This is a genomic window from SAR86 cluster bacterium, assembly GCA_029268615.1.
In the GTDB taxonomy this organism is placed as follows: domain Bacteria; phylum Pseudomonadota; class Gammaproteobacteria; order Magnimaribacterales; family Magnimaribacteraceae; genus JAQWNM01.
The window spans coordinates 1-115,343 of sequence record JAQWNM010000004.1 but is presented as its reverse complement, the minus strand read 5'-3'; the positions used below and the strand labels follow the sequence as shown (position 1 = coordinate 115,343).

Sequence of the window (115,343 nt, the reverse complement as noted above, 5' to 3'; positions counted from 1 at the left end):
GGTGGTTAGGCTTTACTGGACTTTCTATCGCTTTATAAACAAGCTTAAATTCATCTTCATTCCTTTCTATAATCCTTTCTACTACTCGCCCAATTGGTTTGAGTGAAAAAATTCTAATGTCATCTTTCACCTCTATTGAATCTATTCCTGGCACCCAATCATACCTATCTACTGTTCCTACTACTGACCAAACTTGACTGACAGTAAAATTAATTTTTTCTTTAATTTCAATTTTTTTCATTGTTGTTTACTTAAGATAGATCTATTGCAAATTCTTTTAGGTCTTCTAATTTTATAAATTCTAAAGCGCCTTGATGAGTAGATTCTAAAATTACTCTAGGGGCAAAGCTAGCTTCAAAGGCTTCTTGCCATCTTGGTGCGCATAAACACCATCTATTTCCAGGAACTAATCCAGGAAAGTCTGAATTCGGAACTGGACTCAATAAATCATTACCAGAAGAGAAGCTGAAATTTAAAAAATCTTGACTGACTATTGTGCATACCGTGTGACTGCCATGATCTGATTTAGAAGTTTCGCAACAACCCGTTCGAAAAAACCCAGTCATAGGATTACAACTGCATTCTTTTAACTCCTCGCCAAAGATGTTTAATTGATCATTCATGTAAAATAATATATTTTTTTTGTCCAGCTAAATAAAAAAATATCAGATTAGTTAAAGTGAGAACATTTAATACTATCAAAGTAATTGAATAAGGATTCATATTATTTGCTTCTCTAAGTAAATCTATAGATACCCCTGTTATGGTAGCACCTAAACCCAGGCCAATTAAATTAATACAAAGTATATAAAAAGCTACAACGGTAGCTCTTATTGATGAAGGAGCTATTTCTTGGACAGTAGCAAATACTGGCCCCCAAAAGCATCCTACCTGAAAAGCACCTACAAACATTCCAACAGGAATCCAAATTGAACCAGGTTCTACTAATCTCATAGCAAGAATAAATGGTGCACAAACTAAACCCATCCAAAAAAGAAACATAGCACGAGGTCTTTTGAATCTAGAAATAAATAAATCTCCAATTATTCCTCCACAAATATTACCTCCAATGCCTCCTACTAAGGTTATCCAACCTAATAATTTAGCAATATAAGCCCTTTCATAACCTCTTTCTTGGACAAGCCATAACTGATCGAAACTAACAGCGCCTAAAGAAATATGAACTATGACGCCTGCAATAATTATGTAGATTAAAGCTGGTGAGTCTTTTAAGGTTTTAATTAATAAGTTTAACCTATCTCTAAAAGGTATCTTTGGAATAGTACTCTGCTCAATCGAAGCTATTCTTCTTGGAGTTTCTTTAACAACTAATGTTAAAAGCGCAAATATAAGACCTATAGCACCTAGAATATAGAAACAATTTCTCCACCCTATGGTTGGTCCAAAATACCCTGCTACAAGCAAAGCAAGCGATGCTCCTATGGGGATACCTAGGTAATATACACCTATAGCAAAACCCATTCTGGAAGTTGGAAATTTATCAGCTAATAAAGAAATAGAAGTAGGCGTCAGAATTGATTCTCCAACTCCAATAAACATTCTTGGTATTGCTAAAGTTACAAACCCTTTTGCAGCTCCTGAGGCCATTGTTAAAAGGCTCCATAGGAAAACTCCAAATGCTATTAATCTTGGACGATGAACAGTGTCAGCAAGAAACCCCATAAAGAGGCCCATGATGGAATAGAAGATTAAAAAGGCAAAACCTACTAATAATCCAAACTGAGTGTCAGTTAGACCGAGATCAGGTACTATAAAATTTGCAAAGCTGGTTAATAAAGTTCTGTCAATAAAATTTAGAATATTTAGCAATGTAAGAAAAGCCAAAAAGCTATAATTACTAGTTGTTACCCTTTCCATGCGATTTCAAAGATTTTGTTATTTTCTGATGTATGTAACTTCTATTATTTACTGATAAATTTACTCATCCATTAACTATAATAAAAAAGCTTAGCGGTTAAGTTAGTTGTCTAATAATGAAAGATCATTTGAGGGTGGATCTACTTCTTCAGCTTCATAAAAATATGCAGTAATTTTAGGAGGAGACTCACTCACCATTTCTTGAAAACTTGCAACATGAGGTGTTTGAAAATGAAGGGCCAAGTCTTCAATACTGTTCCACTTCTCTGTTGCTCTAAGTATATCTGGATCACCTAACTCTACACTCCAAGTATAGTCTATACACCCCGTTTCAACTCTACTTAATTCTTGAAGTTTAATAATCCGATCTTTCCATTTATTTATATTCTCTTGATTCGTTTCTATTATTGCATTGACTACTATCATATTTTTCAATCTCTATTATGTCTATTCATTAAAATGGCGGGGCTGGCAGGATTCGAACCTGCTACCTTCTAGTTCGTAGCCAGACACTCTATCCAAATGAGCTACAGCCCCTTGAAAGGTAACCGTTTAAAATACTTAAATAAAATTAAGTATTAATATGTTTTAAGATTCCATAGAAGAAATCTTATCGTAAATCTCTTCTCTGTGTATTTTAACTGAAGGTGGAGCACTTATTCCAATCCTAACTTGTCCGCCTCGTATATCAAGAACAGTAATCTTAATATCGTCCCCTATAATTAATGCCTCATCAGTTTTCCTACTTAGAACTAACATATAACCCTCCCCAGAAGATTCTTGATTCTTTATCATTACCAACTTAGTAATATCAACTAACATATCACTTATTTATCAATTAAGGAAGAGTTAGGAATATACTATGGTTAAATATTAAAAATGATTCACAAAGCTTTAATTTCTTCCAATAATAGTAAAATTAATTTATTAGGATTAACCTATGAAGAATTAGAAAAAAATCTAATTTTAATAGGAGAAAAGAAATACAAGGCTCGTCAAATATTTAAATGGCTTCATAAAAAAAGAATTTATGCAATTGATGAAATGACAGACCTATCAAAAACGCTTAGAGAAAATCTAAAAAAATCATTCTTCATAAAGGTACCCGAAGTCTTATTTGAAGAGATTTCTGAAGATAAAACAAGAAAGTGGGTAGTCAGTGTGGGAAATGATAATCACATTGAGCTTGTAATGATTCCTGAGGGGGCAAGATCTACTTTATGCATATCTTCTCAGGTTGGCTGTGCAGTAGATTGCTCTTTCTGTGCTACCGGTAAAGAAGGATTCTCAAGAAATCTAACATTAGATGAAATAATTGGGCAGCTTTGGGTAGCAGAAAATTCCTTTAAAAATTCTACAAAAAAAAATATTACTAATGTTGTGATGATGGGCATGGGTGAACCTCTTCTTAACTTTGAGAATGTAGTGAATGCAATGAATATCATGATGGATGATAATGCATACGGATTATCAAAAAGAAAAGTTACTCTAAGCACATCTGGATTAGTTCCTCAGTTAGATAAACTCTCTACAGTTTCAAATGCTTCTTTAGCAATATCTCTTCATGCGCCAAATGATGAACTAAGAAACGACTTAGTCCCTATCAATAAAAAATATCCTATAAATATGCTCTTAGAGTCTGCTAAAAAATATATGGATAACTGCGGTGATAAAAGGGTAATGACGATTGAATATATTCTTATTAATGAAATAAATGACTCGCTTTTACTAGCCAATGAGCTTGCTGACTTATTAAAAAATATTCCTTGTAAGATTAATCTCATTCCCTTTAATCCTTTTCCTAAATCAAATTATAAAAGACCTTCTGGTAACAGAGTTAAGAGATTTCAAGAAATTCTTAAGAAGAATGGTTACATAACTACTATTAGATCAACTAGAGGAGATGATATTTTTGCTGCCTGTGGACAATTAGTGGGTCAAGTTAAGGATATAACTCGAAAACAAGAAAGAACAGGAAACATAAATAAGATAGATGCCCTAAATATTTCAAGTTAAAAAAACTTAACATCTATTTATTTCTACCATGGGATTTCTTTTTTTGACCAATCAAAAAACTTCCCAGAATCGCTGGGCGTTAAATTATAAATAATATCTATTAATTGTTTTGCACTCTCTTCAGGCGTAAATATTTTATTCTCACTTATATTTCTTGTGAAAGGATCTGAAAGGTCGGTACTAACTGTGCCTGGATGCAATGAAACGCAAATATTAGGTGAGTTTGTACTTCTTTTCATTTCAATAGCTAAATTCTTAGTAAACATATTTAATGCAGCTTTAGAACTTCTATAACTGTACCAGCCTCCAAGCTGGTTATCTTTAAGACTTCCTATCCTCGCAGAGATATTAACTATTGAAGAAATTTCATTATGAGATAAAAGAGGATATAAATTTCTTGTTAAAATCATAGGGCCAAACACGTTTGTCATGAAAGTCTTTGTGAATTGATTTAAATGTATATCAAGAAATTTTTTTTCAGGGTAAATAACCTCATTATCATGCAAAAATCCTGAACAATTAATTAAAAGGTGCACTTTAGAGAAAATAGAAGAAATATTCTCAGAGAAGCCATTAATACTCTTTTCATCTTCAAGATCTAACGCATACCACGATAATCTAGCATCTGATTCTAATAAGCCTTTAAGTTCAGAACTGCATGTTCTGGAAGTTGCAATGATATGTCCTAAATTTCTTTTCTTTAGAAGATTTTCCACCATAGATAAACCAATTCCTCTGCTTCCACCTTGAACTATTGCAACAAAATCATCAGTAAGCTCATATAAAGAACTCATAAAATCTTTAAAAAATTGTTTTTTAATAATGGGGTGGGATTTCTTCTCCCACATCAACACCGCTGTCACTCTGAAGGATCAAGCCGTAAATTGCTTTTATTTCTTTTTGTAGTTCCTTTATCTCTATCTGCTGTTTTCTAACTTCTTCACTCAATCGTTCAATATTTTCTTCTTGAAATGTACAGGAATTCTCTATTTTATTAAGTCTTTCATTCATTTTAATTAATTATATTAGTATTAGTTAGTATTCAAAAATTAAGACTTTAAGTTATACCAAATTAAAAATAAACATATGATGGCTGCAAGTGCGTAAAAGAAAAATTCCAATTTATCCTCCTAAAACTTTAATTATCTAAGCCTTCTACTATAACTACATGTCTCTCTGCTGAAATTTTTACAAATTCGAGAGCTTTCTGATAGTCATTTGAATCATAGCATCTGACAGCTTCATTAAATGTACCAAACTTTACTAAAACAGTTCTTTCAAAGGAGCCACCTTCAACCTCCACTTGTCTGCCTCCTCTGACTAAAAATTTTCCGCCTTGCGCTTCAATTATAGGTCCGGCTAATTTGACATACTTTGTAAACTGATTTGAATCTTTTACATGGCACCTCGCTATCCAATATGCTGACATATATTTCTCCTTTATAAGTCTTCTTCTTTAGAGATGAGATACTCTTGATATGCATCAATCAATCCATCTACATTTTTAACATTAATTCCATTTACACTTACTTCTAATAAGCCATTATCTTCCCAGTCAAAGAGGATCCAACTATCTTCTTGAAGAGATAAATCTTCATTGATAGTCTTAACTATCCAGTCAATTTTTTCTTTGTCTTTCATATAATAAATATAACAAGAATATATAGATTCGTCAGGTTTTCTACGAAGAATAAAGAATTTCTTTAGGGCTTTTCTTAGTCATTAAAAATAAAAGAATAAAACTTAAAAAGGCAACCACGATTATTGAAATTAATGGACCTAATAACCAGATTGAAAAATAGAATCTCGGTTCAATCTCAAATATTTCTGTTTCTAAAAAATATAGACCTAATTGAGCTAAAATTGCTGATAAAATACCTGAGATTAATCCGAGGCAAATAAACTCTAAGAGAATTGCTTTATTTAATAGCCCCCTACTTGCCCCTAAGGTTCTTAATATCGCAGACTGCTGGACTCTTAAACTAAAGTTATCTTGAATAGTTGCAAAGGTAAGAAAAAGTGAAGAGATAGCCGTAAGGACCAGAAGTATTTCGAGAGCAATTGAGATCTGGGTTACTATTTCTTTAACTTGATTTATTACCGAATCTAAAGAAACAAGGGAAACGGTATTAAAATTCAAAATAAATTCTGAGGTAATCTTTTCTTTTGATTCAGGAATATAAAAAGAAGTTATAAAGGTAGATGGGATATCTTGAAAAAGAGAAGGATGACCTATTAAAAAGAAGTTTGGTGCAAAGTTCTCCCAATTTATAGTTCTAATGCTTTGTATATAAGTTTGAAATTGAGCACCAGCTGTATCTACAAAAACATTATCTCCTACTTTTACGGAATATCGATCAGCCATCTCTTTAGAGATTGAAAGACCATTCTCAGAAGAGTCATTGAACCAATTACCAGACACAATCAAATTGTCTTTTGGAAGTTGATAGGTCCATGTAATATTGAATGTTCTTTCAGATATATTGTCTTGAAAAGAGACTTTTCTTTCATCGGATTTACTTATTTTAGTAAGTCTGGCTGAAGATATAGGGTAAAAAGGATTTAAATTAATCTCTTTTTCTTCTAAAAAATCTTGCATTGAAGGCAATTCTTCTTTTGAAATATTTATTACAAAGTTATTAGGCGTATCTTCAGGAATAGAAGACTCCCAAGAGGTTACTAATGTAGTCTTTAAAACTAGAGTTATGAGAGTTAGTCCAAGGGCTACTGTGAAAGCTAGAATTTGTATTGAATTAGCATTTTTTCTTCTTTGTAATTCAGACCAGGCCAAATTTAAAGGGCCCGATGCGTCCAGCCCTTTTTTTGATCTTTTAAAAAATATCAAGGAAATTAAAATTAAAGAGAGTGAAGAAACTAAAAGAATTCCCATTAAAATAATCCCAGATAAAATGAATGTTTCGGTATAAATATATATTAAAGAGAAAATAGAAATAAAAACTAAAATAACATTTAATTTACTAATAGACGTTTTATCACGATCTCTTTTAAGAATTCTTGATGGATTTATATTTACTAACTTAATTAGACTAGGATAGGCAAAGCCTACCAAGCAAATTACTGCGGTAAGAGAAGAAATATAAAAGGGTTTGTTAGAAGGGAGAGGTAGGCTGGTAGGAAAATATTCTGCTGATAGATTAATAAAAATACTCTGAATAAACCAGCCTAAAGCCAATCCTAATAAAAGAGAAGAAAGGATCAACCATAAAAAGATAAACAAGTATAAACACTTAACTTCAAAAGAAGAAGCACCTAATACTTTCAGTATGCCTACATAATCAGCATGCCTTCTAGCAAATCTTTGAGAACCTACACCTATGGTAAATGCTGTAATAATAACAGCCAATAAACTTCCTAATAGAATAAAATTATTAGACCGATCTACCGCCTTACCAATAGAGCCCTGAGTATCATTGACTTCTATTATCTTATGGGAGGGTCTGTATATTTGTTCTAATTTAGATTTCAATTCTTCTAATAAAGATTTTTTTAATTTAAACAAATAAGAATATCTTATCCGACTCCCAGGCTGTACAACTCTTGTGGAAGGTATATCAGCAGAATTCATTATCACCTTTGGAGCAAAAGCAAAAGAACTTGACCCTCCATCAGGTTCAGATTTTATGATGTGAGTTACAATAAATTTTCCATCTCCAATTTCAACTTCATCATTTAGATTCACTCCTAATAGATTAGACAATCTTTGGTCAATCCATATTGATCCGCGCCTAGGTGGACCTGTTTGAAGAATTAATTCTGATGAAATTGAAAATAATTCTACACTGCCGATTAGAGGGTAAGAACTATCTACAGCCTTTATAGATGAAAACTGCATTTTTTCTTCGCTAAAGACCATAGAAGAAAATGAAATTATTTCTGAAATTTGATTTCTAGGATCTTTTAAAAATAAGATGTTACTTTCTGACAAAGGTTCACTAGTCTGAAGTTTTAAGTCACCACCTAAAAATTCTGAAGTTTGCAGTCTTAAGGCACCTTCCAATCTATCAGTAAAAAGAGATATGCCAGAAACACAAGCAATAGCTAAAACCAACGCAAAAAAAATAATACCTATTTGTCCTGATCTTAGTTCCCTCCAAAATAATTTTACAGACAATAAAGGAATCATCATGTTACTTGATTTTACCTTGTATTAACTCTATTTGTGCATCACATTTTTGTGCTAGATTTTTATCATGAGTAACCACAATTAATGAATTCTTTGTTTCAGCATTTACCTCAAAAAGGAGATTAGAAATTTTTAAGCTTGTTTCTGGATCTAAATTTCCAGTAGGTTCATCTGCAAAAAGTACTTTAGCATTGCAAGCAAATGCTCTTGCTATAGCAACTCTTTGTTGCTCTCCTCCAGATAACTGTCTAGGATAATGATTCTCTCTTTTCTCTAGCTCAACTCTCTTTAAAAAGTATTGAGCTCTATCTTCTGCGTTTTTATTACCCTGAAGTTCTAAAGGCAACATAACATTTTCTATTGCGGTCAATCCAGGCAATAATTCAAAAGATTGAAATACAAAGGCAACATTCTCTTTTCTTACGATTGCTCTTTTTTCTTCATTTAATTTATGTAATGGACTGTTATTCAAATACACTTCGCCTGAAGAGACAGAATCTAAACCTGCTAAAAGTCCTAATAATGTTGATTTGCCGGACCCTGAGGGCCCTACTATTGCTAAAGAGGCACCCTCTCTTAGATCAAAACTAATATCATTCAATATAACTAGTTCCTCTTCACCCAAAGACACAGCTTTATATAAATTAATTACTTCTATTACCATTTAGTCTGTAAAATTATTTTTATGATAAAGAGAATACATTTAAAAAAAATCTATTTGGTTCTGGTTTCAATTATTGCATTCCTTTCACTTAATATTGAATCTAGTAATCCTCTTAAAGTCCTTATCCTAGGTGACAGTATAAGTGCCGGGTATGGAATTCCTTTAAAAAATCAATGGATAACAATTTTGCAAGACGATTTTAATTCAAAACAAAAAAATATAAAGCTAATAAATGCTAGTGTCTCAGGAGAAACAACTATTGGAGGTAAATCTAAAGTCCAAAAGTTACTTAAAGACCATAAACCAAATTATATTCTCATCGAGCTTGGAGGCAATGATGGCTTAAGAGGATATCCTGTAAGTAAGATAAAAGACAATCTAATCAAGATATGTGATATTGCTTTAAAACAAGATGTTAATGTTGGCCTGATGCAAATAAGATTACCCCCTAATTATGGAAAAAGATATGTCCAATCTTTTGAAAATATATATAAAGATATATCAAAAATAAAAGAAATAATTCTTATTCCTTTTATGCTTAATACCATCGCCCTAGAGACAGATTTAATGCAAGAAGATGGGATACATCCAAATATCCAAGCTCAAAAATTAATTTCAGAGAAAATGGCTATTTCAATAAATTATTTAATACAATGATGCTTTAAGGATCTTATTAAGTGGTCTAATTGAAGACTCATAATTTTTCCATGAATTTATGGAAGATCTATAAATTGGCTGTTTTACTTGCAAAATACTTGCGGTTTTTATAGGTCTTTTATTTTGATGAAATTCAAGACAATTATCTTCAAAAGCAAGGTTGCAGAAATCTAACAACTTAATAGTTTCCTCTTTCTGATTTATTATCAGGCTTTCATATTTTAAATCATAGACAAAATTAGGTATTAATTCCTGCCAAAATTTTATTATGTCTCTATAAAGGTTAAAATAATGACCTAATTCTTCTAAATCATAACCATAAAAATGGCCTTTTGCAGGAAAGAACATCTTGTATATAGACATGCAATTATCTCTTGGATCCCTTATACAATTTATTATTTTTGCGCCAGGAAGAATTAATTTAATTAAGCCTATTAATTTAAAATTATACGGCATCTTATCAGTGATTAACTTTTCTTTTTTATCCCCTATGTTTAAACTTTTAATATAAGATTCCCCCATTAAGCTATATGAATGAGATGAAAAATAAGAAAGATTTTCAGGAAAAGTTACATCTTCTACTCTAGGTAAAAAAACGGGTATTAAATTTGATAAATTACGACTTTCTCCTTTAGAAAATACTTTTGAATGGCTATTTAATATTTGTTCTACTAGTGTAGTTCCTGATCGTGGCATTCCAACTATGAAAATAGGAGTTTTGGGATATTTAATAGAAGAGTTTTTTTTAATACTTTCTGAAACATGTTTTAAATTAAAATAATCCCTAAAAGAATTCTTGATGCTCAGAAACTCTTTCTTATCTAATTCTATAGAGTATTGAAATGACTTTCTCATTAAAGAATTTCCTAACTTATAAAATTTAAAGGATTCATGATAGTCCTCAATATCCTCATATACCTTACCAAGAGCGAAACTTAAATGCATTTTGTGAGTTCTCGAAAGAGATGGATCTTTATAAATATTAAGCATCTCATCTATATGTGTGTGGCCTTTAATATATTTAGTAAAAGTTGAAATGTATCGATGTATTTCAATATAACTTGAGTCATATTCTAATGCTTTCCGATAATTTAATTCCGCCTCACCAAACATACCAAGTTCTATGTTTATAGAGGCGATCTCTGTTAATGCACCTATATATGAAGGATCAATATTTAAAACCTGAAGAAAACTATGCATCGCTTTATCTTGCTTATCTAGGGCTCTATAGGAAACTCCAAGATTAAAGAAAGCATGAGCATTAACAGAATCAATTGATACAATCTTCTTAAAAGCCTCTAAGGCATTAGATTCTTGACCACTTCTACCATAAGACAATCCTAATTTAAAAAGAACATCTATATCCTTTGGATGAGTCTTTAAGATCTCTAGTGATAAATCTATACTTTTAGAAAAATTACTTGAGCTATAAAAGTACTCTAGGGATTTCTTAAGTTGTTCCAAAATATGATTCGAGTTGCCCGCTTATTTAATAAAAGTTAATGCTCCATCATTAAAAGAACCTAGTCTTGTATCAAAAATATCTAAAAGATAATTTTGATAATTCTTCCATGGGGACTTGGATCCTTGCTTAGGAAGTAAATCAATAGCTCTAGCAATATAACCTGAAGAAAAATCAAGAGTATCCACAACGGCCTCTACATTTTCACCTAGAACAGGTCGACATTCTTTAAATTGGTTATCACTCATATGTTTAATTAATCGACAAAGGAACTCGCATGTGAGGTCTGATCTAAGAGTCCATGATGCATTCACATAACCAAAAGAATTGACTAAATTAGGGACTCCGCTAAACATCATCCCTTTATAAGTTACAGTTTCAGAAAAATTAATCTTTTCTCCATCAACACTTACATTAATACCTGCTAACATTTGCATTTTAAGACCCGTAGCAGTGACTACTAGATCTGCATCCAGAACTTCTTCCGATTCAAGAAGAATTCCTTTCTCAACAAAATTCTTTATGTGTTCAGTTACTACAGATGCCTTTTTATTATTTATACTTTCAAAAAGGTCTCCATTTGGAACCAGGCACATTCGTTGGTCCCAAGGGTTATATCTAGGTGTAAAATGTTTTTTTACATCATAATTATTACCTAAAGCGTTTTGAACGCCTTCCAAGATAATACGTTTTATTCTTTCAGGGTATTTTTTACATAAAAAATAATAAAACTGACCTCTTAATATATTTCGCCAACGAACTAAGAAATGAGACAAATTATCTGTGAAATATTTCCTAATAAAATTTGCTAAAGAATCTTGATCAGGAGCTTGGACAACATAAGTAGGAGATCTTTGCAGCATAGTTACGTGCTTAGCTTGCTTAGCAAGAGCTGGTACTAAAGTTACTGCTGTTGCTCCACTTCCAATAATTACAACTTTTTTATCTTTATAATTAACTTTATCATTCCATTTTTGAGGGTGCACTATCTGACCTTGAAAATTTTCTATTCCGTCAAATTTTGGTTCATATCCCCCTGAATAATCAAAGTAGCCCGAACACATAGACAAGAAATTACAAGAAAAATACTTAATTTCATTTGATTGGACTATTTCTACTTTTACTTTCCATTGTGATTTAGTACTGCACCAAGACAAATCTAAGACTTTATGCTCAAAAAGAATTTTTTCTTTTATACCAAACTCCTCCACTGTTTCATGTAAATATTTAAGTATTGAAGGACCATCAGCTATAGATTTTGCTTCTGTCCAAGGTTTAAAAGAGAAGCCTAAAGTATACATGTCTGAATCAGATCTTATGCCGGGATATTTAAATAAATCCCATGTTCCTCCCAAATCTTTTCTGCTCTCTAATATTGCAAAAGAAGTTTTTGGATTCTTTGTCTGTAAATGATATCCAGCTCCTATGCCAGAAATGCCAGCTCCAATAATTAAGACATCAAAATGATTATTCACATCTCTCCTAAAATATTTAAGCGAAGTCTAGTGCCTATGGAAATTACTTTCAAGAAGAATTCCTATCAGAATTGAACCTATTTTAAATATGGCGGAGAGAGAGGGATTCGAACCCTCGAAGGCTTTAACACCTTACACGCTTTCCAAGCGTGCGCATTCGACCACTCTGCCATCTCTCCTTTTAATTTTTATTTTAGGTTAAGAGAATAAATTCATTAACTTACATTACTTGATTATTAAGAATTAAATAAATATTTTAATCTAAAACTATTTAAAAACCTTAAACTACCTTTTTTGAACCTAGTTAATCCACCTTATTCCACCATTCTGGATCCCACTTTCCTTGATTCCATAGATCCATAACATATTTAAAGATGATGTAAGCATAATTAAGTTCAGGATAGGTCCGGAGAATATTTTCTTCAATTTCTAACTCGCACTCCTCTAGCTTGTCTTCTGGTAATGACTCTAGATCTTTAAGAGAATTATCATGCATTTCTGACAAATCTGCTTCATCTATCTCTAATTGATACCTAAAGTTATCTAAAATATCGGATGTCTTATCTTGAAAGCTCGACTTATACTTAAATCTTGCTTCTGCCATCTTAACTGTAATAGGGAAATCAATACCATATTGATAAGATCTGTATACATCTTGTCCTTTTTTATTTTTTCTTACTAAATCTAGGCCTGCTGGCTCAGTCTCTTTCATGTAATTTTATTAAATTATGGTAATTACTGTCTTAAATCTTTCTTTGGAGAATAAATAAATTTTTTTTCATTTGATCTGAATGAATTAATTTCAATTCCTCCTCTTCTAAGAAATCTAGACTCAACTTCCAATTTTACCGCATTAGAAGCGTATAAAACATCTTGATAAATCCTTTCCGCGCACTCTTCATGAAAACCCTTATGCTCACGAAAAGAAAGTAAATATTCTAAAATAGATCTTTCACTCATTAACTTGCCTGAGTAATTTATAAATATAGTAGCCCAATCTGGTTGATTTGTTACTGGACAAAGACTTCTAAATAAAGAACAACTAAGCTTATGATCTTTAATTTGATTAGTTGGATCAGCTTCAAGAATAGATCTATCTACCTTAGAATATATATTATTTATGCTTAAAGTATTAATGCTCTTATAACTATTAGGATATTTTCTGAGCAAAGGCTTATTTAATATTCTCAAGTTAATTGAGCAACGAAGACAATCCTCTAAATCTGATTTTATAGTTTTTCTAAGTTCTTTCCTTGTTGACTTGTAGTTATTCAATGAATTTAAATAAAGTTTTAGTGATTTTGATTCAATAAATGCCTTTGATTCTGAAGGATAGTCTATATAGAGAATTCCATTACTGGGAATTCCACTGTGCTTAAGCCAACTTAGCTCATAACAAGTAAAAGAGTCTTGGCCATAAGATTTATTTCTTTTGGTGTGGATACTTAGTTTAGATTTTTCTAACTTATATCTTTTTATAGGAGTCAATATTTGAGGGCAATACTTGTCAGGAGAACTTACTCTTTTCCCTAAAATAGATTTATTCTCTTGCAAGGCTAAGTCCTTATTCCTCTTCCTTTATTTAAGAAATACAGATTTATTGTAAATAATAAGGCGATAAAAAAGAGGATCATTGAAATGGCATAATATACGGACATACCTAAAGAAGATAAGTCTGAGACACCCAAGACACCCTCTCTAAAGGCATTAACCATATATAAAATAGGATTAGCCAATGAAAAATTCTTCCAAAATTCTGGAAGTAAATTTATTGAGTAAAAAACTCCCCCTAAATAAATTAGAGGCGTCAAAATAAAAGTAGGAACAATCGAAATGTCATCAAAAGATTCTGCAAAAAGAGCATTAAGAAATCCTCCCAATGAAAAAAGTATAGAAGTTAGAATGACAACTAAGATTGTTAAGCCCCAATTTACGACTGTAAGCTCAGCGAAAAACAACGAAACTATAGTGACCATAAAACCCACTATCAAGCCTCTTGCAACTCCTCCCAGTATCCATCCACAAAGAATAATTGAATTAGGAATTCCTGTGACCAATAATTCTTCAATACTATTCTGAAACTTTACTCCAAAAAATGATGAGACAACATTAGAATAAGAATTATTTATAACTGACATCATAATTAATCCAGGCACCATAAATTGCATATAATCAAAACCACCCATCTGCCCAACTCTCGAACCGATTAATGTTCCAAAAATAATAAAATAAAGAACTACCATAATAGCTGGAGGAACAAGTGTTTGCGCCCAAATTCTAGTGAATCTTTGAATCTCTTTTCTAACTATAGTTTGTAGAGCAATGATAATTTCTAAAGAATTCATACAAATTATGCTGTGTTCTCTACTAAATTAAGAAATAATTCTTCAAGTCTTCCTGTTTCATTACGCATACTAATTACGCTGACATTTTTATTAGAAAGTTCAGAAAAAACAGAATTTAGATTCTGGCCTTTCTTTATAGTGACAGTCAATTGTTTTGGATGGTGTTGAGCAAAGGTAAAACCATCAAGTTTAGGTAAATGTTTTAGATCTAAATTTAAATCTAAAACAAATGTTTCAACTTCTAGTCTTGAAAGTAATTCTTGCATACCTGTATTTTCGACTATTTCACCTTTATCTATGATGGCTATATTTTTACAGAGTCTTTCCGCCTCTTCTAAATAGTGAGTGGTCAAGATTATTGTTGTACCCGATCTGTTAATGTCTAGTAAAAACTCCCAAAGAGATCTTCTTAATTCTATATCTACACCAGCTGTTGGTTCATCTAGAATCAGAAGTTCTGGATTATTCACTAAAGCCTTAGCTACCATAACTCTTCTTTTCATGCCTCCTGACAATGTTCTAGCTACTTCATTCCTTCTATCCCATATATCAAGTTTCTGCATATAATGTTTAGTGTTTTCTTTTGCATCTTTTCTTTTCATTCCATGATAACCAGCTTGATTTAGGACAATGTCTCCTACTTTTTCAAATTGATTGAAATTAACTTCCTGCCCCACAACTCCTAACTTCTTTTTAGCTAAGGAATGATTTTCATCAATATCTATACCCAAGAGATTAACTCGTCCTGAAGTTTTAACTACTAAGGAGCTAATAATACCTATTGTTGTCGACTTACCTGCTCCGTTAGGTCCCAACAAGGCGAAGAAATCGCCTTCTTTGACCGTTAAATCAATGCCTTTTAAAGCTTCTAAACCACCAAGATAGGTTTTTCTTAAATTTATTATCTCTAGAGCTTTTGTCATGATTAAAATATTAAGTAGGTATAAGTGTTTAAAAAAATTTAGAGACCCTAAAGGACTACTTACTCAAATAAGCCATACTTTCCTCTAATCCTCTAATGGTAAGAGGGAACATTCTATCATCAACTAAAGCTCGAGTTAGCTCTACAGAAGCACTATATTCCCAATGATCTTCAGGAACAGGATTTAACCATATCAATTTATCATATATATTTGATATTCTCTTCATCCAAAAGGCACCTGAATCTTCATTCCAATGTTCTATACTCCCTCCTGGATTAGTTATTTCATAAGGAGCCATAGTTGCGTCTCCAATAAAAATTATTTTATAGTCAGCCGGAAATTTATGTATGATGTCATCTGTTAAAAGCCTTTCATTTTGTCTTCTTCTGTTATCTTTCCAAACTGATTCATATATAAAATTATGAAAGTAATAAAATTCAAGATTCTTAAATTCTGTCTTGCATGCAGAAAATAGTTCCTCACAAATTTTTACATGAGGATCCATAGATCCACCAACATCAAATAAGACAAGTACTTTTACAGCATTTCTTTTTTCAGGCCTAAATTGAATATCGAGTAAGCCTGCCTTTTGTGAAGTTGTTCGGACTGTTCCATCTAAATCAAATTCTTCATCCGCACTATCTCTGACTAACTTTCTTAATCTTCTTAAAGCAACCTTGATATTTCTAGTTCCTAACTGGATAGAGTCATCTAAATTTTTAAAGTCTCTTTGTTCCCAGATCTTTACTGCTTTGCCTTTCTTTCCTTCTCCTCCAACTCTTATTCCTTCGGGATGATCACCATTATTGCCAAATGGAGATGTGCCGTCAGTACCTACCCATTTACTGCCACCTTCATGGCGCTCATCCTGCTCTTCCATCCTTTTCTTGAACTCTTCTAGAAGTTTTTCTAAGCCCCCTAGAGTTTCTATCTTAGCCATCTCTTCTTCAGTTAAAAACTTTTCGAATTCAGCTTTTAGCCATTCATCTGGCACTAACATCTCTATCACATCATCGAGTGTTTCTAATCCTTTAAAATATATATCAAATGCTCTGTCAAATTTGTCATAATGTTTTTCATCTTTTACAAGAACAGCTCTACTTAAAAAATAAAAATCTTGCATATCTGCAAAAGCTAATTTTTTTTCTATTGCTGAATTAAGATCTAAAAGCTCTCTCAGCGTGCAAGGCACTCCCGTCTCTTTAAGAGTATTGAAAAGAGAAATAAACATAAATTTTAAGAATTATTTGCTTCTCTTCGGGCCATAAAAGCTAGCCTTTCAAGTAGTTGAACATCTTGCTCATTCTTAACCAATGCCCCATATAAAGGTGGAATAGCCTTTGATGGATCTCTATTCTGAAGGATTTCATCTGGTAAATCATCAGACATTAATAGTTTAATCCAATCTATTACTTCTGAAGTTGAAGGTTTTTTCTTCATCCCAGGTACTTTTCTTATATCAAAGAATATATCCAAGGCTTCCTTTACTAAATTCTTTTTAATATCTGGATGATGGACATCTACAATTTGCTCCATGGTTGATCTATCTGGAAAGTTTATATAATGAAAGAAACATCTTCTCAAAAAAGCATCAGGTAATTCCTTTTCATTATTACTTGTAATAATTACTACAGGTCTGTTGACAGCCTTAATAGTCTCTTTGGTTTCGTAAACAAAAAATTCCATTTTGTCTAATTCTTGCAGAAGGTCATTAGGAAACTCTATATCTGCTTTATCAATCTCATCTATCAATAATACGACTCTCTCCTTTGCAGTAAATGCTTCCCAAAGTTTACCTTTTTCTATGTAATTTGAAATATCATTGACTCTCTCATCTCCAAGTTGAGAGTCTCTTAGACGAGTAACAGCATCATACTCATATAGCCCTTGTCGTGCCTTGGTAGTTGATTTTATATTCCATTCAATTAAAGGCATATTTAATGAAGAAGCAACCTCTTCCGCTAACATTGTTTTACCTGTTCCTGGTTCTCCTTTTATTAATAGAGGTCTTTCTAATGCAATAGATGCATTTACTGACATACTTAAATCTTCTGTTGATATATATTTATCAGTCCCTTTAAAGTTCATATTTCATCCTATGTTAAATTTCGAGCAGAACTTTAACATAAGCAAGTATATTCAAGCCATTAGAAAAGTTATTTTTTTGGTAACCTTAATTTTGCCATTTGCCTAGATAAAGCAACTAGTCGTCCTTCAGAATCCCATATCTCTCTATCTTCTTCTAAGTATCCATCTACTAAATACTGAGTTTTAGCTATTGTACGAAGAGGTCCATTTGAGGGAATGGCTCTTATATGGGAAGCTAAAGAAATAGTAGGCACCCAACCTCGCGCTCCAATCCTATTAAAAATGGGTGGTGTAGTTGCATCTAAAAATAAAATTAAAGAAAATAAATCATATGGTTCTTGATTTGGCCACGACATATAGAGATTTAATTGAGCATTATTATCCAAAGAAACATCTTCCCACCATACTGAATCTTGAGTATAACGTTTATCAATCTGTAACTCTAAATTAGGACTAAAACCAGTCTTAAATGGAGGTTTAATGCATTCTTCGATAGGGGGAAATTCAGGAGCAGCATGGTGCATATATGTTTCTCCCTTGGCATGATGAAAATCAGTAAAACTCCCAATAAATCTTATCTTTTCAGATCCATTCTGAATAAGTTTAATATTAGCCGTAGATATACTTTTACCTAATTTAAGAATCTCTACCTCCATTAATAAAGGACCTGGTTCTACTCTATCAAGATAATGGCCAGATATACTTAAAGGATCTTTATGGGGCAAAACTTTTGATAATGCCTTGGCTGCTAAAACCATAGAATATCCTCCATTTGCAGTACCTCCTATACTCCACCTATCTGAAACCTCAGCAGATAAAGATGTATCCGATTGTTGAGTGACAACTGTATCTTCTAAAAAATTACTATACCCTTCTTTGTTATTCATCTTTATTTATTTGCGCTAGTTGAAAATCTTCCATGCCTTTTTTAGAAGCTCTTTCACGCTCTTCCAGTCTGATTATATGATCATCTTCTATATTAATTTCGGAAAGAATCTCTCTGCAATGATGCCCCAATTCAAGAGCATGTCTTTGAGGAAAATCTTTATTAACACCAAAGTTAGCTGGAGGTCTTGGCATTCTCATTTTTCCTGCTATTGGGTGTGTTGGCTCTACAAGAGATTTTTGATCAATAACTTGTTCATCTAAATGCACGTCATCAAGTTGATTTACCGTAGATACAGGAATGCCTAATTCATCCAATTCTTTGCATAAGACTTTTGATTCAATATTCTCTAGATGGAAATTTATTTTCTTTACTAATTCTTTCTGATTTATTAATCTTTGTGCAAAAGAAGAGAATTTAGGATCTTCATATAATTTAGAGTCAATTACCTTACAAAATGCTTCAAAATGGGGATCAGCTACTAAAGCTACAATAACTGACTTATCTTTTGCATTAAAAATTGGAAAATAATCAGCAAGCTCTCCTGCATGTACAGACCCTTCTTCTAGCCAGACTCTTGACCACCAAACATCTGGCCACAAATAGTATAGAGCGCTATCTAACATTGAAATAGGAATATATTGGCCTTTTCCAGTTTTCTCTTTTTGGACAATGGCAGCAGTTATTGCTTGGGCAGAAGTTAAACCCGAAACTTTATCAAATACTACCGATCTAAAGAATTCTGGATTCTTACTATTCTGAGCAGCAGCTGATCCGGCAGTGGCTTGTATCAATGGATCATAAACTCGTTTTTTACTGTATGGCCCAGATTGACCATAACCAGTCAGAGATAAATAAATTATTTCAGGATTGTATTTTTTTAGAGTTTCATAATCTATACCAATTTTTTTTACTACCCCAGGTCTATAATTTTCAATCAGAACATCTGACGTAGAAACTAATTTAAAAAAGATATTTAAATCAACTTCCTGTTTTAGATCTAGAGCAAGAAAACGTTTATTCTTATTTAATACAGAGAACATTCCTGCCATACCATTACGAATACTTCCCATAAACCTTCCTAAGTCACCTATCCCTGGAGGTTCTACTTTTATGACATCTGCACCTTGGTCTGCAAGCACCATACCTGCATAAGGTCCAGAAACAGTGGAAGTTAATTCCAGAACTCTATATCCTTCAAGGGGTCCAGACATTATATACTCCTAATTTATATCAAGATGTCCTTTATAATCTTTATCAAGAATAAAATAAAGAAATTATATGAATCAATATTTTGACATTGGTGCCAATCTCACCCACCCAGACCTACAAGAAGATCTAGAATCTATTTTAGAAAATGCTCTGAATGAAGGAGTAGTTAATATTTCAGTTACTAGTTCAAATTTAGAGGAAAGCATAAAAGCCCTAGATCTTGTTAAAAAATGGCCTGAAATACTTATTTCAACCGCTGGAATCCATCCACATGAAGCAAAGAAATTTAACAGCTACAGTTATAGTGAAGTAAAAGATTTAGCATCCAATAAAGAAGTCAGTGCCATTGGAGAAACTGGTTTAGACTATCACAGGAACTATTCCTCCCCATCAGAACAAAGAAAAAGTTTTGAGCAACATGTTGAACTTGCAATAGAATTAGATATGCCTTTGTTTCTCCATGTGAGAGAAGCCCATCAAGACTTTCTTTCAATTCTCGATAATGTTAAAGATAATTTACCTAGAATTGTTGTTCATTGTTTTACAGGTACAGAAAGTGAGCTAGATGACTATACTGGAAGGGATTTTTATATAGGCATAACAGGCTGGATTTGTGATGAAAGAAGAGGCCAGCATCTTAAGCCTTTGATTAAAAATATTCCTGAAGATAGATTATTGATTGAAACTGACTCTCCTTATCTATTACCTAGAAACTCAGGTATTAACTACAGGACAAGCAATGAACCTAAATATCTTGGAATTGTTGCAAAAGAAGTTGCTTCTCATAAAGATGGTGCACATGAAGAAACTTTCAAAACATTGTTTACTAATAGTAAAAATTTCTTTGGTCTAGACAGATATTAGATCCTTGACTGATTGCAGGTCAAAGGGCCAGTTAAGAATTTTATCGTTATAAATTAAAACAGGTATTTTGTCCCAATAATTTATATGCAAATCATCGGAAGAAAATATATCTAACTCCTTTAAAGTGAGCTCTTTAGATTCTAACTTATCACATATTTCTTTAGCTTTTTCGCACAGTGGACAGTCCTTCGTAGTGACCAAAATTAATTCATTCAATTAACAATGCCTTTCTTCTTTAAAACTGATAAATATTCCTCATCTATCCCAAGCTCATGAAGAATCTCCAGAGAATGCTCACCTGCTATCGAGGAGGGCCCTTGAATTTCAGATTCAGTTCTAGAGAACCTAGGAGCAGGAGCAGGTTGAGTAACTCCGTCTATTTCAACAAAAGTTTTTCTTGCAATATTGTGAGGGTGATTTGGTGCTTCTTCCATTGATAATACTGGAGCAAAACAAATATCAGTACCCTCCATAAGGTCTGTCCAGTCCTTCTGAGATTTAGTTAAGAAAACTTCTTTAACCTTTAACTTTAATTCTTGCCAATTTTCTCTTTGCATTTGATCATCAAAACTTGCATCGGTCAGCCCTGCAGCTTCTCTTAATAAAGAGTAAAACTGAGGTTCTATGGATCCAATAGAAATATACTTTCCATCTAAACATTCATAAGTATCATAAAAATGTGCTCCACCATCTAAGAGATTGCTTCCTAACTCATCTTGCCATGGCATAAAATTTGCTTCCTTCATAGAATATATCATCGTCATTAATGTAGAAGATCCATCTGTCATGGCTGCATCAATTACTTGTCCTTTGCCTGAATTGCGAACTTCTAATAAAGCTGCTAAAAGCCCTAAGGCAAGAAACATGCCTCCACCTCCAAAATCACCAATTAAATTTAAAGGCACAACTGGAGGGGAACCTGGTCTTCCTATTGCAGCTAGAGCTCCTGTTAAAGAGATATAATTAATATCATGACCAGCAGCATGAGCTAGAGGACCATACTGACCCCAGCCTGTCATTCTGCCGTAAACTAATTTAGGATTTCTAGCAAGACAAACATCTGGTCCTAATCCAAGTCTTTCCATGACTCCTGGGCGAAAGCCTTCAAAAATACCGTCTGATTTTTCAATAAGTTTCAACACAATTTCAACGCCCTCTTCGGATTTTAAATCAATTGCTATTGATCTTTTTCCTCTATTTGCTGGCTCTTTTCTAGAGCCAGAACCAGCAGCTGAAGCTCTATCTACTCTGATAACTTCTGCTCCCAAATCAGATAAAATCATGCCACAGAAAGGACCAGGTCCTATTCCAGCCATTTCTATAATTTTTATGCCTTTAAGAGGTCCCATATTAGCTCCTTAATTTTCTTTTTCTGGTCCTAATGGTTTAAAAGTGAGCAATAATTGAGGTAATAATGTAAGCGCCCCCATTAAAGCCATTACCATAGCAAGAGATACAAAAAAACCAAAATAAGCTGTAGGATTAAAATTTGAGGTTATTAAAACCAGAAAACCTATTATGATTGTTGTAGAAGTATAAAACATTGCCCTTCCTATCGTCCCATGGCTATTTAACATTGCCTGCCTGTAATTCCGACAATGCAAAAACTCAATCTTGAATCTATGCACATAATGAATAGTATTATCAACGGCCATACCAACGCTTATAGCAGCTACTGTTATTGTCATAATATCTAAAGGTATGCCCATCCATCCCATTGAACCTAACACTACTCCAGCTGCTAAGAGATTAGGTATTATTCCTAAAAAGGCTAATTTAATAGACCTAAATAAAACTATAAACATTAATAAGATAACTCCAAAAACTATCTCTAAAGTCCCTATTTGAGAAGAAAATAAGCTCTGTAACATATTATTATAAAGGACTGCTAATCCTGTAAGCCTATATTCATTTTCTTTTAAACCAAATGTATTTTCTAATTGATTTTCAATTTTTTCTAATAACTCATTTCTATTTAAACCTTCTTGAGTTTCTAATACCCTTGAAGAGATCCTAACTTCGTTTTCGTCTTGACTTATATAAGAATTAAGCATGCTTTCTTTAATTTCATCTGGCAACATGTTTTTTACTAAAGCTAAATCTAGCTCTGAAAGCGGTTCACCATCATTTAATCTTTCAGCCACTTTAATTCCACTTGCTATAGACAGAACTTTGCCTATTTCTGGTAAAGAATCTAAATAATCGTGAATTTCTTCTAGTCTATCGATAGATCTTACGCTCCACCAATATCCACTAGTTGAGCTATCTTCTTCAGCATAATCGTCTTCAAAATCGTCTTCAAACACGTCTTGATCTTTATTTTGTACATAAAATTCTTGAGGAGCTTTAATAATTATATCTAAAGGAGCGGTTCCCCCTAGTTTCTGATCAAGAAGTTCCATACCCTTATAAATCTCTGTCGAGGATTTAAAATAGTCTATAAATCTATTTTCAACTGTTAGTTTATTAATTCCGGTAAAAGCAAAAATTATTAAAAAAATTGAAATTAAAAGAACAAACTTTCCAAATTCCTCAACAATGCTCGAGAACCTAAGGGTAAGGCCCTTACTGAAATCTTTTTGGGCATCTGAAGTTAATTTAGGCAATAAAGAAATCGCAGCTGGCAAGGCAGTGAATGAAAATATAAATGCAAAAAAAATACCTACTACCATCATTTTTCCAAAATCAATAACCGGCTTAATATCACTTACAGCCAATGAAGCAAATGCAACGATGGTTGTTAGGGCTGTATAAAAACAAGGCTTTAACATCTGTTGTATTGTTAAAGATACTAAATCATTCTGATCTAATTCTATATGCTTACTAGTAAGTTCTTGATATCTAACAATAATATGTATTGTTAATGAAATAGTGATTATTAAAAGCAAAGCAATAAAATTAGAAGAGACAACTGTTACCCTCCAATCCATCCAGCCTAAAAATCCTAAAATAAATGTCCCTACTAAGGCGCTACAAGATAAAGGCAGAAGTACCCATCTAGATCTTTTAAAAACCACTGCTAAAGTAATTAAAAATAAAAGAGCTACGCCCACTCCAAAATACAACAAATCATCGCTAATAAAACTCAACATATCTGATGCAATCATGGCTGTGCCACCTAAATAAAGTTGGCCAACATCACTACTAGCATTAATAACTTCTCTAACTGACGATATTAACTGATCCCTTTTTTGAGTTCTAAGATCACTATTCTTTCGGAGATCTTCGTTTATATTATTTAATTGCAATGATAAATATTGCTTCTGATCTGCGGCGGCTACTAACAATAATTGACGAACCTCATAACGCTTTTGAATTAATTGATCATATACTGGCGTACCTGGAAGATTGAGCTGCATTCCTGTAGTTTTTCCATCTAGACTTACTAAAAGTTCTGAATATAAAGGACTAGAAGTAAATTCTGCTTTTACTTGTTTAAAATCTATATTCGAGTCTTCAATGGTACGTATATTATTTGCCAATTCTCTAATCGGCATTTTAGGACTGAATAGTATGGGGGCATCTAAATAACTTAACACAGAGTCTATTCCTTCTAATCCTTCAAATTTATCTGCCAATAACCTTACTTCTTCTATAACTTTATCGGAAAAAAGAGAACCATTAGGGGTAAATAAGACTATCAGGAAGTCACCTGATCCATAATGAGAACTTACTTCTCTATAATATCTAAGATCATCATCATTTTCTAAAACTAAAGAATCAGAAGAAGCATCAAGTTTGAATTTTGATAAATTCAAAAAAGAAAAGAGTAATAAAAAAAGAATAAAAGATAAGGTTAGGTAGGAATTTCTTGCTATAAATTCTGCAAAATAATAAGAAACCTTATTTGGTATTTTAGTATTCATTGATATTGTCTTAGATCTTTTGACCTCCAAAATGATTGATTCCTCTCATTGCTGCCAATTCTATTTGCTTTTGCCTTTCTCGAAACCGCAATTTATCATTTTCTGAAGTCTCGTCAAAACAAAGATGGCACGAGACTCCTTTAACATAATATCTAGATTTCATGTCTTTTTTTGAAAGAGGTCTCCTACATCCAAAACATTGCGAATAATTTCCAGGTAATAAATTCTTATCTACTGAAACCCTTTCATCAAATACAAAGCATTCCCCTTGCCATAAATGATCTTCCGCCTTAACTCTTTCGATGTAATTTAGTATCCCGCCCTCTAATTGAAATACTTCTTTATAGCCTTTATGCATCATATAAGCAGAAGCTACTTCGCATCTAATCCCGCCAGTACAAAACATTGCAAACTTCTTTTCTTTAAATCCTTTTATTGATTCTAGAAATTCTGGAAAATTAATAAAAGAAGAAGTCATAGGATTAATGGATGTTTTGAAAGTTCCAAGTGAAATTTCATATTCATTTCTGACGTCTAAAAGAATAACATCAGGATCTTGTAATAACTCATTCCAGCCCTCAGGAGCAATATGCTTGCCTCGTTTTTTTATTATTTGAAAGTCCCCCTCTAAAGGAAGCAATCTATCTTTAATTCTTACCTTTAATCTTTTAAAAGGATGGCTAGCAGTTTTGGTCCATTTAGCTAGTTCACTTGGAATTTTATGCTCATTTTCTAAAAAAATTAAAAAATTTTGTAGATTGTTGGCTGAACCAGATAGAGTTGTATTAATGCCTTCAGGGGTAACAAAAAAAGTACCTAGAATATTTTCTTTTGTTGCAACTCTTTCGATTGATCTACTAAATTTATAAACATCTTTGATAAAGAATATTTTATAAAATGTTATGACTGCTATAAGTTCCATCTTAAATTAAGTCTTATGAACTGCCTCCAAGACAATCCGGTGATTCAATTGTTTTGCCTTCTTTAAGAGACCACTCTTCTGGTGAAAATGTATGTAAAGAGATGGCATGTACAGGCCCCTCCAAGGCGCCTCCTAAATTCTTATAAATTAACTGATGTCTTTTTACCATATTTAGATCTTCAAATATTGAAGAGACGGCTACTATTCTTAGATGAGATTCTTTTCCCGGCTCTACATTATGCATATGGCTCTCATTTATTACCTCGAGATGAATAGGGTATAATTCTTCTTGTAATTTCAATTCTATTTCTTCACATATTGTCATAACTAATATAAATTTTTTATTTTCTAAGATTTTTAGTACTTTTTGGTCCAAGTCTTAGTTTCTGGCCTAGAAATATTCTCTTCATGCTCTTCTCTCGTTAGATTATATCCAGAAACAAAACTAAGAGCTAAAAGAAATGCAAAAACCGAGATTGGAATATAAGTCATAGCCAAAAGATCTAGAGTCCTTTGAGGAACTTCACCAGAGTTCATTGCAGTCGGAAAACTTATTATTGAGAGAATTATTCCTGCTAAAGTTAGACCAAACCCACTTACAGCTTTTTGAGCAAATGACCTAGCTGAAATTAATAAACCCTCTTCTCTCCTACCAGTTGTTAATTGTATTTTTTCAACTAAGTCCATGACCATGGAACCTATAGTAGAAGCTACTATAATCGTCATAGCAATATTAGTTACAGCATGAAAACATAGAAGTGGTAATAATACATGGCTATCATTTTCTGGAAACCACCCTAAAAGTCTTAGTACGAAAGGTGATGCAGCATAGAATATCTGAATGAACCAAACACCCATCACAGTGTTTTTCTTTCCATATCTATTCACTAAGATAGGAACTAAAATTATAGCTATAACAGGAGATAAGTAGATACTAACTCCCCTTATAAACATTTCTTCTAATGTAAATTGCCAGAAGAAACTATCAAAATATATAGCCAATGAAGCTTCAAGACCGGATGCAATTGCAGCTATAAGACTAGCGACAAAAAGAAACATATATGATTTATTTGAAAAAAGGGTCTCTTTCAATTCTTTAAAGAAAACTAAAAGTTTTGTTTTTGAACTTTGTTGGGAAGAAAGTTTTTCTTTTTCTGGAGGTATTAATAATTTAGGGACATGTTTATGCGTTCCTATAGCAGTTACTAAAATACCTAACAGAATCAATAAAGAAGAAACCAGCCCATATTCCATCCAAGTTTCTGGATTAAATCTACCATCCAAGAACTCTGCACTCTTGTGTCTTGGTGCAAACCAAACCCAAACTAAGTTATACATTGTGAGGCCTCCGATCCATCCAAAAAAATATCTATAAGATAGAAGTTCAGCTCGCTCTACATAATTAGAAGTTAACTCCGGCCCTAGTGACGTGCTAGGAATCTCAAAAAAAGTAATACATGTCCTTATAACTATAGAAAGGCATAAGAGATATGAAAAAAGTTGCCAGTCAGTTAGATCTGACGGAGGATTCCATAAAAAAAAGTATGTGATAGCTACAGGAAGTGCTGCAGCATACATATATGGATGCCTTCTTCCCCATTTTGACCTTGTCCTGTCAGAAAAATATCCTACTAATGGATCAGAAATTGCATCAAATAAAAGGACTATATTAAGTGCCAGGCCAGTCATCCAGCCAGGCAAACCTAATACAACACTATATACAAATAAGACAAAAAAACTATATCCATTATCTTTTATTCCATAAGCAATGGATCCGAAACCATAAAAGAACTTAGTTGAAAACGATAACTCTTTACTTTCCAATTTTTTAAATAATTTTTTGATACATAGACACCTTCATTAATCTCTTTATTAACTTTGAAAGTTTTGAAGCAAAAAACTAAAGATCTGCAAAGTCTACGAATATCGGGGATGACCAAGCTCTTTCTTCAGACATTGATAAACAATCATCTTCTTTAGAAGTTCTATAATCTCCATAACATGCATTAACCTTGGCACATTGACCTGCATCATCTAATTCACATCTTAAGTTTTCTGAATTTATAGTCGGCGAACTTTCTTCAATAGCCCTAACATAATATGCTGCGTCCCTGCCTTCATTTAAAAAGCTATCATCTGAAAAGGTCACTGAACAACCTGACTCACTTGAAGGACAATTAAATACTTTCCAGGGATCCTTTACTAAATCTGAAACGTTTTCTTTGCTGTTTAATTGAGGGTTAATTTTAATAACTTCTATACGAGTTATTATTTTTCTTTCATCTGAAGGGTTATAACATTCGTTTTTACATAATGTTTCTATATCATCGGTAGAAAAAGAAGTAACGCCAAAATCTGGACATCCTGGTTTTTGCTTTAAAGCGCCTACTGCTTTTACAGTAAAAGTAGGATTTTCTGAAGTTTTAATTTCTCCACCCATTGGAATAGAAATATTTTCTTTAATAAGATTGAACCAGAGTAAGATCCTATCTCCACTTGTTGCATAAGTTTCTTTTCTTTGCATAGAATCCCAAATATCTTCGCGACCTCTTCCATCAGAATGAACAGCAGCAAGTCCTCCTGTTGTAAAAAAGGAAGCCATCCTTTCAGCCTCAAAAGCTCCAAAACCTCCTCGAGTATTTGGATTATCAGGATCTAAGCTCATTTCACTCTTTACAGAACGAGGAATTCTTTCTTCTTTAGGATAAAAAGCGGACCTTAAAGTTTCAGAAGGTTGTCCGTTTGCATCTGTTGTTGTCATTCTATCTATTTCCTTATAGCCTGTACCTGGTCTAGCTCTATGATTATCGCTGGAAGCTATAAAACCGAACCTAAATCTATTAACTTCGTTTGATGAAAAGTTACCAATAGCCAAGGCATATTGACCAGAACCAGCTGGCCTATAATTGAAGGAAGGAATGAAACAATCTTTACATTGTCCAGAATCAAGCCAATCTTCAAATTCTGCTCCCTGTACAGTTGTATGGCCAGCTGCTTGAGCATTTAAATAATCTATACGCGCTTCTTTTTCCCTTTCTTCACATATGAGATTGCTAGAACCTTCCTTTAGGCATCTTTCTTTTATTATCTCTCCAGCTCTCCAGCAACTAGGCAAGTAATCTTTGCTTGGATCAGGGCAAGACAATAGGCCTTCAGAATCATAAGTCATTGCTCTCCAAGGCCTATACTCTTCTGAATTACCATGACCTGACATAATTTCAAATAAAACTTGTACATTAGGATCATGAAAACCTGGCTCTAATTGCTTATCTAAACTTGTACCTGGAGGAGAATAAAATCCCCAGGTATTACCATGCGGGATTACTATAGATGGCATTTTTAGTTCTTTAAGTTTTAAAAAAAGATCTTCCGGTGTGTCTGCAGATTCGTAACAATTGACTGGCAATAAATCTGAACTAACACCTTCCTCGCAAAATGGAATTCCATTTAATTCCTTTACAAAAGAGCCAAAATTAAAATACCTTTCCCGATTTGAAAAATCAGCCAAGGCAAGAGGCTTTACTAACCTTGCTGCTTGTTGCCCTATTATTACTCTCATACCTTGGGTGGCAAGACCACCGGCACCTATAGGCCGGGCTGGAACGTTATCTTCTTCAATATCCTTGAAGACTACATTTTTATGTCCATAATGATTTCCTGCTTCTAACCCTACTTGAGTCCACTCATAGCCTAGGAATGTAACCATATCAGGATCTGCCTTATCAGAAGGTGCATTACAATTTCTTACAGCTTGTTTAATAGATGACCATTTTCTAGGAGTAGATGCTTCAGCATGATCTGTTGTTACCCAAAAATCTAAAGCTGAACAGAACCTTGCATAATCACACGCATCAGAAATAGGATGAGGCCCTTCTCCGTTAAAGACAGGCAGACTCCAAAGAAAAGCATCTGTTGAATAGGTAGTATGAACATGGGTATCTCCAAATAATATTTGTTTAGGTGAATCTAATATATCGGCTTGAGATATTTTCTTTGCCTCTAATAATTTTTCTGGATAAGGATCAGTTACAGATACCCCAGGGCCTTCTAATTTTCCATACCAATTGAAATAAAATCCTAATGAATACACGATTAATACGGTTAAAAAAATTAAAGCTAGATAACCTAGTGATTTTAGTAAAATTTTCATAAATACCTCTTAATTTATTATCTTTTGTCTTTTTTATTTGCTTCGTCTATAAATTCTTGCATAAAATTTTTATCTTTACTTAAATTAAAGCCTGTATCTCTAAAAGCAGTAGTATTGGCATTTTGAAATAATGGAATACTGGGCTTCTTGAATAAAGGAACTAAACAAATACCAGCAAGAAATCCACCTATGTGCGCAAAATAAGCTACGCCTGATGATGAGGAACCACCTGCATCAAAAAATTGCCCTACTATCCAAACACCTAATACAATAAAAGCTGGAATGCGAAATACCTTAATAAATATGAAGATCCAAAAAAGAACATTAACATTAGCCCTTGGGTATAAAATTAAATAACCCCCTAAAACACCTGCTATCGCTCCACTTGCTCCTATCATAGGGATATTAGATGTTGGATCTACAAGAGACTGTGTTAATGCTGCTACTAAACCGCATAAAGAATAGAAAACTATAAATTTAAATCTGCCTAATGATTCCTCAATATTGTCACCGAAAATCCAAAGATATAACATATTTCCTAATAAATGCATCCATCCGCCATGCATAAACATAGAAGTTACTACAGTTAAACTTGCTGGAATATATATGAAATTATCTCCTAGTAAAGAGGATGGAATAACTCCAAATGAATAAACAGCAGATCTTGATAATTCAGCAGGTAGTGTAAATTGCCAAAGAAAAATAAAAATGCATATTCCTATAATCCAATAACAAATAATAGGCCTTGAACTAGTTGGGTTGTCATCAGAAAATGGAAAGAAAAACATACTTAATCTGTATAACCCAAAGTATCAATATTCCTAGAATGCTTTTTTCTGTCAATGTCATAAAAAAGTAATGCAACAATTGCCATCAAACCTAGGCTCATAGTTGTATATATCATTATGGTAGCAAAATTTCTTATGGGCTCTTGCATAGACTCTATAGATCCAGGATCATCTAATCCTACATGAGAAATTATAAGACCTGCAATTAAAACTCCACCAGCTCCTATTAATTTTTGCACTAAAGTATTTGCAGTTCCAAGCAAGCCTTCTTCTCTCCTGCCTGTCTTGGTTTGTACATCTTCAACTATCTCCATAGCCATAGATATAATAAAAATAAAACCTAAGGTACCAAGACATGTTTCTAAAACATAGTGAGTTATTAATATCCACCATAGAAAATCAGTGCCATTCGAAGGAAGTAATTGAACTGAAAAATAAGGATCTATTAATCTAAGAACTATAGGCAAAGGTGTAAGGAATATTGTCGTAGTGAGCAACCATATGGTTATATTTTTTTTATTTCTGCCTTTAGCTAGAAGACCAGAAAGAATTGAAACAAAAATAACACCTGTTGCTGCGGCAATAGGGAATAGAGCTATGTCTGAAGGAGTCCATTGCCAAAAATAAATATTGTTATACATCCCTGCATTAGTTGTTATACCTATTATAAGCGCATACAAACAACCGGATACAAACAAAGCAATCCAAGATTTATTGGATAGAGTCTCTAGAACTTGAGATAAAAAAGATTTTTTATTTTTACTTAAACTAGGTTTGTAAAGATTGGGAATTTGGCTATGAAGACCAATATTTGATATTACACTAGTAATAAATATTCCTAGACCTCCCCAAAAAGCTAGCTCTTGGAATGCTTGAGGTCTTAAAAAAGCCGATGCTCCTTGATAATTATCAGTTTCAATAAAAAAGAAAGCATAGGCTATAGTAGCTAGACCAGCTCCGCCTATCCAGCTAAAACCCATACTCAATCCTGATATTTGATTTCTTTGGTCATAATCTTTAGTTAATTCCGGCGCTAAAGCGCCTCTAGGAACTTCATATAAGGTCATAGAAAGCCTTAAACCTATCATAAGAAAAAGGAGTCTATAGAACAATGAAGATTCAGAAAGGTTATCAGGAAATTGTAAAATGAGGTAATAAAATAGTGCAAATGGCACTATGCCTAAATAAATAAAAGGATGCCTTCTTCCCCATTTTGTTTTTACTCTATCTGACCAAGTTCCAATTAATGGATCTGAGATTGCATCTACTACAAGGGCTATAGCCATTGCTGAAGCTGCTAATTGTGCACTTAGTCCTAATACTTGATTGAAATAAACCAGAAGAAAACTACCTAAGAGATTATTCTTAATGCCAACTGGAATTGTTCCTAAACTATAAACTAACAAAGTATAAAAATTTGCTTTTGATTTATTTGTAGTAGACATGAGAATTTATTCTTTTAATTAGTGTATTTTAAATTTTTATATACTTTCTTAGGCAACAAGAATGCACTAAACTTAATAGAATTACTACAGGAGAAGCAATGGGAATCTTAAATAACAAAGTAGCTATAGTAACCGGCGCAGGAAGAGGTATAGGTAGAGAAATATCTTTATACTTTGCAAAAGAAGGTGCGAAAGTGGTGGTCAATGATCTTGGAGGAGAAAGAGATGGATCTGGAGGTGGAAAAATAGCAGATGAAGTTGTCAGTGAAATCAAAAGTTTAGGAGGAGATTCTGTAGCTAATTATGATACTGTAGGGACAGTTCAAGGTGGTCTAAACATCTTTAATACAGCATTAGAAAACTATAATGATGTAGATATTTTAGTAAATAATGCTGGGATTTTAAGAGATAAAACTCTTTACAATATGGAAGAATCAGATTGGGATGCAATTATGGAAGTACATTTAAAAGGTCACTATAACTGTACAAAGCCCCTAATAAAATACATAAGAGATAATAATAAATTAAATTGCAGAATAATTAATATGTCCTCAGTATCAGGTTTATATGGGAATTTTGGCCAAACTAATTATGGCGCTGCCAAGGCTGGCATAGCAGGATTTTCTAGATCATTAGCCCTAGAGGTTGCTAAGTATAAATGTACAGTGAATACTATTTCTCCAGGAGCTGCTACTAGATTGACTTTGGATTTAATGGAAGCTGCAGGCAGGGAACATAATATTGATGACTGGACTCAAAACCCTGAACAAATAGCACCCATAGTTACGTGGCTTTGTTCTGATGCTGCTGAAAGCATTACTTCTCAAATTATACATTCACAGGCAGGAATATTAGGGATCATGCAACAACCTGCTGTAATTAAATCTTTCACCACAGATAACCTTTGGACCATTGATCAACTTAACAAATTAATACCAGAATTAGTTGAGGCTAAAAAAAATCATGATAAAGCTATCTCAGAATCTGGAGTTCCTAAGAAAGTTTAAGCAATTAACCTTTTGAAATAAATTGATCTATAGTTTTATGGAAATGTCGTATCCTGATTTCCTGGTCACAAAGGTTCATTCCTGTAAAACTATCTGATTTAGTACCCCACTGCATAGTTTCCATGTTGGAAGCATCCTCAGCAAGCACATTTGAGAAAACATCGTTGAAAGTTGAATCAAAGGCATCTTGATAAACCTCTGGCGCACTACCTTTATGCAGTTTATGCTCTGGCCTTACAGATTTATTATCAACAAAAACTTTGTTAACTAGAATAAAAAAATCATAATAACTTTTATTAGGGTTTGTTGCATGAGGCCTGAACCTGAAGACAAGACCATTTTCTGGTTTATTTGTAAATGTGGCATTGGGAAAAAAATGGTAGTGATACTGATGCACTAGCTGCTCATCATTCATTTGTTTATAAATTGGATAGTCTTCTTCCTGGGATCTTTTCATCTCAATATTGCTAAGATGCAAATCCTTAGCTGACCCCTTATAACCATCATTTACAGACATCATCTTCAAACGAAGAGGAGTCCAAGAATCTCTATCCCCTGTTACTACTTCACTGACAGTATCATTGTAATTTAGCATCCTAGAGTGAATTCCATTTAACTCTATAGGTACATCATGGCCTTCAGATATTTGAATCATATCCGGATGAAGTGAAGCAAAATGATAGCTTTCATTGAATGCATCTACTGCATGCTTCCAATTACCATTCCACTCAAAAGATTGATAATCTATCAAATCCCAATTTTCAAATTCGTAACTTTCTAGATGTTGACCATAGTCTCCGAGATATTCTTGTAAACCTATTCCCTTTGGATCTAAGTCCATATTTATCCATAACCAGCCACCCCAAAAATCTACCTTTACTTTAGGAAGAGACAGTTCTTCATAAGGCACACCTTCATCAAACTGTCTAAAAAATTCAGGACTAGATATAAACTTTAAGCTACCATCATTATTCCATTGCCATCCATGATAGGGACAAGTAAAAGTCTCCGTTGCTCCTATGCTTGCCTGACATAACTTATTACCTCTATGTTGACACACATTATAAAAACCTCTAATTACTCCATCATCACCTTTTACTATTAAAAAAGATTCCTTTCCTAATTCATGTATGTAGAAAGCCCCTTTATTTTCAAGATCACTTATTCTACATACTAATTGCCAGGTTTTTTTCCAGATAAAATTCCATTCTTGTTTCATGAATTCTTTTGAAGAGAACCTTTGTCCATCTACTTTACTTAGTCCCAAGTCTTGTATAGGTTTTTTTGGTAAAAAAGGTTCGGCTTTAAATTTTCTTTTTAAAGAATCTTTTATGTTTAGTAAGTCATTTTCTATTTCTGCCATCTTAAACTCCGTAAGATTAAATTATCCTAACCAAACACTCTGTTTCCCCCGAACATCTTCAGAAGAAGAACCAATATAAATAATATATTTCGCAGGTTCTAGAACCCAACTATGCTTATCTATGTCCCAATAAGATAAATCTCTTTCGGTAATATTAAAAATCAATTTCTTAGCTTCTTTGGGTTCTAATTCTATTTTCTTAAAAGCTTTCAAAACTTTTACCGGTCCTGCAATACTACTATTTTCTTTGCCGATATAACATTGGGCCACTTCTTTTCCTTTTAAAGGACCAATATTCTCTATTTTAAATTCACAAGAAATAACTGAATCTTCAGTTTGTGGTGGAATTATCCTAAATTCTGAATATGAAAAATCAGTATATGAAAGTCCATGACCAAAGGGGAACAATGGTTTTATATCTTCTTTTTCATACCATCTATAACCTATGTAGACACCTTCTCCATATTGCATTTGTGAATCCTGACCAGGATAAAAATTAAAAGCTGGAGTATCTTTTAGAGAAACTGGAAAGGTTGTAGGAAGTTTTCCTGAGGGATTCTCTACACCAAAGATAATATCTGCAAGTGAATTTCCAAATTCTTGACCTGGAAACCAAGACTGCAAGATACATTTAGACTTATCAATCCAAGGCATATGATTGGGTGATCCAGTATTCAAGACTACAACAGTATTTGGGTTAACTTCACAGATTTTTTCTATAAGCTCATTTTGTTGTAAAGGTAAATCCATTGACGATCTATCTATTCCTTCTGTCTCCCAGTCAGAATTTGTACCTACTACTAAAATAATACCATCTACTTTTCGAGAAATATTTAAAGCCTCTTCCATTAAATCTATAGAATCAGGAGGAAGCATCCCAAATTGAATTGCCGGAAATCTTCCGATCCATTTATACTCTATCTCTAAAAAATAACTTTTGTCTTTAATTAAATCTACAGTTGCTTTTTTTAATTTACTACCAAAACTAAAAAAAGATTCTCCCGGCTCCTGATCTAGCCAGTTATCTAAAAAAACTTTGCCGTCTATCTTAATTCTAGATGGGCCTATACTAGTTAAATCAAAAGAATGAAGGCCTGTAGTATCTGGAATAAAATCAGCAGAAAAGGATACTGAGAGAGATGGAGGGTTAGAAGACGAGGCTACATTAACTCCAAAGCCATTTAGGGCCCAAAACTTTCCTCCTCTCATCACCTCTTCTTCAAGAGGAGTGCCGCTAAAGTCTCCACCTTGAAAAAACTTTACCTGAAAACCTTCTTCATTTTTTCCAGGTGTCTTTAGTAATTGCTTCCCTATTGGAGGATAATACTTATCTATATGGCAACCTTTTGCATATTGTAAGTCTAATCTACTAGGTACATAATTCTTAATTCCTTCAAATGGATTTATAGAATAATGAGACTTTAACTCAGCACTTCCTCCTCCTTGTATTTGCCCCTTAAGAGAGTTCGGTCCAATGACTGCAAGACTTCTCATTTCTTTTAATTTAAAAGGCAAAATGCCTTCATTCTTAAGAAGAACCATTCCTTCAGAACCTGCTTTTCTTATCAACTCTCTATCTCTCGGATTGTTAAATGATGATTCAGTTTTCTTCTTTTGATCAGTTATTCGACCTGTAAAATTCATAACTCGCATTAACCTTAAAACCTTATCATCAATTAACTCTTCTTTTACTTTGCCTCTTTTAACTTCTGAAATAAGTTTTTCCCCCCAAGTTTTTGCTGGCCCAGGCATTTCAATATCTAATCCTCCGTTTGCATTTTCTATGGTCTCTAAGGCAGCTCCCCAATCACTCACCACGAATCCAGGAAAACTCCACTCTTCTTTCAATATTTTATTGAGTAAATCATCATGTGAACTACAAAAAATATTATTTAACTTACTATATGCTGACATGACAACCAAAGCACCGCCTTGCTTTATAGCCATCTCAAAAGGAAGAAGATATAGTTCTCTAAGAGTCTTTTCATCTATATTAGAACTAATAGAGAGTCTTTCGAATTCAGTATCATTACCTACAAAGTGTTTCAAGCAGCAGGCAACCCCTTCAGCCTGAACGCCCGAAACATAAGATATTGCTAATTTACCTGTTAAGAATGGATCTTCGGAAAAACACTCAAAGTGCCTCCCGCCTAGAGGATGTCTATGTAAATTTATAGTTGGAGCAAGTAAAACATCTGCGTCTTTCGTTTTAGATTCTTGCCCTAAAGAATGACCTATCTGTTTTACTAGATCTAAATTCCATGTTGAGGCTAAAGAAATACTAACTGGAAATGATGCAGCTGTTTTTCCCGATAAAGAATCTCCTCTTGCACCATTTGGGCCATCGGTCATTTTGATACTAGGAATGGAAAGTCTATCAACTTCTGGTGTATGCCAAGCATCTTTACCTGAAAGTAAAGAGACTTTTTCTTCTAAAGTTAACTTACGAAAAAGAGATTCTATTTTATCCATTTAAGATGGAAAAAAAAGACTAATAATCTCTTTTCTTATAAATTGATTCTTTTGGCTTAGAAAAAACTTTTTGTACCATAGGCTTAAATTCATCTAAAGACATGTTGTCGTAATCAGGATCAAAAGAATTTTGATCATACTTCGCACAAAATTCTGCACAGTCATTCCAATATTCATGGCCTTTAAATTCGTCTCTAAGATTTTTATCTAAGCCTAGATAATTAAAGAAATAGTATCCTTGAAAGATTCCATGATGTTTTACAATCCAGTAATTCTTATCTGATATAAAAGGTTTCAACATGGTTGCAGCTAAATCAGCATGATTAGCAGAAGCTAAAGTATCACCTATGTCATGGAGTAAAGCACAAACTACATATTCTTCATCTTTTCCATCTCTGTATGCCCTAGTTGCTGTTTGCAAAGAATGTGCCAACCTATCTATTGCAAAGCCTCCTGTATCTCCTTCAAGAATGCTTAGATGTTCTAAAACTCTATCGGGTAATTTTGAAGCATGATCAATAGCATGTTCAGCAATTATAGTATAGTCTTCAGATGTTCCGTCTGTCATAGAAGAAAAAGTAGCTTGTTTTAATAAATTATTATTTTTCATATAGCAATTATGCCAGATTTAACTATATTGTGTATTTCGTTAATAAATTTTTTAAGAAATCATGAGAAATAATAACAGACAATGGATCCTTAAAAAAAGACCTGTTGGAGATATATCAAATGATGATTTAGAACTGATAGAATCTAAGATCCCTGAACCAGGCCCTGGACAAGCATTAATTCAAAATATTTACCTATCTATAGATCCGACAAATAGAATCTGGATGTCTGACATAGATCAATATATGCCACCTGTTGAATTAGGCCAGGTTATGAGAGGGGGATGCACAGCAAAAATAATAAAAAGTAATTCTCCTGAGTTAACAGTAGGTGAATATGTATCTGCTTTTACTTGTGGATGGCAAGATTTTGCCATTGTCACTCCGGCAGAAACTTCACCCCTTCCTGAAAAAAGAAACCTACCTTTGACTTCTTATATGAGCGCTGCCGGGTTTACAGGCTATACTGCTTATTTCGGGCTTCTAAATATTACTAATCCTCAACCTGGAGAAACATTGGTTGTATCTACTGCTGCAGGAGCAGTTGGTTCTGTAGTGGGGCAAATAGGAAAAATTAAAGGATGCAAGGTCATAGGCATTACAGGCTCAAATGAAAAATGTAACTGGCTTAAAGACATAGGTTTTGATGGAGTTATAAATTATAAAGAAGAGAACGTCCTAGATAAATTAAAAGAATTATGTCCAGAAGGTGTAGATATTTATTTTGATAATACAGGCGGAGAAATTCTTGATGCCGTCTTAACAGTTGTAAACCAAAGTGCTCGTGTATCTGTTTGTGGGCTAATATCTATGTACAATGAAGATAAGCCTGTACCAGGTCCCTACATGTATAGAAATATTTTAATGAAGAGAGTAAAAGTAGAAGGTTTCATTGTTTCAGATTTCATCGAAGATTGGGAAAAAGCATCTATTGAATTAGCACAATGGATTCAAGAGGGGAAAATTCAGTATAAAGTAGACATCCAACAAGGTTTAGAAAATGCTTTATCTACTGTAAACATGCTTTTTACTGGGGAAAATGATGGGAAACTAATATTACAAGTAAGTGAAGAGTAAATATTATTAGAATGAAAAGTTTGTAATTTTAAAATTACCTGTACAATCCTATTTTTTTAAAGGTACATTTAGATATGGCTAAAAAATTTAATAACTTCTCAGTTGGGGATCAAATAACAAAAGAAAACCCGTCATATACTTCATGGACAAATGATATATTAAGAAAGCTTATTACAAGTAAAACTGTCATAAATGCAGGGCAATCTACAGGCGGCCATAGACTAATAGAGTCAGAAGTAGTTTTTGTATTTCTATCAGGCTTTGGAGAAGTAGAGATAATTGAATATTCTAATCATGAAGCTGGTCATGGAAGCAATCCTAGCTTTGGAATAGAACATAAAGAGGATATTGAAGTTGTCTCAGGAGATATCCTTTTAGCAGAGGAAGGTGATTTCATAAAAATTAAAAATACTCATAGCCAAGAACAACTAACTTATTTGAGAATATTTGACAAAGAAGGTTGGAGAATTGAAGACGGTAAACCGCCAAAAACTTAATTTATAAGACTTCTATATTATCTATTAATCTAGTCTTACCTAGGTACGCCGCAACACAAATTACTAAATCTTTTACTCTATCTTGAGGTGTTTGCAACGTCTTTGAACAACAAATTTTAAAATAATCAACTTTAAAACCTAAAGCACTTAAGGAATTTATCGACTTAACTTCAATGCTATTCAAATCTAAGGTTCCTTCAACTATATCTTCTTTGGCATTTAATAAAGTTGTATATAAATTAGGAGCAATTTTTAATTCATCTCTAGTTAGATATTGATTCCTAGAGCTCTCTGCCAAACCTTTTCTATGTCTATACGTATCAACACCAATGATATGAGTCTTTAAATCAAAATCTCTAACCAATTTTTTAATAATAAAAAACTGCTGATAATCTTTTTTTCCAAAAACAGCAACCTCTGGATTAAATAAATTAATTAGCTCCTTAACTATAGTAGCTACTCCATTAAAGTGAATTGGTCGTGAAATTCCGCATAATACTTTACCTATAGACCCTACATCTATAACAGGTAAGGAATCTAGGGAGAATAGATCCTCTGAGGGAGTAAAAACTAATTTACAGTTTGTTTTTTTAAGTTTAACTATATCTTGATCAAGAGTTCTAGGATAAGAACTTAAATCTTCATTTGGTCCAAATTGCAGAGGGTTAACAAAAATACTAACTACTACATTCTGAGCTAATTTCTCTGCCTCTTTTACTAGCAAAAGATGACCTTTATGTAAATTTCCCATAGTAGGCACTAAGGCAATTGATTCACGACTTTTTTTTAATAAATTCAAAGAATTATTTAATTCACTTATAGAAGATACTTGAATCATTAATTAAAAGAATGAATTTCAGCTGGGAAAGATTTATCTTTTACACTTTCAACATATAACCGTACAGCTGATTCTACTCCTCCAGAAGTCTCATCTAAAAAGTTTTTAACAAACTTAGGTGGTGATTCCATTTGAGTTATTCCCAATAAATCATAAATAACCATTATTTGCCCATCTACATCTACTCCTGCACCAATTCCAATAACAGGTATATCTAAGTTCTCTGTTATTCTTTTAGCTAGCTTTTGAGGAACACATTCCAATAGCAACATACTTGCTCCTGCATCTTGAAGAATTAAAGCTTCTTTAAGAATATCATCAGCCTTTTTTGGATCTCTTCCTTGAACTATATAACCACCTATCCGATTTACAGATTGAGGTGTCAGACCCATATGCGCGCATACGGGTATCCCTCTTTCAGAAAGTAAAAATGTAGATTTACTAATCCATGAATTTCCTTCTAATTTTATGCAGTGTGCACCTGCTTGCATTAATTGAGCTGCGTTTTTTAATGTTTGCTCTTCTGAAGCATAGCTCATGAAAGGCATATCACCCATTATTAAAGATCGAGGGCCTGCTCTTTTTACATTCCCAATATGATAAATTATGTCATCCATTGTAACTGGCAGAGTACTATCATGACCTTGAAGTACCATTCCCAAAGAATCGCCCACTAAAATAACGTCCACACCTGAGTTACTGAGGATATTAGAAAAAGTAGAGTCATAAGCTGTTAGGCAACAGATCTTTTCGCCTCTTTCCTTCATATTATTTAAGGTATTTAGAGTAACTGAAGAGTTGTTTTGTTGAGAACTCATAATTTTATATTAATTAGAATGCCATTATAACTAAAAAAAGCCCCGCTATATGCGGGGCTTCCCAAAGGGAGTATCGCAACTCCACTTCAACTGCCTTATATTAAAAAATTGGCAGCCGGAACCGGGGGAAACCCCGTGTCAGAAGGCACCTCCTGTCGTTCCTGCTATTATATAAATACTAATTTTAGACCACCTCCTTTAAGGGATAATTAAACAAACCGCACCTAAGTCTTCCCTTGTTTTAAGACTCAGTGGGGACACCCTGTCTATTACATTATCAGATTTTTTTTGAGTTCCCTAAAATTTTTTTAAAGATTTTGGCGGGCCTGGCAGGATTCGAACCTGCTACCCTCTGGTTCGAAGCCAGATACTCTATCCAAGTGAGCTACAGACCCAAATAAAACTAATTATATAACTTACTGCAAAAAATTAAAAAACTTTAGCTGGCTCAAAGTCTTTCGGACCACCGAGAGTAGCTCTATCACTAATTGGACTTCTTCCTTCAATATCTTCTACACCATAAAGCTCACCTAATTCTTGCATAATCAAAACCTTACCTGAGTGTCTCATATACTCTTTGTCTTTTGATAAAGCATCTATAACAAAACCAGCGTATAGTTGACTAGCGCCTCCTTTTAAAAACTCCTTATATGTATCATCTTGACTTTCGCTTACTAACTCAGTTTTTTCATCCAAAACTATTCCTGACCATAAAGATATTGAAGCAACATTAAAAGATTCTAAATCACTAGCCATATCGAAAGACATCTTATCCATCCCAGCTTTTTGAGCTCCATAAGCTGGACCATGCATATAACACCTTGCTCCATGTGAAGAGATATGGACAATAAGACCTTCATTTTGTTCAATCATTAAAGGAGCTGCATAATAAGATAATATATAATTAGATCTAAGTCCTACATCAACTAACGACCACATATCTTTAGATTTCTCCCAAAAAGGAAGTGGTTTCACTAAATCATCATGTATTTGGCAAGAGGCGTGCACTAAGATGTCCAATCTTCCATATTCGGATTTAACCATTTCTACTAACTTCTTAACTTCTTCATCGTTGTTTTGATCAATTTGATAGGTTATTGCTTGAGCTCCTTTTCTGTTTATCTCTTCTGCTGTAACCTCTAAGCTACTATCAAGATTAAGACCAAATTGACTAACCGAAGTTCCTTTTTTTAATGAGCGTCCAGTTATTATGACAGTATCCCCTTTTTCTGATAAGCCAAGTGCTACGCCCTTTCCAACTCCTCTACTTGCACCCGTTACTAGAATTATTCTATTTTTTTTTGAAGTCATATTTTTGTTAATTAATTTTAATTAGCTATATTTTACTGAGCCTGCTGTAGACTTATCAGCAATGATTGTTTTAAGAACATCCTCAGAGTAATCTAAGTGAAGAGCTGATTTATATTCAGTTATACTTGAGACTATTTTCCATTCATTATTTATTCTTTTGTATTGATCATGATAAAAAGCGCTAATAAGCGTTGCCGTTTTATTTAGAAGATTAATATTTCTATAATTTAGCCCCCAAAGACCCTTTGCATTGTCATCTATGACTTTAATTTCTGGATTTGAACCATGATGAAGATCCATAATATAATCATGGCATCCAGCGGATTTATATAATTCCGCAAAACTTTCTCTAGTTTCAAAGAAACCTACATGCCCCATATCTATAATTATCTTACCGGAGGCAAAACAATTCATGGCTTTATCTGGATCTTGATCATCGCAAGCATTCAAATATCTAGACTTTAAATTTTTAATTTCTTCTATGTCTTCTAGTACTTGAATACGTTTATTTATATCCATACTTTCTAATTTATTAAAAGGCTTCAGAAATTATGTTATTTAATTTTAATCTGTAACGTATTTAAAGCTCAGATACATAATTCTAGGATCAGAATATCTAACGTCAGTAGAACCAAATGCGTCAACTCCAAATCCTCCTATGATAGATCTTTTGTCAGATAGATTTTTTCCATAAGCTGAAATTTCCCATTTTTGATCAGAAGATATATAAGTTAAACCAGCATTTACAGTGGTAAACCCGTCTACATCAAAAAGATCAAAGGAACTAGCAGCTCTATCAAAAGAATAATAAACTTGACCTTTGTATGCTAAATGAGAATGAAGTCTAAGAGTGCCTCCTGTTGATACAATTGGTACGGAGTACTCTAGGCCTAAATTAGCAGTCCAATCTGGAGAATACCTAAAAGGTCTATCACTCACATCATTTAAGATGCTTGAACCAGGATTGTTAGGGTCTGGGATTCGCTCTTGAAAAGAATCATATTCTGGATCTATATGACTTATACCACCCCTAAAGGTTAAAGAATTATTAATCAATGCAAGAAAGTCTAATTCAAAGCCCAGAGCACTGGATTCTGCCGCATTTTCTACTATTAAGGCTAAGGCGCCTGCAGCTGAATCAGAACTTCTATTCACTAGAAATTGTTGATTTTCATATTCTTGATTAAATATAGAACCATTTAATTGAAAACGATTATCATGCCATTGTGATTTAAAGCCTACTTCATAGCTTGTAAGGGTTTCTGGTTCAGCAGAAGAAACTTCATTTGGGGCTAGAGGCCTAGCATTGAAAACACCACTCCTAAAGCCTTTAGAAACATGAAAGTAAGTCATTACATCATCATTTACTTGATAATCTATGCCAATTTTAGGTGAAAACTCAGACCAAGAATTAGAGCAATTATAAATACTTCCTTTGCCTTGCATTCTTACATCTCCGCAACTCTCTTCATCTGTAGGACCTGGCGCAATAATAGGTACTTGACTTGCCCTTTTTAAAGTAAACATAGACATTTCTTTTTCATCTTTAGTATATCTAGCTGCTAAAGTTAACCGTAAATTATCTGACATTCTATAAATTGAATGGGCATAAACAGCTTTACTAGTGACCTTTTGATTTCTGTCATACCTAAGAGATAAATCAAATGGAATAGCTAAGAAGGCTAGCGGGGGACCTCCTGGAAATAAAGTTATAGAAAAAGGTAAAGAGGATAGAGATTGAAAGAGGCCCTCACCTACCGTTACATCTGTGCCATGAAAAGTATCTTCTTGAAAATAATAAGCTCCTAATACCCATTCTAGGGAGTCATTATTGCTATTTCCAGATAATATAAACTCTTGACTTATTTGATCATGCTCTATCTGAGTTCCTACACTAAAAAAAGGTAAAGGGCTATTGTCACTATCTCGAAACTGCTCTGATTCTAAGTCTCTATAACCTGTTATTGATTTAAAATTACTTGAGCCTAAATCCCATGAATTTGTCCAACTAAAGCCAAAAGTATCTACTTCATCTTTAGTTAGATTTGAATTTGAGCTCCTATCTATATCTTTATTTGGTGTGCAGCAAACAGAACCTGTCATCGAAGCTACAAAGCCATTATAAAAACTAGGAAATATTTGAGTTCCATCAAAATCAGCTAAGACATTTGGTTGTGTTTGTTGATCTTGTGTAGTTGTGTCAAAAATTAAATGAGATTTAAAATTATCATCAGATACATAAACTAAATGGGCTCTTGCGCCCATCATGTCATGATTTCCGCCATTATCTGCATTATCCCTTTTTTGCCACCCATCTGATTGTTTAGATAAAACTGCAATGCTTGCTGAAGTTGATTCACTTAGTGAAGCTTCACTATAACCAGAAAATCCTATATATCCATATTCTCCGGTTGTAATAGATATTTTACTTGGAGCATTCCCTGAAGGTTCTCTAGTGACTATGTTTATTGCACCTCCTATTGTGTTTCTTCCATACAAAGTTCCTTGCGGACCTCTTAGAACGGATATTCTTTCAATGTCATTAAATTCTAAGTTAGATCCCATGGTTCTAGCTAAATAAACTCCATCGACATATATGCCTACGCCAGGATCCAAGACAGGTGCAAAATCTGCTTCTCCAATTCCTCTAATGAAAGCTTGAACAGTTGATCCGCTTCCTTCAGTACTAGTTGTCATACTTAGATTTGGAACAAGTTGATCTAAACTATTAATATCGGGTAAAAAACTATCTTCTATTTGACTGGCAGTCAGGGCTGTAATAGAAACAGGGACGGATTGAAGATTCTCAGACTTTTTTCTAGCTGTCACTATTACTTCTTCAATAGACAGTAAAGACTCATCCTGCTCATCTGCAAATAAAAAATTTGTATAAAGAAGAGGTAATAAATAAATAAAATTAAAACTAAATAAATAGAAAAAGAAAATTTTTATAGATTTTAACATTTGGTGTCCTCCTTTAAAGAAATTACGGAACTTATAGTTCTATAATTTATTATACATAACATTAAAAAAACCACCTAAACTTTGATGGTAGTTTTGAAAAAATTTATTGATTGGAACTATGAAAAATGATCTGAATTAGGTTCACCAAAAAGTACTGACCCTAAATTTACATCTAGTGCATGTGGCTGATTAGCAGCATGCTGCCTGAAAGCTTGCATATCTTGTAAAAAATCATTGACGGCATTTCCTTGATGAATGGCTCTACCGCCTGAGTTAGATAATAAATCTTGGACAGCTGAGACACATGACGTTACTGCCTCAGCTGCATCATATCTATATTCCGCCCTTACATGATCAGGAAAATCTTTTTTTGTATCTACATAACCTAGAAGGCTGTCATAAGCATCATGCATTTTTAAAATAGCTGACCTTATAGCGCTATTTGTAACAGTGGCAGCATGAAGACTCGCAGGATTGGTAGAGGCTGGAACACCAGTACTGCTTAAACGCGACTTATTATATTCGCAATAAGCATCTAATGCTCCTTGAGCAGTGCCAACACTGGGCATAGAGACAGCTCTTACAAAAACCTGACCGAATGGTAATTTAAAAATTGGAGATTTATTTATTTTGTTGCCAGGGCTGTTACATTCATATCCTTCTTTAAATCCATGGATTCTATAGGATGGAACAAAGGCATCTTTAACAACTATTGTTTTACTACCTGAACCTTGCAGACCCGTTGTATGCCAATCATCTATAATTTCAAAATCAGTAGAGGGAACTAAAAAAGATTTTATATCCCCTAAGTCAACTGGACCCTCTCCTGCTGCCATCATTCCACCAAGAAAAGCCCATTTAGCGTGATCGCAACCTGAACTAAAGTTCCAAGTCCCATTAAAGATTACTCCACCATCAGTAGGAGTTGTTTTTCCTGTTGGCATATAAGATGAACAAACCAAAGTATCTAAATCTTCACCCCAAACATCATTAGCTGCTTGATCATCCAATAATGCCATTTGCCAATCATGGACTCCAACTACACTAAGTACCCATCCAGTTGAAGGACAGACGCGGGAAATTTCAAAAACAACATCGTAGAAGTACTTAGGATTCATTTCATAACCACCCCATTTCTTTGGTCTCATCATCCTAAAAAATTCTGCATCCTTCAGATCTTGTATAGTTTCTTTGGACACCCTTCTATCTTCTCTTGTCTTCTGGGCTCTTTCCTTTAATAAAGGCTGTAACTTTTTAGCCCTAGATATAAATTCATCAGGATGTATTTCCCAGCCTTCTTGTCTTAATGTCATTTAAATTTCTTTATCTATTAATAGTTAAAGATATATATTTAAAAATATATATTAAAAGATTAATAAAAAAAAGAAAGGGGAAATACATATTGCTAAAAGTATATTCATACATATAATGATCTCAGCACCGATTTGAACCAGCTTGCGGGTGCTTTATAAATTCAGCTAAATAAGGAAATTCATTTATTGACCTGTTTAGCGAAAGCTGGCGGGTTTTTTTTTATTAATTGCATCAAGAGTAGAGTGAAGCTCTCACCAACCTACCATATCTGGCAAGGTGGTTTAAGAATGTGATATCCCTATTAATTAGGAATTATTCATTAGAGTCGCTCTCCTTGAATTTTTTAAGGAGAATATAAAATGCAAAAAATTAGCTTAATAACAAAAACGTTATTATTTATTTTAATACTACTTTCAGGAAGTATTTATGCTGTAGAAAAGGGAGATTGGATTGTTCGAGCTGGATATACAAACATTAACCCAGCTTCTAATAATGGAAGTATTGTCGATGTAGATGACAAATCTAACCTTACAGCTACATTTGCTTATCTGATAACTGATAATTTAGGAATAGAAGTTCTAGCAGGACTTCCTTTTGAACACGAGATATTTGATAAAGCATTGGGCACTGGTTTAAAAATAGCATCCGCTAAACATTTACCTCCTACTATAACAGCGCAATATTATTTCAATCCAGATTCTAAATTTAGGAGCTATATTGGCATAGGGTTAAATCACACCTTTTTCTTTAAAGAAGAGACTGTAGGCCCTTTAGAAGGATCTTCCCTAGATATTGGAAGATCTACTGATCTAGTATTTCAAATTGGCTTTGATTGGGCATTATCAGATCAAATAATTCTAAATTTAGATATTAGAAAATTTAAAATTGAATCTAAAGCAAAAGTAACCAATATTGATAATTCAAGCTTAAAAGGAATCTTGCCCAATAGCTTTGAATTTGATGTTCCAATTGATCCAACCACAATAGGATTAAGTTTAGTTAAAGAATTTTAAGAATTCTTAAAGAAGTAATGGCGGTTTATTCAGCCGTCATTATTCTTTCTATTACCTTCTTCTTTTAGCGCAAGCTCTCTTGCATTAATTCTTCAACTATAAACAATGGTGGAGATCCATGATCTAAAACTAAAGAATGAAAGTCCTTAATATCAAATCTTTCTCCTAAGTCTTTTTTTGCTAATTCTCTTAACTCTAGTATTTTAAGCATACCTACTTTGTAACTACATGCTTGACCAGGCCATACAATATATCTTTCTATTTCTGTTACAACTTCAGTATCGGACATTCCTGTAATTGATTTCATATAGTCCATAGCCTCTTCCCTAGTCCAGCGCTTATAATGCATCCCAGTATCTACAACTAGACGTACAGCTCTAAACAACTCGCTTTGCAAAACGCCTAACTCGTCATATGGATCATTCGCTAAACCAATTTCTAGAGCTAGTCTCTCAGAATATAGCGCCCAACCTTCAGATAAAGCAGATGTTCTATAACCAAATTTTCTAAATAGAGATAAATTATTATTTTCTAGATTATGGGCTATCTGAAGATGGTGCCCAGGAATTCCTTCGTGGAAGGCTAATGTCCTCATACTATAAGTAGGAGTTTGTTTAATGTCATATAAATTTGCATAAAACACTCCTGGCCTGCTTCCATCCAAAGCGGGAGACATATAATAACCCCCAGCTTGATTCTGTTCTGAATATTCTGGTACAGCTTTAACCACTAGTTTTGATTCTGGTAGAGAATGAAAATAATCTTTTACTGCTACCCATGTTTCTTCGACAATAGAATTATAGTCAGCTACAACTATCTCTTTCCTGTTTTCAGTATCATCATATAAAAATTTAGGATCTTCATTCAAAGTATTCATCATATAACCAACACTTTTAAAATCCTTATACCCCAATTGATTTAAAATGTTTTGCATTCTAGAAGTTATTCTTTTTACTTCTCCCTTTCCAATATCATGAATCTCTTGGGCAGAATAATCAGTAGTTGTATAAACTTTTAATCTCAAGGCATAAAAGTCATCTCCATTAGGCAAAGACCATACTCCATCGTGAGGGTTAGCCATAGGTAAAGACGATTCCATGAAGTTAAGAAGTGAAGTAAACCCAGGTCTAACGCTTTCATTTAATGCTTTCTTTAAATTATTTTTAAGTTCATCATTGACAGATTTTTTTAAGCCTAACTTGTCAACTTTTTTTACAAAAACAGAATAAAGAGGATTGTCTAGATCCTTGTAGTTCAAGAAATCATTTAATTGCCTTATTACATGTTCAAACACAAATCTTGGAGGAAAAATATCTGCATTTTTTTGGGCCTTTAGAATCTCTAATGTAGCATCAAAAGTATCATTAAATAAATTTAGACGATCTATATAAGCGTAAGCTTCGCTTACATTCCTTATAGGATGTATGTCTGTCATAAACTCAACAGCGTTCAAATGCATACCCCCTATCTGATTTAATGGATAGCTGTGATATGGAAAATCTTGAGACTGTTCAATCTTATTCTCTAAATCAAAAAGAGCAATTTTCTTAGTTATAACCTGATCTTTAGAGAGCGAACTATTATCGTAACTTAAGAGCATCTTTCTGACTTCTTTGTCTTCATCTAAGTTTTTAGAAATATCATCTAAACCCTCGATAGATAATTTAGATTGATGTCGCGTTAAAAAATTTAAATCATCAATTACTCCTAAATAAGTTAAATACTCTGGAGAATCTATAAAAGATAAGAGCATTTCTTTCGCTAAATAATGATCTATAGAAAAAGGCTTCATAAGAAATAGATTTCCTAAATATATGCCGCATAACACAAATACAAATCCTAAAAAATAACCTATCCTTTTCAAAAACTTCTTCATATTTCTACCTTTAAATTTTTTTTGAATATTAAAAATACTAATTATTTAAGTTAGCATCTCTTTCACCAAAATCCCACCCAACTCCATTATGCTGATAATTTTTAAGAATTCTTCTTGCAACCGATTGAATATGAACTTCATCTGGACCATCATAAACTCTGGCTTCCCTAGCATGCCTATACATTAAACTTAAAGGAGTGTCGTCAGTTAAGCCTTTAGCTCCATGAACTTGTATTGCTCTATCTATCACGTTATGTAGCATTTTAGCTCCAACAACCTTGATCATACCTATTTCAACCCTTGCATCATCTCCTTCGTCAATTCGCTTGGCTGCATCTAAAGTTAGCTGCCTGCTAGCTTGTATTTCACAGGCGCTATCAAAAACAAATTTTTGTAATAATTGTTTATCAGCTAAAGGTGAACCAAATGCTTCCCTTTCATGTAGACGGTAGCACATTAAATCAAAAGCTCTCTGTGCCTGGCCTAGCCATCTCATACAATGAAAAATTCTTCCTGGACCTAGCCTTCTTTGAGCAATTAAAAATCCCTGCCCTCTTGGACCAAGAATGTTCTCTTCAGGAACTCTTACATTATCATACTCAACTTCATAATGACCTCCATGACCTCCTTCTATCCCTAAAACAGGTGTTTCTCTAATAATCTTATATCCTGGATTATCAGTAGGAACAATAATCATGCTAAAGGCACCATGACTTGGTACATCAAGCTCTGTTCTGCACATAACTGTAGTATAAGTTGCACCAGCAGCACCGCTAGTAAACCATTTCCTGCCGTTGATAACCCACTCATTCCCTTCCAAAACTGCTTTTGTCTGCAGTTGTGTAGGGTCTGAACTTGAAATATCAGGTTCTGTCATACCAAAGCTAGGAAAAATTTCTCCTGCTACTAGAGGTTCTAAATATTGGTCTCTCCAATCCTTGGAGGCAAACTCCCTAAGCATAATAGAGTCCTGAAGAGAATGAGTACCAAGAGCAGCCATGGCACTTGTTGACCTTCCGACTACCTCATTTATATAGACGTACTCCATAAATGGCATACCCTGACCACCTATGTCTTCTGGATGACCTAAAGCCCATAAAGATTTATCTTTTGCAAGCTGCATTAACTCAGACATTTTCTTTTTTGATGTATCATCCCTTTTCTGCAGAATAGGCTCAGCTGGATAAACTTCCATCTCAACAAAATCTTTAACTTCTTTTCTTACTTCATTCCAATTTCTTTTCATTATTTATTTACATCATTTCAATACAAGGTATAACAAATTTATCTATTTTTCCAATTTGGTTTTAATTTAAAGAATTAAACAAATAAGAATTCTGAGCCAAATACAATTTTTCATTTGTTCTCTATATTTGGAATAGAAATTATTTTACTAATAAAGATAGTGTTATTCATCTATTACTATAAGATGCCTCTTTTTTTAAATGACCTAAAAACTAAATAGTAGTTAAAAATAATGTTGAACCTTTTTTTAGAAAACTTTGTATTGATCTTTGTTGCTATTGATCCTATCTCTTTATTACCAATATTTGCATCTTTTACTCAGTACTTAAATAAAAAGGATCTAAAGACTCTGTGCTTTAGAAGTAGCATGACTGCATTCATTATTTTATTACTTTTTTGGCTATTTGGTAGCCAGGTCCTTGAATTGATGGGTGTTAGCATAAATTCTTTTAGAATTGTAGGGGGAATGTTCTTAATGATCATTGCGTATCAAATGGTTTTTGAGCAAAGGCAACAAAGAAGAAAGGATACAGCGGAAAAAGCAATTGACGATGATGCATTATCCTCTCTTGCTACATTTCCTCTTGCTACCCCTCTTATAGCAGGACCAGGTGCAATTACCATTGTTATGCTTCTTTCAGAAAAGTGTGAATCTATAAACGCTCACTTAATAGGATTTAGTCCAATTATTATCCTCATTCTCTTATCAGCATTATCTTTGTGGCTATCTGGTAAAATGGCTAAAAAATTACCTTCATCCGTCCTAAGTGTCATTCAAAGAACTTTTGGGTTACTTCTTGGAGCATTAGCAATTGAGTTCGTCATTCAAGGCATAAAACAAACTTTTAGTATTTAGCATCCTTACTGTAAAACATCTAAGGAAGATGTGCTTTTAGTTTGGAAATTAAGAACAGTTACTACCTAAACTAATCTCTAGTAGAAAAAAAAAGATTATTCTATTTTATTAAGCTGTTAGATTTGGATTAAATAAAGAGAATGGTGATAAGATAAGTTAAAACTTTTGGAGATATTATGACCTATGCACCCAAAGATAGAGCTTACTATGATGCTGATAGCCATGTCATGGAACTGCCTAATTTTATAATTGATTACGCCGACAAAGAATTCAAAGACCTTATACCGCCGGTAAACTACAAGGCAAGCTTAGTAACTGATGAAGAGGTTGAACAAATAATCAGTAATGGTGGAAAACACACAAAAGAACACATAGATGCACAGATAGCTTTAGGTGATAAATTAATTGAGGAATCCAAAGAAATTCAAGCTCTAGGAGCTTTTGATCGAGCAGACAGAAGTAAAGCCATGGACTTGCTTGGTTTTAAAAAACAATTAGTATTTGCAACTCACAGTGTAGTTACACCTTTTAGAGATTTAAGAGGAAAAGCTAAATATGTTGATAGGCAAAATCTTAAAATAACTCCAGAATTACGTTACGGTGCCACAAGAGCTCATAACAGAGCGATGTCAGACTTCTGTTCTGAAGATCCAAGACTTATGGGCGTAGGTGTAATACCCTTGCATGAACCAGAATTGGCAATGATTGAGTTAGACTTTGCAATTCAATCCGGCTTAGAAGCTATATGGATACCACATTATGCTTGTGGAGATAGATCCCCCGGGCATACTGCCCTAGATATGTTTTGGCAAAAACTATCTGCCGAAGGTATGCCTTTCTTGATACATGTAGGTGGGTCACCCCTTCAACTTGATAAAAGTTGGAGTGATAACGGAAAACCTCCCAGTAAAGATTGGATGGGTGGTGGAGAAAACGTAAGAGCAAAAGACATGGTGGTCATGCATCAAGGACCTGAAACTTTTATATCTATGATGATTTTGGATGGAGTATTTGAAAGATATCCAAACCTTAGAGGCGCCAGCGTAGAACTTGGAGCTAGTTGGGTTCCTGAAATGTTACAAAGATTAGATTATGTAGTTAAAACTTGGAGTAAAGTTGATAAAAACTTAGCTGATATTAAAAGAAAACCTTCAGAACAAATCATAGAACAAATGGCCTTTACTCCTTTTGCTCATGAAAATGTTGGCTCCTTAATGGATGCTTCAGATCCTAAACTTTACCTCTTCTCAAGTGACTATCCTCATGTAGAAGGTACGCGAGACCCAATAGGAAAATTTGAAAAAACACTAGTAAATCATGATGAATTTAAAAAAGAACTTTTTTATTCTGAAAACTTTCTAAAAATTTTTCCAAGAGCTAGAATTTAATTCTATAGTTTTTTTATAGGCATCTATATTAAGAGGTCCCTAATACAGACTAATTAAATCAGTCAGAAAGCCGGACACACCAGACTTCTTCAGTTGGCCATTTACTAGCCCATTCAGCATCTGCCCAAGGATATCTAGTTTTGGATTTTGGAGGAGCACCGAGTTCTAAGAGACGTTCAATAATAAAACCATTATCACGAAGAAGTTTAATCCATTCACCATGAGGTAAATGGAATTCAATTTCGTGTGGAGGAGACTTCCATTGAGTTTTAAATAGCCCTAGGTAAGGTCGTTGTAATTGATCTGAAATAGGCACACTATCATCTTCTTCATCTGGCACACAACAAATAGTAAATGCATGATTTGTCATGAATACTAATTGGGAGTCTGGCTTTAATACTCTAGCTGCCTCAGGGATCCATTCATTAGGGTTTGCCCATAAAGATGCACCATATTCAGATATAGCAAAATCAAAACAAGAATCTGGAAATGGTAATTTCTCACCAAAAGCTTCTACAAATTCAATTCCTAATTGATATTTTTTTTCTAAACACCTTGCCGTTTCAATCTGATTTGGAGCTGGATCAATTCCAATAACTTCAGCACCCCTTCTAGCCAACCAAGAGGAAACATATCCAGCTCCACAACCTATTTCAATGCATTTCTTTCCTTCCAGATCATTCGGAAACAGTTCTAGTTTCAATTCAGGTATATGCCAAATTCCCCAATGGGGGAGACCTGATTTCCAAGCTTTTTTGGCAGATTCTTTATATTCCTCTGCCAATTTCTGCCACGCTTCTCTATTTAAAATTTGGTAATCTTTTAGGGTCATTTATATAGATTACAGTCTTATTCAAAAAAATAGTATTAATTTTACTAGAATAAAAAATGTAGTTGAGCTTAAGGCAAAGAATTTAAATCGCTTAATTATCTATTTATTAAATAATGATTTCATCTAAAAACCAACCTTTTTCAATAAACTAGTTACTCATCCCATTCTTCAGCATAGAAATCTTTTAAAACATCAAAAGCTAATTTTTTATTACCTTTTTCATCTATTAATCCTTTACGATTGTAGAAATCTTGAATGCCAGCTAATGGCCGTAACATTGCTCTAAAATCTTTGAGAATCCAAGGTGTGACCCCTTGAATATGAGGATTCTTTGAAATCATTTTCAATTGGGCTTTGTATACTTGCTCTTGATATTCCTCGGACCAAATTTTGCCTTCATTATGTAAACCAAATTTTGCACCTGCCCCAAATTCAGAGATATGAATTGGTTTGTCAAAAGCTGATGTAATCTCAATGGTTGGTATAAGATCAAACATGAGTTTCCTTAAAGTACTTTCTTTGACCTTTAATTGATCTGCAAAGATTAATGAATAATACCACCCAAAGTACTCATTGTAGGATATCAAATCTACAATCTCTCCCAAAGGGTCATTAACTTCTATCTTAAATTGCACTTTGGTTTTTGAATCTAACCCAGCCTGACTAAGAAGTGACTTAAAAATAATCTTTTCTTTATCACTAACTTCAGGAGAATTTACTCCCAATAGGCATAAGGCAAGCATTAGTTCTTGAAATTCTCCTCTATCTCCTGACAACAAAGCTGCAGTTGTAAGTCTTGAACTATCTAGGTCTCTTACCTTGCTAATTACTTCTCCAAGAAAGTTCATTCTTAAAGATGAGAAAGGAGTTTCATTAGCCACTGACCAAACAATTACTGAACCCCTATTCCAGTCCCTCTGTATCAGTCTTGTAATCTGCTCGATGGCAATATCTAAAGTTCCAGGGTTATTCCAATCAATATTCCAATAAACTGGTATTTCTTCCCATAACATTAGTCCTATAGAGTCAGCTACTTTTGCAAGTTGTCTAGAATATGGATAGTGGGCAGCTCTTACAAAATTAGTATTTAAACTTTTTGCAGTTTTAAGGAGATTTTTAAAATGATCTAATGAATAGGCTGGTCCTGGTATACCAATCGGTTCTGAATGCATAGAAATCCCCTTCAATTTGATAGGTTTTCCGTTCAGTAATATTTTCTTTCCTTCAGTCTCTATAGTCCTAAAACCAATACTGTCTGAGATTGAATCATGTTGAGTTGAAACAATAATATTATAAAGCTTTGGCTCTTCTGGGGTCCATAATTTTGGATTAATATTAAAACCATCAGATATAAAATTATTTTGATTGAATTTAAAGGTCTTTATAAAACCTAATTCAGGAATTGATACTTTAAGTCTAGAGTCCCGTTGGTCAGACGATCCTTGAGCTTTAATTTCAACTCTTCCTGTCTCATGATCAACCAGCCGAAAAAAAACATTATTTATGAATTTATCTGGCGTAGAAACAAGATAAACATCATCGATAAGGCCTCCATAAGGCCACCAATCTGTTCTTTGTGTTGGTATAGTGGATTCGTTTAATGAATTATTTACTTGAACAATAAGAAAATTTTCTCCTTCTTCAAGATAGTCGCTTACCTCAAAATTAAAAGGAACATAACCACCGATAAATTCCCCAACGGAATGACCATTTAGAAAAACTTTAGTTCTAAAATTACTTCCTCCAAAATATAAATGAGTTAATGAATCATCTTTGTAACTAAAAGTAAATTTTTTATAAAGCCAAACAGATCCTCTGTAAAAAAAGAGTTTTTCATCTTGAGAATTCCATGCACCTGGGACTTGTAATTGCTTCGCTTTTTCAAAGTTATATTCAATTAACTCCATTCCATCTTTTTGGACCTTGTTTTTAGGGAACCCCCCAAAGAAAGATTCGGGCAAACCAATATCCATTGGATCAACAATATAATGCCAGGCCCCATTAAGAGATTGCTTGCTTCTTGAATCAATCCATCCAAGTAAATGATCTGCTTTTTGGTACTCTGAAACACTACGACTAAAAATATCTTCTTCATCCTCTATATTTGCAAAAATTTCAATAGTTATAAGAAAACTAAAAGTCATCAATAATATTTTCATTCATCTATTTAAACAGATTTACTAAACAAAGATCAAAGATGACGGTCCTCATAGCATGAAAAAAATTTAAAGCTGTTGAAGTTTATAATTTAAAATAGAAATAAAAACCTTTCCAAATGTATTTAATTTGAATTAATAACTCTCGTTTCAGATATTTGAAATTAGGAAGTTTTTAATTCCATAACCTACCTCTGTAGGCTGCCTATAGGTTATGTCATGCGTGCCTTCTTCTATTGCAAGTAATTTTACGTGAGGTATACATTCTTCTAAGTTTTTACTACCTTTATAAGGCACGACACCATCCTTTTTTCCCCAAACTACAAAAGTAGGAATATTTAATTGTCCTAGTTTTTTATACATTCTTCTGCAATCAAATAAATCAAAACACCTAACTGTAGAAAGTAAAGATTCTGGGAATCCTTTAAATACTAATTGTTTCTTAAAATTACTCAGAAATTCTTCTTCGTTTATTGATAGAGGGTCATCACTATAGACAGTTTCTGACATTCTTCCAACGCCATAAATTTTGTTACTAAATACATGCCAAAACCACTCTCCTATAATAGGTTTTATAGTCCAATTATTTACTCCAGACATTTTATGCCTGAAACCAGCTGGAGCTATAAGTGAAATTGATTTTGTTAGGTCAGGATACTTCTCGGCAAAATATCCTACTATGGGACCACCCATAGAATAACCAATAAGATGAACTTTCTGATTTACATTTTGGTTTTCCAATAAACCTCTAAGAGATCTTACATACAGCTCTTTATCATAATTAATCTTAGGTCTTTCTGAATATCCTCTTCCGTAATGATCAAAAACCAGAACCTTGAATCCTAATTTACAAAAATTATCTATTAGACCTCCCCAAACAAAACTTGGAGTTGAAAACCCATGCACTAAAACTAATACCTCACTGTTTGAAATATCATCATCAGGTAGAAACCATCTATAATAAATATTACCATCTTCTAAATTAGCCCAAGAACCTGTTTTAGGTATATCAGACTGACATATTTTTTTTAGTCTCATAGTTTTATATAAATAAGGGAGATATAAAAATATAGATATCAAAAAAACTATTAAGAATAATGATTTCATAATAATTAAGAATAGCTGAGCTGGTCAGCAAAGACAATTAATCCTACAAGGAATATTAAACTATAGAAACAAAAACAAAAAAAATTACTGATGGGGTAACTCCTAAAGAGAAATTAGAATCAGAAATTATTGAGTTAAGGGTTTTTGAATAAAGTTTTTAATATCATTAGCAGTCATTTTTGGATCTTCATACATAGGCAAGTGTCCTATGGATGAATAAATTTTTATTTCTATGTCAGTTATATTTTCTTTAAAATAACGAGAGTTTTTAACATTTATTATATTATCTTTTTCGCCGTGTATTAAAAGAGTGGGAGCAGTAATATTACTTAAAATCTTAGGCTCTTTAATCCTATGTCTACTTCGCATCATAGATAGAATTGCTTCTCGTGATCCTTCTAATAAGGCTAAATCATGAAATTGGCTAGCTAACTCTTGTGTAACTACATCGGGATCAAAAACAGCAGTTTTAAGGCCCTGTGTAGCAAAAAATTTAGGTGTATAAAATGTAAGAATTTTTCTTATTAAACTAGAATTCATTAATCTCCAAACAATGGGTGAATTATCTTTAGCTTGTTCAAGTTTTGCTATGTCTTCTTCTATTCTTACACCTCCTGAAGCTATAAGTATTAAGTTCTCTATCTTATCTGGATAATCAATTGCATATCTCCAAGCGACATGACCTCCCATAGAATTACCTGCAATAGAAAATACATCTATTCCAAGGTGGTTAGTTACTTCGGAAATAATATCCATAAACTTACTTATAGAGTAATCTTTAGAAGGGATAGCCCCTGTAAGCCCAAACCCAGGTAGATCTAAACTCACAAGCCTAAAGTTATCCATTAAATAAGGCACTAGTCTCTCAAAATTTAATAAAGAACCATTAGTTCCATGTACTAATAAGATAACTGGAGCATTAAATTTACCTTCATCACGGTAATGTATTCTAGTTCCATCAGGTAAATTCAGGAATTGAGAAGTTCCTGAGGCATATTTAGCTTCTAATTCTTTTCTTGGAATATCAAGGTATGTTCCTGTATAGACAAAGACAGCAATGAAAACTATTGATAAAGAAGCAAACCATTTAAAAGCTTTTCTCATATATTTATTAAATAGTCTTATTCAATAAAGATCAAATATAATCTAAATTTGGTGGAGCTAGGCGGGATCGAACCGCCGACCTCTTGCGTGCCACGCAAGCGCTCTCCCAGCTGAGCTATAGCCCCATATTTTAAATAAGATGATAATTATAAGGTATCGTAATAAAAGTAATTACCCTGGACAAGTATTTAATGTATGAGCCAGGTCTTAATTAAGTTGTAGTACTTTTACTGCGGACCTGTATTTAGATAATGAGAACCAAAAGAATAAACCTGACAATGGAAGAGTTAATGCCGCTGTTAAGGAAATAGCCCATCCAAGTTTCATAGAATCCATAAATATAAAGTCGGTAAAAAAAGCTGTTAATTGAGGTCCTATACTAAAACCAAAAACCATCATTAAAAAAGCATGAAATGCCGCCATCTGACCTTTGACATTTCCTCTTGAAACTCCGCTAACCGCAATCAATCCTAAAGGAGCAAAAGAGCTTATAAAAAAGAGATAAAAGCCAATCAAAATCCACGAAAGTAATACGGAATTAACAAGAGGAGCTAGAACTATAAAAGGGCAAGCAAAAAATGATGCAAATAAAGCTACTCTAACTGGCGCGTCTATAAAACCTAATTTCCTCAGGTAGTCAACGATTGCTCCAGATGAGATAGTTCCTGTTATAGAGCTTAATATGGTAATTAAGCCTAATGTTAACCCAACCTCTGAAAGAGAAAGATCAAAGGTTCTTAACATCATTGTTGGTCCCCAAAAAGTAAATGAATAAAAGATAAAGGCCATGAAAATCAATCCAAGGAACATAAATACTAATGTAGATTTAAATTCATTTAAATGATCTAAGATCTCATATTTAGTCCTTGACTCTAATTGTTGGGGAGATATATGTATTCTCTTTGGTTCATGCATTAAAATAACTAACAAAGAAACTAAGACTCCTGGAATCCCAACAAGCATGAAAGTGGCTTGCCAAGGTTTAACAAAACCTATAACTGGTATATTTAAACCTCCTAAATTAGTTAAATAGTCAATAAGGAAACCTCCTCCTAATAGAGTAATTCCAATACCTATGTAGACACCAGCAGTGATAATTCCTAAAGGCTTACCTTGTTTTTCTTCGGGAAAATAATCACCCACTAAAGAAACGCTAGTTGGTGCCATCACAGCCTCCCCTACTGCCACTCCTACACGAGCAGAAAAGAGCTTAAAGAATGAGTTTGCTAAACCAGTTAGGAAAGTCATAATAGACCATAGAAATATTCCAACTCCTAATATATATGTTCTACGATATCTATCAACTGCAAAACCTATTGGAATTGCCATAAGGGCATAAAAGACTGAAAAAGCAGCTCCACCCAATAAGGCAATCTGTGAATCAGAAAGATCAAAATCAGCTTTAATAGGTTCTATTAATAATGCAGGAATCTGTCTATCTATAAAAGCAAAAATTTGTGCTAACGCCATAAGACCAACACTGTAATAACCTACTTTTACTGGAGGATAAATTTTCTTATCCATAAGATAATGTTTTAAAGATTTTAAGTTTAAAAAATTTTAACAGATACCTACTTGTGCGGTAACTTCTTTACAACTAAATTAACGAAACAGTTTCTCAATGAGATTGCCTACGTTTTGCCTTATTTTTTTTTAACTTTAATTTTCTTAAGCGAGAAAATTCATTTTCCTCTTGTCTCTTTATCATTTCCTTTAAAGCGTGGCGCCTTGTTCTTGCCTTATTGTCATGTTTAAGCCTTTCTGACCTTGTGTTTGTCATAGATAAGTTGCACAAATTAAATATCTTAAAACTTAGACACATAAATTTATTAAAAGTTCTTATTTCTTTAGTTGCAAAAGATTAGTAAAGTCTCTGTAAAAATAATGAAAATAAATATTATTCCTTCTGAATCTAATTTAGGGGTCGAAATAACTGAAGTAGACTTAACTGCAGAATTAAAAAAGGAAGAAAAGCTTAAAATCATTGACTTATGGAATAAATATTCCTTAGTAATTTTTCCTGATCAAGTTCTATCTCATAATGAATTTCTAAAATTTAGTTCTATTTTTGGTAAATATGGAGATGATCCCTACATAGACTCTCTGGAAGATAATCCACATATTGTGGAAGTGAAAAGAAAAGCAAAAGAAAAGGCTGTCCAGTTTGGAGGAACCTGGCATTCTGATTGGTCATTTCAAGAAACTCCACCCTCTGCAACTATTTTACACTCTAAGATAATCCCTCCAGTAGGAGGTGATACACTTTTTGCAAACACTGAAAAGGCTTACTCAGAACTGCCTTCTGATATAAAAGAAGAAATTAAGAATCTCATGGTTTTTCATAGCGCTAAAAGGCCTTATGCAACAGATGGATTTTATGCAACAGAAAAAGAGAATGATCGTTCCATGAAGATTTTGCCTGCTAAAACTGCTGAGAATTCTTTTCTTCATCCCATGGTAAGAATTCACCCAATAACTAAAAAGAAGTGCTTATTTATAAATCCAGTATATGCAATTTCTGTCAAAAATATGTCTGATGAAGAATCAGATCAGCTTCTAATGAAGTTGTATGAACATACCCTTAAGGATAAATATATCTTTAGGCATCGGTGGAAACAGGATATGTTAATTGCTTGGGATAACAGAACTGTTATGCATCAAGCTGAAGGAGGCTATGATGGCTATGACAGGCTATTGCATAGAATAACTATATCTGGAGATCGGCCAAAAAATTAATACGAATTTATTTATTTAGCTTCTCTAGCATTGAGCCCATCATCTGATGAAGCATATTTACAGCCTTTAAAGGTCGAATAAGGACCTTAAACTCAGTTATTTTATTTTTTTCATTCCATGTTATTAAATCTATACCATTTATATAGATCCCTTGAATAGTAGTTTCAAACTCCAAAAATGCATCTCTTTCTCCAATTACTTCCTTGATATACTTAAACTTAGAAGGTGTAGGGGATTTTTCATCAGATTGCTGACGACCATCAGTTCCAAATACTCCCCCAGCTGCAGTTAAATAAAGTTTGGTTATCTCTTTTCCCCTTTGGGGTGTATGGACTACTGGTGAATAAAAAACCACCTCATCATCTAGAATCTCATCATATATTTCTATGTTCTTAGTTTTGATAAGTTCATGATACTTCTTAATAGGATGCATCAGATAACTCCTTTTTATTAATAAATAGCTTAAAAATAATAAAAAATGTAACAGAAAATAAGAGTGTAGATATCAAATTCATCGCATAAAAAGGAATTGCATAATAATAACAAAGAAATAACCCTGAAAGGTCTTGAGAGTAATTACTAGATCCAATCCATACTCCGAAATTCGTAACTATAAAAAATAAGCTAGGAGCAATAAGTGAAAGTACTGTTAATCGTTTAAGAGAATTGGAGTAGAAATAAAAGGAAATTCCACTGATAAGAAGCATGCTGCCATAAACCCAAAGCATAAGATTATAAGAGCCCAAGAAAAAATCAGTAATTAATAGAACAGCTAAAGGAAGAATTAATACAATTCTTTTATCTTCTAACAAGAAGGGTAAAAAAATTGCTATGGATAAAAGAGGTGTAAAATTTGGAGGATGAGGTATTAATCTGCTCAAAGATACTAATATAAGAAAAAAGAGAATGCTTTTAAAATTATTCATATGTCTGAGGTTCCTTAGTAAATTCTTTTATTGTTGATATATTTATATGTATATTAAATAGCTCTAATGGAAAAACAAGCAAAGTTAATAGAAATAAAAAAATTTAAACCTCCAACTGGTTCAAAATGTTTTTTTTACAAAACTATAGATGGTATAAAAATAAGGATAGCTATTTGGAATATTAAGAGCTTAAAAGGTACCTTCATCATCCAATCAGGAAGGACAGAATTTATTGAGAAGTATTATGAAGTAGTAAAGGAGATAATTAACCGTGGATATTGTGTCGTTATGTTTGATTGGAGAGGACAAGGTTTATCAGGAAGATTAACTAAAGATAAACATCTTGGACATGTTGATAAATTTGAAGACTATGATTCTGATCTCTTAGAAATTTTTGATAATATTATCTCTCAACAATGCCCTCAGCCCTATATAGGAATGGGTCATTCAATGGGTGGTTGTCTAATGGCGTCTTTTGCGGCCATTGAAAATCAACCTATGACTGGATTAATACTTTGCGCTCCTATGTTAAAACTTAGAATACCAACTTTAATGAAATTCTTCATTATCTTAATAGGTTTTTTTGCTTATAAACTGGGATTCAAAGATATTCCTTTACAAAGACCTGAATGGGAAAATAAAAAAGGATGGCATGAAGTACCTTTTGAAGAGAATAATGTTACTTCAGATATTGTAAGATATTTAAGGTCAGCAGATCTTATAAGAGAAGATGAAAACTTGGCTGTAGGTGGTTTTTCACTTAGATGGATATATGAAGCTATTAAAAGATGCGATAAGCAATCAGAAGAATGGGCTCAAAAAATTAATATACCTACATTAGTACTGCTAGCAAAGAAAGATAAGCTAGTAGATACAAGAAAAATCTTTACCTTATGTCAAAGTATCACTAAAAAGACGATTATAGAGTTAGATGGAGAGCATGAATTACTCATGGAAAGAGATTTAATTCGTAAAGATTGCTGGAAAGCTATAGATACTTTCTTAGAAACTATGAATACTTTGTAATGGCTAGCTTGAGTCTTTCGAGCACTATTTCCTTACCAAGCAATTCCGCTACTAAGTCAATAGAAGGGGCATTAGATGATCCAGTAATAGCTACTCTTAACGGTTGCCCTACCTTTCCCATACCTACTGAGTATTTAGCCATTACATTCTCTAAGCTACTTTTAATACTTTCTTTATTCCAATCTTCTAAATCATGCAACACTTTAAGTAAGTAAGATAAAATCTTTATTGAATCATTTCTAAAAAATTTTTTTGCGGAACTTTCATCATAACTTTCAAAGTCTTTAAAGAAGTAATTAGATTCTGCTAAATAATCATTTAATGTAGAACAACGATCCTTTAGTAATGCAATAACTCTTAAGCTATATTCAGGCCTCTCATTGAAATTTCCATCTAAGTCTTGTAATTCAGATAAAATCTTCTGAGATGAAGATTTATTCATATACTCTTTGCTATACCATTTAAGTTTGGATATAGAAAATGTACTGGGTGAAGAGTTTATATTTCCATCTTTAAAAGATTCAATTAATTCACTTAAACTAAAAATTTCTTCGTCACCCAAAGACCAACCTAACCTAGCAAAATAATTTATCAAAGCTTCTGCAGATATTCCTAAATTTTTATAATCAAAGACTCCTGTTGCTCCATGTCTTTTAGACATTCTCTTACCATCTTCTCCTAATATCATAGGAACATGGCCATATTCTGGTATAGACAGATTTAAAGCTTTAAAAATATTTATTTGTCTAGGGGTATTATTAATATGATCATCACCTCTTATGACATGAGAAATCTTCATATCTGCATCATCGACGACTACACTCAAGTTATAAGTGGGACTTCCATCTGCCCTTAAAAGTACTAGATCGTCTAACTCTCGGTTTGATGTCTTGATAATTCCTCTAATTAAATCATGATATTCAACTTCTCCTGAACTAGGATTCTTAAAACGTACAACTCTATTTTCCTTAAATTTCAAGGAAGCATCCCTGCAATTGCCATCATATCTGGGTTTAACTCCATCCTTTATTTGCCTTTCTCTTACTTCACTTAACCTCTGTTTTGAGCAATCACAATAATAAGCTTCGCCTTTATGAATAAGTAAATTAGCCGCCTCGATATGCTTTTCTTTTCTGGAAGATTGATAGACTGGTTGTCCATCAAAGTCAATTCCTAACCAGTTAAAACTTGAGATTATAGAGTTAATATATTCATTCTTTGATCTGTCCTGATCAGTATCTTCTAATCTTAAAAAACATTGCCCTTTATGACTCTTTGCATAAAGCCATGCAAATAAGGCTGTTCTTGCTCCTCCAATATGTAAATTGCCAGTAGGACTAGGAGCAAATCTAGTAATAATCAATCTAACTCCCCGTCTCTCAAACCTACTGGTTCAACTTGAGACTCTTGTGCCATTCTTTTTAAATAGTCTATGTGAGTTTTTTCTTCTTCAGAATCTAACTTTATAATCATAGGACGTTTTTTTCCAATTAATGAATCACTTGGCATCTGTTTATCATCTTCATCTAAATTTTTATTAACATTTTCATTAAAATTCATAGCGCTTTGACCGCCAGTCAAAGCAAGATAAACTTCTCCTAAAATCTTAGAGTCTAAAAGTGCACCATGATATCCTCGATCATAACCACTGACATTATATCTCTGGACCAAGGCGTCCAGACTATTCTTCTGTCCTGGATGGAGTTGACGAGCTAACTGTAAAGTATCAGTAATACTTTCAACATAATCTGTTATTTCTACTTTTTCGCCTTTTAAAATTTTTAGTTCATGATTTAAAAACCCAATATCAAAGGCTGCATTATGAATCAATAACTCACTACCTTCTATGAAATCTAGAAAGTCATCTACTACTTGATTAAAAGAAGGCTTATCACCTAAAAACTCATTGCTTAATCCATGAACTTTTTCAGCTCCTTCGTCTACAGATCTTCCTGGATTTAAATAAGTTTGATACTCTTTTCCAGTAAATTTTCTACTTATCAATTCCACACAACCTATTTCTATTACTCTATGCCCAGTCTCTACATCTAAGCCTGTTGTCTCTGTATCTAAAATAACTTGTCTTACCATTTACCCAACTCGTCTATTCCAAGGTTAGCTAACTCATCAGCTATATCATTTTCTCTATGACCGGAATGCCCTTTAACCCATTTCCAAGAAATATTATGTTTTTTTGAGAGAGTATCAAGAGATTGCCATAAATCTTTATTCTTGACTGGCTTATTAGCAGAAGTTTTCCAATCTTTCAGTTTCCAATTTTTCATCCATTCTGTAATACCTTTCCTGACATATTCTGAATCTGTTGTTAACACTAATGTTGAGTTATCTTCTAGAGATTCTAAAGATTTTATAGCTGCTAAAAGTTCCATTCTATTATTAGTGGTATTCTTCTCACCTCCATATAAACTTCTTTCTTCTCCGTTCTTCCTGATAAGAGCTCCCCAACCACCCAAACCTGGATTGCCTCTACAAGCACCGTCTGTAAATATCTCTATAGTATCCATTTAATTAGTTTAACCATATAGTAACTAAAACTTCTCTTGAATGTTAAAATAAAAGTAATTTTATGATGAAAATAAAACCCATTTCAGCTTTTTCTGATAATTATATATGGCTTCTGGTTTTAGGAGAAAAAGCTTTTGCAGTTGATCCTGGTGATGCTGATCCACTTATTGCTTTTGTAAACAAGAATAACCTTTCATTAGAGGGCGCAATGATCACACATCATCACTTTGATCACAGTGGTGGCATAGAAAAGCTTTTAAGTACTTTTAATCTTAAGATATTTGGACCAAAAGGAGGTCATATAAAAGGAATAACTAATCCTTTAGAAGATAATGAAGAATTTGATGTCTTAGGAAGAACATTCACGGCCATGTCTGTCCCTGGTCATACAGATGATCAACTAGCCTATTTCTCTAAAGATCAATTTACTCAACCAATTTTGTTCTCAGGTGATACATTATTTGCAGCTGGTTGTGGAAGACTCTTTGAAGGCACGCCTGAACAAATGTATTCATCTCTAACAAGATTTTCATTACTTCCATTGGATACATTAGTTTATTGCGGGCATGAATATACTCTGGCTAACTTAAATTTTGCTAAGCTTGTGGAACCAAGTAATCAGGATATAAATAAGAGACTAGATGAAGTCAGAGATTTAAGATCAAAGAAATTAGTTACCCTTCCCTCGTCTATAAAATTAGAATTAAAAACTAATCCTTTTATGAGATGTAATACTAGGTCAGTTAAAAATGCTGCTGAAGAATTTTTCTCAAAACAATTAGATAACGAAATTGCAGTCCTTGGTGCAGTTCGAGAATGGAAAGATACAATATAAACTAAAAATCAATGAAAAGGATTTTACTTTTTTTTACTATTTACTTAACAGGATGCGTAAGCCAAATAAATCTTGAACCTACAGCCTTGGAAGATTCTAGCTTAGAACAAGAAGTAACTAACCAAAGTCAAGCTTTAATAATTGAAGTTGATCTTTGGCAAAGGATTAGGAATCAGTTATCTTTTAAAGTACCTGATGGATATACTCCTGCTCAAAAATTCAGAGATAAACTTATTGGAAACCAGCATTCTGTAAATAGAATTAGTAAATCTGGGCAAAGATATTTATTCTATACGGTTTCAAAAGCAGAAGAATTAGGACTTCCCATAGAACTTGCTTTGTTACCTTTTGTTGAAAGTGAATTTGATCCATATGCTCGCTCTGTAGATGGAGCTACTGGTATATGGCAATTTATTCCATCCACAGGTAGGCAATATGGCCTTAAATCTAACTGGTGGTATGATGGAAAAAGAGACGTTATAGCTTCAACAGATGCTGCCTTAGAATATTTAACTGTCTTATCTGCAAGATTTAATAATGACTGGCTCCTTGCTATGGCTGCTTATAATGCTGGACCTACTAGAGTTAGGAGGGCTATAAATAAAAATAAATTGCAAGGAAAAAATACTGACTTTTGGTCGTTAAATCTCCCTCTAGAAACTACTGCTTATATACCTAAATTACTTGTCCTATCAGAATTAATTAATAATCCTGTTTCTTATGGAGTCACCTTGCCGTCTATTCCTAATAGGCCTTACTTTTTAAAAGTCGAAATCCCAGGACAAATGGACCTAATGCAAGCTGCAGATCTTGCAGGAATGAATCCAGAAAGTATTTATGAGCTTAATCCAGGATTCTCTCAATGGGCTACAGATCCTAGTGGGCCTCATTACCTATTGCTGCCAACTGGTATCGCTGATAGATTTGCTTTACAACTTGAATCTATAGATAAAAGTGAACTTGTAAAGTGGGATAGATATCGCATTATACGAGGAGATAACTTGACTAAAATTGCAAGGAATTACAGTATGCAAGTCTCTGTTCTGAAGGAAATAAATCAACTAACTGATGATTTAATTATAACAGGAAAAGAAATAATGGTGCCAAGAGGGCCAGCCTGGACAAAAACTTTTATTCCTAAGTCAAAAAAACATCTAGTAGCTAAGGGAGATTCACTATGGGCTATCTCAAAGAAATTTGATGTGTCTATTAAAGATATTTCTATCTGGAATGATCTTAAACTTAATAAGCCTCTTCAAATAGGACAAGTTATTAAAATATTTTCTCAATACGAAAGAGTTAGAGGTCAAACGCCTCCTAAGAAAACTCAAACTTTACTTTATCCTATAAAATCTGGTGACACCTTAAGCAGAATTGCATCAAAATTCTCTGTCAGGTCAAGCGATATACAGAAATGGAATAATATAAAAGATGAAGAGGTTATATTTCCAGGGCAAGTCCTTAAATTATTAATAGAATCAGGAGCTAAATAAATAATTTTATTCTACTTAACCTTTTTATTTTGATCTTGGATCCAAAGCATCTCTAAGGCCGTCTCCTAGAAAGTTAAGAGAAAACAATGTCATTGAGAAAATTAAAGCAGGAAATACTAATAACCACCAGTATTCTTCCATTGCTAAAGCACCATCTCTTATTAAAAGACCCCAAGAACTCATAGGAGGTTGTACACCCAATCCTAAAAAGCTTAAAAATGATTCTAATAACATCACCTGAGGTATTGTTAAAGTTGCATAAACTATGACTGGGCCAAGAGTATTTGGAATTAAATGTCTAAATATAATTAGAGTATTGCTTACGCCCATGGCTTTAGAGGCTAAAATATACTCCTGTTGGCTAATTGCCATCACCTGTCCTCTAACTATCCTTGCCATTGTTAACCACTCAACTGCGCCTATAGCCATAAATAATAAAACTAGATTACGTCCAAATATAACCATTAATAATATTATTAAAATAATAAAAGGTATGCCGTAAAGGACATCTACTATTCTCATCATAATAGTATCCACTTTCCCTCCAAAGAAACCCGCAACCGTTCCCCAAATCACACCTATAAATAACGCGACAAAAGTAGCTATAAAGCCTACCATTAAAGATATTCTGCTTCCATACAACATTCTTGTTAACAAATCTCTTCCTAGAACATCAGTGCCTAAGAGGTGATCCCAAGATGGCCCTGACGGACCTAAAGATAAATCCTGATAAGAGTAATCATAAGGTGCAATAAAGGGAGTTATTAAAGAAATAAATATCAAAGATAGGATAAATATTCCTCCAAAAACTGATAGCTTATTAGATTTCAGTCTAAAGATAGCATCATGATAAAGAGAATTGTATTCACTCATTATAGATACCCTCTCGTAACTTTGGATTGAAAGCAGCAGCAACAAGGTCAGCTAATAAGTTGAAAGAAACAATAAGAGCTGAGAAAAAGATAGAAGTTCCTAAGATCATAGTATAATCTCTATTAAAAGCAGCCTGAACATAAAATCTTCCTAGTCCTGGAATTCCAAATATAGTTTCTACTACAAATGAACCAGCTAATAGCCCAGCTATAGCTGGACCTAGAAAAGCTATTACAGGAATCAATCCGCCTCTTAGAGCATGAACAATAACTACCCTTGACTCACTTAACCCTTTGGCTCTCGCAGTTCTAATATAATCTTGTCCAAGGACTTCTAACATACCTCCTCGTGTCAATCTAGCGCAATAAGCTGCATAGGCTGTACCTAAAGTGATGACAGGAAGCACTTTATCACCTGGTAGATCCTCCCATCCAGCTACAGGAAACCACCCTAACCAAATACCAAATATTAAAGATAAAGAAGGACCTAAAATAATTGATGGGATACATATTCCAGCCATAGCAGCAGACATAGGTAAGTAATCTACCCATGTATTTGGCCTTAAAGAGGCAATGACTCCAGCAAAAACTCCAATAAAAACTGCAAATATAATTGAATATACTGCAAGTTCAAAAGTTACAGGCAAGCCAGTAAAAATAAGTTCAGTAACTGATCTACCCGGGTACCGAAAAGATGGCCCAAAATCCCCTTGCAATACATTTCCTAAATAGGAAAAATACTGTTCCCATAAAGGAGCATCAAGATTATAACGTTCATTTAATTGAATCAGAATATCTGGGGAAACAACTCTATCAGCATCAAATGGTCCTCCGGGGGCTGAATGCACCATAAGAAAAGTGATTGTGATGACTGCAAATAGAACTGGTATTACGGTGATAAGCCTTTTCCATATAAGACTTAACATTAGATTATTTCTCTAGCCTAATAAACTGATAAGGATGTGTATCTAGAATATTTGGATACCACCCTTTAACGTCCGGGTGCAACATATAAACTCTAGTGTAAGTATAAATCGGGATAACTGGTAATTCATTTACTAATATAGACTCTGCCTCTCTAAATAATTTAAATCTCTCATTTGTACTTTTAGCAGAAGCCGCTAATTTTACCAAGTTATCATACTCAGGATTAGACCAACCAGTTTTATTATTACCACGGCCAGTTACCATCATATCTAAAAAAGAATTAGGATCAGGGTAGTCTCCTATCCAGCCAGCTCTTGAGATAGTAAAGTCTCCTGAAAGTTCTCTAGATAAATAAACTTTCCAATCTACATTAACTAACTCAACATCTATACCTAAGTTAAGTTTCCACATTTGCTGGATGGCTTGAGCGACTTTCTGATGACCTTCACTTGTATTATAGAGTAACTCAACAATTGGAAATTTTCCTTTACTAAAACCAGCTTCCCGTAATAAATTTTTTGCTAGTTGCGGATCAAAGTCTAGTTGAGTATTTGGAAAATAGCCCTTCTTATCAGGGGGTGTAAAAGAAAAAGCAATAGATTGCCCACCTTTCATGACTTTATTTACAATATCATCTCTATTGATAGCTAATGACAAAGCTTTTCTTACCAAGGGGTCATTGAAAGGTTTCTTTAAAGTATTAACTCTATAGTAATAAGTTCCAAAATATGGTTCTATTCTTAAGTGATCAGGATACTTAGTTCTATAAGTTTCTATTTTTTCTTGCGGAGTGGAATATGCTAAATGAAGATAACCAGATCTATACATTCTATCTTCCCTGGAAACATCGTCTATAGGAAAAAAATGAATTTCATTTAAGTCAACAATATTTGAGTTCCAATAGTTAGTATTCTTTTTAACAATTAATACTTTATTTAATTGCCATTCTTTTAAAATAAAAGGCCCATTTCCTATAAAATTTTCTTCTCTTGTCCATTCTGAACCCCTAGTATCAATCTCACCAAACTTCTCTATAGTGGGTCTATGAACAGGGTAACTTGAATAGTGAGTTAATAAATTTAAAAAATAGGGAGTTGGATTATTTAATTCAACCCTTAAAGTCTTAGCATCTACAGCCCTAACTCCAACTTGAGAAAAATCTTTAATTTTGCCTTTATTAAAAGGTTCAGCATTTTTTAAGATGTAGAGCATGTCAGCATATTGAGCTCCTAACGAAGGAGTTAAGATTCTTTTCCAAGAAAAGACAAAATCAGCAGCAGTAACCTCATCTCCATTAGACCATAAGGCCTGATCCTTTATTTTAAAAATATATACTTTTCCGTCACTACTAACATCCCAACTCTCAGCAACGCCTGGTAATGGAGCGCCGCCCTGAGGATTAGCTATCATTAAACCTTCCAATAAGGCAATAATAATATTATGCTCTGGCACGCCAGTAACAATGTGAGGATCTAAATCTTGAGGTTCTGTTCCATTCCCTAAATAAAGAATTTTATCCTCTATAGCTGTTTCAACTGGAGTAATAGATTGCTCGCAAGATATAAAAAAACAAACTAAAAGAAAATAAAAATATTTTTTGATCATAAAATTCTTGTTTTAAAAAAATTAAAAAAAAGGCGGGTAAACCCGCCTTTTTAATTACTTATTGATTACTCAACAGCATAATTTAGGCTTAAGAACACGTATCTTCCTAATGCATCGAAATAAGCTGGGAATGTATTACCATTACCTGGCGCAGTTCCTGCGTTAGAAGTGTATTCAGGTTCTTTATCAAAAATATTACTCATACCAAAACTTACAGTTAAGTTTTCAGTAGCAAAGTAATTAGCTGTAAAGTCAAAATATGTATAAGCATCAAAATCTCTAGTATAACTAGCATTCTGATCATCTGTTTCACCAAGATATCTCAATCCTAAAATAAGATCAGTATCAAAAGATGTATTCAAAGTTGCTGTATACGTACCTGCTAGCTCTGGCATTGGGTTCTTACCACATGATCCGCCCCAATTACCTGCACACTCAATTGCTGCACTTCCTGGTAACTCTATGACATCATACGAATCTAGAATTGTAGTAACACCTTCTAGCGTAAGAGCTCCCCAAGCAGTATCTGTAGTGTAATCAAAGATAATATCATATCCACTAGTAGACTCTTCTGAGATATTTGTTAGCTGAGCACTTATATATCCACCAGTCAACCAAAGTGAACCATTTGCTGGGTTCCTGTTAATCAAGTTACAGTAACCACCAGCTCCAGTTTCTATACATTTATCTAATGCAGTTTTCGCTGAAACTGAACCAATTCCATCTTCTACAGTGATATCAAAAATATCTATTGTAACCGTAAGTCCTGGAACTGAAGTTGGAGTAATTATAACACCTGCAGTAAAAGACTCAGATTCTTCAGGATTAATATTTGGGTTACCTCCACCTTTTATATTGTACTGGTCAGCTGGAGATTTTAAATCTGATCCATAAAAAGCAGCTGGCAAACCAGTATTAGCGCACTGAGCTGCAGTAGCTGATGGAGTACTAGTTGGATCTTCTGGGTCAGCACCACAAGGATCGTTATCTAAATCAACTAATCCATCTGAAACTGCACTATAGAGTTCAGATATGTTACCTGCTCTTTGTGCTGTTTGAGCAGAAGCTCTAATTGAAATACTGTCGTTAATTGTCCAGTAAGCACCCACTTTAAAAGCTTCAGTATCAGCTCCTGTTGAGTAGTCACCTGATCTATAACCTGCATCTATGCTAAGACTATCTGTAATCGGTATACCTAACTCAAAGAAGTATTCATCAACTTCATACTCACCACCAATTGGCAATGTAGCACCACCAGAACCTGATCTATCGCCAGTTTTACTTGCCGTATCTGGTCTAAAATCTGCTTTTAGTTCTTTAGTTTCAAAACCTATAACTAAGCTAGCATTAGCAGGAGCTCCAGGAAAACTAATTCCTGTGTCACCTGATAAATAACCAGACATAATAGTTTGTTTTCCATCACCATTAATAAAGGTTGGTTTTGCAATATAGTCTTGAAGAGCTTGACCAGCATCTACAACGGCTGTCAAACCATCATCTAGATTACTACCACCAAAGAATAAATTATAAGGAATACACGCTGAATCTTGTCCGTTAATAGCTGAAACACAAGTAGGTGTTCCGTTAATATTTACAACATCTACAGCTCTATTTATCGCTGTTACAGATAAATCATTTCTATACTCATTGTTATAGTTAATAGTAGAAGATTGGAAGTAAACATCATAAGACCAATCATCATTGATATCACCTCTCAGTCCTAATGTAGCATTGGTTTGCTTGTATCCAAAAATACTCTGTCTTGGGCTTCCTTCAACATTTCTTTTAAGGTGATACATAGGGGACTTATAAGTATCAATTGTTCCTGCACCAACTGCTTGATCAAGTCCTGCTATATATGCTAAAGCTGCACCACCAGAAGTAAAGTTAGGAGCATGAGAACCGCCGATTTCAACAAAATCTCCACAAATTGTGTTGTATTGCTGTGCAGACATTTGAGCGTTATAACAAGGTATTTGGCTTATATTTCCAAAGGTTCCAGAATAAGCGATTTGAGCGTTTGACTCAGACTTCATAAAAGTTACATCTGTATAAACTTCAGCGTGCTCATTAATTTCATACTTTCCAAAGAAACCTGCATTAACTCTATCATCTGGTCTTTGGAAGAAGTTAGTTGGATTATAGTTATATAGTCTTCCTGCTCTAGGAACAAATTGATCTCCAAAAACTTTTAAATCAAGAGAGACTGTAGGAGTACCATCTACTCTTGTATAACCACGTAAGCCACCAAAATCTGCAAACCTTCCTGGAGGTATGGTAGAAGAACCACCACATCTAGATGCCCCTCCACTTAACGCACACGCACTTATGTCATATTCACCTTGAAGGATTGGCTGGGTGTCTGTATGTTCGATGAAAGCTGTAATGTGGCCTTTTCCATCATTAATGTCTCCACCAAAAGCTATTGCAAACTTACCTGTATCACCAGTCGTAATATCGTCTGGCGCTAAAGCATAGTTATAAGAACTGACTAACGACCTAAGAGAATCATTATCATTTTTATGCTGATAAAAACTATGTGAAGCACTTGCTCTAAAACCTTCAAACTCATCATCTAGAACAAAGTTAACAACACCGGCAACAGCATCAGAACCATATACTGAAGAAGCACCACCTGTTAGAACTTCTACTCTTTCAAGTAAAAGAGAAGGAATTGAGTTCAAGTCAGCACAGTTTCCTCCGCCAGTTGTACCTGGGGCCAAACGTCTGCCATTTAATAGTACCAACGTTCTTCCGCAACCCATATTTCTAAGGTTTGCTGTAGCTGTACCCGAAGCACCATTAGCATTAGTAATAGTTTGTCCAGGAGAGATCTGCGGCATATCATTTAAGAAATCTTCAACACGAGTCAAACCCCTGTTTTTGATCGCATCACCATCAATCACACTAATTTGTGATGAACTGATGATATTAGGATCTACAATACGAGAACCTGTTACTATAACTTCTTCAATTTCGGCGCCTTCTTCGTCTGCTGATTTCGCAGCAAAAGAAAGACCCAAAACTAGAGGAAGAATTAAAAATAAAGAAAATTTTGTTTTAAACATATCACTCCCCAATATATTAAATTGACTCAAAAATGAGATAAAACTACCTTTTTTAATAGTTATTTGAATGTCACTATAACTAACTTATAACTAAAATACCACAAATTAGTAGTAGTCTTTCTATTTTAAAAAAATCAATTATTTTATTTAAAAAATTAAACAGATTAGATTGAATAAGCCTATAATTGAATTTCTTGAAATTAATACCGTTAAGAAAAAAAAATGGATCTTTTAAAAAATAAAAATATATTAATAGTTGGAGTAGCTAATAAGCATTCTATAGCATCTGGCATAGCCCAATCTATGAGTTCCTTAGGTGCTAATTTAGCTTTTACTTATCAAAATGAACGCTTAGAATCAAAAGTAAAGAAACTAGCTGAAAATTGGGGGTCAAATATCTGCCTTCCTTGTGATGTAGGAGATGATATAGCGATCGACAATGTATTTAGTGAGCTCGCAAATAATTGGGATGGATTAGATGGCATCATTCATGCGGTAGGGTTTGCACCAACAGAACAATTAAATGGTGACTTTTCAGATGTTACAACTAGAGAGGGATTTAAAATAGCACATGATATAAGCTCATATAGTTTTATTGCTCTTGCTAAGGCTGCAAAATCTCTCATGAAAGATAGGCAAGCAAGTCTTACTACTTTGACTTATCTAGGTTCTCAAAAAACTTTGCCTAATTATAATGTAATGGGTTTAGCAAAAGCGAGTTTGGAGGCTAGTGTTCGCTACTTAGCATTTTCTCTAGGTAAAGATGGCCATCGAGTTAACGCGATTTCTGCGGGACCTATTAAAACTCTCGCCGCTTCTGGAGTTAAAAATTTTAGAAAAATGCTTTCTTATAATGCAAGCAGAGCTCCCCTAGGGCGAAATGTAACAATAGAAGAGGTTGGAAATGCATCTGCATTTTTAGCCTCAGATTTATCTAGTGGAATTTCAGGAGAAATACTCTACGTAGATGCAGGGTTTAACATCACAGCTATGAGCAATATAGAAGAAATGGATTAATTATCTAAATTGTTTAAAAGCACAATGTCCGCATTTTCTTCTAAGGATCTCTGAACTTGGGAAACCAATGAATTAACTCTTTCTTGTTGCATTAATTTAGTAAATTGGTCAATCTGATCTTCAGAAATTTCAGTGGCTGCATCATTCACTTCATCTAAAGATAAAATGAATATATCTCCATTTGTTTGATTTGAAATAAATAGCTCATTATTAGAGGTCCCTCTTGAAATACCGAAAAGATCTGCCAAAGCTTTATTTGGTAATAAAGATGAATCTCTTGAAACCTCTTTATATGATTGCTTGGTAATATTATTTTTCTTAAGCGCTTCCTTAAAAGAAGATAATTCTACATCATTTATGAAATCAGAAGATTTCTTAAATATAATTTCTGATGCTAATTTAGACCTTAGTGAATCTTGGACTTTATTTTGGACATCTTCAAAAGATAGGATTGTAGCTTGATTAATATCTACCACTTCAAGGATAAAGGCAATACTATCATCTACTTCTAAAACTTCACTTATGCCATTACTTCTATCTTCTGTAAAAATAAAATCTTCTACTATTTGATAATTAAGTTTCTCTTCTAATAAATCTTTACTAAAAAAACCTGTTGTAATAGCTGAAATTCCTAAAGAAGAAGATATTTCTGTAAAATCATTTGATGAATAAATTAGATTATTTGCCTTATCCAACAAACTAAAATAATTTGAGTTTAATTGAACCTCCATTAGCTTTTCCCTTATGGAATCACTCTTTTTAATATAAGTTTCTGGAGAAGGCTGGTTTAATTCTGTTAAGAGGAGAATATGAAAACTATTATCAAGCTCTATTGGTTCGCTAAATTCTCCTACCTTTAGAACTCTAAGCGCATTCTCAAACTCCTTAGGAAAAGATTCACCAGTGCTAACTCCTAAAGAGCCTTCAAAATCTATGGTGGCCTCATCTTCTGAAAAAAGTTTTACTAATTCAAGAAAATTATTTTTATCACTTAATTGTTTTGAAATATCATTAATTAATTTTTCAGCTTCATCTCTACTCCTTTCTTCTGAAATATTAATCATGATATGAGAGGCAGCTCTAGAAGGATTAGTGTTGAAATTTTCAAGATAAAATGCGTACTCTGTTTCTACATCTTTCTCTAAAATTTCAATGTCAGATCTTAGAGAGTTTTTATCTAGTTGTATATAGCGTAATTTTACTTCTTCTTCTTTAATGTACTGTTCTTTTGAGTTTTCATAATGTTGAAGAATATCTTCTGGATTTAACTTCACATTATTTATTTCTACCTCTAACTTAAATGTTACAAAAGATAGATCTCTTGTTTGAGATGCAAGTTCTAATAAATCCTCTATCCTTTTCCTTGAAAAAAAATTGCTATCATATATAGAACTTCTCCAATAATTTAAGGCCTTATCCTTTCTTACTCTTCTGATGTAATCATTAGTAGTAAATCCCATATTTCTTATAACAGCTTCAAATCTTTCTTGACTAAATCGGCCTTCTGATTGAAAAGATGGATCAGACATAAATTCTTTATAAGCTATTTGCTCTGGAATAATTACGTCTAACTCATCTAAATATTGGAGTACCAGCTCTCTTCTTATCAGAGAATTTGTAGCTAAAGCTCTTAATACTTCTTCATCTAAGTCTAGATCATCATAGCGTTGACTAAAAAGATATTGTTGTGCATTAGTTTCAAAACCTAAATCTATGACATTAATATTTTTGCCATTCACCTTTGCTATATTATTAGCATCACTACCAGTGAAAACAGTTCCCCAGCCAAAAAATAAAGCAAAGGTAACAATAATAGCTCCAGCAATTATCTTAGCAAGAACTCCAGAGAGATTGTTTCTTATATTTTGTAATCCTGACAATTTCTATATTGATTAAAATTAAAAAAAAAGCGCGCCTAAGTGGCGCGCAGTTTTAAAAAGAGATTAATTAATTAATTTAATTTATCTTTTAAAGCTTTCCCTGCTTTAAACCCAGCAGACTTAGAAGCTTGAATTTGTATTGTAGCCCCTGTTTGAGGGTTACGTCCTTGTCTAGCCGCCCTATGTCTTACTGAGAAAGTTCCAAAACCTACCAAAGCAACGTTATCTCCTGAAGAAAGAGCTCCTGAGATGGCATCTATGGTTGCATCAATAGCTCTTGAAGCATCTGCCTTAGTTAGATCCGTTTTAGCTGCTACTGCATCTGTTAATTCTGCTTTATTCACATTTATCTCCTAAAATTCTGTTAATGGTTAAATACTTTACTTAAAGTGGTAATTCATTAGAACCTTGCTAGCTAGGGTTGTCAAGAGCCTTTTGAACCTATTTATAATTACTAATGAGTCTTAGCTCTCTTGATGGTATCTTTGATCTTTTTCTTAGGATTCTTATTTCTTGCTTTAGCAGAAGTATTTGATAGTGGTTCGGGCTGTTCTGTTAATACAATTAACAATACTTCATCAAACCATTTAACTGGAATAATCTCTAAATTTTCTGTTATCTTCTTAGGTATTTCCTTGAGATCATTTTCATTTCCTTTCGGGATAAGAACTGTTTTTATTCCCCCTCTTCTTGCAGCTAAGAGTTTTTCTTTTAAGCCACCTATTTTTAAAACCTCACCACTTAAGGTTATTTCTCCTGTCATAGCCACATCTGCTCTAACTGGTATTTTTGTTAAAATAGAAACTAAAGCTGTTGCCATTCCAACTCCTGCACTTGGGCCATCCTTGGGAGTAGCACCTTCCGGAACGTGAATATGTATATCTTGATTTTCATAAAAATTGGGTTCTATTCCCAATGAATCTGATCTAGACCTTACCACGGATAAAGCGGCTTGAATTGATTCTTGCATTACATCTCCGAGAGACCCTGTTTTAATTATTTTTCCTTTACCTACAAAACAGGCTGCTTCCAAGGTTAATAGTTCACCGCCAACTTGAGTCCATGCTAAGCCAGTTACTTGACCAATTCTATCTCTCTTGGAAGCTTCTCCAAATTCAAATTTTCTTACTCCACAAAAATCTTCTAATAAATTTGCATCTATTTTATATTTCTTGGGTGTTTTTTTATCCGCATTCTCTTTTACTACTTTTCTACAAATCTTTGCTATCTCCCTTTCCAAAGATCTCACTCCTGCCTCTCTTGTATAATATCTAATAAGATCTTGAGTACTTTGATTAGAAATTTCTATTTCTTTGGAGGTAAGTCCATTTAACTTAATTTGCTTAGGCACAAGATAACTCTCAGCAATACTTACTTTTTCATCCTCTGTATATCCTGGCAGCCTTATAATTTCCATTCTATCTAAAAGAGCTGTTGGAATATTCATACTATTAGCTGTGCAGACAAAAAGAACATCAGATAAATCATAGTCTATTTCTAAATAATGATCGTTGAATGAGTTATTTTGTTCTGGATCAAGAACTTCAAGTAAAGCTGAAGCAGGATCCCCTCTAAAATCCATACCCATCTTATCTATCTCATCTAATAAAAAAAGGGGATTCTTGACACCAGTTTTAGATAATTTTTGCATTATTCTTCCTGGCATGGAACCGATATAAGTTCTTCTATGGCCTCTTATTTCTGCTTCGTCCCTTACACCCCCTAATGACATACGAATAAATTCTCTATTAGTAGCTCTAGCCATTGACTCACCTAATGAGGTTTTCCCCACTCCCGGAGGTCCTACTAAACATAGGATAGGCCCTTGGAGCTTCTTTACTCTTTTTTGAACAGCTAGGTTTTCTAATATCCTTTCTTTTACTTCCTCCAAGCCATGATGATCTTTATCCAAAATAGAACTCGCTTTTTTTAGATTTTTTTGTAGAGAACTTTTTTTCTTCCATGGAATATTAATAATCCAATCTAGATAACCTCTTACTACTGCCGCTTCAGCTGACATAGGAGACATCATCTTATATTTTTTGAGCTCAGATAATGCCTTTTCTTCTCCTTCTTCTGACATGCCAGCTTCTAATATTTTTTGTTCTAATAAATCCGATTCTTCTAAATCATCTAGCTCTCCTAATTCTTTCTTTAGAGCCTTCATCTGTTCATTTAGGTAGTATTCCTTTTGACTCTTTTCCATTTGATTCTTAACTCTACCCCGTATCTTTCTCTCAACACTGTTCACATCAATTTGAGATTTAAGATAACCGCTAATAATTCGAGCGCTTAATTCAAAACTTTCTGATTCTAAGATTTCTTGTTTCTTTTCAACAGCTAATGAAGTGTGGCCAACCAAAGTGTCTATCAATCTACCTATGCTATCGATAGCAACTATAGTATTTAAAACTTCGGGAGTAGCTTTCTTCGATACTCTAACATATTCTTGGAACTGACTTTTTAGATCATTTATTAAGGTTTTCTCAGACTCAATGTTTTGATTCTCAGGAATAAGTTCAACTTGAGAAGAATAAAATTCTTCCTCATCAAAAACCTTTAAAACTTTTGCTCTTTGCTTGCCTTCAACTAACACTTTAACTGTTCCGTCAGGTAGTTTGATAAGTTGTAATATAGAAGAGAGGGTTCCAATTTTATAAATAGACTTAGAATTAGGATCGTCAACCTGAGGATCTCTTTGCGCGACTAGCATTACTTGCTGATCTGAGCCCATTGATTTTTCTAAAGCCTTCATAGACTTCTCTCTACCTACAAATAAAGGAGTGATGACAGTAGGAAAAATCACAACATCTCTTAGAGGTAACATAGGGCAAGTAAGAATTTTTTTTGTAGTCATATTATTTTTAGATTCAGTTATAAATTAAAAAAATATTAAGCCTGCTTTCCTTCAGATGATTTTTCAAAAACAAGTAAGGGTTCTGACTCCCCTTTTACAACAGAAGCATCTAGAACAACTTTCTTTAAACCAGTTTCAGATGGAATTCTATACATTGTTTCCATTAGTAATCTTTCTAAAATTGATCTTAGGCCTCTCGCTCCGGTTTTCAGTTTCAAAGCTTTATTTGCTATTTCTAATAACGCATCTTTTCTAATATCCAATTCCACCCCTTCCATATCAAAGAGTTTTTTGAATTGTTTAGTTAAAGAGTTTTTAGGATCAACAAGAATTTTAATTAAAGCACCTTGACCTAACTCATCTAAAGAAGACATGACAGGAAGTCTGCCAACAAATTCTGGTATTAGTCCATACTTTACAAGATCTTCTGGTTCTACATTTTTCAGTTGGTCAGTACTATTTATATTTTTTGAAATTGAAGAAACTTTTGCACCAAAACCTATGCCGGTCTCTTCTCTTCTTCCTCTAATGATTTCACTTAACCCAGAAAAGGCACCGCCACATATAAAAAGTATATTTGTTGTATCTACTTGGAGAAATTCTTGTTGTGGATGCTTCCGCCCTCCTTGAGGAGGAATAGCGGCAACTGTACCTTCTATCAACTTAAGTAAAGCCTGTTGAACCCCCTCACCTGAGACATCTCTTGTAATAGACGGATTATCAGATTTCCTGGCTATCTTATCTATCTCGTCAATATAGACTATCCCTCGCTGTGCTTTTTCAACATCATAGTCACAGTTTAATAGTAATTTCTGAATAATATTTTCTACATCCTCTCCTACATAACCAGCCTCTGTTAACGAAGTTGCGTCTGCAATTGCAAAAGGAACATCCAACACTCTTGCTAAAGTTTGAGCGAGTAAAGTTTTTCCACAGCCGGTAGGGCCAAGAAGGAGTATGTTGCTTTTCGATAATTCTACTTCTTCTTCAGAATTTTTTTGTGATTTAGATTTAGATTTTGATTCTGAATCCAATCTTTTATAGTGGTTGTATACAGCTACTGACAGATTTTTCTTTGCTGATTCCTGTTCAATGACATACTCATCTAAAGTATTTTTTATGTCTGAAGGTATAGATAAAGATGTACTCTGAGCCTCATCTAGCTGTTCTATTTCTTCTTTTATAATGTCATTACATAAATCTATGCACTCATTACATATATAAACTGAGGGTCCTGCTATAAGTTTTTTTACCTCGTTTTGATTCTTTCCACAAAATGAACAAAATAGAAGTTTCTCATTATCTGAACCGTCTTTTATATTATCTGCCATAGTCCTTAACCTTTCCTTTGGTTTATTACACTGTCAATTAAACCATACTTAACAGCCTCATCGGGGCTCATAAAATTATCCCTGTCTGAATCTTTTGCAACTTTATCTATTTTTTGACCTGTATGCTGAGAAAGAATAGAATTTAATTTAGCTTTAATGCTGAGTATTTCTTTTGCGTGAATTTCAAAATCACTTGCCTGGCCTGAAAAGCCACCCATGACTTGATGTATTAAAACTCTTGCATTTGGTAAGGCATGCCTCTTTCCTTTAGCCCCTCCAGTAAGAAGAACAGCTCCCATGCTTGCTGCCTGACCAACGCATAGAGTGCTAACATCGGGTTTAATAAATTGCATAGTGTCATAAATAGAAAGTCCTGCTGTTACTGAACCTCCAGGCGAGTTTATGTAAAGGTTTATATCTTTATCAGGATTTTCTGCTTCCAAAAAAAGTAATTGCGCAACAATAAGATTTGCTCCAATATCCTCTACAGGTCCGGTAAGAAAAATGACCCTTTCTTTCAAAAGACGAGAAAAAATATCGAAAGCACGCTCACCTCTAGAAGTCTGTTCTACAACCATTGGTACTAATTGATTCATTATTTTATCCTTATTCATATAAAGTTTTATTAAGTTAAAAATACTTACTTACTATTTATGGGTCACAAATGATTAAATTTCAAGTAATTAATTATTTTTAAGACATTCTTCGTAAGTTAAATTTTCTTCAGTAAAATTAGCTTTTGATAAAATGTATTCATAAACTTGTTCTTCTAAACTTAAAAATTCAATTTGCTTAAGTTGCTCATCGTTTGAATAAAACCAATTTATTACCTCTTGAGGATTAGGATACTGCGAAGATCTTTCTTCAATCAATTTTTTGACATTTTCAGCATCAGGTTTAATCTCATTATCTGAAATAACGGTATTGAGCAATACACCTAATTTAACTCGCTTGGTTGCGTCTTCAAGAAAAGCGTCATCAGGAAAATCTTCTGGTTTTATTTTTTTAGGGTCAACCCCCATTCTTTTAGCAGAATCTTCCTTCATACTATTTATTTCATTAGAAACCATTGTGGGAGGAATATCAAATGGGGTTACTTCTAATAAAGCATCAAAAAGTCTTGTTTTAGATTTATTCTTAATTACTCTTTCAAGGTCATCTTTCAATCTCTTTTCGATCTCTTTTGAGAAATTTTCTTCGTCCTCAGCTTCAATTCCAACACTTTTAAAGAAATCATTATCCATCTCAGGATATTCAGATTTCAGCACTTCAAGAATTTCTATTTCAAATTTTGATTGCTTAGAAGCAAATTCTGAGTTGTGATAATCTTTAGGGAAGCTTAAATCTAGTGTTAATTCTTCGCCCTTCTCTTTCCCAACGAGCCCTTCTTCAAAACCAGGAATCATAGAATTAGAGCCAAGCTCTAAAACAAAATCATTAGCTGTATTTCCTTCAAATTCTTTCTCTTCTATGTACCCTTTGAAATTAATTTTTACTTGATCGCCTATATTAGACTTTCCTTCTTTTAGATTCCATTTACTCATTCTCTTTCTTAAATTTAGAATTGCATCCTTAAGATCTTTCTCTGTTAATTCACTTTTAGGTTTAATAAAATTAACTTTATTTAACTTACCAAGTTTTATTTCAGGATATATGTCAAAGGTAGCTTCAAATTTAACATCTTTACCTTCTGTCAAGTTTTTAGGTTTCAGGGTGGGGGGTCCAACTGGCCTTAAACCTTTATCTTCTACAATATGATAAAAAGAGTGTGATACTGAATCATTTATCACATCGCTCCTTATTTCATTTCCATAAAGTTTTTTTACTAAATCTAAAGGAGCCTTACCTTGTCTGAATCCCTTTATCTTAGATTTTTTTTGAGTATCTATTAATTGCTTATTTACTTTTTCTTCTATTTCCTTAGCAGGAACAGTGATGAGGATTGTTTCATCTAATTTTGTTTTTTTACTAAAAGGTGATTTCATATATTTGTCCTGGGGTGGACGATGGGGCTCGAACCCACGACGACTGGCATCACAAGCCAGAGCTCTACCAACTGAGCTACGTCCACCAAAAAAATTATTCTAACATTACATAAAGAATGTAAACTAAAACCGTATTTTACATACAAATTATGATTCTTTTAAAAATTATTAATGAAAGTTGAAACTATAGTAATAGGTGGAGGTGTTGTTGGTTTAGCTATTGCAGCAAAACTTTCTGATAATGGACAAGAGGTTGTTCTGTTAGAAAAAGAGGCTAGATTAGGAGAAGCAACCTCTAGCAGAAACTCTGGGGTAATCCATGCAGGGATTTATTATCCTAAAAATTCATTAAAAGCAGAATTATGTATATCAGGTAAAAATTTATTATATGACTATGCTAAGCAAAAGAATGTAACTCATAAAAAAATTGGGAAATTTATTGTTGCCAATAAAAAAGAAGATAATAAAAAGCTGAAAACTCTAAAAGAGCAAGGAGATTTCAACGGTGTAAAAGACTTAATTTTATTGTCAAAAGAAGATTTAGTAGAGCAAGAACCAGATGTTTTATCTGAAGGAGCTTTATTTTCTGGTACAACTGGCATGATTGATGCAGCTGAACTAATGTTCTCATTGGAGAATGATTTTTTAAAAACTCAAGGCATGATCTCTTTAAATTCAGAAGTAACGAATATTAATACCTCGCCTAATGAACATCAGATATTTGTTCAAGCTGACGAAAAATTTACAGTTAAATCCAAGAATATCATTAATTGCGCCGGTCTTAATGCTACAAAAGTAGCTAAAAAAATTTCAGGATTAAAGAAATCTTTTGTTCCAGAAATGTATTTTGCTAAAGGCCATTACTACCAACTGACTGGTAAACATAATTTTAACCATCTAATTTATCCTTTACCTAATGCTCATGGTTTAGGTATCCATCTATCTATTGGCCTAGATGGAAGAGCTAAATTTGGTCCAGATGTTACCTGGGTAGATAAAATAGACTACTCATTTGATGAAACACTTCATGATAAATTTTTACAATCAATAAAGTTATATTGGCCTCATATTGATGGCTCTAAGTTACAACCTGATTACACTGGTATAAGACCAAAAATCTATGGCCCTAAAGAGCAAGGAGCGGATTTTGTTATACAGGGAAAGGAAAAACATAACATAAAAGGGTTGATCAATCTCTTCGGCATAGAAAGCCCTGGTCTTACTTCTTCGCTCGCTATAGCTGATAGAATAATGGATTTAATCTAAAATAAAAAATATCTAAAAATAGTACCTTCTATGATTTAAAGAATTAAAGAATTTTAAAATCAATTAAGGTTTCTTCTGTGCCTTCCTTTTCCAGGATGTCATCTACCTCAGAATTCTTAGATCCTTCCCAACAGCTAATTAGGATCTTATTCACTGCCTCTGCATCACCTTGTAAAAAACATTCAACAGATCCATCAGAAGAATTTCTGACCCATCCTTTTATAGAAAGTTTCGTGCAAATATCTCTCAACCATCTCCTATAGCCGACACCTTGCACGGCACCATAAATATTTACATGAACTGCGCGCATAAACTAAAAAATAACTCTATAAAAATATAATCTTCTTTAATTTTTAAAGCAAATACTTTTGGTTAAATATTTAAACTTGGTGGGGCCAGAAGGACTCGAACCTTCGACCCTCGGTTTAGAAAACCGATGCTCTATCCAGCTGAGCTATGGCCCCAAGAATGAGAAAACAGAAACTTTATTAACTTAAAATATATTGTACTATAAAGATTCGATTTATTAGAAACAGTGTGAACTAGTTATTTTAATAAAATTTATAGAGAATATTTTATGAGCTTTAAAGGAAAAATAGGCCTAGTGACAGGCGCAGCAAGTGGCATGGGTAAGATTATAGCTAACAGAATGGCTAAACAAGGGATGCAGGTAGCTACGGTAGATTTAAATATTAATCAATTAAAAGAAGATGCAAAATCTTCTAATAACTTATTTCCTTTCTATTGCGACATATCTTCTTTTTCAAAAGTTAATGATTTAGTAGCCCAAGTGAGTAAGGATCTAGGATCCGTTGATTGTCTTGTCAATGCCGCAGCAATAATGCCCGCTAAACCAATTTTGCTATCCGATCCTACTTCTACCATGAAGCTTATGGAAATTAATTTTGGCGGTACTGTCAATTTAGTCCATACAGTAGTGTCGGAAATGATAAAAAAAGATAGTGGCCAGGCTATTTTTTTTGGGTCAATTGCTGGTCATGTTTTAAATACAGGACTAGGACCTTATTCATCCACTAAAAGTGCGGTAAATAGCTATATAGAAATATTACAGCATGAAATCAGCTCATCAAATACTCATTTAATGCTTGTGGAACCAAATATGGTAGATACTCCATTAATAGATAATGCACTTGGTGATGATTGTCCCAAAAATATAACATTATCTAAGGAGAAAGGAAGACTCAGCGATCCTAATAAAATTATAGATTCTATTGAAAAAGGATTAAAAAATAAAGTCCAAATATTACTGCCTAATGCCGAAGCTAAAATTCTAACTTATGCTCGAAGATTCACTCCAAACCTGCTATGGAAGTTAATTGAAAAATCTAACATTTAAAGAATAAGGCTACCTTGAAACATTAAACGGCATAGAATCTATAGCTGTTTTTTGATTGGTCATTATGTCTGCTAAAAGAGAAGCTGAACCCATTGCCATTGTCCATCCTAAATGACCTTGGCCAGTATTAATAAAAAGACCTTCTATTTTTGTTTTGCCAATGTACGGCTTACCATCAGAACTCATGGGTCTAAAGCCACTCCAAATCTGCCCTTCATCATAATTTAAGTTAGAAGAAAGATCTGGATAAACATTCTTCAAAGTATCAATTAAATTAAGTATCCTAGAATTTCTTATTTCTTCATCAAAACCTGCGAATTCAGCAGTGCCAGCAACCCTTATTCGATTCTTAAATGGAGTAATAGCTGTATGAAGATCCTCATCTACAATTGCCAACTTAGGAGAAACATTACTTCCATCTAAATCTAAAGTTATGGAGTAACCTTTTACGGGTCTAATATGCAAATTTAGCCCTAAAGATTCAACTAAATGTCGAGACCAGCTGCCAGCTGCAATAACAACCTTATTAGTCTGAATATCAACTCTACTAGTTTTAACTCCTGTAATTTTCTTCTTATGGCTTTGTAAGCCTATTATTTCTGTGCCTGTATGAATACGACCCCCTTTATTACGAACTATTCTTTCTAATTCTTTACAAAAAAGATAAGCGTCTCCAGTCTCATCTTCTTCAAATAATAGAGCGCCGATTATTTGTGAAGATAATTGTTTTAATTGAGGCTCTAATGAAGTTAAAGAATTACTATCCAAGGCCTGATAATTTATTCCTAATTCTTTATACTTATCAAGAGAAATCAAACTTTCTTCAAAAGACTTTTGGTTCCTAAAAATTTTAGTAGTGCCTAAAGTTGATTCATCATAGTGAATTTCCTCAGTCTCCCTAAAAGATGCAGTCAAATCTCTGCTATAGGAACATAAATTAAAATTATCTATAGTGGCAGCAGTAAAACGCTTTGAAGATGAATTGAGGATAAATCTAACAGCCCAGCCCAAAAGTCCAGGAACAGCCTGCATCCGAACTAACATAGCCGAATCTTCTTTTCCTATTGAAGAAATCATTTTGAAAATATCTTTTGGGGAATTCCAAGGACTAGATTGAGAAGGAGTAATCATCCCTGCATTAGCAAAACTAGTTTCTAGAGCAGTGCCATTTCTTCTTTCCAAGACAAGAACATCTTCACCTCTGTCCAGTAATGCATTTGCAGTAGCTAGACCTTGAAGACCGCCCCCTATAATAATCGTTTGTTTTTTAATCATTCTTTAATATTATGATTAGAATTAAAATAAAAGAACATGCAGAAAATATACTTACTAATACCTATACTCCTATTAATTCTTTCTTGTACTGATGAGAGTTTAAAACAAAATCTTATTGAAGAACAAAATTTACACAAACATATAAAAGAAATATCTTCAGATAAATACCAAGGAAGAGCTCCTGGAACTCAAGGAGGACTCTTGACTAAAGAATATCTAGTTAATCAACTTATGAATTATGGCCTTGAACCATTAAAAGATAGCTTTTTAATTAAAGTGCCTCTAGTAGAATCTGAAGTTCAAAGAAATTCAGAAGTTTCTATCCTTAATGGAAAAAATAAAATTGTTCTAACTCAAGGTAAGGATATAGTTTTTTGGACCAAGAAATTAGAAGACAAATTAAATATTAACCAAAGCGAACTGGTGTTTGTTGGCTATGGAATAGTGGCTCCTGAATATGAGTGGAATGACTATAAGGATATTAATATGCAAGGCAAAATTGCAGTAGTATTAATAAATGATCCTGGCTTTGCCACAAAAGATCCTAATCTATTTACTGGAAATGCAATGACTTACTACGGTAGATGGAAATACAAGATTGAAGAAGCTTCCCGGCAAGGTGCCGAAGGAATTATGATTATTCATGATACAGAGCCAGCTGCTTATCCTTGGCAAGTTGTAGAAACTTCTTGGCTTGGAAAGCAGATTGACTTGGATAGACGCGGTAACATGAAACAACAAGTAAAGATGGAGTCTTGGTTATCTAACGAAATAGCAAAAAGTCTTTTCAATCTATCTGGACTTAATTTAGAAAAGGAAACACAAGCTTCGATATCAAAAGATTTTAAGCCAAAAAAATTAAGTACCTTATCACTCAATGCTAGTATTAATAATGATTATAATTTCAGAGAATCTCATAATATTGTAGGAATAAAAAAAGGAAATCTTCGTCCTGAAGAGTACATATTATCAATGGCACATTGGGATCATTTAGGGATGAAGGATTTAGGAGAAGATAAAATCTATAATGGGGCAATTGATAATGCTACTGGTGTTGCAGGAGTTCTTGAATTAGCGGAAACCTTAAAAGATTATGAAATGGAAAGATCTGTATTATTTCTATTTGTAACAGCGGAAGAGTCGGGACTTCTTGGTTCTGAACATTTTGCCACTTATCCTTCTATTAAATTATCAAATATAGTGGCTGGATTTAATTTTGATGCTATTTATCCTACCGGACAAGTAAGAGATGTAATTGTTGTGGGTCATGGAGCTTCTGAATTAGAAGACCTTCTATCTCTTACAATTAAAAAATACGACAAGTATATTAAGCCAGACCCTTTTCCTGAGAAAGGATATTTTTATCGTTCTGATCATATCAGTTTAGCTAAAAAGGGTGTGCCTGTTTTATATGCTGACGGAGGTTTAGATAAATTAGAGGGAGGGACACAAGCCGGAGAACTCATTGCACAGAATTATACAAAAAATGACTATCATCAACCTTCTGATGAGTATGACTCTAAATGGGATTTAAGCGGATTTGTTGAGCATCTTGAGATAACAAAAGAAATGATCTTAAGTCTCTCAAATTCATCTGAATGGCCTAACTGGTATGAAGGGAATGAATTTAAGTCTATTAGAGATAAATCTAGGGAAAATAATTAGGTGATATGGTCGGGGCAGCAGGATTTGAACCTGCGACCACCTGCTCCCAAAGCAGGTACGCTACCAGACTGCGCTATGCCCCGATAAAAATTAAAAAAAATTTTACTACAAAAACTTTACGATAACCCTGATTTATTTAAAGATATCTCAAGAGATTATTTAATTATAAACTGTTTTAAAGATTAAAAAACTATCTCATTATTTTTAAACCAAGAAAAGTTATTCTTCCGCGCGGGTCATGGTGTTTAGAGTCATAACTCCAGTTAGCTGCGTCATAAACTCTAGGAGCTTCTTCATCAAATATGTTTTTGACCCCTAAAGTAAATTGCATATCATAATCACTTAAATCAAATAAATAATTATATTGGAGATCTAAGGTAAAAAAACTATCTATGTTTTTAGTAAAGCCCTGAGATGCTGCAGATGTTGAAATAGGTCTTGAAGTTTCATAGCTAGATATCAATCTTCCATATCCGGCAAGAATATGATTACCTTTAGTCAAGATAGAGGATAAGACCATCTTAGTTTCTGGCATTGATCTAGCAAAATTATCAAAATTAAATTGGCCAACTACATCCTTTGATCCAGAACCTGCAGGAATTTCGTATTTCAACATATGCATAATATTTAAACCAAAATCAAGCTCTCCTATGGATGAATCTATCATGTATGAAGCTTCAAAATCAAAACCATTAGTATCTACGCTTGCAGCATTAAAATAATTAGTTGTAACACCAACTAATGTACCACCTGTAGTTCTTTTAACATCAGGGTCTCCTAAGGGATTTGTTAAAACTTTTCCTTGAGCACTTTCTATTGTAATAACATCTTTATAATCAATTGCCCAGTAATCTAATTTTATTTCTAATTGGTTACTGGGCCTCCATATAACTCCCATGTTTAAGTTATCTGACTCTTCTGGTTTTAAATCTGGATTATTTTTTTGAGCAATTCTAATAAAAGCCGTGCCTCCTTTTGCATTTCCGCTTGCATCATAATCTTGAATGCCTTGCAAGCCTATATTGCTAGAAGAAAGCTGAGCCAGTGATGCCTCCCTAAATGAAGTACTTAGAGAAGCCCTTAAAATTAAAGAATCACTAGATTGATATCTCAAAGAAATTTTTGGATTTACTGAACTATCAGATTCTAAATCTTCATATCTCAATGCCCCTTTCAATTCAAATGATTCGCTAGGAGAATATGAAGCTTCTATAAAGAATGCTGAAGTATCTCTTGATTTAGAAGATTCAAGCCCTCCTCCTAGGAATAATAAATTAGCAGGTTTTGTTATATTTCCATCTGTATCAAATTCAGCTATCGAATTTAAATCTCTGGATAAAACATATTCTTCTTCTCTTAATTGAACTCCTAAAGCAAGATTAATTGAACTAATTTGTCCAGTAGATAAAAAATCTAATACCGTAAGATCTGTCTCAATATATGTCTTTTGAGAAGTTGAAATATAGTCAATTAAAGATTGGGAATTAGAAATTGGGTCAACTAAGCTCCATGTTTCATTTCCATTAACTCCCCCAATACCGTTGATTGCATCTGAAAATCTACTAGTGCTTGTATCTGGCTGTTCTACATAGTTTTTTTCTGAGCTATTTGTAAGTTGAAGGTTCCAATTAAATCCATTACTAAATAAACCTGATAAACCAAAAGAGATTCTTGTTGTCTTAGATTCCCTTGGTGCCAAAGGTGAAGGAAAAGCAGATGCCAAAGGCCTTCCTATCCAAAGAACTGGAACCCCAAAAGGGTTGCCCCCCTTGCCTGGTAAAATTGCATTACTTGGACTTAAGTAAGATAAGGCTGGGTAAGAAGGAGATTGAGGGTTGTCCTTAACCTCTATTTGTGAACTGAGAATATCCAAGTTAAATGTTAAGTTAGAAGAAACTTGAGATTGAAAGGATGAATATATACTTCTATGTTCCTCATCATTTACAATATTGAATCTACCTCCGTAAAAAAAGCCGCATCGTTGACCACTACCTTGAGGTATTAAAATACCTTTATTGCCTTCACAGTTAGGATCAGGCACATTTTCATATATAGAGTAAGTACCTGCATAAGGTCCAGAAAAAACACTAGAAGGACCAAAAAGTAAAAAGCTAGTGCCTAAACCGCTGACTCCTAAGGGAGCTAAACTTGGATTAAAATTAGAACCAGCTAAAGGTGTTCTATCAAGATGACTCAAAGCTACAATAAAATTTGTATCTTCTTCTTCAAAGCCATAAATAACGCTAGCCCTCCTATCTTTCTGACTAGCTAGATCTGTTTCTTGTTGAGAAATTTCTGCTTCAAAGCCCTCAAAGTCTCTTCTAAATATATAATTTACCACTCCAGCTACTGCATCTGAGCCATAGATTGATGCAGCTCCTTCTTTTAAGACTTCTACTCTATCTAGCGCAACCAAAGGTATGGATGCAGTATTTACAAAAACACTCCCGTCATTAGCTGTAACTCCTGAAATTGTGTGACGTCTACCATCAACTAAAACAAGTGTAGAGGATAACCCAAGGCCTCTTAAATTGATATTTGAAGTACCTTGAGTTGAGCCTTGAGTAAAGGCATCTGCATTATTTTCAGACCCAGAATTAACTGCTATATTTGCTGTTATATCAGCTATTGTGGAAGCCCCCATAGCATTGATCTCAGATCTATCTAATATTTCTACAGGAGAAGATCCGTCAGTCGGACTTCCTTTAATATAAGAACCTGTCACCACCACTTCTTCAATACTATCTGTTTGAGAATTGGCATGAACTAAAATACTAAAAGTAAGTATCAATAGAGAAACTATATAAAGAAATATTCCCTTGAACATAAAACCCTCAAATTATTTATAAACCACATGACAGTTTTTGATATTAAATATCATTTAGTAAGACGAAAATTATAATAATACTCTTTTACAAAGAGTCAAATATAAAGAACGCTTTATCACTATCACCTTCCATGAGAAAATAATGTATGACAAAAATTCTAGATGGAACTTTTTTATCCAAGACAACTGAAGGAGAGCTTTTTGATAGAATCAAAACCATAGAAAAAAAGTGTGGTTTTGTACCTATCTTGGCAACAATCCTAGTTGGTTCTGATCCTGCCTCCGCTACCTATGTGAAGATGAAAGCTAATGCTTGTGAAAGAGTAGGTATGAAATCTTTAAAAGTAGAACTACCTGAAGATACCTCAACTGAAGATCTACTTAAAAAGATCGATGAATTAAATAAAGATTCTGAAATCCATGGAATTCTTCTGCAACATCCTGTTCCAAATCAAATAGATGAGCGAACTTGTTTTGATGCAATTAATATTAATAAAGATGTTGATGGAGTGACTTGTTTAGGTTTTGGCAATATGTCAATGGGAAAAAATGCATATGGATCTTGCACACCTCAAGGCATTATGAGAATGCTTGAATTCTATGATATAGAAATCAGCGGTAAACATGCTGTGGTTGTTGGAAGAAGCCCAATTCTAGGTAAACCTATGGCAATGATGCTATTAAATAAAAATGCAACAATCACTATTTGTCATTCTAAGACCAAAGACTTGCCAAGTATTATTAAATCTGCAGATATTATTGTAGGAGCGGTCGGTATTCCTAAATTTATAAAAGGGAGTTGGATAAAAGATAACGCAGTAGTCGTTGATGCAGGTTATCATCCAGAAAAGTGTGGTGATATAGAGCTAGATTCAATAAAAAATAGATCTCTCGCTTATACTCCTGTGCCAGGTGGCGTCGGTCCAATGACAATTAATACTTTGATATTGCAAACTGTCTTAGCATGTGAGAAAGCTATAGCAATCTAAGACCAATATTTATCTTTTAATAATCTTTTATACAATTTGCCTGTTGGGTGTCTAGGCAACTCTGTTTCAAAATCTATACTTCGAGGACATTTTATATGTGAAATATTCTCACGACAAAACGCAATCAATTCAGCTTCAAGCTTAGCTCCTGCTTCTTGCATATTTATCGGCTGAATTACTGCTTTTACCTCTTCTCCCATTTCTTCATTAGGAACACCAAAAACAGCGACATCTTCAACTTTTGGGTGCATGACTAATAGATCTTCAGTTTCTTTGGGATAAATATTTACCCCTCCAGAAATGATCATAAAAGATTTTCTGTCAGTTAAATAAAGGAAGCCCTCTTCATCAACATAACCTATATCTCCTAATGTACTATAACCCTGAGAAGAAATAGCATCGGAAGTCTTTTCCTCATCATTATGATATTCAAAGGTGCCTGCCGTAGGACCTCCAAAATAGATTACGCCAGCATCCCCTGTTTCAACTTCATTACCTTCTTCATCTAAAATATGTAGCTCTCCAAAGAGAGGTTTACCGACAGTCCCTTTATGATCTAGCCATTGACTTGAATCTACAATTGTCATTCCATTATATTCAGTGCCAGCATAATACTCATAAATAATAGGACCCCACCAGTCTATCATTTGCTCTTTAACAGCAATTGGGCAAGGAGCTGCTGCATGGATTGCAACCTCCAGTGAGCTGGTATCATAATTTTCTCTGATTGCTTGATCCATTTTTAAAAATCTAACAAACATAGTTGGTACCCACTGTGAATGAGTGACTTTATATTTCTCTATAGCTTGTAAAGCTTTTTCTGTTTCAAACTTTTCCATAATAATACTAGTACTACCCAAGGAGAGGAATCCAGTATTAAACCCTAAAGGGGCTGATTGGTATAAAGGTGCTGGTGATAAATAAACACTATTTTCTGAACCTCCATATACACCTTCAACTACCCTGCCTAATCCCAAGTCATCATCTTCAGGACGATAAGGAAGTTTACTGAAAGTTAATTTCCTATGTATTCCTTTAGGACGACCTGTTGTTCCTGATGAATATAACATTGCACCACCTTGACATTCATCTTCTATTGGTAACGTTGACATTTTAGAAATACTTTCTTCATAAGAACTAAATCCATCAGTTACTCCATCCAACATATATGAATGTACTTTCTTCAATGAACTACTCAAAGCAACTGCATTTTCTTCTAAGAACTTTGAGGTTATAAACACTTTTGCATTACAGTCTTCTACAATGTATTGGACTTCGTTTGGTTGCAACCTCCAACTTATAGCGGTGTATCTTAAGCCGCTTCTCCATGCTGCAAAAATGATGGGAAAAAATAAAATATGATTCTCGAGCATTAAAGCAATGCTGTCTCCAGGTTTTAATCCAAGAGATCTAAATAATTGCGCTCCTTGATTAGACAGGTCATTCAATTCTCCGTGAGTAATAGCTTGTTCACTCTCCAGCATAATTATTGCTGGTTTATTTGGATAAAGTTTGCCGTTAACCCCAGGATGCATTTGATACTCTCTTTTAAGAAATTTTTTTTAAGAATTATAATCTATAAATAAAACTTTAATCACTAGAATAGTCCAAAAAGTTTATACTTATTATATTAAATATGAGTAAAACATCGAAACCATTAGCCCTTATAACTTCCATAGGAGGCATTAATGCATCTGGAAGAACTTCTTCATTTCAAGGATATAGAAACATGACCTTTGAAGCCCAAAGTATAGATAACCAGCTGGAAACTATTCAAGACCTAGCGGTTCTTCAAGGGCGCATTGAACCAATATCTAGAGGATGGGAAACATCTGCAGGAGATGCTATTAAACTAAAAGAATATTTAGCAGAAAACTCAGATCTTATAAGGTCCGAAACCATGATACGAAAAATTGATAGAGATACATATGATCCTGATGGAATTATTTTAGATAAAATAAAGGCTAGTGCTGCAGGTCAACTTCCAAGCGGTTTTGATCCTTCTGCATTCTACCCTGCAAGACAACACCCTAGAGCTCTACAAATGACAGTATTTGGTATGAGTGATGCTATGAGTCAACTAGGAATAGATTGGGGCAAGATTCAAGACCTTATTTGTCCTTCAGAAGTAGCTGTTTTCAGTGGAGCAGCTATAGGACAAATGGATAAGTTTGGATTTGCTGGAATGATGCAATCCAGAATAAAAGGTAACAGATCAAGCTCTAAGAACTTACCTCTAGGTTTGGTTGAAATGTCAGCAGATTTTATTAATGCCTATATTCTAGGTAGTGTCGGCAGGTCTGGTCATTGCGTTGGTGCCTGCGCTACCTTTTTGTATAACTTGCAAATGGGGAAAGAAGCTATAGAAAATGGTAGTTCTAGATTTGTGATAGTAGGTGGAGCTGAGGCTCCTATCACACCAGAAGTGGTAGATGGATTCTATGCAATGAGTGCTCTATCAGATGATAAGAAAATGATGGAGATGCAAGCCCAACTGAATGAATCAATAGATGATGGACCAGATCAAACCAAAGCTTGCAGACCATTTGGATTAAATTCTGGCATGATTCTAGGAGAATCAGCTCAATTTATAGTTTTAATGGATGATAAACTAGCGTTGGATATAGGAACTAGAATTTATGGCTCTGTACCTGAAGTAAAATCTTATGCAGACGGCCTAAAAAGCTCTATAAGTGGACCAGGAGTTGGAAACTACATAACTATGGCAAAAGTAGTTTCAAAAGCCGAAGATATTTTAGGTATAAAAGGCTTAAAAAATAATACATTTGTTCAGGCGCATGGAACTGGCACTCCTGCTAACAGAACAACTGAATCTCATATTTTTGACTCAATTGCTGGAACTTTTAGAATTAATTCTTGGCCTATTACTGGAATTAAATCCTATATAGGTCATAGCATGGCACCTGCATCTGGAGATCAACTAGTTGCGGCTCTTGGAACTTGGCAAGATGGAATTATACCTGGCATTCATGGTGTTAATAATACTGCAGAAGATGTTCATACAAAAAACCTAAATTTCTTGATGGAACACAAGACAGAAGAAAAAAATTTCTATCAGGCTGCCTTCCTAAATGCTAAAGGCTTTGGAGGTAATAATGCCTCTGCCCTGATTCTTAGTCCGTTAGAAACACTTAAGATATTAGATTCAAGATATGGAAGAAAAAGACTTTCTTCTTATAAAAAACAATTAAATTTAACTTCCCAAAAAATAGAAAGCTACAATAAGAAAGCTTTAAAAGGTGAATATGAAGTAACTTACAGGTTTAATGAAGATGTTCTTATTGGAGAAAAAGACGTCTCCATCTCTAAAAAAGAAATAAAATTAAAAGGCTATAGCAATTCAATAAAATTGTAGATTAATCTATTCCTTATGTTGAATGAATTATCAAAAAATATAGAAGAACTGCTTAAAGAGCAAGGTCTTCAAGGCGATGTTTCAGATTTAGTGCCTCTAACAAATGGCGCATCGAATGAAACTTGGAAATTTAATTACATAATGTCTCCATCTTCAATAAAAATGATTCTTAAAAAAGGACCTGATACACCTTCAGGAGGACTTGCATTGTCCAAATCCAAAGAAGCAACTATTCAAAGTGCAGTTTTTAATGCAAAAGGCCCTGTGCCTGAAGTTTTAGCAATTTCATCCGAAACCTCTAACTTAAAAAATGCTTATGTTATGGAATTAATTGAAGGAGAAAGCATACCAAGAAAGATTCTTCGAGATGATGTCTTCAAGGATATAAGGAATTCTCTGGCATTTCAATGCGGACAAGCTATGGCAAAGATTCACAAAGTTTCTTTAAAATCCTTGGATTGGCTTAAACAGAAAGACGTTAACGAAGAGTTAGAAGAACTTTACTTAACTTATAAAAACTTCAATAACCCTTCGCCAGTTTTTGAATATGCCTTTAAATGGCTAAAAGATCAGGAATTTGGAGATAGTCAAAAAACTCTAGTCCATGGTGATTTTAGGCTGGGTAATTTAATTTTTGATACAAATGGCCTTCAATCAGTAGTAGATTGGGAACTTTCTCATATAGGAAATCCTCTCCAAGACCTAGGTTGGATTTGTGTTAATTCATGGAGATTTGGTCATCATAAAAAAGTTGTAGGCGGTTTTGGAGATATAAACGACCTAATTAATGGCTATTCCTCAATTATTGATAAACAACTGAATAGTAATATCATTAGGAATTGGCAAGTATTAGGTACATTAAGATGGGGGGTTATATGCCTAATACAAACCTTTGGACATTTATTAACTACCACTAATTCAGTTGAAAGAGCTGCCATTGGGAGACGAGTTTCTGAAACAGAACTTGATTTAGTTGATCTACTATTTTTAAAAGGAAAATGATATTTGACAGACCCACATTAATTGAGCTGATAGATTCCATCAGAATTTTTCTGATAGAGGATATTAAAAATGAATTACCAAATCATCTAGCATTTAAAATACAAATAGCAATTAACGTACTTAATATAATTAAAAGAGAACTTAATGATGGTGAAGAGCTGTCATCAGAAATCCAAGATATGATCAAACTCTTAATTAAGGATAAAGGCATGAACTCCATTAAAGATTTAGCAGAACTTATACAAAGTGGCCAATTGGATCTTTCTGATAAAAATCTTCAGGAAGTTTTAATTAAGTTGTCTAAGAATAAAGTATCAGTGGATAATCCTAACTATTCGACTTACAAGAAACTAATCAAGTGATTTTAAAGGTTTTTTATCTCTAAACCACATTAAAGGAATCATAAAAAAGGGCCAAGTAAAGTGATACTTATTAGGAAATAATCTTTGAGATAACTCAAGCAACCTAGAATCTAACCCAATAAAGATCCTTCTTTTATTCTTTTTGACTCCATGAAGTATAATCTGAGCAGCCTTACTTGGATGCATGCCTCCCTCTCTAAACTGATCTCCCATTTCTTTTCGGCTTGAGGGAGCATTCCGAGTAAAAATTGACGACCCTCCCTTTTCTGCCGTCGCACCAAAAGAATCTTCATCTACACGAGCACTACTAGCTATATTTGTACCTATATGGCCTGGATGCACACAATGAATATGTAAATTTTCATGAGACTGTGCCATTTCTAGAGCTAAACTTTCAGTAAAACCTCTAACAGCAAACTTAGCAGCGTGATATACCGTTTGGCCAGGAACCGCTACTATGCCAAAGATAGAGGATGTGTTAATAATTGCAGCTTCTGGTTGATCAATTAAATGTGGAATAAAAGCTCTTGTACTATTAACTACACCATTTAAATTAATACCCATAACCCAGTCCCAGTCATTTTTTTCTAAATCAATAAAATCAGAAACTGCAGTCACTCCAGCATTATTAAATACTAGGTTTACTTTACCATGTATCTCAATAATCTTTTCTGGAAGAACTTTGACTGCCTCTTCATCAGAAACATCTAACAGATGATTTGAAACCGAAACATTATATTGCCTAAGCATCCCTGCCGTCTCGTCAAGAGTTACTTTATTAATATCACAAATTGCTACATCCGAGCCTTGTTTAGCAAGGAGTATTGATAAATATCTACCTATCCCTGAACCAGCCCCAGTTATAACTGCCACCTTATCTTTAAAATCCTTCATGAACGTCTTGAATTATTTTTGTAGCATCTTTTGAGCCCTCTTAACGAAATCTTTTTTATTTCTTTCCTTTGGCATAACTAATCTTACAGGGATATCTAAACCTCTTTGAAAATATTTTCTATTTCTACATCTATCTACCCATAATGAAAGGTGCTTGAAGTCTTTTATTTCTACGCCTGACCACTCATGGATATTCACCCAAGGAAAAGTTGCAAAATCTGCAATACTTAACTTATTGCAAATAAATTCTTTTCCTTTAAGTTGCTTATCTAGAACAGAAAATAATCTTTTAGTTTCATTCTGATATCTATCAATAGCCGGTTTTATTTTTTTGGGAAAATATCTAAAGAAAACATTTGCTTGTCCTTGCATCGGGCCAACACCACCCATCTGAAACATTACCCATTGAATTACTTCAGAGCGTTTTTTTAAGTTTTTAGGGAGAAACTTACCTGATTTTTCTGCAAGATATATTAATATAGCGCCTGATTCAAAAACAGAAAAATTATCTTTAGATGTATCAACGATCGCAGGAATTCTTCCATTTGGACAAATCTTTAAAAATTTTTTCGATTTTTGTTCATTTTTTCCTAAATCAATAGGCTTTACCTTATAGGGTATTTTCATTTCTTCCAAGGCAATGCTTATTTTATGGCCATTCGGAGTTGGAGAAGTATAAAGTTCAATCATCTTATTTTTTTGGAAAAGTACTAAAAGGAAAAGGTTTTTCCGAAGTCTGGTAAGTTACATAATTGATAATTTGTACCATGTAACTTCTGAACCCTACCCCTACTTTAGTCAAATTTTTATTAGGTTCATTTGTAAATAAATGAAATAGAAATTGTAAAACTGCTAATAACCAAAGTAACAGTTCAGCCCATGTATAAACAATACAGAATAAGACAACTAATAAAATTCTAATCCATTTACCCCCTTGAACTACATTTTCTTTAAGTTCTTCTGTATCAATTGATTCATTTATTTCTTTTTTAGTCATAACTAACCTATATATTCATAGAAAATTCTACGTCCTTCAAATCATCTTTTCCGATTAGTTTTTCAACTGATTTATTTAAAGGATCATTCTCAAAAATTATTCTATACAAAGATTCAACAATTGGCATTTTTAATTCTAAATTTATTAATTGGTCGTTTACAAGCTTAAGAGTTTTTAAGCCCTCTGCAGTTTGTCCAATCAAGCCAAGAGCTTCATTAACACTTTTGCCTTCTCCTATGAATTTACCAACTGCATGATTTCTACTTAATGGAGAACTGCAAGTTGTGATTAGATCTCCAACTCCAGATAAACCAAGGAAGGTCATTGGATCCGCTCCTAGAGCTACTGCTAATCTGCTCATTTCAGCAAGTCCTCTTGTAACAATCATTCCCTCTGTATTTTCTCCAGCTCCTAGTCCATCTGCTATGCCACAAGCTAATGCATAAATATTTTTTAGGGCTCCACCTAATTCAACTCCAAAGATATCTAAACTAGTGTAGATCCTAAAAGTAGACGTATGATAAATTTTTGAAATACTTTTCTTCAAAGCTTCATTCTGACTTGCAATAACCGATCCTGAAAGATGTCCTTGAGCGATCTCAAGCGCTAAATTAGGACCACTCAAAACTCCAATAGACTTACTTGATCCAACAACCTCTTCCATGACTTGACTCATTAACTTAAAGCCTTTTTCTTCTATGCCCTTGGTGGCACTTATTAAGAATGCCTCCTTTGGAATAAACTTAAACGCGTCTTCTAGAACTTGTCTAAATGAAATACTAGGAACGCACATAATAACAACTTGCGTCTCACTAAGGGCCTCCTCTAAAGATGTTGTTGATTTTAGATCCTGAGATAAAGTTAAAGAAGGAATATATTCATGATTTATGTGATTTAAATTAATTTGGTCTGACAAACCTTTATTTCTCATCCATAAAGTAGCATCTACTTGATTGACTGCTGCCATATGACCTAAAACTGTCCCCCAACTCCCACCTCCTAAGATGGTTATTTTTGGTTCTTTCATTGATCTATTTAAATATATTATTTTAGAAATTTAAATATATTTTAACAGCGACTAGCTACTTCCACCTAAAGACCTGTAAAATTAGTTTATGAACATAAGAGAACTATCAACTTTTAAAGAAGTAATTAATTATTTATTAGAAAAGAAATGTGAGTATGTAAAGGTAGGAATCACAGACATAGATGGAGTTATTAGAGGAAAGTACATGCATGTTCAGAAATTTTTTAAATCTCTGGAAGATGGCTTTGGATTTTGCGATGTTATTTTTGGATGGGATAGTTCTGATGACCTAATTGGATTTACTTCCTCTGAATATAAGGATGTATTCACCGGCTGGAAAACTGGCTATCAAGACGTAAAGGTAAGAGTCATACCTTCTTCAGGTAGGATTAGCCCTTTTGAAGAGAATATTCCATTCTTTTTGTGTGAATTAGAAATAGCAGAAATATGTCCTAGGGGAACATTAAGAAGAATACTAAGTAAATATGCTGATAAAGGCCTCACTGCTAAGACTTCTTTAGAATATGAATTCTTCTTATTCAAGGAATCGCCTACCTCCTTAAGAGATAAAGATTATAAAAACCTTTTACCCTTCACTCCGGGTATGTATGGTTATTCTATTCTCAGAAGTTCTGTTGAGTCTGACTTGTACCAAAAGATATTATCGATGTGTTCAATTATGGATATGCAATTAGAAGGGCTGCATACGGAGACAGGGCCTGGAGTTTTAGAGGGGGCAATATCTTATGATGAGGCGATGAATTCTGCAGATAAAGCTACTTTATTTAAAACTTTTATAAAAATTCTGGCGCAGAAGAATGATTTACTTGCAAACTTCATGGCTAAATGGTCAGAACATTATCCAGGTCAATCTGGTCATATCCATTGTTCAATATGGAATGAATCTAATGAACCTATTTTTAAAATTGCTGACAATAATCACTTTTCAAAAGAACTTAATTTTTTTATTGGAGGGTTGCAAAAATATATGAAAGAATTTTGTGTGATGCTAGCACCTACAGTTAATTCTTACCAAAGACTCATGCCGGGTGCATGGGCCCCAAATAGCTTGACTTGGGGAATTGAAAATAGGACTGCTGGATTTAGAGTAATTAATGGAAATCCTCCATCTCAACGAGTTGAAAATAGACTTCCAGGGGCTGATGCAAATCCATATCTAGCTTTAGCAGCTACTCTCGGAGCTGGTTTTTTAGGGATAGAAGAACAAATTAGTCCGTCTCAAGAAACGGATGGTAATGCTTACTATCAAAAATTGGAAAAAGAACAATTGACGCCTAAAGATCTTAAAGAAGCCACTAATCTATTTAAAAACTCAAAAGCTGCCAAAAAACTTTTTGGTAAAACTTTCGTAAATCATTATAGTGCGAGCAGAGAATGGGAATATCAAAAATTTAAGGAGTCAAAAAAACCTACTTTTGAGAATGGTAAAATTTCTCATTGGGAATTAAAAAGATATTTTGAAATTATATGAAATCAATAAATGAAATTTTCAGCGTTCAAGACAAGGTTATTTTAATTACTGGAGCTTCCTCTGGTTTTGGTAAACATTTTGCTCTGACGTTATCCACTGCAGGAGCAAAGGTAGTCATCAGTGCTAGAAGAGAAGAACCTCTGTATAATTTATCTCAAGATATAAAAGAATTAGGTAACGAATGTTTAGCTTTTCCTCTAGATGTATCATCCGGGGAATCCGTAACTAAATTAATAGCAGAAGTGGAAAGTAAATTTGGTCATATAGATGTACTTATTAATAATGCTGGCATTTCAGATCCTATATGGTTTAAAGATCTGAAAGAAGAAAGCTGGTTAAGTATCATAGAGACGAACTTAAACGGAGCCTTCAGAGTTGCAAAGCAAGTATCTGATCTCATGATGAAGCAAGAAAGATCAGGAAGCATTATAAATATTGCCTCTATTTTAGGTCTGAGGGCAGGAGTCCAGCAAACAAGTTATGGGGTCTCTAAAGCAGGCTTATTGCAGTTAACTAAAGTGATGGCTCTAGAATTAGCTCGACATAACATAAGAGTGAACGCAATAGCGCCTGGTTACATACAAAGTGAAATGACCAAAGATTTCTTCAATACTCCTGAAGGAGAAAATTATATGAAGAGAATACCACAAAGGAGATTTGGTGATCCACAAGATTTAGATGGTGCTATCATTTTGCTCGCAAGTGAGGCATCTTCTTTTATGACTGGATCAGTTATAGCTGTGGATGGTGGCCACTTAGTCAACCCTTTATAGAATTCACTCTATTATTTTAATTAAACTGCCTACTGACAACTCTCCTTCAGGATAATCTCCATTAAGCAATCTTAAGCGACCTTCAGGATCATAAGGAATTGCACTGGATTTAGATAAAGTACTATAAGAGTCTCCATTTTTAACTACATAACTGCTTATTTTTAATGGTTTAGCTAACAATTTTTCTTTATTTCTTAAACTTCTAAAACTATTAATTATAGATAAAAATTGTTCGTCAAAATCCGAGAATTTAGAACCTTGTTCTACTGATCCATAAAATTGATAAATATTTTTATCTCTAAAAATTACAGCCAATCTATAAAGACTATTCCCACTTGAGGCTATCGCAGTAAAAGCATCAAGACCATCAGGAGATATATTCTGACCTGAAATTATATCAAAAGCCTTATTTCTTTCTAAATACTCTTTAGCAGATAAACGTCTATTTTGATCTTCCATGGTAAAAAATAGTGAAGCCTGACTTTTGGGAGCTAAAAAACCTAACCTATCTTGGGAATTTAATATTTCCCACGATGCTGGAGCTTTCAGATGAAAATTTAATGGTCCATGATAGAAATCACTACCTCTTCTTATGCCGGCATTTTCACTATCTCCATAGACCAATCCATCAATTGATTCAAGATAGTTACTTTTTATTTTTTTAGAGACAATAGGTAGATTCTGAGAGCTTATTAATACCGCCTGGAGTCTCTTATCATTAGAAGGATGTGATGAAAAAAGGCCATGATATGTTTTAGGTTCTTGACCCCTAAGTTCAGATAAATTTTTAGAATAAATTTCCTGTTCCTTCAAGACAGTAAGTGTCTCCATCATTCCCTGAGGTGAATAACCATCGAGCGCCATATATTCTGCGCCTATCTTATCAGCCTCAAGTTCCATCTCTCTTCCATATCCAGCTAGAAAAGCTCCTCCTGCCATATTAGTTATATCTGCAGCTGTCCTTCCAGCTTGAGACCCAACTATCATAGACATAAAGCCTATAAGTTGAGCTTGAGACATCTGTCTAACTGAATGACGGGCTGTAACATGGCCTAATTCATGACCCAATACAGCTGCAAGTTCTTCTTCTGAAGATAAATAAGCCATCAAACCTCTATTGATAAAAATATAGCCACCAGGTAAGGCAAATGCATTAATGTCGGGACTATCTAGCACTGTAAAACGATATATTAGATTTGAACGATGACTTTTTTTTGCTAAAGATTCGCCTATCATTTGAACATAGGCTTGGAGATCTTTATCTTTATACGCAGGAACTTGTTGAAGTACTTGAACGCTATAATTCTGTCCCATGGCAATTTCTGAATCCTCGGACATAGTAACAAAATCTCTATTACCTGTTACTGGATTGATTGAACAACTAGTTAATAAACTAAAAACAAGTAGTAGTCTTAAAGTCATAATTTTTTGCTAGTTGATTACCCTATTACTCATCAAGTAATTTTAGAGTTTGTGCACCAAAACTATCCCACCATATTTTTCCCATATCTTTTATATTATCAATATTTTTTTTACTTATATCGTCTAATTTTCTTTTGCTTTTCCCTAAAGAAGAATTAACTCTTAGATAATTTTGTCCTATTAAATCTTCTGCTAACTTATTCTGCAAACTTGTTTCAGTCATGATACCTAGAAGATCATGGGTCATCCAGCCAAATAGGCCCCAATCTTTTGAAGCTTTGCCGTTAATTTTTCTTCTGTTTAATCCAGTGCCAATACTAAGGACTTTAATTTCATCATCTGGATAAATTTTTAAAGCTTCAATATAAGAATTCATAGCCGGATTATTCTCAACAACCCCTCCATCTATAAGGTAATTACCTTTCACTTCAGCAGTTGGAAAAAATGTTGGAGCAGCGCTTGTGGCCTCAGCAGCTTCTACTAAATTTATGTGCTTTGTTTCATAAGAACTTAAAAGAACAGGTGATCTATCTTCTACATCATAAGCTGTTACGGCAACCGGTTTTTTAGAATCTCCAAAAGTTAATTCCCCAAAGTAATCTTCTAAGACGCTTCTTTTTCCTTCTGGATTATATTTAGCCTTACCAGTAATTAAAGTTGAGCCAAGTCCGCGTTGCCATACTTCTGATTGCATAATGCGTTTAATATTCTTCATATTCCACATTTCAAGCATCTCATCTGTGTCCATACCTACCGAACCAATGCCAATACAAGAAATGCCTCCAGAGGATGTTCCTATAAAATAATCAAAGCATTCTGAAATATCTCTTCTTAGCTCTTTCTCTAGGATATTTAGAAAAGTTAGAGTGGCAATACAACGAACCCCTCCTCCGTCTAACGAAAGTGCATATTTTTTCACGATATAAATATAACTGAGATACTACTCAGTTAGAAGTCTAACTTACAACCTTTTGCCAAAGGCTAAAGAAATTTCCACCCATGACCTTTCCAATTGTTGGCTTGTCATAACCTCTTAGAGTCATCTCTTCAACAATAGAATGGAAATAAGCATCACTTCCAAAGCCTTCGCTATATTTAGACACACCTCTCAAATCAGATCCAATGCCTACATGCTCTGGGCCTACTAATTTAATAACATGCTCAATATAATCAACCATTACACTGACTGACTCAATATATTTCCCATGAGGCCAAATACCAACTATCCCTCCCTGTTGAGCAATAAGAATAACCTCTTGGTCAGTCAGAGCTCTATCCTGATCTTTAAGAGATTTTAGACCACCATGGCTAAAAATAACGGGGTCTTTAGAGAATTCTAGTACATCAAGAATGGTTTCAGTATTTGCATGAGCAATATCTATAATTATATTTAACTTATTAGCTTCTAGAACCACCTCTTTTCCAAATTCTGTTAAGCCACCGGGGCTATAAGGATAACTTTGAACATGCCCTAATTTATTTGCCCTGAAATGAACTAACTGAATTAATCGTAGGCCCATTTCATAAAAGGTATAAAGGTTTTGAATATTCCCTTCTAGTCCATCAGCCCCTTCTATTGCTGAAATAATTGACAAGTGCTCAGCATCCTTTGCAACTAGAACATCATTTGGAGAAAGAGCCAAAACAGCCTTTTTATGTTGGCTTGTTTTTTTTATACGCTCTAGTCTTTCCATAGTTAATTTATAGGATTCGCCGGGAAGAGGTTTATATTTACCTCTAGGAATGACCCCATCCTCAGTAACATAATTTCCTTGAAAAGCCATATCAGTGCTGATAGCAGCTACTACTAAATTCATGCCCTGAGATAAATATAATTCAATCTCAGCCAGTCCAATACTATCTATATGATCTCTATGGAATCTACTAGGGTGTGCATGCATATCAGAAAAAACAGTATCATCAAATGAATAGCCTTGATTAGCATTTAATTGAACAGAAAAAGAACTATTAAAGATGAAAAACAAAGAAGCAAATAAAAATTTAGACATAGTTGAGATTAAATCATTAGAATCAAATTTATTTAAAAAATTCAGCCAAACGGTTGCCTGAAGCGCAAGCAAGAGTCCAACCATAAAAACCCTGACCTGTATTTACATATATTCCTTTAGTATTCATTGGTCCAATGATTGGAACACTAGAAGGAGTTAAAGGTCTATCCCCACTCCATTGAATTATATCTTTTGAACCATAATCAGCTAAATGAGGCGCTATATCCTTAGCTAAACTCAATAATTGAGACATTCTTGCCTGATCTAAAGACTTATCTTGTCCTAAAAAATCAGCAAAGCCAGTAATTCTTACTTTGTCCCCCATTTTTGTAAACAACATCCTTTTGTCCGTAATTGTTAAGCTCTTTGAGAACTTTAGGCTTCCTGTAGGTAAAGTAATACTGTAACCCCTTACAGGAATTATAGGAAACGAAATATCTACTAACTTATCAGAGTAAGCACCAGCACAAATCACAATATTCTGAACTTCTAATTCTTGGGAATTAATTGTTAGTGAAGAAATTTTATTTTTGTGCTTATTAATTTTAGTCACTTTAGAATTAAATATAAACCTTGCATCTTGTTCCAACAGCCAACTATATAAGTTCTGACAAAAAAGATAACTATCTCCTACCTCGTCTGACTTTGAATAAATAGCGCCCACAAAATTTGCTTTTAAAGTTGCGATTGCCGGTTCAATATTTATTGCCTCTTCCATCGATAGACTTTTATTATCAGATCCCATCTGATTTTTTTTTGAAATAAAAGAAATCTCCTGATGAAGAGATTTTATATTGTCGTAAAGTACAATCTTTGAAGATTTTTCATAAGAAAAATCTGATCCAATATTTAACAACATTTCTTCAAAAAGTGATTTAGAAGAAAGAGAGAGTTCTAATAAATTTAGGCTATTTTTTTTATGTCTGAATTTTAAACATTCAAACAAAAATCTAAAAGACCAGTTTAAAGATTTAAACGTTTTTGGTGGCTTAAATTTAATAGCAGGATCTTTATTAAACATTACCGAAGGTATCTTAAAAAATAAGTTGGGCTTTCCCAAAGGATCTGATAAACAATAAGATAGTTGTCCTCCATTAGCGTAACTTGAGCCCTTAGCAACACTGTCAGCTTGATCTATTATGGTGACGTTATGACCCTGTTTAATTAGATAATAAGCTGTAGTGAGTCCAACTACTCCCGCGCCAATGACATGTATGTGCATGCAAGAGATAATACTTCTAATTTATTAAATCTTTTTATTCTAATCTTATACTATCTCATAACTTATAGTTATGACTTAGTGTAAAAGTTATAAAATTTTCTAAGATTAAAGCTCTGCTAGTTGACCTTGAGAGAATTATATTTACATCAAAAACAGGGGAATGTTTTAATTCCCATATTTTATACTGACTATTGTATGAGGAAGCAGATATTTCATCTAAAATTGTAATGCCTACTCCTTTTTCTACAAAGGATCTTGCCATCTGATATGTGTCAGTAGTGGTAATAAAATTTGGTTGGAAGTTATGAACTTTAAAGAAATGATTTAACTTTTCAGATAAAGGACCCTCAATCTTAATAAAAGGTATGTTATGTAAATCTTCACAAGATAATACTTTATTAGGGAATGGAAATTTATCTGAACTAAGGACTACGAAACTTCCCTCTAGAATTCTTATGCTTTCAACTTCTTCATTCTCCTTAGCATCATAAGCTAAACCTATATCGATGCTACCTTCATTGATATGATTTAAAATTTCATCATGGTGAAAAGTATGAGTTTGGAAATGTACGCCTGGAAAATCTGAGCTAAAAATTGAGACCAAATTAGGTACTAAATCTATGCCTAGTGATGGAGTGCAAGCTAACCGAATTAATCCAGGAGGACTAGTTATAATATTTGTTGCTAACAATTTTAGTTTTGATAAATCTTGATGAATTTTATCTGCATATGAAAAAAGGATATCTGCTTCTGGAGTAGGTATTAGTTTACGTTTAATCCTTGCAAAAAGTAGAAATCCTAATTGATGCTCAGTGTGTGCTAACACTTTACTTACTGAAGGTTGCGACACATGTAAAGATTTAGCTGCTTCAGTTATGGTACCTTTTGTGTAAACAGCATGAAATACCTCTAATTGCCTTGTTCTCATTAATATTCTTAATATTTTAATATCTTAGTTCATAACCTTAGTCTATGATTATAGTTAAAACAAGAATTAGACTGAAATTAAATTATTGCTAAGGTAGCTGCAAGTCTTTAAGAAGAATTAAGATTTATGTGTTTAAATTAGAGAAAATATAGGGAAATATATTTTCTCATAAAGAGTCATTAAGAACGGGGAATTCCTATGAACAAATTATATATATCATTGGTATCTATACTTCTATTTACCTCATCATTAACTATTTTAGCAGCTGATGAAACTGAAGAAATAGAAGAAGTGATCGTAACTGGTAGCCAGATTAAAGGTGCTAAGATAACAGGTGCTTTACCTGTTTCAATTATAACAGGTGCAGATATTGAAGCCATTGGAGTTGATTCTGGCGATGACCTGCTTGAACACATAGTTGAGCAAGGTCAAAACTACTTTACAGAAGCGGAAGATGCTTCTGGTGGTGTGAATGCATCTCGAGGAGATGTTGGAGCCTATAACTTAAGAAATTTAGGTGTTGGTAATACTCTAACGCTTCTCAATGGTAGAAGGTTAGTAAGCTCACCTGGTTATCAGACTGAATTAATTGGAGGAGATTATGTCCCAACTACCAGTGTGAACTCAAACTTAATTCCTGTTACTGGAATTGAGAGATTGGAAATTTTACGAGATGGTGCTTCAGCTATTTATGGTGCAGATGCTGTGGCCGGTGTTATCAACAATGTCTTACAAAAAGATTTTGAAGGATTGACAGTTAGGGCCAAAGTTAGTGGGTATGATCACTTTACTACTGAAGACAGTAAAGTAACTATTAAGTGGGGATCATTCTTTAATGATGGGGCTACCAATGTAGGTGTATTTTTTGACCACTATGATCGTGGTAACATAAATGCGCAAGAAGACCCAAGATGGGGTGCAGGAGAACATAGACCTTTTGTTGATGATGATTCACCATGGAAAACAAGCACTTCTTTTAGAAACTTAAGCTCACACTCTTTGTATGGTCAGTTTGATATGGTAAGTTCAAAGGAACATGCTGGCGAAAGTTATAATCATTTGTGGACTGACTCTAACGGAGAGTTTGAAATTTTTCCTCTAGGTGATGCTAAATGTACTAACAGAGGTCATCCTCTTTTTGATACAGGTTATGGAACTTGTATTGCTCAAGATGGAAATGGTGCTTTGAGAAGTAATTTCTGGGGCAAGACTGATGTTAGATCTGAACTTGTCAGAACCAATGTTGTCATGTTTATTAATCATGAAATGGATAATGGAGTCGAAGCATTTACAGAACTCGGCTTTTATACCTCAGATAGTGATAGAATTGCACATCCTTCTTATGCATTTTCATCTTCAAAACATAGAATTGGTCCGGATCATTACTATTTAAATCAACTTAAGGTAGATGTAGATGGCGTACCTACAGCCATATTTGCTGGGAAACAGCTTTATATTGATAATTATCGATACGAAGAGAGACAAAGGCTAGTCAATGTAAAAAAAGATACGTATAGATTTCTTCAAGGTTTTAGAGGCACAACCGGTGCTTGGGACTGGGAAACAGCTTTCGTAACTTCTAAAGCTACATCTGATGATGTAACAAGCAATAGAATGTCTAATAATCTTCTGAAAGAAGCTTTGTATGACTCTACTCAAGCTGCTTACAACCCTTTTAGTGCAGGAGTAAATTCAAATATAGAAAGAACGTTGGTTGATGTTTACAGAAAAGGCACAAGTGAACTCACAATGTTTGATTTTAAAATGTCTAATAACGCACTATGGTCACTTCCAGCAGGAGACGTAGGTCTCTTGGTAGGATTTGAGTACCGTGATGAAGAAATGGATGATGACAGAGATCCAAGATTAGATGGAACTATCACGTATACTGACTACGAAGGTGATACCTATCCATTAGTAGCAGATGTTTTAAATTCATCACCAACAGGAGATGTTTCAGGCTCAAGAGATGTATCATCTGTGTTTGCTGAATTACAAATTCCTGTAGCAGAAACAATTGACATGCAGTTAGCAGTTCGACATGAAGATTTCTCTGACTTTGGCAACGCCACAGTAGGAAAACTTGCATTAGGCTGGCAAATATTAGATCAGATAAATTTTAGAGCCTCTGTATCAACAGCGTTTAGAGCTCCAAACATCATTCAGGTGAATGAAACGACCGTTGTAAGATCTGGAACAAGATATGACCGAGCAGCATTTCAAGTTAATGCAGTGCAAAGCGTTGATAATGTGATCGATTCTGATTCACGTTACACCATTCAAAGAATGGCAACAGGAGCTGCAGGTCTTGATGCTGAAGAATCAGATAACACGTCCTATGGTATTGTTTTAACTCCATCAGATGAATTACTTATTACCATTGATGCTTGGACTATTGAAAAAGATAAAACTATTGGCTTGTTCGGTCGCGAAAACCAAACAGTCAATGACATGCTTTTAAGATTTCAAAATGGAACAAATAATTGTTCAACTTTTGCGGGAGATCCTTTGGTTGTGAGAGAGGCTCCTGATGAAGGTGATCTAGCTGGTTTTGCAGCAGCAGGCGTATGCCCTTTTGGGGACATTAAATACATCAAGAATAATTACACCAACATGGCAAAAAGAACCATTGAAGGTACTGATATTGGTGTCTACTATACTGTTGAAACTGACTATGGTGAGTTTGATTTTCGATACAATGGAACATTTCTTGATGAATTTGAACAAAAAGCGAGTGGAGATTTTGCTGCCCTTCAAGCCAAAAAAGACAGCGGCGTAATTCCAGAATCAATTCCTTTAAAGGGTTTTGGTGATCTACTTGGAAAAGACGGAATCTATGATGAAAAGCACTCTATGAGATTGTCCTGGCAAAAAGGGCCCTACAGAGTCAGCTTAACGGAACTTATGAAAGGTTCATTTGTGCAAACTTCATTAGGTACAAAGAATGGTATACCTTATGAAGTTCCTAGTATGACAACAAGGGATCTAACATTGTCGTATAACTTTAAAATGATGGGCAATGAAGCAAGAGTTAGATTTGCTGTAAAAAATATTCAAGACGAAAGAGCTCCTACAGCAGACAGATATTATGGATACTATGCTGATGCTCATTCAGACTATGGAAGGAACTATTATGTTGATTTCACTTTAAAAATGTAATAAACCTTAAGTATTTAAAAGGGAGCATTAGCTCCCTTTTTTATTTACAATAAATCTTTATGTCCTTCTTACAAAATAATAAAGGGTTTGCATTAGGTGTTGCAATAGCACTCTTTGTATTACTTCTTCCAACTCCTGAATCTTTATCTCCCGAAGCTCATAAAACTGCAGCATTATTTTTATTAATGGGAGTTTGGTGGGCCACAGAAGCTGTCCCTGTTGCAGTAACTGCGCTCGTTCCCTTGGCTTTATTTCCGCTATTAGGAATTGTTGATATTCAATCAGCTGCAAATCCTTATGCAAATAAAACTATTTATCTTTTTTTTGGAGGATTTTTAATTGCTACTGCTATTCAAAAATGGAACTTACATAAAAGAATCGCTTTATTTGTTCTTGAAAATACCGGTTCTAATGGCGCCTCTTTAATACTTGGCTTTATGATCACTGCTGCCGTGATAAGCATGTGGGTAATGAACACTGCAACCACAATCATGTTGTTACCAATAGGTTTAGCTGTAATTACAGTAGTGAAAGAAACCGTAAGAGGTTTAAGTCCCAAAGAAACTGAAAATTTTCAACTGGCTCTGTTATTGGGCATAGCTTATGGTGCGACGATAGGAGGTATGTCTACCCTCATTGGAACAGGTCCAAATGGAATGTTAGCTGCATTCATGGCAGATAATTATGACTTAGATATAAGCTTTGTGGATTGGATGAAAGTTGGAGTTCCTTTGAGCGTTGTTATGCTTCCAGCCTGCTGGGTTATATTAACTCGCATTATCTATCCAGTTAAGTTTCAAACCTCGCAAGAGACGACTGACCTTCTTTCTTCAATGAAAAATGATCTTGGAGATCTTAAAGGGCCTGAAATGAAAATTCTAATTGTTTTTGTTTTTACTGCATTCGCGTGGATGTTTAGAACAGTTCTAGATGACATACCTTTTTTAAATGGTTTATCTGATTCTGGAATAGCCATGATATCAGCACTCTTCTTATTTCTACTTCCAAGCGGACATAAAGAAAAAAAAGGTGCTTTGCTAGAATGGGATGATGCTCAAAAAAATGTTCCTTGGGGTTTGCTGGTTCTTTTTGGGGGCGGCTTAAGCCTAGCAAATGCCGTTCAAAGCACTGGGCTAGCAATTTGGATGGGAAATCTTATCCCACAGGGCATAAGCTTGGTCCTTATCGTAATTTTAGTTGTGACTTTAATTATATTCTTAACAGAATTAACATCTAATATGGCTACAACTGCAACTTTCCTTCCTGTAGTAGCAGCCATTGCTATTCAATCAGAATTTAATCCTTTATTAGTAACGGCCGCTGTAGCTTTAGCAGCTAGTTGTGCTTTTATGCTCCCTGTTGCCACGCCACCAAATGCTATTGTCTTTGGTTCTGGCTTAATAAAGGTGCCTCAAATGGCAAAAGCAGGGTTCCTATTAAATATTCTTGCGATTCTTATTGTGTCCTTTATAGCTGTGGTATCAGTACCTTACTTTTTACTCTGATCTATTTACCCTTGGCAATAGCATTTGGTCTTCTGGTATCTGCTACTCCGAACAAATAATTATCTTTTAGAAAGATGGCTTGAACACTCCCCATCGTATCAGTAGGTCGAATTATGTGAGAAAAACTTTCCAATAGTTTTAATGTATCTGGACTTATTCCACTCTCAACTTCAAGATCATCTGCCACTCTCTGATTCACCCTAGGAACTAGAACCGACTCCGCGTAACCCAAATCATGATCAATAACATTGGAGATCACTTGAGTAAGAATGTTAGGTATTCTCCCTCCTCCAGGTGAACCTAAAACGATAGATAGATCACCCGACGGATTAAAGACCATTGTAGGAGCTTGCGTACTGATCATTCTTTTGTTGGGTTCAAGTTTATTAGCCTCACTCGTACCAAATTCAGCTTGAGTATCGCCGTAATAATGAGAAAAATTTCTCATTTGATTATTTAGAAGAAAACCCGCTCTTTCTACTGTAACTCCCGAGCCAAAAGAAGATCCTAAAGTATAAGTTAACGAAACAGCATTTCCATCTGAGTCCACAACTGACAAATGGGTCGTATCCGGACTTTCATCAGCTTTCTTAAAATCTCCTGCAAGAATTAACTCTGGAGGGGTTTTTAAATTTGATGTGATGGATTTAGAAGTTTTGCTTGCATAGTCTTTGCTCAAAATATTTTCTACAGGTACATCATAAAAATCAGGATCACCATGATATTTAGCTCTATCAGCAAAAGCGCGGATCATAGCTTCGGATAGATAATGAATTGAAGAAGCAGAATTATGTCCAGCTGATTTCATATCAAAGTTTTCAAGAAAATTAAGTGTTTGCAGAAGCACCAGACCCCCACTTGCTGCCGGAGGCATTGACACTACCCTGTGGTCTCTGTATGTAGTTTCTATTATGACTCTTTCCTTGGCTTCATATAAAGCAAGATCTTCCTTAGTAATTAAACCCCCATTCTTTAATGAATCTTCAGATATCCAATCCGCTATCTCACCCCTATAAAAAACTTCATCACCTTTTTGACTGATCAAAGTTAATGTTTTAGCTAGTCTTGGTTGTTTAAATAAAGAGTTAACCTCTAATGCTTTTCCATTTTTGTAAAATTTATTCTTAGAAATTTGATTCTTTAATAATGAGTCTTTAGCCCACTCCAATACAAAATTTAAGTCATGCGAAACTTTTATCCCTTTATAGGCCAATTGAATTGATGGCCGTAAAACTTGTTTTAAAGTTAACTTCCCATGATTACGGTGAGCTTTTATCAGGCCTGCCACAGTACCAGGTACCGCATTAACTAAATGACCAAAACGAATTACCCCTTCTTCGGTCAAATACATTTCACTTTTAGCTGCTTTTGGAGCTGCCGAACGATAATCAATAGCAGATATATCTTTGGATTGAGCATCATAAATCAACATAAAACCGCCACCACCGAGATTCCCTGCTCTGGGTAAGGTAACGGAAAGAGCAAAACCCATAGCAACAGCAGCATCTACTGCATTTCCACCTTGGTCAAGAATTTGATAACCAACTTTTGTTGCATCTTCGTTTTGAGAAACAACCATAAACTCTTGACCTATCTCAGGGTGTATTCTTTGGTCATATCTAAGAATAGATTCCGCAGAAAAAGGAATAGAAGGAAAATAAATTATAAGGAAAATTAAAAAGAATCTAAATTTAAAGTACATGATTTTAAGGAGAAACCGCCACAGCTCCTGCCCCTGGTCTTCGTGGGTCTGCTGCACCATAAAAATAATTACCTTCTTTTAATATAGCCTGCACACTTCCCATCGTTCTACCTTCTCTTAATTTATGACCTTTCTTTTCTAAAATATTAAGCGTGTCTTGACTGAAGCCAGATTCAACTAACAAAAGATCTGGAAGCCATTGATGATGAATGCGAGGACTAGCAACTGCTTGTGCAACATTCATCTCAAATTCTATAAGATTTAAAACTACTTGTAGTACTGTAGTAATAATTCTACTTCCACCAGGACTCCCAACTATTAAATATGGATTACCATCTTTAAAAATAATCGTTGGAGTCATAGAGCTTAAAGGTCTTTTAAATGGAGCAATAGCATTAGCCTCAGCTCCAAGCAATCCAAATGCATTTGGCGTTCCTGGTTTAGAAGAAAAATCATCCATCTCATTATTTATAAAGAATCCCGTACCAGGTATAACTATTCCTGATCCATAAGAGAAATTAAGAGTGTAAGTATTGGAAACAGCATTACCCATTTTATCCATAACTGAAAAGTGTGTGGTATCAGGGCTCTCATAAGGTAATGGATCTCCAACTAAGACATCAATAGAAGAGGTTGCCTCTTCAAGAGATATCTTTCTTGAAAGTTCTTTAGCATATTCCTTGCTAGTTAAACCCAATAAAGGAACTTCAGCAAAGTCGGTATCTCCTAAAAACACACTTCTATCAGCATAGGCTCGTTTCATTACTTCTGACAATAAGTGAATATAATTAGAAGAACCAAAGCCCATTTCTTTAAGAGAAAAAGACTCAAGGATATTGAGCATTTGTATTAAGTGCACACCTCCAGAACTACTAGGGGGCATTGAGATAATGTTAAAGTTTTTATAAGTACCTCTTAAAGGTTCTCGTTCAGATACATGGTAGTTAGCCAAGTCTTCTAAGGAAATTATTCCTCCATTCCGCTCCATCTCATCTACTATCTTTTTAGCTATTTTCCCTTCGTAAAATGCTTTTGGTCCAAACCTCTTCAGTTGTTGTAAGGACCAAGCTAGATCAGGAAGTTTTAAAGTTTCCCCTGCCCTGTATGGGACTTTATCTTTTTTATAATAGGCTTTAGAAGCAGCTAAATTTGAAGTTAATCTCTTTTTATAAAGAGTTAAAACATTTTCTATATCATGCGTTACTTCAAAACCATTCTTAGCTAAATTTAAAGCTGGTGTTATCACTTCACTCCAAGACATAGTGCCATATTTTTCTAATGCATGAGACAATCCAGCAACAGTTCCAGGAACTCCAGCTGAAAGAAGCGAAAATCTTGCTTTTGTCTTGTCGTAATTTCCTGCAGAGTCTAAGAATAAA

General features: G+C 33.9%; 100 protein-coding genes, 7 tRNA genes and 1 riboswitch (1 of these 108 running past the window's edge). Of the genes, 25 read left to right on the top strand and 82 right to left on the bottom strand.

Annotation, left to right across the window (positions count from 1 at the left end; genetic code table 11):
* The 6 genes from P8J93_01495 to csrA form a co-directional block, all read right to left on the bottom strand.
* Positions 1-241 carry the 5' portion of an SRPBCC family protein gene (locus P8J93_01495; GenBank protein ID MDG2060473.1) on the bottom strand. 155 nt of this gene lie to the left of the window's left edge, so the window shows 241 of its 396 coding nt (coding positions 1-241); it begins with the start codon at positions 239-241; its stop codon lies beyond the left edge, outside the window.
* Positions 242-251: 10 nt separating this feature from the next.
* Positions 252-623: a DUF2237 domain-containing protein gene (locus tag P8J93_01490; protein MDG2060472.1), complete on the bottom strand. Its 372-nt coding sequence runs from the start codon at positions 621-623 to the stop codon at positions 252-254.
* A complete protein-coding gene (locus P8J93_01485; GenBank protein MDG2060471.1) occupies positions 616-1,878 on the bottom strand; it encodes an MFS transporter in 1,263 nt (420 codons plus the stop codon). The genes P8J93_01490 and P8J93_01485 overlap by 8 nt, the downstream gene beginning before the upstream one ends.
* 102 nt (positions 1,879-1,980) lie before the next feature.
* Positions 1,981-2,304, bottom strand: coding sequence for a putative quinol monooxygenase (locus P8J93_01480; GenBank protein MDG2060470.1), 324 nt, complete (start codon positions 2,302-2,304; stop codon positions 1,981-1,983).
* 34 nt (positions 2,305-2,338) lie between these two features.
* Positions 2,339-2,415 (bottom strand) — tRNA-Arg (locus P8J93_01475).
* A 51-nt stretch (positions 2,416-2,466) separates the two neighbouring features.
* On the bottom strand, positions 2,467-2,637 hold the full coding sequence (csrA, locus tag P8J93_01470) for a carbon storage regulator CsrA (protein MDG2060469.1): 171 nt from the start codon (positions 2,635-2,637) through the stop codon (positions 2,467-2,469).
* A gap of 120 nt (positions 2,638-2,757) precedes the next feature.
* On the opposite strand from csrA, the gene rlmN reads away from it, so the two are divergent.
* Positions 2,758-3,894, top strand: coding sequence for a 23S rRNA (adenine(2503)-C(2))-methyltransferase RlmN (rlmN, locus tag P8J93_01465; GenBank protein ID MDG2060468.1), 1,137 nt, complete (start codon positions 2,758-2,760; stop codon positions 3,892-3,894).
* Positions 3,895-3,917: 23 nt separating this feature from the next.
* Here the strand turns inward: rlmN and P8J93_01460 are convergent, their stop codons facing one another.
* The 6 genes from P8J93_01460 to P8J93_01435 all read right to left on the bottom strand — a co-directional run bounded on the left by P8J93_01460 (position 3,918) and on the right by P8J93_01435 (position 8,702).
* Positions 3,918-4,688, bottom strand: a complete 771-nt coding sequence (locus P8J93_01460) for an SDR family oxidoreductase (GenBank protein ID MDG2060467.1) — start codon at positions 4,686-4,688, stop codon at positions 3,918-3,920.
* A gap of 22 nt (positions 4,689-4,710) precedes the next feature.
* The gene (locus P8J93_01455; protein MDG2060466.1) at positions 4,711-4,905 is read right to left on the bottom strand and encodes a SlyX family protein; all 195 of its coding nucleotides are present in this window, start codon (positions 4,903-4,905) and stop codon (positions 4,711-4,713) included.
* A gap of 127 nt (positions 4,906-5,032) precedes the next feature.
* Entirely contained in the window at positions 5,033-5,323 is a 291-nt protein-coding gene (locus P8J93_01450; protein ID MDG2060465.1) for a DUF1330 domain-containing protein, read from the bottom strand.
* An 11-nt stretch (positions 5,324-5,334) separates the two neighbouring features.
* Positions 5,335-5,535 carry a hypothetical protein gene (locus P8J93_01445; protein MDG2060464.1) on the bottom strand — a complete coding sequence of 67 codons (201 nt, stop codon included), beginning with the start codon at positions 5,533-5,535 and terminating at the stop codon, positions 5,335-5,337.
* A gap of 40 nt (positions 5,536-5,575) precedes the next feature.
* The gene (locus P8J93_01440) at positions 5,576-8,041 is read right to left on the bottom strand and encodes a hypothetical protein (protein MDG2060463.1); all 2,466 of its coding nucleotides are present in this window, start codon (positions 8,039-8,041) and stop codon (positions 5,576-5,578) included.
* Position 8,042: 1 nt separating this feature from the next.
* The gene (locus P8J93_01435; GenBank protein ID MDG2060462.1) at positions 8,043-8,702 is read right to left on the bottom strand and encodes an ABC transporter ATP-binding protein; all 660 of its coding nucleotides are present in this window, start codon (positions 8,700-8,702) and stop codon (positions 8,043-8,045) included.
* Positions 8,703-8,723: 21 nt separating this feature from the next.
* Between P8J93_01435 and P8J93_01430 the strand changes: the two genes are divergently transcribed.
* Positions 8,724-9,359: an arylesterase gene (locus P8J93_01430; protein MDG2060461.1), complete on the top strand. Its 636-nt coding sequence runs from the start codon at positions 8,724-8,726 to the stop codon at positions 9,357-9,359.
* Here P8J93_01430 and P8J93_01425 read toward each other — a convergent pair.
* The 11 genes from P8J93_01425 to P8J93_01375 all read right to left on the bottom strand — a co-directional run bounded on the left by P8J93_01425 (position 9,348) and on the right by P8J93_01375 (position 19,752).
* A complete protein-coding gene (locus P8J93_01425; protein MDG2060460.1) occupies positions 9,348-10,823 on the bottom strand; it encodes a sulfotransferase in 1,476 nt (491 codons plus the stop codon). The two genes, P8J93_01430 and P8J93_01425, sit on opposite strands and share 12 nt — an antisense overlap.
* A 21-nt stretch (positions 10,824-10,844) precedes the next feature.
* Entirely contained in the window at positions 10,845-12,296 is a 1,452-nt protein-coding gene (locus tag P8J93_01420) for an NAD(P)/FAD-dependent oxidoreductase (GenBank protein MDG2060459.1), read from the bottom strand.
* 89 nt (positions 12,297-12,385) lie between these two features.
* A tRNA-Ser gene (locus tag P8J93_01415) sits at positions 12,386-12,475 on the bottom strand.
* Positions 12,476-12,600: 125 nt separating this feature from the next.
* Complete coding sequence (locus P8J93_01410; GenBank protein MDG2060458.1) at positions 12,601-13,008, bottom strand: hypothetical protein; 408 nt, start codon at positions 13,006-13,008, stop codon at positions 12,601-12,603.
* A gap of 23 nt (positions 13,009-13,031) precedes the next feature.
* A complete protein-coding gene (locus tag P8J93_01405) occupies positions 13,032-13,850 on the bottom strand; it encodes a hypothetical protein (GenBank protein ID MDG2060457.1) in 819 nt (272 codons plus the stop codon).
* Positions 13,851-13,852: 2 nt separating this feature from the next.
* A complete protein-coding gene (locus tag P8J93_01400) occupies positions 13,853-14,641 on the bottom strand; it encodes an ABC transporter permease (protein ID MDG2060456.1) in 789 nt (262 codons plus the stop codon).
* Between the two features lie 5 nt (positions 14,642-14,646).
* Complete coding sequence (locus P8J93_01395) at positions 14,647-15,564, bottom strand: ABC transporter ATP-binding protein (GenBank protein MDG2060455.1); 918 nt, start codon at positions 15,562-15,564, stop codon at positions 14,647-14,649.
* A gap of 55 nt (positions 15,565-15,619) precedes the next feature.
* Positions 15,620-16,795: a VWA domain-containing protein gene (locus P8J93_01390; GenBank protein ID MDG2060454.1), complete on the bottom strand. Its 1,176-nt coding sequence runs from the start codon at positions 16,793-16,795 to the stop codon at positions 15,620-15,622.
* 5 nt (positions 16,796-16,800) lie between these two features.
* Positions 16,801-17,652, bottom strand: coding sequence for a MoxR family ATPase (locus P8J93_01385; protein MDG2060453.1), 852 nt, complete (start codon positions 17,650-17,652; stop codon positions 16,801-16,803).
* A gap of 68 nt (positions 17,653-17,720) precedes the next feature.
* Positions 17,721-18,539 carry a thioesterase family protein gene (locus tag P8J93_01380; protein ID MDG2060452.1) on the bottom strand — a complete coding sequence of 273 codons (819 nt, stop codon included), beginning with the start codon at positions 18,537-18,539 and terminating at the stop codon, positions 17,721-17,723.
* Positions 18,532-19,752: a CaiB/BaiF CoA-transferase family protein gene (locus P8J93_01375; GenBank protein MDG2060451.1), complete on the bottom strand. Its 1,221-nt coding sequence runs from the start codon at positions 19,750-19,752 to the stop codon at positions 18,532-18,534. Before P8J93_01375 ends, P8J93_01380 begins: the two co-directional genes overlap by 8 nt.
* 67 nt (positions 19,753-19,819) lie before the next feature.
* On the opposite strand from P8J93_01375, the gene P8J93_01370 reads away from it, so the two are divergent.
* Positions 19,820-20,614: a TatD family hydrolase gene (locus tag P8J93_01370; protein MDG2060450.1), complete on the top strand. Its 795-nt coding sequence runs from the start codon at positions 19,820-19,822 to the stop codon at positions 20,612-20,614.
* Between the two features lie 212 nt (positions 20,615-20,826).
* Here P8J93_01370 and P8J93_01365 read toward each other — a convergent pair whose 3' ends face one another.
* The 8 genes from P8J93_01365 to P8J93_01330 all read right to left on the bottom strand — a co-directional run bounded on the left by P8J93_01365 (position 20,827) and on the right by P8J93_01330 (position 31,785).
* Positions 20,827-21,963: a CaiB/BaiF CoA-transferase family protein gene (locus tag P8J93_01365; GenBank protein ID MDG2060449.1), complete on the bottom strand. Its 1,137-nt coding sequence runs from the start codon at positions 21,961-21,963 to the stop codon at positions 20,827-20,829.
* Positions 21,964-21,972: 9 nt separating this feature from the next.
* The gene (locus P8J93_01360; GenBank protein ID MDG2060448.1) at positions 21,973-24,480 is read right to left on the bottom strand and encodes an MMPL family transporter; all 2,508 of its coding nucleotides are present in this window, start codon (positions 24,478-24,480) and stop codon (positions 21,973-21,975) included.
* 10 nt (positions 24,481-24,490) lie between these two features.
* Positions 24,491-25,402: a rhodanese-related sulfurtransferase gene (locus P8J93_01355; protein MDG2060447.1), complete on the bottom strand. Its 912-nt coding sequence runs from the start codon at positions 25,400-25,402 to the stop codon at positions 24,491-24,493.
* A 13-nt stretch (positions 25,403-25,415) separates the two neighbouring features.
* On the bottom strand, positions 25,416-25,727 hold the full coding sequence (locus P8J93_01350; protein MDG2060446.1) for a BolA/IbaG family iron-sulfur metabolism protein: 312 nt from the start codon (positions 25,725-25,727) through the stop codon (positions 25,416-25,418).
* 32 nt (positions 25,728-25,759) lie between these two features.
* Entirely contained in the window at positions 25,760-27,226 is a 1,467-nt protein-coding gene (locus tag P8J93_01345; protein ID MDG2060445.1) for an MFS transporter, read from the bottom strand.
* Between the two features lie 76 nt (positions 27,227-27,302).
* On the bottom strand, positions 27,303-29,552 hold the full coding sequence (locus P8J93_01340) for a DUF3604 domain-containing protein (GenBank protein ID MDG2060444.1): 2,250 nt from the start codon (positions 29,550-29,552) through the stop codon (positions 27,303-27,305).
* Between the two features lie 17 nt (positions 29,553-29,569).
* The gene (locus P8J93_01335) at positions 29,570-30,340 is read right to left on the bottom strand and encodes a rhomboid family intramembrane serine protease (protein MDG2060443.1); all 771 of its coding nucleotides are present in this window, start codon (positions 30,338-30,340) and stop codon (positions 29,570-29,572) included.
* Positions 30,341-30,342: 2 nt separating this feature from the next.
* The gene (locus tag P8J93_01330; GenBank protein MDG2060442.1) at positions 30,343-31,785 is read right to left on the bottom strand and encodes an MFS transporter; all 1,443 of its coding nucleotides are present in this window, start codon (positions 31,783-31,785) and stop codon (positions 30,343-30,345) included.
* Between the two features lie 98 nt (positions 31,786-31,883).
* On the opposite strand from P8J93_01330, the gene P8J93_01325 reads away from it, so the two are divergent.
* A complete protein-coding gene (locus P8J93_01325) occupies positions 31,884-32,792 on the top strand; it encodes an SDR family NAD(P)-dependent oxidoreductase (GenBank protein ID MDG2060441.1) in 909 nt (302 codons plus the stop codon).
* Between the two features lie 4 nt (positions 32,793-32,796).
* Here the strand turns inward: P8J93_01325 and P8J93_01320 are convergent, their stop codons facing one another.
* The 3 genes from P8J93_01320 to P8J93_01310 are packed head-to-tail and all read right to left on the bottom strand — an operon-like array spanning position 32,797 to position 37,237.
* Positions 32,797-34,155, bottom strand: coding sequence for an aromatic ring-hydroxylating dioxygenase subunit alpha (locus P8J93_01320; GenBank protein MDG2060440.1), 1,359 nt, complete (start codon positions 34,153-34,155; stop codon positions 32,797-32,799).
* Positions 34,156-34,176: 21 nt separating this feature from the next.
* Positions 34,177-36,627: a glycoside hydrolase family 3 C-terminal domain-containing protein gene (locus tag P8J93_01315; protein ID MDG2060439.1), complete on the bottom strand. Its 2,451-nt coding sequence runs from the start codon at positions 36,625-36,627 to the stop codon at positions 34,177-34,179.
* Positions 36,628-36,646: 19 nt separating this feature from the next.
* Positions 36,647-37,237 (bottom strand): HD domain-containing protein, encoded by a 591-nt coding sequence (locus tag P8J93_01310; protein ID MDG2060438.1) that lies wholly within the window; start codon positions 37,235-37,237, stop codon positions 36,647-36,649.
* A 61-nt stretch (positions 37,238-37,298) separates the two neighbouring features.
* Between P8J93_01310 and P8J93_01305 the strand changes: the two genes are divergently transcribed.
* Positions 37,299-38,312, top strand: coding sequence for an NADP-dependent oxidoreductase (locus P8J93_01305; protein ID MDG2060437.1), 1,014 nt, complete (start codon positions 37,299-37,301; stop codon positions 38,310-38,312).
* A gap of 74 nt (positions 38,313-38,386) precedes the next feature.
* The gene (locus P8J93_01300) at positions 38,387-38,809 is read left to right on the top strand and encodes a cupin (GenBank protein MDG2060436.1); all 423 of its coding nucleotides are present in this window, start codon (positions 38,387-38,389) and stop codon (positions 38,807-38,809) included.
* A gap of 1 nt (position 38,810) precedes the next feature.
* On the opposite strand, the gene panC is transcribed toward P8J93_01300, so the two are convergent.
* From panC to P8J93_01265, 7 genes are all read right to left on the bottom strand, one after another.
* On the bottom strand, positions 38,811-39,647 hold the full coding sequence (gene panC, locus P8J93_01295) for a pantoate--beta-alanine ligase (GenBank protein MDG2060435.1): 837 nt from the start codon (positions 39,645-39,647) through the stop codon (positions 38,811-38,813).
* On the bottom strand, positions 39,647-40,465 hold the full coding sequence (gene panB / locus P8J93_01290) for a 3-methyl-2-oxobutanoate hydroxymethyltransferase (protein ID MDG2060434.1): 819 nt from the start codon (positions 40,463-40,465) through the stop codon (positions 39,647-39,649). Before panB ends, panC begins: the two co-directional genes overlap by 1 nt.
* 318 nt (positions 40,466-40,783) lie before the next feature.
* A tRNA-Arg gene (locus tag P8J93_01285) sits at positions 40,784-40,860 on the bottom strand.
* Positions 40,861-40,894: 34 nt separating this feature from the next.
* Positions 40,895-41,776 (bottom strand): SDR family NAD(P)-dependent oxidoreductase, encoded by an 882-nt coding sequence (locus P8J93_01280; GenBank protein MDG2060433.1) that lies wholly within the window; start codon positions 41,774-41,776, stop codon positions 40,895-40,897.
* A gap of 21 nt (positions 41,777-41,797) precedes the next feature.
* On the bottom strand, positions 41,798-42,295 hold the full coding sequence (locus tag P8J93_01275) for a nuclear transport factor 2 family protein (GenBank protein MDG2060432.1): 498 nt from the start codon (positions 42,293-42,295) through the stop codon (positions 41,798-41,800).
* Between the two features lie 45 nt (positions 42,296-42,340).
* The gene (locus P8J93_01270; GenBank protein ID MDG2060431.1) at positions 42,341-44,740 is read right to left on the bottom strand and encodes a TonB-dependent receptor; all 2,400 of its coding nucleotides are present in this window, start codon (positions 44,738-44,740) and stop codon (positions 42,341-42,343) included.
* Positions 44,741-44,856: 116 nt separating this feature from the next.
* Positions 44,857-46,053: an acyl-CoA dehydrogenase family protein gene (locus P8J93_01265; GenBank protein ID MDG2060430.1), complete on the bottom strand. Its 1,197-nt coding sequence runs from the start codon at positions 46,051-46,053 to the stop codon at positions 44,857-44,859.
* 224 nt (positions 46,054-46,277) lie between these two features.
* A riboswitch (SAM-I-IV-variant riboswitch) is annotated at positions 46,278-46,372 on the top strand.
* Positions 46,373-46,413: 41 nt separating this feature from the next.
* Here P8J93_01265 and P8J93_01260 point away from each other — a divergent pair.
* A complete protein-coding gene (locus P8J93_01260) occupies positions 46,414-47,067 on the top strand; it encodes an OmpW family outer membrane protein (protein ID MDG2060429.1) in 654 nt (217 codons plus the stop codon).
* A gap of 64 nt (positions 47,068-47,131) precedes the next feature.
* Here P8J93_01260 and P8J93_01255 read toward each other — a convergent pair whose 3' ends face one another.
* Both P8J93_01255 and P8J93_01250 read right to left on the bottom strand, forming a co-directional pair.
* Positions 47,132-48,943, bottom strand: coding sequence for a DUF885 domain-containing protein (locus P8J93_01255; protein ID MDG2060428.1), 1,812 nt, complete (start codon positions 48,941-48,943; stop codon positions 47,132-47,134).
* 37 nt (positions 48,944-48,980) lie between these two features.
* Positions 48,981-50,189 carry an acyl-CoA dehydrogenase family protein gene (locus P8J93_01250; protein MDG2060427.1) on the bottom strand — a complete coding sequence of 403 codons (1,209 nt, stop codon included), beginning with the start codon at positions 50,187-50,189 and terminating at the stop codon, positions 48,981-48,983.
* A 231-nt stretch (positions 50,190-50,420) separates the two neighbouring features.
* Here P8J93_01250 and P8J93_01245 point away from each other — a divergent pair, with 231 nt between their 5' ends.
* Positions 50,421-51,044 (top strand): MarC family protein, encoded by a 624-nt coding sequence (locus tag P8J93_01245; protein ID MDG2060426.1) that lies wholly within the window; start codon positions 50,421-50,423, stop codon positions 51,042-51,044.
* A 176-nt stretch (positions 51,045-51,220) separates the two neighbouring features.
* On the top strand, positions 51,221-52,432 hold the full coding sequence (locus tag P8J93_01240) for an amidohydrolase family protein (GenBank protein ID MDG2060425.1): 1,212 nt from the start codon (positions 51,221-51,223) through the stop codon (positions 52,430-52,432).
* Between the two features lie 58 nt (positions 52,433-52,490).
* On the opposite strand, the gene P8J93_01235 is transcribed toward P8J93_01240, so the two are convergent.
* The 6 genes from P8J93_01235 to P8J93_01210 form a co-directional block, all read right to left on the bottom strand.
* A complete protein-coding gene (locus P8J93_01235; protein MDG2060424.1) occupies positions 52,491-53,264 on the bottom strand; it encodes a class I SAM-dependent methyltransferase in 774 nt (257 codons plus the stop codon).
* Positions 53,265-53,416: 152 nt separating this feature from the next.
* Complete coding sequence (locus P8J93_01230) at positions 53,417-55,408, bottom strand: glycoside hydrolase family 2 TIM barrel-domain containing protein (protein MDG2060423.1); 1,992 nt, start codon at positions 55,406-55,408, stop codon at positions 53,417-53,419.
* A 162-nt stretch (positions 55,409-55,570) separates the two neighbouring features.
* Positions 55,571-56,458 carry an alpha/beta hydrolase gene (locus tag P8J93_01225; GenBank protein ID MDG2060422.1) on the bottom strand — a complete coding sequence of 296 codons (888 nt, stop codon included), beginning with the start codon at positions 56,456-56,458 and terminating at the stop codon, positions 55,571-55,573.
* A 195-nt stretch (positions 56,459-56,653) separates the two neighbouring features.
* Complete coding sequence (locus P8J93_01220) at positions 56,654-57,631, bottom strand: alpha/beta hydrolase (GenBank protein MDG2060421.1); 978 nt, start codon at positions 57,629-57,631, stop codon at positions 56,654-56,656.
* A gap of 49 nt (positions 57,632-57,680) precedes the next feature.
* A tRNA-Ala gene (locus P8J93_01215) sits at positions 57,681-57,756 on the bottom strand.
* A gap of 82 nt (positions 57,757-57,838) precedes the next feature.
* Positions 57,839-59,155, bottom strand: a complete 1,317-nt coding sequence (locus P8J93_01210) for an MFS transporter (GenBank protein ID MDG2060420.1) — start codon at positions 59,153-59,155, stop codon at positions 57,839-57,841.
* Positions 59,156-59,515: 360 nt separating this feature from the next.
* Between P8J93_01210 and P8J93_01205 the strand changes: the two genes are divergently transcribed.
* The gene (locus tag P8J93_01205; protein MDG2060419.1) at positions 59,516-60,367 is read left to right on the top strand and encodes a TauD/TfdA family dioxygenase; all 852 of its coding nucleotides are present in this window, start codon (positions 59,516-59,518) and stop codon (positions 60,365-60,367) included.
* Between the two features lie 7 nt (positions 60,368-60,374).
* Here P8J93_01205 and P8J93_01200 read toward each other — a convergent pair whose 3' ends face one another.
* Entirely contained in the window at positions 60,375-60,800 is a 426-nt protein-coding gene (locus P8J93_01200; protein ID MDG2060418.1) for a nuclear transport factor 2 family protein, read from the bottom strand.
* Positions 60,787-61,293 (bottom strand): hypothetical protein, encoded by a 507-nt coding sequence (locus P8J93_01195; GenBank protein ID MDG2060417.1) that lies wholly within the window; start codon positions 61,291-61,293, stop codon positions 60,787-60,789. Before P8J93_01195 ends, P8J93_01200 begins: the two co-directional genes overlap by 14 nt.
* 66 nt (positions 61,294-61,359) lie before the next feature.
* Here P8J93_01195 and P8J93_01190 point away from each other — a divergent pair, with 66 nt between their 5' ends.
* Positions 61,360-62,319, top strand: a complete 960-nt coding sequence (locus P8J93_01190) for an alpha/beta hydrolase (protein MDG2060416.1) — start codon at positions 61,360-61,362, stop codon at positions 62,317-62,319.
* On the opposite strand, the gene gltX is transcribed toward P8J93_01190, so the two are convergent.
* From gltX to rnhA, 3 genes are read right to left on the bottom strand one after another with little or no spacing between them, the layout of a single operon-like run.
* Positions 62,303-63,682 (bottom strand): glutamate--tRNA ligase, encoded by a 1,380-nt coding sequence (gene gltX / locus P8J93_01185; protein ID MDG2060415.1) that lies wholly within the window; start codon positions 63,680-63,682, stop codon positions 62,303-62,305. The genes P8J93_01190 and gltX overlap by 17 nt on opposite strands.
* On the bottom strand, positions 63,679-64,410 hold the full coding sequence (dnaQ, locus tag P8J93_01180; protein MDG2060414.1) for a DNA polymerase III subunit epsilon: 732 nt from the start codon (positions 64,408-64,410) through the stop codon (positions 63,679-63,681). Before dnaQ ends, gltX begins: the two co-directional genes overlap by 4 nt.
* Positions 64,404-64,844 (bottom strand): ribonuclease HI, encoded by a 441-nt coding sequence (rnhA, locus tag P8J93_01175; GenBank protein ID MDG2060413.1) that lies wholly within the window; start codon positions 64,842-64,844, stop codon positions 64,404-64,406. The genes dnaQ and rnhA overlap by 7 nt, the downstream gene beginning before the upstream one ends.
* A gap of 62 nt (positions 64,845-64,906) precedes the next feature.
* Between rnhA and gloB the strand changes: the two genes are divergently transcribed.
* On the top strand, positions 64,907-65,680 hold the full coding sequence (gloB, locus tag P8J93_01170) for a hydroxyacylglutathione hydrolase (protein ID MDG2060412.1): 774 nt from the start codon (positions 64,907-64,909) through the stop codon (positions 65,678-65,680).
* A gap of 11 nt (positions 65,681-65,691) precedes the next feature.
* Positions 65,692-67,173 (top strand): LysM peptidoglycan-binding domain-containing protein, encoded by a 1,482-nt coding sequence (locus tag P8J93_01165; protein MDG2060411.1) that lies wholly within the window; start codon positions 65,692-65,694, stop codon positions 67,171-67,173.
* A gap of 24 nt (positions 67,174-67,197) precedes the next feature.
* On the opposite strand, the gene P8J93_01160 is transcribed toward P8J93_01165, so the two are convergent.
* The 4 genes from P8J93_01160 to P8J93_01145 form a co-directional block, all read right to left on the bottom strand.
* Positions 67,198-68,046: an ABC transporter permease gene (locus P8J93_01160; protein ID MDG2060410.1), complete on the bottom strand. Its 849-nt coding sequence runs from the start codon at positions 68,044-68,046 to the stop codon at positions 67,198-67,200.
* Complete coding sequence (locus tag P8J93_01155) at positions 68,039-68,971, bottom strand: ABC transporter permease (protein ID MDG2060409.1); 933 nt, start codon at positions 68,969-68,971, stop codon at positions 68,039-68,041. The genes P8J93_01160 and P8J93_01155 overlap by 8 nt, the downstream gene beginning before the upstream one ends.
* Before the next feature lie 4 nt (positions 68,972-68,975).
* On the bottom strand, positions 68,976-70,577 hold the full coding sequence (locus P8J93_01150) for a peptide ABC transporter substrate-binding protein (GenBank protein ID MDG2060408.1): 1,602 nt from the start codon (positions 70,575-70,577) through the stop codon (positions 68,976-68,978).
* Between the two features lie 65 nt (positions 70,578-70,642).
* Positions 70,643-73,645: a TonB-dependent receptor gene (locus P8J93_01145; protein ID MDG2060407.1), complete on the bottom strand. Its 3,003-nt coding sequence runs from the start codon at positions 73,643-73,645 to the stop codon at positions 70,643-70,645.
* Between the two features lie 222 nt (positions 73,646-73,867).
* Here P8J93_01145 and P8J93_01140 point away from each other — a divergent pair, with 222 nt between their 5' ends.
* A complete protein-coding gene (locus tag P8J93_01140) occupies positions 73,868-74,662 on the top strand; it encodes an enoyl-ACP reductase (protein MDG2060406.1) in 795 nt (264 codons plus the stop codon).
* On the opposite strand, the gene P8J93_01135 is transcribed toward P8J93_01140, so the two are convergent.
* The 7 genes from P8J93_01135 to P8J93_01105 form a co-directional block, all read right to left on the bottom strand.
* Positions 74,659-76,542, bottom strand: coding sequence for a SurA N-terminal domain-containing protein (locus tag P8J93_01135; GenBank protein MDG2060405.1), 1,884 nt, complete (start codon positions 76,540-76,542; stop codon positions 74,659-74,661). The genes P8J93_01140 and P8J93_01135 overlap by 4 nt on opposite strands.
* 71 nt (positions 76,543-76,613) lie before the next feature.
* Positions 76,614-76,886 (bottom strand): HU family DNA-binding protein, encoded by a 273-nt coding sequence (locus P8J93_01130; protein MDG2060404.1) that lies wholly within the window; start codon positions 76,884-76,886, stop codon positions 76,614-76,616.
* Between the two features lie 110 nt (positions 76,887-76,996).
* Entirely contained in the window at positions 76,997-79,399 is a 2,403-nt protein-coding gene (gene lon / locus P8J93_01125) for an endopeptidase La (GenBank protein MDG2060403.1), read from the bottom strand.
* Between the two features lie 35 nt (positions 79,400-79,434).
* Positions 79,435-80,730, bottom strand: a complete 1,296-nt coding sequence (gene clpX, locus P8J93_01120; GenBank protein MDG2060402.1) for an ATP-dependent Clp protease ATP-binding subunit ClpX — start codon at positions 80,728-80,730, stop codon at positions 79,435-79,437.
* 5 nt (positions 80,731-80,735) lie between these two features.
* On the bottom strand, positions 80,736-81,344 hold the full coding sequence (gene clpP / locus P8J93_01115; GenBank protein MDG2060401.1) for an ATP-dependent Clp endopeptidase proteolytic subunit ClpP: 609 nt from the start codon (positions 81,342-81,344) through the stop codon (positions 80,736-80,738).
* A gap of 69 nt (positions 81,345-81,413) precedes the next feature.
* A complete protein-coding gene (gene tig / locus P8J93_01110) occupies positions 81,414-82,715 on the bottom strand; it encodes a trigger factor (GenBank protein MDG2060400.1) in 1,302 nt (433 codons plus the stop codon).
* A 10-nt stretch (positions 82,716-82,725) separates the two neighbouring features.
* Positions 82,726-82,801, bottom strand: a tRNA-His gene (locus P8J93_01105).
* Between the two features lie 85 nt (positions 82,802-82,886).
* On the opposite strand from P8J93_01105, the gene P8J93_01100 reads away from it, so the two are divergent.
* On the top strand, positions 82,887-83,981 hold the full coding sequence (locus P8J93_01100; protein MDG2060399.1) for an NAD(P)/FAD-dependent oxidoreductase: 1,095 nt from the start codon (positions 82,887-82,889) through the stop codon (positions 83,979-83,981).
* Between the two features lie 43 nt (positions 83,982-84,024).
* Here P8J93_01100 and P8J93_01095 read toward each other — a convergent pair whose 3' ends face one another.
* Both P8J93_01095 and P8J93_01090 read right to left on the bottom strand, forming a co-directional pair.
* Positions 84,025-84,291, bottom strand: a complete 267-nt coding sequence (locus P8J93_01095; GenBank protein MDG2060398.1) for an acylphosphatase — start codon at positions 84,289-84,291, stop codon at positions 84,025-84,027.
* A gap of 77 nt (positions 84,292-84,368) precedes the next feature.
* Positions 84,369-84,445: transfer RNA gene (locus P8J93_01090), tRNA-Arg, on the bottom strand.
* Positions 84,446-84,558: 113 nt separating this feature from the next.
* On the opposite strand from P8J93_01090, the gene P8J93_01085 reads away from it, so the two are divergent.
* A complete protein-coding gene (locus P8J93_01085) occupies positions 84,559-85,338 on the top strand; it encodes an SDR family NAD(P)-dependent oxidoreductase (protein MDG2060397.1) in 780 nt (259 codons plus the stop codon).
* 9 nt (positions 85,339-85,347) lie between these two features.
* On the opposite strand, the gene P8J93_01080 is transcribed toward P8J93_01085, so the two are convergent.
* Positions 85,348-86,613 (bottom strand): D-amino acid dehydrogenase, encoded by a 1,266-nt coding sequence (locus P8J93_01080; GenBank protein MDG2060396.1) that lies wholly within the window; start codon positions 86,611-86,613, stop codon positions 85,348-85,350.
* 36 nt (positions 86,614-86,649) lie between these two features.
* Between P8J93_01080 and P8J93_01075 the strand changes: the two genes are divergently transcribed.
* Positions 86,650-88,278: a M28 family metallopeptidase gene (locus P8J93_01075; GenBank protein MDG2060395.1), complete on the top strand. Its 1,629-nt coding sequence runs from the start codon at positions 86,650-86,652 to the stop codon at positions 88,276-88,278.
* Between the two features lie 6 nt (positions 88,279-88,284).
* Here P8J93_01075 and P8J93_01070 read toward each other — a convergent pair.
* Positions 88,285-88,361: transfer RNA gene (locus P8J93_01070), tRNA-Pro, on the bottom strand.
* A gap of 107 nt (positions 88,362-88,468) precedes the next feature.
* On the bottom strand, positions 88,469-91,105 hold the full coding sequence (locus P8J93_01065) for a TonB-dependent receptor (protein ID MDG2060394.1): 2,637 nt from the start codon (positions 91,103-91,105) through the stop codon (positions 88,469-88,471).
* A 146-nt stretch (positions 91,106-91,251) separates the two neighbouring features.
* Between P8J93_01065 and folD the strand changes: the two genes are divergently transcribed.
* Positions 91,252-92,094, top strand: coding sequence for a bifunctional methylenetetrahydrofolate dehydrogenase/methenyltetrahydrofolate cyclohydrolase FolD (gene folD, locus P8J93_01060; protein ID MDG2060393.1), 843 nt, complete (start codon positions 91,252-91,254; stop codon positions 92,092-92,094).
* Here folD and P8J93_01055 read toward each other — a convergent pair.
* A complete protein-coding gene (locus P8J93_01055; GenBank protein MDG2060392.1) occupies positions 92,091-93,629 on the bottom strand; it encodes an acyl-CoA synthetase in 1,539 nt (512 codons plus the stop codon). The genes folD and P8J93_01055 overlap by 4 nt on opposite strands.
* Positions 93,630-93,730: 101 nt before the next feature.
* Here P8J93_01055 and P8J93_01050 point away from each other — a divergent pair, with 101 nt between their 5' ends.
* From P8J93_01050 to P8J93_01040, 3 genes are read left to right on the top strand one after another with little or no spacing between them, the layout of a single operon-like run.
* Positions 93,731-95,470, top strand: a complete 1,740-nt coding sequence (locus tag P8J93_01050; GenBank protein ID MDG2060391.1) for a beta-ketoacyl synthase — start codon at positions 93,731-93,733, stop codon at positions 95,468-95,470.
* Between the two features lie 15 nt (positions 95,471-95,485).
* On the top strand, positions 95,486-96,472 hold the full coding sequence (locus tag P8J93_01045; GenBank protein ID MDG2060390.1) for a phosphotransferase family protein: 987 nt from the start codon (positions 95,486-95,488) through the stop codon (positions 96,470-96,472).
* Positions 96,469-96,834, top strand: coding sequence for a DUF6285 domain-containing protein (locus P8J93_01040; protein MDG2060389.1), 366 nt, complete (start codon positions 96,469-96,471; stop codon positions 96,832-96,834). Before P8J93_01045 ends, P8J93_01040 begins: the two co-directional genes overlap by 4 nt.
* Here P8J93_01040 and P8J93_01035 read toward each other — a convergent pair.
* The 4 genes from P8J93_01035 to P8J93_01020 are packed head-to-tail and all read right to left on the bottom strand — an operon-like array spanning position 96,823 to position 99,752.
* Positions 96,823-97,728, bottom strand: coding sequence for an SDR family oxidoreductase (locus P8J93_01035; GenBank protein ID MDG2060388.1), 906 nt, complete (start codon positions 97,726-97,728; stop codon positions 96,823-96,825). The two genes, P8J93_01040 and P8J93_01035, sit on opposite strands and share 12 nt — an antisense overlap.
* A gap of 12 nt (positions 97,729-97,740) precedes the next feature.
* On the bottom strand, positions 97,741-98,418 hold the full coding sequence (locus P8J93_01030; GenBank protein ID MDG2060387.1) for a glutathione S-transferase: 678 nt from the start codon (positions 98,416-98,418) through the stop codon (positions 97,741-97,743).
* 1 nt (position 98,419) lies between these two features.
* Complete coding sequence (locus P8J93_01025) at positions 98,420-98,725, bottom strand: DUF4389 domain-containing protein (protein ID MDG2060386.1); 306 nt, start codon at positions 98,723-98,725, stop codon at positions 98,420-98,422.
* A 7-nt stretch (positions 98,726-98,732) separates the two neighbouring features.
* Positions 98,733-99,752, bottom strand: coding sequence for an NAD(P)-dependent glycerol-3-phosphate dehydrogenase (locus P8J93_01020; GenBank protein MDG2060385.1), 1,020 nt, complete (start codon positions 99,750-99,752; stop codon positions 98,733-98,735).
* 88 nt (positions 99,753-99,840) lie between these two features.
* On the opposite strand from P8J93_01020, the gene P8J93_01015 reads away from it, so the two are divergent.
* Both P8J93_01015 and P8J93_01010 read left to right on the top strand, forming a co-directional pair.
* Positions 99,841-101,244: a glutamine synthetase gene (locus P8J93_01015; GenBank protein MDG2060384.1), complete on the top strand. Its 1,404-nt coding sequence runs from the start codon at positions 99,841-99,843 to the stop codon at positions 101,242-101,244.
* Entirely contained in the window at positions 101,241-102,017 is a 777-nt protein-coding gene (locus P8J93_01010; protein MDG2060383.1) for a glucose 1-dehydrogenase, read from the top strand. The genes P8J93_01015 and P8J93_01010 overlap by 4 nt, the downstream gene beginning before the upstream one ends.
* A 3-nt stretch (positions 102,018-102,020) precedes the next feature.
* On the opposite strand, the gene P8J93_01005 is transcribed toward P8J93_01010, so the two are convergent.
* From P8J93_01005 to P8J93_00985, 5 genes are read right to left on the bottom strand one after another with little or no spacing between them, the layout of a single operon-like run.
* Complete coding sequence (locus P8J93_01005; GenBank protein ID MDG2060382.1) at positions 102,021-103,439, bottom strand: M48 family metalloprotease; 1,419 nt, start codon at positions 103,437-103,439, stop codon at positions 102,021-102,023.
* A 25-nt stretch (positions 103,440-103,464) separates the two neighbouring features.
* Positions 103,465-104,358, bottom strand: coding sequence for a patatin-like phospholipase family protein (locus tag P8J93_01000; protein MDG2060381.1), 894 nt, complete (start codon positions 104,356-104,358; stop codon positions 103,465-103,467).
* A 37-nt stretch (positions 104,359-104,395) separates the two neighbouring features.
* Positions 104,396-105,448: a membrane dipeptidase gene (locus P8J93_00995; protein ID MDG2060380.1), complete on the bottom strand. Its 1,053-nt coding sequence runs from the start codon at positions 105,446-105,448 to the stop codon at positions 104,396-104,398.
* Between the two features lie 28 nt (positions 105,449-105,476).
* The gene (locus P8J93_00990; protein ID MDG2060379.1) at positions 105,477-106,670 is read right to left on the bottom strand and encodes an FAD-dependent oxidoreductase; all 1,194 of its coding nucleotides are present in this window, start codon (positions 106,668-106,670) and stop codon (positions 105,477-105,479) included.
* Positions 106,671-106,725: 55 nt separating this feature from the next.
* Entirely contained in the window at positions 106,726-107,598 is an 873-nt protein-coding gene (locus P8J93_00985; protein MDG2060378.1) for a LysR family transcriptional regulator, read from the bottom strand.
* A gap of 198 nt (positions 107,599-107,796) precedes the next feature.
* On the opposite strand from P8J93_00985, the gene P8J93_00980 reads away from it, so the two are divergent.
* Both P8J93_00980 and P8J93_00975 read left to right on the top strand, forming a co-directional pair.
* Positions 107,797-110,757: a TonB-dependent receptor gene (locus P8J93_00980; GenBank protein MDG2060377.1), complete on the top strand. Its 2,961-nt coding sequence runs from the start codon at positions 107,797-107,799 to the stop codon at positions 110,755-110,757.
* Positions 110,758-110,816: 59 nt separating this feature from the next.
* A complete protein-coding gene (locus P8J93_00975) occupies positions 110,817-112,262 on the top strand; it encodes a DASS family sodium-coupled anion symporter (GenBank protein ID MDG2060376.1) in 1,446 nt (481 codons plus the stop codon).
* A gap of 1 nt (position 112,263) precedes the next feature.
* Here P8J93_00975 and ggt (P8J93_00970) read toward each other — a convergent pair whose 3' ends face one another.
* Together ggt (P8J93_00970) and ggt (P8J93_00965) are read right to left on the bottom strand one after the other, a co-directional pair.
* A complete protein-coding gene (gene ggt, locus P8J93_00970; protein ID MDG2060375.1) occupies positions 112,264-113,964 on the bottom strand; it encodes a gamma-glutamyltransferase in 1,701 nt (566 codons plus the stop codon).
* 4 nt (positions 113,965-113,968) lie between these two features.
* A partial coding sequence (gene ggt / locus P8J93_00965; protein ID MDG2060374.1) for a gamma-glutamyltransferase occupies positions 113,969-115,343 on the bottom strand: 1,375 nt, incomplete at its 5' end.

Excerpts from the sequence above, each read along its gene's own strand:
- P8J93_01370 (MDG2060450.1), top strand. The coding sequence starts at position 19,820 with ATGAATCAATATTTTGACATTGGTGCCAATCTCACCCACCCAGACCTA.
- P8J93_01490 (MDG2060472.1), bottom strand. The coding sequence starts at position 623 with ATGAATGATCAATTAAACATCTTTGGCGAGGAGTTAAAAGAATGCAGT.
- P8J93_00975 (MDG2060376.1), top strand. The coding sequence starts at position 110,817 with ATGTCCTTCTTACAAAATAATAAAGGGTTTGCATTAGGTGTTGCAATA.
- rlmN (MDG2060468.1), top strand. The coding sequence starts at position 2,758 with ATGATTCACAAAGCTTTAATTTCTTCCAATAATAGTAAAATTAATTTA.
- clpP (MDG2060401.1), bottom strand. The coding sequence starts at position 81,344 with ATGAATAAGGATAAAATAATGAATCAATTAGTACCAATGGTTGTAGAA.
- rnhA (MDG2060413.1), bottom strand. The coding sequence starts at position 64,844 with ATGGATACTATAGAGATATTTACAGACGGTGCTTGTAGAGGCAATCCA.
- P8J93_01140 (MDG2060406.1), top strand. The coding sequence starts at position 73,868 with ATGGATCTTTTAAAAAATAAAAATATATTAATAGTTGGAGTAGCTAAT.
- P8J93_01165 (MDG2060411.1), top strand. The coding sequence starts at position 65,692 with ATGAAAAGGATTTTACTTTTTTTTACTATTTACTTAACAGGATGCGTA.
- folD (MDG2060393.1), top strand. The coding sequence starts at position 91,252 with ATGACAAAAATTCTAGATGGAACTTTTTTATCCAAGACAACTGAAGGA.
- P8J93_01245 (MDG2060426.1), top strand. The coding sequence starts at position 50,421 with ATGTTGAACCTTTTTTTAGAAAACTTTGTATTGATCTTTGTTGCTATT.
- P8J93_01485 (MDG2060471.1), bottom strand. The coding sequence starts at position 1,878 with ATGGAAAGGGTAACAACTAGTAATTATAGCTTTTTGGCTTTTCTTACA.
- P8J93_01260 (MDG2060429.1), top strand. The coding sequence starts at position 46,414 with ATGCAAAAAATTAGCTTAATAACAAAAACGTTATTATTTATTTTAATA.
- csrA (MDG2060469.1), bottom strand. The coding sequence starts at position 2,637 with ATGTTAGTTCTAAGTAGGAAAACTGATGAGGCATTAATTATAGGGGAC.
- P8J93_01400 (MDG2060456.1), bottom strand. The coding sequence starts at position 14,641 with ATGAATTCTTTAGAAATTATCATTGCTCTACAAACTATAGTTAGAAAA.
- P8J93_01350 (MDG2060446.1), bottom strand. The coding sequence starts at position 25,727 with ATGACAATATGTGAAGAAATAGAATTGAAATTACAAGAAGAATTATAC.
- P8J93_01065 (MDG2060394.1), bottom strand. The coding sequence starts at position 91,105 with ATGTTCAAGGGAATATTTCTTTATATAGTTTCTCTATTGATACTTACT.
- lon (MDG2060403.1), bottom strand. The coding sequence starts at position 79,399 with ATGACTACAAAAAAAATTCTTACTTGCCCTATGTTACCTCTAAGAGAT.
- P8J93_01280 (MDG2060433.1), bottom strand. The coding sequence starts at position 41,776 with ATGACTTCAAAAAAAAATAGAATAATTCTAGTAACGGGTGCAAGTAGA.
- gloB (MDG2060412.1), top strand. The coding sequence starts at position 64,907 with ATGATGAAAATAAAACCCATTTCAGCTTTTTCTGATAATTATATATGG.
- P8J93_01430 (MDG2060461.1), top strand. The coding sequence starts at position 8,724 with ATGATAAAGAGAATACATTTAAAAAAAATCTATTTGGTTCTGGTTTCA.
- P8J93_01155 (MDG2060409.1), bottom strand. The coding sequence starts at position 68,971 with ATGTTAAGTCTTATATGGAAAAGGCTTATCACCGTAATACCAGTTCTA.
- P8J93_01325 (MDG2060441.1), top strand. The coding sequence starts at position 31,884 with ATGGGAATCTTAAATAACAAAGTAGCTATAGTAACCGGCGCAGGAAGA.
- P8J93_01380 (MDG2060452.1), bottom strand. The coding sequence starts at position 18,539 with ATGAATAACAAAGAAGGGTATAGTAATTTTTTAGAAGATACAGTTGTC.
- P8J93_01410 (MDG2060458.1), bottom strand. The coding sequence starts at position 13,008 with ATGAAAGAGACTGAGCCAGCAGGCCTAGATTTAGTAAGAAAAAATAAA.
- P8J93_01450 (MDG2060465.1), bottom strand. The coding sequence starts at position 5,323 with ATGTCAGCATATTGGATAGCGAGGTGCCATGTAAAAGATTCAAATCAG.
- P8J93_01100 (MDG2060399.1), top strand. The coding sequence starts at position 82,887 with ATGAAAGTTGAAACTATAGTAATAGGTGGAGGTGTTGTTGGTTTAGCT.
- P8J93_01440 (MDG2060463.1), bottom strand. The coding sequence starts at position 8,041 with ATGATGATTCCTTTATTGTCTGTAAAATTATTTTGGAGGGAACTAAGA.
- P8J93_01460 (MDG2060467.1), bottom strand. The coding sequence starts at position 4,688 with ATGAGTTCTTTATATGAGCTTACTGATGATTTTGTTGCAATAGTTCAA.
- P8J93_01145 (MDG2060407.1), bottom strand. The coding sequence starts at position 73,645 with ATGTTTAAAACAAAATTTTCTTTATTTTTAATTCTTCCTCTAGTTTTG.
- P8J93_01030 (MDG2060387.1), bottom strand. The coding sequence starts at position 98,418 with ATGATTGAACTTTATACTTCTCCAACTCCGAATGGCCATAAAATAAGC.
- P8J93_01320 (MDG2060440.1), bottom strand. The coding sequence starts at position 34,155 with ATGGCAGAAATAGAAAATGACTTACTAAACATAAAAGATTCTTTAAAA.
- P8J93_01210 (MDG2060420.1), bottom strand. The coding sequence starts at position 59,155 with ATGGATAAGAAAATTTATCCTCCAGTAAAAGTAGGTTATTACAGTGTT.
- P8J93_01455 (MDG2060466.1), bottom strand. The coding sequence starts at position 4,905 with ATGAATGAAAGACTTAATAAAATAGAGAATTCCTGTACATTTCAAGAA.
- P8J93_01250 (MDG2060427.1), bottom strand. The coding sequence starts at position 50,189 with ATGAAAAGAAATTGGAATGAAGTAAGAAAAGAAGTTAAAGATTTTGTT.
- P8J93_01050 (MDG2060391.1), top strand. The coding sequence starts at position 93,731 with ATGAGTAAAACATCGAAACCATTAGCCCTTATAACTTCCATAGGAGGC.
- P8J93_01055 (MDG2060392.1), bottom strand. The coding sequence starts at position 93,629 with ATGCATCCTGGGGTTAACGGCAAACTTTATCCAAATAAACCAGCAATA.
- P8J93_01395 (MDG2060455.1), bottom strand. The coding sequence starts at position 15,564 with ATGACAAAAGCTCTAGAGATAATAAATTTAAGAAAAACCTATCTTGGT.
- P8J93_01085 (MDG2060397.1), top strand. The coding sequence starts at position 84,559 with ATGAGCTTTAAAGGAAAAATAGGCCTAGTGACAGGCGCAGCAAGTGGC.
- P8J93_00980 (MDG2060377.1), top strand. The coding sequence starts at position 107,797 with ATGAACAAATTATATATATCATTGGTATCTATACTTCTATTTACCTCA.
- ggt (MDG2060375.1), bottom strand. The coding sequence starts at position 113,964 with ATGTACTTTAAATTTAGATTCTTTTTAATTTTCCTTATAATTTATTTT.
- P8J93_01010 (MDG2060383.1), top strand. The coding sequence starts at position 101,241 with ATGAAATCAATAAATGAAATTTTCAGCGTTCAAGACAAGGTTATTTTA.
- P8J93_01040 (MDG2060389.1), top strand. The coding sequence starts at position 96,469 with ATGATATTTGACAGACCCACATTAATTGAGCTGATAGATTCCATCAGA.
- P8J93_01360 (MDG2060448.1), bottom strand. The coding sequence starts at position 24,480 with ATGAATACTAAAATACCAAATAAGGTTTCTTATTATTTTGCAGAATTT.
- dnaQ (MDG2060414.1), bottom strand. The coding sequence starts at position 64,410 with ATGGTAAGACAAGTTATTTTAGATACAGAGACAACAGGCTTAGATGTA.
- P8J93_01255 (MDG2060428.1), bottom strand. The coding sequence starts at position 48,943 with ATGAAGAAGTTTTTGAAAAGGATAGGTTATTTTTTAGGATTTGTATTT.
- P8J93_01270 (MDG2060431.1), bottom strand. The coding sequence starts at position 44,740 with ATGTTAAAATCTATAAAAATTTTCTTTTTCTATTTATTTAGTTTTAAT.
- P8J93_01365 (MDG2060449.1), bottom strand. The coding sequence starts at position 21,963 with ATGGGACCTCTTAAAGGCATAAAAATTATAGAAATGGCTGGAATAGGA.
- P8J93_00990 (MDG2060379.1), bottom strand. The coding sequence starts at position 106,670 with ATGCACATACATGTCATTGGCGCGGGAGTAGTTGGACTCACTACAGCT.
- P8J93_01435 (MDG2060462.1), bottom strand. The coding sequence starts at position 8,702 with ATGGTAATAGAAGTAATTAATTTATATAAAGCTGTGTCTTTGGGTGAA.
- P8J93_01220 (MDG2060421.1), bottom strand. The coding sequence starts at position 57,631 with ATGAGAAAAGCTTTTAAATGGTTTGCTTCTTTATCAATAGTTTTCATT.
- P8J93_01080 (MDG2060396.1), bottom strand. The coding sequence starts at position 86,613 with ATGATTAAAAAACAAACGATTATTATAGGGGGCGGTCTTCAAGGTCTA.
- clpX (MDG2060402.1), bottom strand. The coding sequence starts at position 80,730 with ATGGCAGATAATATAAAAGACGGTTCAGATAATGAGAAACTTCTATTT.
- P8J93_01075 (MDG2060395.1), top strand. The coding sequence starts at position 86,650 with ATGCAGAAAATATACTTACTAATACCTATACTCCTATTAATTCTTTCT.
- P8J93_01265 (MDG2060430.1), bottom strand. The coding sequence starts at position 46,053 with ATGACATTAAGACAAGAAGGCTGGGAAATACATCCTGATGAATTTATA.
- P8J93_01025 (MDG2060386.1), bottom strand. The coding sequence starts at position 98,725 with ATGACTAAAAAAGAAATAAATGAATCAATTGATACAGAAGAACTTAAA.
- P8J93_01005 (MDG2060382.1), bottom strand. The coding sequence starts at position 103,439 with ATGACTTTAAGACTACTACTTGTTTTTAGTTTATTAACTAGTTGTTCA.
- P8J93_01445 (MDG2060464.1), bottom strand. The coding sequence starts at position 5,535 with ATGAAAGACAAAGAAAAAATTGACTGGATAGTTAAGACTATCAATGAA.
- P8J93_01315 (MDG2060439.1), bottom strand. The coding sequence starts at position 36,627 with ATGGATAAAATAGAATCTCTTTTTCGTAAGTTAACTTTAGAAGAAAAA.
- P8J93_00995 (MDG2060380.1), bottom strand. The coding sequence starts at position 105,448 with ATGTCTAAATTTTTATTTGCTTCTTTGTTTTTCATCTTTAATAGTTCT.
- P8J93_01160 (MDG2060410.1), bottom strand. The coding sequence starts at position 68,046 with ATGAGTGAATACAATTCTCTTTATCATGATGCTATCTTTAGACTGAAA.
- P8J93_01240 (MDG2060425.1), top strand. The coding sequence starts at position 51,221 with ATGACCTATGCACCCAAAGATAGAGCTTACTATGATGCTGATAGCCAT.
- P8J93_01015 (MDG2060384.1), top strand. The coding sequence starts at position 99,841 with ATGAACATAAGAGAACTATCAACTTTTAAAGAAGTAATTAATTATTTA.
- P8J93_01335 (MDG2060443.1), bottom strand. The coding sequence starts at position 30,340 with ATGTTTTTCTTTCCATTTTCTGATGACAACCCAACTAGTTCAAGGCCT.
- P8J93_01230 (MDG2060423.1), bottom strand. The coding sequence starts at position 55,408 with ATGACTTTTAGTTTTCTTATAACTATTGAAATTTTTGCAAATATAGAG.
- P8J93_01385 (MDG2060453.1), bottom strand. The coding sequence starts at position 17,652 with ATGAACTTTAAAGGGACTGATAAATATATATCAACAGAAGATTTAAGT.
- P8J93_01190 (MDG2060416.1), top strand. The coding sequence starts at position 61,360 with ATGGAAAAACAAGCAAAGTTAATAGAAATAAAAAAATTTAAACCTCCA.
- panC (MDG2060435.1), bottom strand. The coding sequence starts at position 39,647 with ATGATTCAAGTATCTTCTATAAGTGAATTAAATAATTCTTTGAATTTA.
- P8J93_01375 (MDG2060451.1), bottom strand. The coding sequence starts at position 19,752 with ATGTCTGGACCCCTTGAAGGATATAGAGTTCTGGAATTAACTTCCACT.
- P8J93_01340 (MDG2060444.1), bottom strand. The coding sequence starts at position 29,552 with ATGAAAATTTTACTAAAATCACTAGGTTATCTAGCTTTAATTTTTTTA.
- P8J93_01480 (MDG2060470.1), bottom strand. The coding sequence starts at position 2,304 with ATGATAGTAGTCAATGCAATAATAGAAACGAATCAAGAGAATATAAAT.
- P8J93_01235 (MDG2060424.1), bottom strand. The coding sequence starts at position 53,264 with ATGACCCTAAAAGATTACCAAATTTTAAATAGAGAAGCGTGGCAGAAA.
- P8J93_01045 (MDG2060390.1), top strand. The coding sequence starts at position 95,486 with ATGTTGAATGAATTATCAAAAAATATAGAAGAACTGCTTAAAGAGCAA.
- P8J93_01200 (MDG2060418.1), bottom strand. The coding sequence starts at position 60,800 with ATGCATCCTATTAAGAAGTATCATGAACTTATCAAAACTAAGAACATA.
- P8J93_01225 (MDG2060422.1), bottom strand. The coding sequence starts at position 56,458 with ATGAGACTAAAAAAAATATGTCAGTCTGATATACCTAAAACAGGTTCT.
- P8J93_01205 (MDG2060419.1), top strand. The coding sequence starts at position 59,516 with ATGAAAATAAATATTATTCCTTCTGAATCTAATTTAGGGGTCGAAATA.
- P8J93_01330 (MDG2060442.1), bottom strand. The coding sequence starts at position 31,785 with ATGTCTACTACAAATAAATCAAAAGCAAATTTTTATACTTTGTTAGTT.
- panB (MDG2060434.1), bottom strand. The coding sequence starts at position 40,465 with ATGAGTTCTCAACAAAACAACTCTTCAGTTACTCTAAATACCTTAAAT.
- P8J93_01150 (MDG2060408.1), bottom strand. The coding sequence starts at position 70,577 with ATGATCAAAAAATATTTTTATTTTCTTTTAGTTTGTTTTTTTATATCT.
- tig (MDG2060400.1), bottom strand. The coding sequence starts at position 82,715 with ATGAAATCACCTTTTAGTAAAAAAACAAAATTAGATGAAACAATCCTC.
- P8J93_01390 (MDG2060454.1), bottom strand. The coding sequence starts at position 16,795 with ATGTTTATTTCTCTTTTCAATACTCTTAAAGAGACGGGAGTGCCTTGC.
- P8J93_01355 (MDG2060447.1), bottom strand. The coding sequence starts at position 25,402 with ATGGAACTTATAGCAGTCATAACATTTTATAAAATATTCTTTATCAAA.
- P8J93_01020 (MDG2060385.1), bottom strand. The coding sequence starts at position 99,752 with ATGAAAGAACCAAAAATAACCATCTTAGGAGGTGGGAGTTGGGGGACA.
- P8J93_00985 (MDG2060378.1), bottom strand. The coding sequence starts at position 107,598 with ATGAGAACAAGGCAATTAGAGGTATTTCATGCTGTTTACACAAAAGGT.
- P8J93_01300 (MDG2060436.1), top strand. The coding sequence starts at position 38,387 with ATGGCTAAAAAATTTAATAACTTCTCAGTTGGGGATCAAATAACAAAA.
- P8J93_01195 (MDG2060417.1), bottom strand. The coding sequence starts at position 61,293 with ATGAATAATTTTAAAAGCATTCTCTTTTTTCTTATATTAGTATCTTTG.
- P8J93_01275 (MDG2060432.1), bottom strand. The coding sequence starts at position 42,295 with ATGGATATAAATAAACGTATTCAAGTACTAGAAGACATAGAAGAAATT.
- P8J93_01095 (MDG2060398.1), bottom strand. The coding sequence starts at position 84,291 with ATGCGCGCAGTTCATGTAAATATTTATGGTGCCGTGCAAGGTGTCGGC.
- P8J93_01310 (MDG2060438.1), bottom strand. The coding sequence starts at position 37,237 with ATGAAAAATAATAATTTATTAAAACAAGCTACTTTTTCTTCTATGACA.
- P8J93_01305 (MDG2060437.1), top strand. The coding sequence starts at position 37,299 with ATGAGAAATAATAACAGACAATGGATCCTTAAAAAAAGACCTGTTGGA.
- P8J93_01035 (MDG2060388.1), bottom strand. The coding sequence starts at position 97,728 with ATGAAGGATTTTAAAGATAAGGTGGCAGTTATAACTGGGGCTGGTTCA.